Raw genomic sequence first — 115,343 nt, 5'->3', positions numbered from 1 at the left:
CCAAAACTTTCTTGAACAGCAAATTTTTGGTCTGGTTCTTCTGCCAACCCTAACCCTAATGCTAGTTGTTTGGTAAATAAAGGAATTTCTGACTTAAAATGCAATTGGTGTTGTTGATAAACAGTTTTTAAAACTTGCTTAACAACTTCATAGTCTCTCTTGTCAAAGTAAAGTACCCCTGAATCGTAGCGTTGATATTCTTTGGGGTTATACAAAACCTTGAAACTGAAAGGAATTGCTAACTCATTCAATCTTTGTGTTAAACTACCTATCAATGCCACAGCACCTTCAGGAGTTATATTGATATAAATTCGTACAGTTACAGGCTGAATTTTCACATCTTCAATACGACTGAAGCCTGCATTGCCAACGGCCATGTAAAAGCCATTTTGTACTCGATTCTTAGGCATCCGAATAGCCACATAATCACCAACTATAGCTGCTTGTTCAACAGGTTTAAGATGCTTATTCCGTTCAATGTGTAGTCTCAAACCGCCTTTAGTCACGGCTAAACTGCCATCACTTTCTTCTCTCAAAACAGACCAACCAGGGTCAAAGTAGCCCTCTCCAAAATTACTTTCATGTAATCGCTTATAAAACCCCACATCTACCCCTAAAACACTATTATTCTCCAAATCTAGGGGTAAACCATTTTCGTCCCCATCTAGTGCCAGCACACTTTGCATAGAACCGTTGTAATAGATACCGTAAAGAAAACTTCGCAATTGCAGACTCAGATATTTCTGTTGCATCTGGGTTGGCATCTTCTGAAAACGTTTTACTGCCTCAGATGGTAATTCTAAAGGTTTGTAATCTGGATGGTGAATGGAGAAATCAGATTTTATCTCAATTTTCTGAACAATATCTTGCAGAACATCCAGTAATTGCCCAGTTAAACCAATTTCTAGCTGAGTTTGAGGAGAATTTAATAATTGCATAACGACTACTTTAGTAATAACAAAATGATTTAAACAGCAGAACTACTCAGGTGATTTAATTCAACAGCAGCATCACCAAAAATTGTTGGCATCGATTGTACAGGACGGCTTAATAACGTCTTAGCAACCTGAAGCATAGCAATCCCCATATTGCTAAAAGATTTTTGATATTGAATCATCGCCTGAATCTGTTGAATCAAAGCAAAACCAGTAAATTGCACCACCCGCTGCAAGAAATCAGGGCGGTGTTCTAGAATGTCTGGAAAAGTGTTTAAATAAGCTTGAGTTAATGTTCCAATTGAAGGCTGAAGTAGTTCTAAAGGTGTTATTGCCAAGCGTAGAGACTCTTCAATACTTAAAGAATTACTGATAATCAAGCTACTCAGCCAGATTTGTACATAGCTGCCAATAAGTGTTCCCAAATCAAAAGCTGGATCTCCCCAGCCGGAACGTTCCCAATCAATTAGCCGGACAATATTGTTACTGGAATTCTGCCAATCCTTGTAGAGGAGAATATTATTTAGTTTCAAATCATTGTGGGTGAGACAAGAGGGCGTTACAGCATTACCCAATTTAGCGATCGCCTGCCCCAAGCTATCATAACGTTGATATAGAGCAAAAAACTTTAACCCATCCCCAGGAACTAGACCAAAAATTTCTGGTTCAACTCTTTCTAATCTCTGAACTAAATGTGATACTTGATCAGCCATTAAATTCTCTGAATTTTTAGAAAAGAATTCCTGATATTCTTGGTGGTTGAAAGTATCATGATGGATAGTTCCTAAAATATTACCAATTGCCGTAGCAATTTCTGTAGGAAAGCTATTTTCCTTGGTATATAAATCCATTAAATCCCGATAATCATCCAGATATCTAAAGACAATAATGGAATTTTCTGCATCAAAATGCAGTACCTCTGGTAAAAATGAGCAGTAGTTGCCAAGGTTTGGAAATTGTTGTAAAAACTCTTGAATTCGCCACTCACTTAAAAACTCACCAGCCGCTTTCCCTTCTTTATTGTGCCGTTCTTGTTTAACAAGAAGTTTGCGATCGCCTGGTAAAGTAACTAATAAATTAAAGTTTTTAGCTGTAAGTAATTCTACCTTACTCGGTGGTTGTTGTGACTGATTACATAATCCCTGTTCAATTAAATAATCGACAAGATTATGAGAGTTTAAGAGAAATGTCATAATTTTTAAATTTATCAAACAATTTTGATGTAGATAAAATTGTGGTAGTTAAGTTACTACCACAACCTGTTTTTGCAAGGATTATTAAAAGTAGTACCGCACCTTGGAAATAAACCATTCATTCCAAAATAATCAAATATCTGCGGTATATAAATTACAAATTACGCCCAGCAGTACTAACCCAGTAGATAGCCGCCTAATAAAATTATCGCATCTCTCACATCTGTTGCTACCCCACTACCCGTAATGTTTTTCTGTTCTTCTTCAGACAGTTCTGAAAGTGAGTTTTGTTCTAAAACTTGTTTTCGTCTTGCAGATGCATTCACAACAGCTTCTTCAATCAAGTTCGTAATTTCAATTTGACTTGTGAGATATTTGTGATGAATTTTCATTGACATGATATTCTTCTTAAATTACTTAAATAAACTTTGTAGCTTTGTTTAGCCAACAGTCGGTGTCGCCACCTTAACTAGTAGTTCAGAGGGATTGTAGTTATCTGTAATAACTTGTGGACAACGCATACAAGCTGCCTTACCTTCTTGTTGCCACCACTGACAATCTCGGCGTATGGAACAAGGTGGTAAATCCTCTACTACCTTTGGTAAATTTTCTACAACTCGCATTGCCAAACGACAATCTTTGCCATCAAAATGTTGACAACCCTTAGTTGCACAGGGTGCAGCCGTCCGAAAAATTTCAGTGGGTGTTACTGGACTAGCCTTTGCTATCAGTTCATCTGTGACAGCTTTTGGCTGCTTGAGATAAGCTACGCGGGGTTCTGTAACTGTTCCATCAATGACGCCGAAAACAACACTGTTCTGCCATTCTGGTCTTGCACTAGGGCAAAGTGTAGTCTTTTCAGTAGCTATGTCTTCCATAAATTGAACCTATAGTGAATTGTAGTTTTAAGCTGATGGAGATTTACATCTAGTTTCGGATCGGACTGCTCTCCATCAACCTAAATAAGCAAATTAAATGTCCAAGAATTTAATACTTACTAGCAACTTAAAAGGCTTGTGCATTCAAGTTTAGGTCTTGTGCAATTAGTCCACAAGTAATCGGTTTTCTCAAAGTAATGCTATCTGCAATACTCGGTAAACTAATGCCACCTGCAATGATCGGCACATTCTTCACAAGAGAAGCACTTGCAACGGTTGTAAAACCACCTGCAACGTTTGCCATTTCTTCATCAGACAGAGTTAGCAAAGCATCTTCTAAATCCTGATTTCGGTTCCGTCGTGCTACTGCATTGTTAACAGCATTATCAATTAAATTGTTAACTTCAAATTGAATATTTGAATTATTTTTCTTGTCTTTCATTTTGCTTTTCCTCAGAATATATAACTAGATATAGGCTGAATAACTAAGTCCTGTAATTACCTAATCTGTCTATATTCTAGGTATAAGTAAAATGATTTAATTATGTTTTGCGAATTTTGAATAGACATAAATAAAACTTTTATGTCACCCATTAATAAATCAACATTTTTAGTTAAAACTATTTATTTATCAAGGTTATGTATCTATCAATTACTCTAGCACTAAGCTTTTGCACCAATGATCCAATAATATTTCACTATTTTTTAACCTTTAATAAAACATTTATGTCCCAAAGACTTTTCTAAATAATGGGTAATATTTAACGGCAATATAAAAAGTAAGACTTAAGTCTATATGAGTAAATCGTTTAAAGGCTGATCGAGAAAACTTCAAATTCAAAATGGGGAGGCACAGTTGGTATGACTAACATCTCTAGTCAATACTCTTCACCCTTTCAAACAAAGCTCGATAGACAGGCTCACCCTTTTTTTGCGTGCCTATTTCCCGTTCGGTGGGGATTGGTAGAGGATTTTCAGCTAACCATTCTTCTGTACCAACTTTCTGAAAAGCTGAATTAGCAGCAAAGCGATCGCGCATTTCCACTGCCACAAATTCCATATCTGATTGTAGAAATACCAATCCTCCAACCGCGAGATAATTAGCTAAGTCTGCCACTAGTTCTGGTTGGACTACACGACGTTTAGCGTGGCGCGTTTTAAACCAAGGATCGGGAAATTGAATAGTAACGCGTTGTAAACTTCCTGGACGCAGGGAAGATAAAAGTGAATGCAGTGAGTTATTCACATTGCAAAATAAATAGTGCAGGTTTGTTAAACCTAATTCAGAACGTAACTTATTCGCCTCCACCACCAGCGGTTCCCGAATTTCCAAGCCGAGAAAATTCCAGTTGGGTTCTATCTTGGACATATTCAACAAAAACAGTCCTTTAGCGCAGCCAATATCTAAATGTAGTGGTTGATTTGGCTTTGCATAAATTTCTTCCCAGTCAAGGGGACTTGCTGGTGTTTGATACTTTTTACCAAGTGGATTAACATGCTGGCGGACTCGGACTGCTGCCAAAATTTGTTCTCCTTTATGTGAAAATATCTTGTGGTGAAATTTCAGGTTATATCAATTCAAAAAACGTTTGCGACCAAACAACCCCACTCTCACTAACACGCACCCTCCCCGAAGCCTTGTAGAGGGTTGGGTAAGGTCTTATCTATGTATTGCATTCTTTTTTCAAATTGGTATTACAAGGAAGTCTAGCAAAAGTATGCCAAAAATTATCGGTCTATCATTCAATTGCCTACCCAGCAGCAAGTTTGTACCATCTTTGCACTGTTTTTTTAGGTTTTCGAGAAATTTATATTTTGGAAGTCCCTCATTTTGCATTAATCTCTAGAATTAAAATGCCTTAACACATTTGCTTTAGTCGTGGAGGGAGGAAATTTAAACAGTGGATATTTTAGATTTATTTTACAAGGGTGGGCCAGCGATGTGGCCTTTGCTAATTCTCTCGATTCTGGCTTTGAGCGTGATTTTCGAGCGTTTGTGGTTCTGGTTGCGAATTTTGACTCAGGAAAAGCAAATAGTCGATCGCATCCTGGATGCTGCCCAGGATAATTGGGAAGTAGCTGCGGACATCGCAAGACTTGCAAGCCATCAGCCTGTCGGGCGTTTTCTCTACGCCCCTCTACGTTTCGCGAAAACTGATGCAGAAACTTTTCGACTAGCACTTGAGGCTACGGCAGAAGACGAATTAGCTGGGATGCGGCGGGGCGAAAAACTTTTAGAAGCCGTGATTGCTCTAGCGCCGTTGCTAGGATTGTTGGGAACAGTTTTGGGTTTAATCCACTCTCTTCGCTCAATTCGGATTGGCGATTTGGGAACTGAATCTACTGCTGGGGTGACTACTGGTATTGGTGAATCCTTAATTAGTACGGCAAGTGGGCTAATAGTTGCCATTATTAGTTTGGTATTTTACCGCCTATTTCAAAGTTTTGTAGTCAACCAAGTCAAAGTTTTTCGGAAGGCAGGGAATGAGATGGAATTGCTCTATCGCCAGTCTCCTCCTGACTTTAGCAATAGGACATCAGCAATTGTGCCAGAAAATTTCACTCCACCCCGCAAGCCAGGAAAGACTAGAGTTTCTGAACCTCCTGAACCCCCAAATACACCTAATTAATAGTCAATAATTCAACCCCTGAACCAGGCTTGAGAGTGAGACATGAAAGTTAATCTACATACTCCAATTGAAGAAGTCCAAATTCAAATCATCCCTTTAATTGATGTCGTTTTTTGTATCCTGACATTTTTTTTATTAGCGGCTTTACAATTTACACGGCAACAGGCAATAAATGTTGATTTGCCTAAAGCCAGCCCCAGTACAGTTTCTGGAATAACGTCACAGAGTGGAAGTGTGATTGTTACCATCGATGCTGTGGGCAATACTTACATAGAAAAACAGCCTGTAAAACAGGAAGATTTGAGACAGAGTTTAAAACAGTATCTGCAAACAAACCCTAATGCCGTTATCGTGCTGAATGCTTCGCGCACAGCAACTTACAATGATGTAATTGAGACATTGGATTTGCTACGACAAGTAGGGGGCGATCGCGTTTCTTTGGGAATTATTCCTGGCCCATCTCAACCATCCATAAACTCGCTTAACCAGCCTGCTGTCCCCTCTTTTCCAATCAATCCTGGTGCTGCGCCACTTCCAGGAATCAATCCCGAAGGGAATATTACCCCAAAATTTCCCTTAGCACCTAATTCTGCACCCTTTCCTAGCATCACTCAGCCTCCAACTGGGCAAGGCATCAGTCCTATCAATCCTGGTATTTCTCCGGTGGTTCCTAACTCACCAGCGCCTCAAGCGCCTGTAGCACCAAAACAAACGCAACCTCCTCTTAAAAGATGAGATAGGGGAATGGGGAATTGGGGATGGGGCATAGTAGTTCCGTTAGCGGTAGCGGGGCGTTTAGCCCGTTCCGAGTTCTGAGTAAATAAATGAGATTTCCCACTCAAGCACTCAGTACTGGCTCAAACTCATCACTCCCCACTTCCCCTTCAAGTCTTTTCCCAAACCTAAAGATATCTATAATAAATTTCGGCTAGATAAAAAAAAACTGCTAATTTACAAATAATTGGTTGAGCTTTAAAGATTTTTCCACCTATAGACTGAGCAATTCATCACCAATTACCATCCACATTTCATACCAAATTGGGGAAGGATGTCCAAATAGGTTAACAGCTTGAAAAGCGCTTGTATCAAGCGTCTTTCATTGTGGCCTAATTACAAATTACTAATTAGTATCAGGGGTTGTGGCATGAACATCGTAACGCTTTTAATTGTTTGGGTCGTAACAGCTATCAGCTTGTTGATAATTAGTAAGTTGCCTTTGGGAGTTGAAATTGATACTCCTGGTAAAGCGTTTCTTTCTGCCGCAGTGCTTGGTATCGTAACGGCAATAGTCAGACCGATTTTAAGCCTCATTTTTGCAGTACCAAATCTACTCACATTGGACTTATTATCCAGCATTTTCACATTTATGATTGCTGTGGTTTGTTTTAGTATTGCTGCTTGGTTAGTAGAGGGTTTTCGCTTGCGTTACGGGATTTGGAGTGCTGTTATTGGGGCATTTACGCTGACTATAATTAACAGCTTAATATACAAAATCTTGGGCGTCTAAGGCTAAGAGTTAGGAGTGAGGAGTTATTAACAACTCCTCACTCATAACTCCTAACTCATTATTGCCAAATTCTAACTATTCGTTGGAACTTGGGGGAGCTACTGGGGAAGTTGATTGTTGTTTACGTTGCTCGCGTTTTTTGCGATCGGCTGAGAGGATATCTGCCATCACTACTAGCGCTTGCGCCATTTTGTCTAGGTTAGAACGGTATAACTCCAAATCCTTGTTGAGTTTGTCATCGGAGAGGTGCAAGCCAGCAGCGATCGCTTTTAGCGCCTCAGTGAGTTGCTTTTCGTCTTTGACTAATTCGGGATCTGATTGTTCTAATAACGAAAATACACCAATTGCGAACAAACGGTTGTATTTAAAGTTAGGATTATTGGCGATCGCTTGTAGGTTTGCTTGCAAGTCACCATCTCTATCTAAGTAAGTAGTTTGGCCCAGCCACCCAATTAAATCTTTAATTGGCAAACCTTTAGCTACAGCTTGCAATCTTTGGGCATCCTGTCGATAGCGTTGCGGATCTGTTTCTATAGCCTGACATAAGGCGTTAAAAATTGATTCTTGATCCCGTTCTGGTTGATAGCCTTCCATGAAGCGATCAAAAGTAGTGACGACACCCAAGGCATAAATTGGATTGTAGCTAAAATCGATATTTACTGACAGCAGATGCATTTCCACCATCAATTCTTCCACAACCCGACGATAAATAGTGTTGATCGGACGGGTGTGAAGATTATAGAAAGTTCGCTTTGTATCAGAGACTGTACGGACGTTATTCACAAAGAAAAAAGAAATGTTAAGGGCGACGTATCTTTATTTTCTCGCTTAAAGGCTACTTTGCCAAGTTGAGCTTTTAGCGGGTGACGGTTTCATTTACAATATATATACATCAAAAGTATTTTATAAGCTGGTAGCTACAGGAAATAAGACCTTTTCTCCTAAAAAACTAGCCGAAAATTATTATCCTTAATGATTTATTTATTGTAATTATGAACTTCTCGCCACAGTTAATTGCTTTAGGTGAGTACCTAGCTGGTGAATTTGATAATCGGGAACAAGCCATAGCAGAACCAGTTTGGTATGTCCACCTCCGTCTGTGGCAAAGACCAGTTAATCTGTTCGCAGAAGATAGCATCACCTTGTTTGCTGAACAGGCTAACGTTATTACCTTAGATCAACCTTATCGCCAGCGAATTATCCGGTTGCGTCAAAGCAGCGACTCTGACGCAACTGTGGAAGTTCAATATTATATGCCTCAAGATCCAGGTGCATTAAAAGGCGCAGGTAATAACCCTGCTCTACTAAACACACTGACATCCGAACAATTAGATTTACTACCAGGTTGTATCCTAACAGTTACTCAGGAGAAACTAGCTGGCGATCGCTATAAGTTTACCGCTACCCCACTACCAGAGACTAGTTGTAGCTTTACTTATCTTGGCAATAGCATCCATGTTTCTTTAGGTTTTGCAGCTACAGCGACAGAATTTCACAGCTACGACAAAGGAATTGATCCCGCAACTGGAAAAGCAACCTGGGGAGCGATTATGGGGCCTTATCGCTACACCAAGCGAAATCAGTATTCAATAAAATAAAGTTATGAGTTATGAGTTATGAGTTATTGAGTTATAGAATTAACTCTTTATTCTTAACTTCTAACTTTTTTTTTAGCTGGCAATGCTACGAGGCACACCTTCTAAAGCTTCCTCTTCTGTTTCAAAGATTTCGAAAACAGTATCCATCATCGTCACTTCAAACACTAGTTTGGCTTCTGGATGTACATTGCAGATGCGGAAACTGCCTTTGACTTTATCAGCATCACGCATTCCAGCTACCAATGATGTAAGACCAGAACTATCAATAAAATTTACCTGAGCCAAATTTACAACTACATGGCGACTGAGTTTGGAAATACACTCTTGTAACTTCAGGCGAAATTGCCAAGCCGTGGTGATATCCAGACGGCCTGATGGTGTCAAGACGATAACGGTGTTTCCGTCTTGGGTTGTATAAGTTTTTTGGTCTATATGAATCACTAAAGCCCTCCCCGTGGCATTCCTTTTAAGATTAACTAGTGACAGAATTTTCTAATGCTGTCACTTGAGATTAACAAGCTATAGCTAAATTTGTCACCTTTTTCGGCTAAGTGCTTAACTTTAGTAGTTATAACTCACCAAAATAGTGGGGAGTGGGGAGATGAGGCAGATGAGTGAGATGAGAGAGTCGGGGAAGATCGGGATAATTATCATAACTCCTAACTCCTAACTCCTAACTCCTCACTCCTAACTCAGCACTCAGCACTATTTGGGTGTCCAGTTAATCCAATCTTGAGGTTTGAGGAAAGTGTCATACAACTCGGCTTCAGGGGAATTGGGTTCCGGTTGATAGCCGTATTCCCAGCGCACTAGGGGAGGTAGGGACATGAGAATAGATTCAGTGCGTCCGTTGGTTTGTAGACCAAAAATAGTGCCTCGGTCATAAACCAAGTTAAATTCTACATAACGTCCCCGGCGGTAGAGTTGAAAATTCCGTTGGCGATCGCCATACTCTATTCCATGTCGCCGTTCTACAATTGGTACGTAAGCTGGTAAAAATGCTCTGCCACAGCCTTGTACAAAGCCAAACAAATCTTCCCAATTGCGGGTTGCTGGTGTTCCCACCTGGTTGCTATAAATAGCCGCTTCCCCATTGGGATTTGGTCCGCGATATAAAGCACCCTGGCCATCCTGGTAATCAAAAAATAGGCCACCGACACCCCGTGTCTCATCCCGATGCTTCAGATAGAAATATTCATCACACCACTTCTTAAACACTGGGTAATACTCTGGGTGGTGTTGGTCGCAAGCCTGCTTTAATGTTTTGTGTAAATGTGCCGCATCTTCAGCAAAGGGGTAATAAGGTGTCAAGTCAAGACCGCCACCAAACCACCACACTGGCCCCGCTTCAAAGTAGCGATAATTGAGGTGAACTGTGGGCACATAAGGATTGCGAGGATGTAATACCATTGAAGTGCCTGTGGCATAAAAGCCATGCCCTGCGGCTTCAGGGCGTTGGGTTAAAATTGAGGGTGGCAAATGGGAACCCTGAACTTCAGAAAAGTTTACACCTGCTTGTTCAAATATTGCACCTTCTCGTAGCACGCGCGATCGCCCTCCCCCTCCTTCTGGGCGTTCCCAACTATCTTCATTAAATTTAGCCACACCATCTAGTTTTGCCAATGATTCGGTAATTTCGTCTTGCAGTTGTTTCATAAACTGACTGACCCTAGTCTGAGCGTCATTTGCTGGCAAAGACTTTGATGATTCTGCTTCTACAGTTGGTGTTTGCGAGTTGGTCAACATAGATTCCCGAACCTAAATTACAATTTCCAGAAAGCCACAAATTTTTCATTTTAAAATTTGGGGGAAACAAGCGCCAACAATCTAGCTCTATTTGCCCAACCCGCTTTTTTCTTCCTGGGTTAAGCATTTATCCGATTGATGGGCATCACTAGAGTTATTTTCCCTCAAATGCGTATAGGCTTGTATATTGAATTAGTTTTTTTTGAAATTCTTAATTGGAATATTCTGGTATAAAGACTAAATTTTAGTCTTAAGCTTGAAGTATCAAAGATTTGACTGGTCTACTCAGAAATTTTTTGCCATATTTGCCATATTGTTGATGTCGGCTGTTTGGGTCTGTATCGAATCGAGGCTTGCTATGTTTAGGGCATTTTTGAGAAAGTTTTAATTTAGCAGTTAAGCGTAGTTGCACACCATACCAGATTTCCCAGAAAGTATCTAGGGAGGAGGATTAGGAAAATGCAAGGTTGGTTATCCAAATTCATCCACCGCAAACGTCGTCGGTTTTGCGCTTCTCTGGTGTGGACGTATCGAGAGATTAGTTCTGCTTCTGTAGATGAACTGTGGCAAAAAGTGGTTGACTTAACAGATGTTTCCTGGCATCCACAACTTAAGAGTACTAATGTCCCCCGTGGATTAGTACCCCAGCCAGGATTAATTTTTCAAGCTGTAACACGCTTTTCGCCGATACCCATCAGAATTTTTGTGGAACGCGTCAATCCCAGAGAGATGTTGAGTATCCGAGTGATGGCGATTCCTGGAATAGAGGAACGGGTAACTTACCAAGTAGAGTCAACAGTTTGTGGTACTTGTTTGTCTTATTCTGTAACCCTACGAGGTTGGTTATCGCCCTTGATTTGGTCTTTATCCCGTCCTTATGCAGACCGCGTTGCACGATCTTTAGTCGAGGCAGTAGAAAAGACGACATTACCAGCGGTATCTGGTCAGAAAAAATCTCTTAATGACAGTTGTTTTGATTTTTAGGTAGTGGGGATTGGGGAAGAAGCAAGGGAGCAGGGAGTAAAGAAGAAGAGTTTCCCTCGGCAAGAGCAGCACCCTGCCCCTCTGTTTCTTTTAAATGCCCAATGACCAAAGAAAGTTAAGATTCTATTAGGTAATAATGCGATTTGCTAAGTTTTATCACGGCAGTAACAGTGATAACACTAAGCTGACCTTACTTAAGAAGGCATCCAGTTAATAGCTAAGATGTTCCGCACAAGTGTATTTATTCTTTTTGAATTTTGAATTTTTATGTACGATGTCCTCGATTCCCGCTCTGTCTTAGAAATTTTGCGACCAGTGGAAGACCCAGAACTTCGCAAAAGTCTGGTAGAACTGAATATGATTCGCAACGTAAAAATTGACGGTGGTAAGGTTAGCTTCACTTTAGTGTTAACTACCCCTGCCTGTCCTTTACGTGAATTTATTGTCGAAGACTGTCAGAAAGCTGTCAAAAAACTCCCAGGCGTGACAGATGTCAGCATAGAAGTGACGGCAGAAACACCACAACAAAAAAGTTTACCTGACCGCACTGGCATTTCTGGAGTCAAAAATATCATTGCTGTTTCTAGCGGCAAAGGTGGCGTTGGTAAAAGTACGGTGGCAGTGAATGTAGCAGTGGCTCTAGCCCAAACTGGGGCGAAAGTCGGCTTGCTAGATGCTGATATTTACGGGCCCAATGACCCAACCATGCTGGGTTTGTCTGATGCTCAAATTACTGTGCGTTCTAGTGAAACGGGTGACATCCTGGAACCTGCTTTTAATCACGGCGTCAAATTAGTTTCAATGGGCTTTTTGATTGACCGAGATCAACCAGTAATTTGGCGGGGGCCTATGCTCAATGGTGTAATTCGTCAGTTTCTCTATCAAGTTGAATGGGGAGAACTGGATTATTTGATTGTAGATATGCCACCAGGAACGGGAGATGCTCAGTTAACTTTAACGCAAGCAGTGCCGATGGCAGGGGCAGTAATTGTCACGACACCGCAAAACGTAGCTCTGTTAGATTCTCGCAAGGGATTGCGGATGTTCCAGCAAATGAATGTTCCGGTATTGGGAATCGTGGAAAATATGAGCTATTTTATCCCCCCCGATCGACCAGATAAGCAATATGACATCTTTGGTTCCGGTGGTGGCTCCAAAACAGCTGCGGAATTGGGAGTACCACTGTTGGGGTGCGTGCCGCTAGAGATTTCCACACGAGTTGGTGGTGACAGTGGTGTACCGATAGTTGTTGGCGATCCAGATTCAGCTTCAGCAAAAGCATTAACAGCGATCGCTCTTACCATTGCTGGTAAAGTATCAGTTGCTGCCCTGACATAATTATAAATTTTAATTTCTATCTACTTCCTGGGCTATAGCTTGGGAATACTAGAAATTGGGTGTTAGGGATTAGAGAAGTTGGGGAAGAATAAATATTGATTATTGACTAATTCCCAAACCCCAATCCCCAACAATTAAAGCTAAAGTCTAAACTGGCACAATGTTGTTAAAACGATCGCTCCCCAAAATTCGCTGGAAGTCTTGGGTTAAGCCCTGGCAGCATGTAGATTGGCTACTTTTTTGTTTGCCGATTGCTGTCAGTATTTTTGGCGGCCTGATGATTCTCAGTACGGAACTGAAGCAGCCAGTAACTGACTGGTGGTGGCACTGGATGGTAGCGGGTATCGGCGTGCTTATAGCCCTATTTTTATCTCGCATCCGTTACGAACTCTTGATGCAGTGGCACTGGGTAACATACACACTGACGAACTTCAGTTTAATTGCCGTGATGATTGCTGGTACTAGCGCCAAAGGGGCACAACGGTGGATTAGTATCGCCGGCTTTAATGTGCAACCCTCAGAATTTGCCAAAGTTGGCATGATCATCACCTTAGCTGCTTTGCTACACAGGCGGACTGCTTCTAGCCTCGAAGGTGTTTTCCGCGTTCTGGCAATCACCGCTATACCTTGGGGATTAGTATTTTTGCAGCCAGATTTAGCAACATCACTGGTATTTGGTGCGATCGTCTTAGGAATGCTTTACTGGGCAAATGCCAACCCAGGCTGGTTAATTCTGATGATTTCTCCGGTGGTTGCCGCCATTTTGTTTAGTATCTCTTGGCCTTTAACAGCGCCGATAGTTTTATTCAAAGAACTATCTTTTGGCCCATTAGGATTAATTTGGTCAGTTGCAATGGCTATTGTGGGCTGGCAAACTCTTCCCTGGCGTCGATTTGGTTTAGGTGCTATCGGTGCGTGGACTCTCAATATACTGGGTGGCGAATTGGGAGTCTTCGCCTGGAACCATGTTTTGAAAGAGTATCAAAAAGACCGACTAACTGTATTCATGAATCCCGATCACGATCCACTCGGTGCTGGATATCACTTAATCCAATCTCGCATTGCTATTGGTGCTGGTGAAATCTGGGGATGGGGTCTGTTCAAGGGGCCCATGACGCAACTGAATTTTGTACCAGAACAGCATACAGACTTTATTTTCTCCGCAGTGGGGGAAGAATTTGGTTTTGTCGGTTGTTTGTTAGTGCTGTTTGTCTTCTGCTTAATTTGTTTGCGTCTATTGCATATTGCCCAAACCGCCAAAGATAACTTTGGTTCTTTGTTGGCTATTGGCGTTTTGTCCATGATTGTGTTTCAGCTGATTGTCAACATTGGCATGACTGTTGGTTTAGCACCTGTGGCAGGAATTCCCCTACCTTGGATGAGTTATGGGCGTTCTGCGATGCTGACTAACTTCATTTCCTTGGGAATAGTAGAATCGGTAGCAAATTTTCGACAAAGGCAGAAGTATTATTGATTCGTCATTAGTCATTTGTCCTTTGCTAATGACTAATGACAAATGACTATTAACAAGTATTAAGCTATTAAAAGGAAACAAGCGAGGCTAAAAAAATGATTCTGCCTGGAGCAACTGTCCGCGTCAATAATCCCGCAGATACCTATTATCGTTACGAAGGACTCGTGCAACGGGTGAGTGACGGCAAAGTAGCCGTATTATTTGAAGGTGGTAACTGGGATAAATTAGTTACCTTCCGCCTGAGCGAATTGGAACTCGTAGAAACCACCGCCGGACGTAAAAAAGCCAAATAAGACTTAGTTAGGAGTGAGAAGTTAGGAGTTAGGAGTTATGATTCCTCAACTCATAACTCCTAACTCCTAACTCTTAACTCAGCACGGGCTAAACGCCCCGCTATCGCTAACAGCACTCCCATGCGCCTTCCCCTACCACAGTTTGCCACTAGCGATCGCCATCCGAACCATATTGCGGAGGTGATTGAAACTACTAGTACCGAATTTTTAGCTCAGTGTTTGGAACCGGAAGATTTAAGCTTTCCCTCGATGCCACCCTTTGGTAGTTGGGTCTGTTCTGTAGATGAAGAATCTGGCAATCAAATTTATGCTGTAGTCTATTATGCCACCACTATGCCCATAGATTCCGTACACAGGGCGAGAGCATTAGGGTTATCTTTGCAAGACTTACGGGAAGAACAACCCCAAATATTTGCCATGCTCCGCACAGAATTCCGAGCTGCGATCGTGGGATTTGAACTATCTTCGCAAAATCAAAGTTATAACCAAAGAGTATATCAGTATCTTCCACCCCGTCCCCCGCAAATTCATCAAGCTGTTTATCGATGTGAACCAGAAGCTATCATTAAATTTACTGAAGAACTAGATTTTTTACGGACACTGCTTTGTATAAATGGTGCGCCAATAGAATCTTTAACCGCAGCTGCCATTCGAGATGTATACCAGTTACGCAAAGCTGACCGACAATGGCTAATTAAAGCTGGACGTAGCTTAAGTGTGCTACTTAAAGATGACTACGATCGCTTACGGTTTATTTTGAGTCAAATCCACCCGTAGGTAGTTAATTCTTAAATAATTGCCTAGTTAGTGTAAATTAAGAAGATTTTTGATTTTTCGTCAGGTGGCTTCTCTATTTATTCATATTGATCGGGCGATCGCCCCCAAGGTAATCGCTGTTTTACCATAGCCCCTTCAATTCCTATATATGGAACTAATATCACAAGTTCTTGTTCTGGAACCAACTTCCCAAGTTCTTGGCAAAGAACCAATTGTTCCCTTTGCTATTTTGCTGGTGGTCATCTTAGTTATACCCATCATGTTTGAGCGGCTAAGATTACCAGGATTAGTGGGCTTGGTTTTCTCAGGGCTAGTACTTGGGCCTTCAGGTTGGAATCTTTTTCAGTCTGACTCACCGATGATTAACCTACTCTCAGACATTGGGTTAATTTATTTGCTGTTTGTCGCCGGGCTAGAAATTGATCTAGAACAGTTTCGCCGGAAAACAAGTCGTGCCTTTGGGTTTGCTAGCTTTACTTTCTGTGTACCCCTACTCATGGGAACCTTAGTAGGGCTAATTTTAGGCTATGGCTGGAATACTTCAATCTTAATTGGCTCTTTATTCGCTTCCTATACCCTTTTGGCATACCCCATCATCAGCCGTTTGGGAGTGATAAACAACGAAGCTGTTACTGTCACCATCGGAGCTACGATTTTTACAAACATTGGCGCAGTACTGATATTAGCCATTTGTGTAGCTGTCTCTCATACTGAAGTATTCAGCTTTGCGAAACTACTCACTTTGTCTGGTTGGTTAATTATTTACTCTGTGGCCGTTGTGACAGGCTTTGATTGGGCAGGCAAAGAATTTTTCAAACGGTCTGGAGACGATGAAGGAAACAAGTTTTTGTTTGTATTGCTTTCTGTGTTTTTGGCAGCTGTGGGCGCTCAATTGATTGGGGTAGAAAAAATTGTTGGTGCTTTTTTAGCGGGTTTGGCGGTGAATGAGGCTGTGGGTGAAGGCCCAGTCAAAGAAAAGGTGGTCTTTATTGGCAGTGTGCTGTTCATTCCCATTTTCTTTGTTGACCTTGGCTTACTGATCGATCTACCCGCCTTTGTGAATAATCTGAACACGCTCAAGTTAACACTGTTGCTCGTAGTTAGTTTAATTATCAGTAAATTGATCGCAGCTTTGTTGACAAAACTGTTTTACCGCTATAGATGGCAAGAAATGCTAACCATGTGGTCGCTGTCACTTCCCCAGGTTGGTACAACGTTAGCAGCAACGTTAGTGGGATATCAAGCTGGGTTGCTGCCACTAGAAGTATTACACAGTGTGATTGTCTTAATGCTTGTCACATCAACATTGGGGCCGTTGATAACCAGTCGAATAGCTGTTGGTTTGAATTCCCCACCAGATGAAGAACCAGCACCACCCCTAGCTGAGGAGAACACATCAGAAATAGACAGTGCTTTTACTATAGTCGTGCCTATATATAATCCTCAGACCCAGCAGTATTTGATTGAAATGGCGTCATTATTAGCGCTTCAGTCTCAGGGCAAAATTATACCCTTGGCGATCGCTACTGCTGCTGCTCACATGGATGCGCCCCAGTTAGAAGCTTCTCTACAACGGAGTGAGTGGTTATTGAATAAAGCCACGACACAAAGTCGAGCCTTGGGCGTAGCCGCAGAACCAATGCTGCGAATTGATGATGCCTTTGCTCAAGGAATTAGCAGAGCGGCTCGCGAACAAAAGGCTAATTTAATTGTTATGGGTTGGGGTAAACGGACTGGGTTACGAGCGCGTTTATTTGGGAATGTGATTGATGGTGTGCTTTGGGCATCTCATTGTCCAGTAGCAGTGACACGTCTAGTAGAATCACCGAAAAAAATTCAGCGGATCTTAGTACCAATAGAAAATTTAACAGCACCGACATTACAACCTGTACAATTTGCCCAGATGCTAGCAGAGGCAAATCAGAGCCACATTACTGTGCTGAATGTGTGCGATCGCCGTACTAGTTCTAGTAAAATTGCTTGGAGGCGATCGCATCTCTCTCTATTGGTATCTAAATTGGCTTTAGCCAATGCCCCAGAAATTCAAATCATCGCTCACGAAAATGTTGCCCAAGCGATTTTACAGGCAGCAAGATTATATGATTTAGTAGTTTTACCTTTTATACGTAATCGTACCAGTCCTGGAGGGTTAGCCATTAGCGATGTCACAACCCAGTTAGCCAGACAACTCACCTGCTCAATTATCATGCTTGGAGAACCGCAACGCACTCAAAGCACAAATTTAATTATGTCTACCACGGTTAGCAGCATTACATCTGCTGTATGATGTAAGGAAGAATACAGTTCAAGTAAGTGGACTTGGGCTGGGTTAGCGTAGTCCGCACTTCTCTTACGAGACGCTGCGCGAACGACAACCTCAGTGACCGCCGGAGGCATCAAATTTCCAAAAATATTGGCAATAAATGAATCGGCTGTAGGGATTTACATCTGTATTATTTGCATATATTTGTAGCGCGAGTGTCAACCCGATCTCGACTAATTTCTGGTATCCAATTAAAAAATTAATAGCCGTAAAAATACTTTATATTTTTGAAGATTTGATAAAGATCGGCTGAACAACAAATAATTTTTAAACAATTTTTGTTATTTTGCTAATTGAATTCTTAAGAAAACAGGTAAAAATATAACAAAACTACAACTGTGAAAAAATAAGTAAGTTCAACAACAATTTTTGATTGAGCCTTGTTCTTTTTTTTGTTTTGTATTTTTGTACCCAAGGTGGGTAATCTAAAAGTAAGTGCAATAGCTACTGAAAATATTTGTAAGTAACTGGGAAACTATGAGAATTTTGGTGACGGGCGGTGCTGGGTTTATTGGTTCCCATCTCATCGACCGACTAATGGCTGCTGGGAATGAAATAATATGCTTGGATAATTTTTACACCGGTCATAAACGCAACATTTTGAAATGGTTAGGCCATCCGTACTTTGAATTGATCCGTCACGATATTACCGAACCAATTCGTTTAGAAGTGGATCAAATTTATCATTTAGCTTGTCCTGCTTCACCAGTACATTACCAGTACAACCCAGTTAAAACCGTTAAAACTAACGTGATGGGAACACTGAATATGTTGGGGCTAGCTAAACGTGTGAAAGCAAAGTTTTTCTTAGCTTCTACTAGTGAAGTATACGGAGATCCAGAAGTTCATCCCCAAACTGAAGAGTATAGAGGTAGCGTCAATCCCATTGGAATACGTTCATGCTATGACGAAGGTAAAAGAATTGCTGAGACTCTAGCATTTGATTACTACAGGCAAAATAAAGTTGATATTCGAGTTGTGCGGATATTCAACACCTACGGGCCGAGAATGTTAGAAAATGATGGTCGGGTAGTGAGCAACTTTATAGTTCAAGCCTTGCAGGGTAATCCTTTAACCGTGTACGGTGATGGTTCGCAAACTCGTAGTTTCTGCTACGTTTCCGATTTGGTAGAAGGATTCATCCGCCTAATGAATAGCGACTACATTGGCCCAATGAACCTGGGTAATCCTGGTGAATACACGATTTTACAATTGGCACAAACAGTGCAAAATATGATCAATCCAGATGCGCAGATTAAGTTCGAGGCACTACCTTCGGACGATCCCCGACGTCGCCAGCCGGATATCACAAAGGCAAAAAATTGGTTAAATTGGGAACCTACCATTCCTCTGCAAGAGGGTTTAAAACTAACAATAGAAGATTTTCGCGATCGCATTCAAAGCGATGTCAATAATTCAACCACCTGAGTTACGTCTAGCGTCGCTCTAAATTTTCATCCAGGCTAACCCATCGGTAGCTAGTATATTTAGTTGCTGAGTTTTCCCAAGTGTCTAAGTGTAAAATTGATAACTTCTTTTTGAAGATTAAGCCCAAATAAGTGAGGAGTTAAATAAATGCGTGTTTGCGTTATTGGTACTGGTTACGTTGGTTTAGTTACAGGTGCTTGCTTGGCTCATATTGGGCATGATGTAATTTGCGTAGACAACAACGAAGAAAAAGTTAAGTTGATGAAGTCTGGGCAATCTCCAATTTTTGAGCCGGGACTCTCAGAAATTATGCAGTCTGCCATTCAAACAGAGAAGATTCATTTTACTAGCGATCTTGCTGCTGGAGTTTCCCACGGAGAAATTCTGTTTATTGCTGTGGGAACGCCACCTTTACCGACTGGTGAAAGTGATACTCGTTACGTCGAAGCTGTAGCCCGTGGGATTGGGGAAAATCTCAACGGTGGTTATAAAGTCATAGTGAATAAATCTACAGTACCCATTGGCTCAGGTGACTGGGTGCGGATGCTTGTTCTAGATGGTGTTGCAGAGCGGCAGAAAAAACTGATACCCGCTGGTGGAGTGCCAAATGATGAGAAATTACCTGAATTTGTAGCCGAGTTTGATGTAGTCAGCAATCCAGAGTTTTTGCGCGAAGGTTCGGCAGTTCACGACACCTTTAACCCCGATCGCATTGTACTAGGAGGCAATAGCCAAAGAGCAGTAGCCTTAATGCAACAACTGTATGCCCCGATTGTGCAACGCAAGTACGCTGAGGATCAATCTTTACCCCCAGTGCCAATTCTGGCAACAGACCTGAGTTCGGCGGAGATGATCAAATACGCCGCTAATGCCTTTTTAGCCACTAAGATTAGTTTTATTAACGAAGTTGCTAATATTTGCGATCGCGTTGGTGCTGATGTCACCCAAGTAGCCAAAGGTATCGGTCTAGATTCACGCATTGGTAACAAGTTTTTACAAGCTGGTATTGGTTGGGGTGGTTCTTGTTTTCCCAAAGATGTCTCAGCTCTGATTCATACTGCTGATGACTATGGTTATGAAGCCCAGCTACTGAAATCCGCTGTCAGTGTCAACGAACGTCAGCGGTTGATTGCTTTGGAAAAACTCCAACAAGTTCTGAAAATTCTCAAAGGCAAAACAGTCGGACTACTCGGACTGACCTTCAAGCCCGATACCGACGACTTGCGAGACGCCCCAGCACTCATTCTAATTGAGCAGCTAAACCGACTGGGAGCCAAGGTCAAAGCCTACGACCCCATTATTTCCCAAACAGGTATGCGTCATGGTCTTTCTGGGGTGTTAGTAGAAACCGATGCTGAAAGACTAGCTGATGGCTGTGATGCTTTAGTACTAGTCACCGAATGGCAGCAGTTCAGCACTCTGGATTATGTGAAGATGGCGAAACTGATGGCCCACCCCGTTATCATCGATGGTCGTAACTTCCTCGACCCCGAAGCAATGATACGCGCTGGATTTCAATATGTAGGTGTGGGAAGATAGAAAGTTAGGAGTTAGGAGTTAGGAGTGACAAATAAAAATTAATTACAATCTATGATTAACAACTCCTAATTCCTTTCAAAACCTAAGGATTTAAACTACCGCCTAGAATCATCTAGGCGGTATTTAATTTGTTTAAAGCTTCATTTTACATTAACTTTTTGCGTGTAATCTGGCATCAAGCGCTATGTGGAATACGTTCAATTTCAGCATATCCACTGAAAATAATTTTTTGACCTTCAGTTTCTAATCGGTTGAGACGCATTTTCACTCCATCAAGGTCAAAACGATCTAAATCGACCATATTATCTAAAATTTCTACCAGCGCTACGCTCAAGGTTTGCGAGATTTCCCGTTGTGCTTCTGGCACTTGGTCAAGTTGAATTTTCGGATCTTTGAAAGAAACTCGCCGCCGTCTTTCAATACCTACAGTTAAAATCATGCTCAGGGGTACGAGTTCGCCATTATTTAAATCTGCTTTTGCTACAAGCTGTAAGCGATTTTCTGGCAATAGCTGTACCTGAACATCTGTAAAGGAGACTGGTTCACCACCAGATAATTCTGTCAGTGATGGTACGGTGAGGTTAAGCAGGCGTTTTTTCACCAGTTCCGCATTAAAGGCTTGGTTTATGCCTGCTTCTGATAAGATTACTTGAGCGATCGCTTGAGTGGGCTGCTTAAGGCTAAGTTTGCCACTTAAAACCGAGCCGAAGTCAATGGCCACCGCATCAGTTTCAAACGACATCTCCTCAACCGCGAAATCTCTCCGAATCACCAAGCCACGACCGCTCATTTTGAAGCTATCAATGCTGCCTTGCAAGAGCTTGCTGGAGGGGTAGCAGCGCACAAAGACTTCTACTGACTCGCTTTGGGTAAACAGGTGGCGAATCGTTTGGCTGGCGACTGTGTTGAGCATCCGCTCTCCCCAATCTGTGCCTTTAGGATCTTGTAAACCAGTAAGTCCGCCGAACATGTGGTTTTGGGTCTCTAGAAGTTCTTTGTACTTTTGTAACAAATCATGAAGAATACAGCAAGCGATCCCGTGATTAATTGTGCTGATGGATAGGCATAGGATAGCTGATGGTTGACAATACAATGTATTAAATATTACTAACTACACTCAAGTAGGAAGAAAGTCGCAGCATTCATAACAATAGTAATCATACGCTAAAGTTTTATGGAGTAACGGTTTGAGAGTAAACACCCCACTTTTGGGTGTTAAGTGCGACTTTTAACCAAGTTGCGATCGCTCCACAGTTTTTATAATCTTAAATTCATTAATAAAGTTGCTAGAATCAGATGAATGTATACCAGTGATTCTAGTCTGGATTGGTCATCATTGCGCACTCAAAGCCGGAGGAAATAGTTTTAAAAGTTATTGGCAGGATGCTTGGGTAAAAATGAATTTTGCTTGGGAGCGAATGAAACCAGAAAGATATCAGTGGTAGCACAGTCGATGTGTGAAGTTCCTCCACAGACAACACTAAGAACGCATTATGCTGACATCAATTGCTGGATACGCTGTGGTTCTTCTCCCAGCCAATCTGGATTTTGGGCAGTGCTGTCGAAGATTGATGAAGTTTTGAATGGCTCAAACTCTCCTCTTGATGCCGCTTCTGCCGTTTTTGCTAAGAGCGATCGCACCTGCTCATCATTCATTGGCTGGAACGTCCGCACTGCTTCAAAAGCTTGCTCTAGAATTTCCATACTGTCAATTCCGGTAATCACAACCGATGTTGGCAGATTCAAAGCATAATGCAAACACTCAATTGGCGTTACAGTTTTTGACCGTAAAAGAATACCGTTTGCCAAGCTTTTCATTCCCAAAACGCTGATGTTTTGTTTCACAAGTTCTGGTACAACCAGCTTTGCAAAGCTCCGGTAGTGGGCATCCATAACATTTAGCGGCATCTGCACTGTATCAAATTTAAACCCGTGAGCAGCTGCAACTTCCAGCGTATGTAAATGAATATGGGGATCTTTGTGTCCAGTGAAGCCGATGTATCGGAGTTTTCCAGCTTTTCGCGCCTCAATTAAAGCAGCATTTGCTCCTTCTGGGTCGAAAATTCGATGGGGGTCTTCGTATCGAATCATTTCGTGATGCTGAACAAGATCGATGCAATCCACTTGTAGGCGTTTAAGTGATTCGTCTAATTGTTTTGTGGCTTCTTTCTTAGAGCGACCATCGATTTTCGTCATCAGAAAAACTTTATCCCGGTAGCGATCGCGCAGTGCTTTGCCCATACGAATTTCGCTGACTCCACCGTTGTAATCCCAACTGTTATCCATAAAGGTGATGCCGCGATCAATGGCTGTTCTCACAATGCGGATAGCCATTTGCTCATCAACGTGCTTCAAGGCGATGTGCCAACCACCCAATCCGATGGCGGAAACTTTCTCTCCTGTACTACCGAGTATTCGATATTGCATTTCTGAATTTGGCGTAGTTCCTGACATGTGTTCTCCAGGTCTTTCAGCTATTAATTAAGTACATATAGCCACCTGCCAATTCAAGCACAAGGCAAAGTTGACAATATCTTGCTGAAGATACACTTTTCGACACGATGGGAAAAAACTCAAGAAGCCAAAATACAGATGGCAATTTGGGATGTGTGAGGTAGATAAGCGCAGACGTGTGGCGGTAGAGAATTAGCAGCATTACCCTGTGCGAAGGAGTGTCAGAGTTTGTCGCCAGACATCGCTAAAGTATCTTATCTCAACGAACTCCTAACTCCTAATTCCTAATTCCTAACTTTATTTACCACTATAGAAAAAGGCAATTTCTTTCTCTTTTAGAGGTGCGAAACCGGCATCTACAAGTAATTGGTCGAGTTCTGCTTGGGGAATGTGTTTTGCACCAATTCGTACAATGCGCGATCGCATCGTATTAGATACACCACTGCGCTGTCTATTGCCTTCTAGCGCCATAACTTTACCATAAAGTTCTAGCTTGGCAGGGGGAATGGGAGAACCATCAAAATCAATTCCCTGTGCGATCGCTTTATCAATCGCATCAGCCCCTGTAGTAGTTTGATTCCCTGGGTTAGTTTCGATAGGCATGGTGATTTACTCTTCTTCGCTATGGGTAGATTTTACCAGCCTTGCTGACACCAAAGTTGCCAACCTTCAAACTCACCGAAACAGTGCTGAGTGCTGAGTAAAAAAGTAATAATCGTACTCAACGTTTTAACTATGGGGTAACTCAGTACTCAGTACTCCTGAAGTTAGACTAATCACGAGCTTGTCGCGTCACCACACCACCAACAAACGCCCCTAAGATAGTGCCTGTCCAAAGTCCTGCTGTGCTACCTTGCCATATTGCTCTTGGTGTTATCCAAGCGTTGCACATCTCCTTTAAACCCCAAGGTTGGTTTTGGCACTTTTTGCTATGCAGCATCATGGTGATTTGCCCACTGGTGTAAGCGCCAAAAAAACCTGATGACAGCGCCAAGAAAGTGCAAATTAAAATTCTGTTTTTTGTCATTGGGAATGGGAAAAGGACAACTTATATTTTGCACCAGGCGACTAGAAGTCGCGGCTACACAGACAAAACCTGCCTCCGCAGGTTGAAAAGACTTGATTTTGGGTTAGTCCGCGTGGTGCGCGTTCGCGTTGGCGAAGCCTCTCGTAGAGAAGCGCAGCGCAAGCGCGATAGGCGGACTTCTCTGCAAGACGCACTCGCGTTCGTTTGTATAGCCGCGATTTCTAATCGCTAGGGCTAGGTGCTTCTTCCACATTCCCAATCAACCTGTATTTCTCATCCCGGCTGCAATACCATTAATAGTTAACAATGCTCCTCGCAGTAACTCGCCCTTGCTGTAACGAGAATGAATGACTCCAGAAGTAGCAGTAGTATTTTGGGACTGCCGTAGACGCTTGAGTAGTGAAACTTGGATAAATCCCAAGGGGACAATTGTCCCATTACGTAACTGCACAGATCGTTGCAATACAGGATCGCCATCTAACAGTCGATTGTGATCGGTGATTTTTAACACCAAATCCCTTGTCAGATAGAACTCGCTAGCAATTTGGTCAAAAACCTTGGCAAAGCGAAGTCGATCTTCTGGTTTTGAGAGTTCTTGAACGTAGTGGTGTGCCATTTGCATATCTACTTTTGCCAAAGTCATCTCGGCTTTAGAAATCACCATCTTGAAGAATGGCCACTTAACGTAAAAGTAGCGCAGTAATTTTAAGTGTTCCTCTGGTTCTGCGTTCAAGAATTCTTGTAATGCTGTGCCAACGCCATACCACGAAGGAAGTAAAAAGCGAGTTTGCGTCCAGCTAAATACCCAAGGAATAGCCCGCAGACTGCTTAAATCTTTTTTACCAGATGGACGGCGTGCGGGACGGGAACTAATTTGCAGTTGGCTAATTTCTTCAATGGGGGTTACTTCGTGGAAGAAATCAACAAAATCAGGCTGTTCGTAGATTAAAGCACGATAATGTTGACGCGATCGCGCTGCCAATTCTTCCATAATCTCATTCCAGGGTTCAATATCATCAAACCCTGTTCGCAGCAGGCTGGCTTGAATTACAGCAGTGGTGATGGTTTCCATGTGGTACAAAGCCAAGTCCACCAAGGAATATTTGGAAGCTAAAACTTCTCCTTGTTCGGTAATCTTGATTCGCCCATTGATACTATGACCAGGTTGAGCCAAAATTGCTTCGTAAGCGGGGCCACCTCCCCGTCCCACAGAACCGCCGCGTCCGTGAAAAATCCGCAAGTTTAGATCGTAGTTTTCTGCGATTTGTTGCAGTGATTTTTGAGCTTTATGAATTTCCCAGTTGCTGCTTAAAAAACCAGAGTCTTTGTTGCTGTCAGAATACCCCAGCATTACTTCTTGTAGGTTGGGGGTGACGGAGGATGTGGAGGCAGGGGAGCAGGGGAGCAGAGGAGCAGGGGAGGCAGGGTGGGATGAATTTTCATCTGCACCTTCTGGTTTTGTCTGTTCGTAGCCGCCGGCTAATAAAGCGCGATATAACGGGAGTTCAAACAGGTTCCGCATGACGCTTCTGGAGCGTTGTAAATCTTCTACTGTCTCAAATAGAGGGACTACTTGAATAGTTCCGACGGCAATGGCGGGGTCAAAAAGTCTGGCTTCTTTGGCTAACAGTAGTACTTCCAGCACGTCGCTTACGTCGCGGCACATGCTGATAATATAAGTTTGGCAGATGTTGAGACCAAATTCTTGTTGCAGCGATCGCACGACCCGAAAGGTTTCAATGACATCGTTGGTTTTTTCCGAAAATGGCAATTCTGCCGGAATTAATGGTCTGCGGGTTTGTAGTTCGCCTGTGAGCCAAGCAACTCTTTGCTCCTCGGATAGTTCGTTGTAAGGTTGAGGTAATATTTGCAGGTATTCGAGGATCTCATTGAGCGCATCGGCGTGGCGAGATGATTCTTGGCGGATATCTAACTGTGTCAAGTTAAAACCAAAAATTTCTACCTGACAGATGAGATTTTCTAATTCTCGACAACTTAAACCTGTTTCTGTCAAGTTGCGCTGAATCATTCGCAGTTCTGCTAAAAAATCGGCACCCGAACGATATAGGGGGCTATCTTGATTTGTTGGCGTTTCCCGATTGTACAAAGCGAGATTGCGATCGCGAGTATTTTCCAACCGTTTCAGCACATAAGCCAGTTTGAGCCGATAGGGTTCTTGTCGATAACGTAGCGCCAGTGCGTCGTAAACTTCACTCAACTGGGATTGATCCAATTCTAGAGATTCCAGTAAGTCTGGTAAAACATCACTCCAGTGCATCGACACACTCAACAATTCAATCAGATTTTTCACTGACTGAATATATCTCCCCAGCACCATTTTGCGCTGATAGCAAGCCGTTTTCCAGGTAATTTCAGGTGTGACTGATGGGTTTCCATCTCTGTCCGATCCTACCCAGGAGCCAAAAGAGCAAAAGTTTTTACTCGGTGGTTCCAGCCAAGGAAAGGTATTGGATAGAGTGTGTTTGAAACGTTTATACAGTTGCGGAATGCCATCAAATAAAACTTCTTGGAAGTAGTGCAGGGCATAATCTACTTCATCTAACACTGTGGGTTTGAACTGGTGAAGTTCGTCTGTACGCCACCACAGGCGAATCTCTTCGAGCAATTGTTCGCGGACATCTACTGCTTCCCAAGGATATGCTCCTGGCGTAGTCCCAGAGTGATTTTCCAAGGTATCCAGTTTTTGCAAAAGTTGTACCACCTGTCGCTGCTTATCTCGGATGGTATGACGAACAATTTCCGTCGGATGCGCTGTAAAAACTAAGCGTACATCCAGATGGGCAATTAAACGTTGAATTTGCTGGGGTGGTACATTCAGTTTGAATAAATAGGGAAACAAGGCAGCAAAAGTACCTTTTGGTTTGACTTGCGCCTTTTCGAGATAATTCTTTTTGAGAAAGGCTGCTGCTATTCCTTTGCTAACAGGCGCGTCATCTTCTCTTTGATTAGACGAATAGTTAACATTAGACGGTGTTTCCGGCTCTATTTCCTCTGTTTCTGCTTCATAACGGCTCAATTGCTGCCGTTGTTCGTATTCCTGCTCTATGATGTTAATCAGCTGAAAATACAGAGCGAAAGCACGAGCCGCACGAATTGCTTCGTTGATATTTAGTTGTTCAATTAATTTGACGGCTGAGGATGCTTGGTCATTTGTTGCTTGTCCTTCTGGCGAACATAAATCGCGCAACTGACGCAACAAGTCCACCATATTTTGACCGCATTCTTGCCGGAGAACTGACTCCCACAATTCTTCCACTACCTGGAGACGATGGCGCAAAAATAATTCCGACACCGGGTATATATCAGCAGTTTGAGACGAAGAGTATAAAAGGGAACCCATATTCTCTATTCTTGTAAAGCTAATTACTGTTTACGGTTCTAGGTTTTGCACTTAATGCTCACCGGGTTGTTCCTGAGCAAATAATTATTTGGTGTATATCTTCTCATCTTGATTGATTTCGCGTTCATCTGGGAAATCTAGATTGGGTAGGCGATCGCCTCGAAATAATTCTTCACTGGCTTCTCCTAAGGCTTCTAGTGCTCTTACTGTAGCTTTTCCAGTAATCAGCAGCAGTAATATAGACGCTGTACCTATTTGTAAAAGGAACGATTGAGGAATGGGAAATAAATCCAGATTGGATGTGGGTTTAGGTGAAGACTGTTGGTTGGTAGGAGGCATTGCTAATTTTTGGTTATGGGAAGCATGAGTAAGAAGGAGTTAGGAGTTAGGAGTTAAGATGACTCCAACGATAAAGGGAGGGAGTTTAATGAGATAAGCTTATTGTTTGTTTCGCCCATCAGGGGTATTAGCGCAGTGGGACACAAGGCCGGCTTTCAAGGACAAGTCATCAGCCAGTCATATAGAATTATTCTGACTCCTGGCTCCTAACTTTTGGCTCCTAACTCCTAACTCCTAACTTCTGATTTTTGACTCCCTATTAGTAAAATAAACGCAAAACTCAACATTAGTCAGACTTGCAACCTATACAAGACTATCTTGTCCGATTTTGTGAGCTACGAAGGTAACAAAATTGTTAAAAAAAAACGTCAGAGTGTGATAGACCTATGGTTCTAGTTTACAAGTGCAGGCACTATCCCCCAACCATCGCTTCCTGTAAAGTTAACTGAGCATGAAAACATTAGTACCAGATCGCCAGCAATCCTTAGTGCAATGGGTGAGCCAAGCAACAGGGATCAACACTTTCGGAGTGAAAGTCCGGTTGCGGGGAAATGACCTTCATATTCTTTGTGAAGGTACAGAATGTCCGCAGCGTTGGCGTACTTTGTCTGATTTGCTGCAAGCATTACAGCAAACAAACTTAGATATTCTCACAAGCAGCGAACAAACCTCAATATATCAAGTATTTGTCTATGGTCGCAGAAAAGGGGAACAGCGTCCTTCGTGGTGCCATCGAGTTCACTTGAATCAAATAGATAAGCATCTCGATCAGGTGCAACAAGCGCTGCTAGCAGACTCGGAAAAATCAAAACAATCGGGTGGGGCGCTAATTGTCTCTAACGAAAGTTTGGCACGCCAAGGGAATCCAGAAGCGATCGCTCGATATTTGAGCGAAACTCTGAGTACGTTAGGTGTATCAGTACAGGTAAAAATTAAGCTATATAAGCCCAAGAATTCTCAGCCAGAAGAAAATCGCCTGTGGATATTTTGCCATTCAAGCTATAGCCCTGATGCATCGTTGCTTGCCGAACCCATAGCCCAAAAGTTGCGTTATCTCAAGCTTTCCGGCTACCAAGATGCCGTAATTGTTTCTCAGGTGAGCGGCGAAACCGCCCCTGATTGGCTGCTGCGGGTTGATTTGACACCCCCAGAGGTGATGCTGAAGGAGTGGGCGCGTTGGGGAGATGTCCAAGCGATCGCTCGATTATTAGCTGAAGTACTATCAGGATTAAAAGTTGGTGTCCAAGTTTCTTTGAAAGAATCAACGCTACATATTTTTTGTATCCCAGCTTTCGATCCTTTAGGAACTGCCCCGATCCCAGACAAGGTAGTGTGCTTAGAGGCGATTTTACCGCAGCTAGAAGCGATCGCTCCTCAAGGCATTCTCGCCGCCACCATATACGGGCAAAAAGCAGGCGACAAGGAACCCACTTGGGTTGATTGGCTGGCTTTACCCGCAGCAAACCATCCTGCCTTTGCCATATCACCACTTGATTTGGCAAATACTGGTGATGAACAAGCGATCGTATTTTTAATAGAGCGCTTACTCAATCCTGATTTGGATTGGCGACTACTGACAGGTGGAACTCGCGTACTTCTACTGAACAAAAATGGTTTATTGCACATTATGTGTGATGCACCTGTTTGTCCACAGCGGCAACAAGTAGCAAGTAAAATTACGCAGTTTATCCGTCAGTTAAAAATTTCCGGTATCATAGGAGTACGTATCTACGGTCGCCGGGCTGGGAATAAAGAACCTTTTTGGCATTATGGCGTCGATCTTGAACATCGCCAACGTTTAGTACCAGAAGCAACCCCAGAATTTGCTGCTACTTCTATATACATTAACGATTTAGTAACATCTGAGACTAGTGAACCAATTTTGCGCCCAGACTTAACGACAGAAGAAGTTCAAAATTTTGTAACCGAAGTAGCGCGAGATTGGATAGCAACGGCGAGTTCAACTGCGAGAAAATTCCTGTTGAAAAGCCAGCTATTTACCGAAAGCAACGATTCAGCGGAACGTAACCACGATCTTCAAGGAATTAAAATTGCTCTGGTTTGGGGAACACTGGGATTATTGCTCACCCTCCAAACTGATTGGGTATTGGGTCGAATTATTGCACTTAATACGCCCAGTTCGCCAAAAGTAGCTAGTGCCACCCTGCCATCTTCATCTTCCGAGCAAAAGGCATCTTTGACATCTGGGAAAAATCAGACTGAGAAAAAGACATTTTTTAGTAGCACTTCCAAGAAAAAATCTCCTCCAAATCAGAGTTCTGTATTTAACGCTTCGGAATTTACCCAGAGTGAGGATACCCCAAAAAATAATTTGGCAGCCGCACCACTGAAGGAAAAAGCAACCGCAACAGCTATTCTTTTAGCAGCGCGATCGCAGATGCCAAGTTTTAATGTCAGGCAGTTAGACGAGCAACTAGCACTCTATAAACAGCGTTTAGCTAGAACTGGTAGTCCCCCAGATGTATTGATTATTGGCTCCTCTCGTGCCCTCAGAGGAGTAGATCCCGCAGCACTTTCTAAAGCTTTAGCAACTCAAGGCTATCCAAATCTTGACGTGTTTAACTTTGGAATTAACGGTGCTACGGCACAAGTTGTAGACTTTGTGATTCGTCACGTACTAGAACCATCAGAACTACCCAAAATAATTATTTGGGCAGATGGGGCGCGTGCTTTCAACGGTGGACGCGAGGATATTACCTTTAAATCGCTTGCTGCATCCGTTGGTTATAAGCAAGCATTCCAAAAAACAGCAACAACGGCAAGTAGCAATGATTTGCCAGAAAATACAGTAAATTCGGGAGAAGAAAAGACAAACGAAGAAAAACAGGAGATTAGTACTTATGAAGCCGTCAATCAGTCATTAAATCAGGCTCTAGCCTCTGTTTCTACTAGCTATCAAAACCGCGACCAAATTAAAAGTTTACTGCAAAAACAACTGCTCTTATTTGGTAATAATCAGACAGTTGCATCACAAAAACAGTTGACAGACGGTACTTCAGATGAAAGTATTTCCCAGCAAGCCGTTGATTTTGATGGCTTTCTACCCTTGTCTATTCGCTTTAATCCCACGAGATACTATCAAAAACATTCTAGAGTTCCCGGAAATTATGACAACGACTATAAATCTTTCCAAGTAGAAGGAAAGCAAGATACTGCTTTTCAAGAAGTGCTTCAGTTTACCCAGTCTCAGAAAATCTCTTTAGTATTTGTCAATATGCCGCTGACGGCAGATTATTTAGATCCAGTGCGTAAACAATATGAGCAACAATTTCAGCAATATATGTTGCGTTTGGCTACTAATCCCAACTTTATTTATCGTGATTTGAGTCAACAGTGGCCAAAAGTAAATGATTTCTTTTCCGATCCTAGCCACCTCAATCGGTTTGGTGCATACGAAGTCTCGAAAAAGCTAGCTAACGATCCGATGATTCCTTGGCCAGTGAAGTAGGGAGTAGGGATAAGGTAGCAGGGAGAGAAGTAGACAAGGGGGATTACTAAAGCCAATGCTCAATGTTCAATGACAAATGACTAAAAAATGAACTTTATATCAATTTTCTATGGACTGTTCTTATTGAGTGTATTAGGAATTTACTGGTCTTTAGCACAACATAAATTGCGATTGTGGACGCTGCTAATTGCCAGTCTAGTTTTTTATTCATCTTTGCACATTCAATACATACCATTACTATTAGCATTAACGTTTATTAACTTCCGTATAGGACTGGAGATTGGTAACAACACATCACCAGGAAAACATTCTCTTGACTGGCAAATTTCTAATGAAGAGTGGCAATTTGCTCAAGTTGATTGGAATCGTCGCCGTTTAAAGGTTTTGTGGGTGGGTATAATTCTAAATGTTTTGCTGCTATTAGCTTTTAAGTATTTTACCCCTTTATTCAAGTTTGTTTTTCATGTCCAAACAAACTCACCAGATAGCTCTTTTAAATTAATTTCACCCTTAGGAATTTCATTTTTCACCTTTGAATGTATTGCTTATTTAATAGATGTCTATCGCGGTGCCCCTGCTACTGATAATTTTCTCAAATTTGCTACGTACAAATTATTCTTTGCAAAACTGATTTCAGGGCCGATTACGCGCTATCACAACTTAGCAAATCAATTTAATACACTAGAATTACCTAGCACCAATAGAGTAGCTGAAGCGCTATGGTTGATTGCTAGGGGCGCAGTCAAAAAAGGTATTTTTGCAGACCACTTGGGAATTTTCGTCGATTTATGTTTCGGTAATTTGCAACGGGCCGGTAGTACCGATTTGTGGTTAGCTACATTCGCTTATGGCTTGCAATTATATCTAGATTTCAACGGTTACGTAGACATTGCCCGTGGTAGTGCTATGCTTTTCGGCTTAGTTCTACCTGAAAATTTCGACTTTCCTTATTTCAGCACCAATATTTCCGAATTTTGGCGGCGATGGCACATGACTCTGGGAGATTGGCTACGTAACTATGTCTACTTTCCTTTGGGTGGTTCCCGGCGGGGTTTAGTCCGTACTTGCTGGAATTTATTTATTGTGATGCTAATTGCTGGTATCTGGCACGGTGCCGCTTTGGGCTATGTTGTTTGGGGCATATTCCACGGGTTGGCCTTAGTAGCTCATCGACTTACAGATTCTATAAGCGATCGCTTTGAAAATCTAGAACAATTCTGGCAAAATCCTCTAGGTATCTTTGTTGCTTGGTTTTTAACTCAACTGATGGTTTTTACCTCTTGGATTTGGTTCCGTCTGCCTAATCTCCAAGACTCTTCTTTAGTACTTCGGCATCTTTGGGGTTATCCGGCTGACGCTCAGTTTGCTGAAAAGGTCTATGTCGAAGCCTTAAATATGAGCCAATCCCAACTCGCTTGGGTACTTCTAGGTTTAGCTGCGCTTATGGCCGTAGTCTATGCATTCAATCGAATATTGAAGTTAGAGTTTAACTGGCCCCTTAAGCTTGTCTTCGTCCCCCTATGTTTTTACGCTGTTTGGTTATTAGCTCCTGAAGGCAGTTTGCCCTACATCTACTTTGATTTTTAACTGAACCATCAGACAATATAGAACTTAATATCTTGTTACAAATCGACAAGACTTAAAATGTTTTTCATGGGCTAATTGTAAAGAAGTGTAAAGGTAGATAAATAGGCGATCGCATCCTTGAAAGTGATAGTTAGTTTGTTGTTGAAGTGGCTCAAAAAGCTTTAATTTACTACCTTGTATAGCTTTATTGATAGTAGGAAAACTTTACAGTTCGATGAGCTTGTTAAAGAATTCTATTACAGAATATTAAGTCACAGATTGCGTCAAAGTAAATTCATGTAGACTGTATTTCAGCAGGCGAAATAAACTACCGCTTGTCCCATATTTAACAACCCATAGCACTTATAAAACAATGACCACAACCTTACAACGGCGCTCCGGCGCTAACGTATGGGATCGCTTCTGCGAGTGGATTACCAGCACCGACAACCGCATATACATCGGTTGGTTTGGTGTACTCATGATCCCAACCCTGCTAGCTGCTACAACTTGCTTCGTAATTGCTTTCATCGCTGCTCCTCCTGTGGACATTGATGGCATCCGCGAACCAGTTGCAGGTTCTTTGATCTACGGAAACAACATCATCTCTGGTGCAGTTGTTCCTTCTTCAAACGCTATCGGCTTGCACTTCTACCCAATCTGGGAAGCAGCTTCCTTAGATGAGTGGTTGTACAACGGTGGTCCTTACCAGTTAGTAATTTTACACTTCTTGCTCGGTTGCGCTGCCTACCTTGGTCGTCAGTGGGAACTTTCTTACCGCTTAGGTATGCGTCCTTGGATCTGTGTAGCTTACAGCGCACCTCTGGCTTCCGCTACCGCAGTATTCTTGATCTACCCCATCGGTCAAGGTTCATTCTCTGATGGTATGCCTTTGGGTATCTCAGGAACATTCAACTTCATGATTGTGTTCCAAGCAGAACACAACATCTTGATGCACCCCTTCCACATGTTAGGTGTAGCTGGTGTATTCGGCGGTTCATTGTTCTCAGCAATGCATGGTTCTCTAGTAACTTCTTCCTTGGTGCGTGAAACCACCGAAACCGAATCCCTTAACTACGGTTACAAATTCGGTCAAGAAGAAGAAACCTACAACATCGTTGCAGCCCACGGCTACTTCGGTCGTCTAATCTTCCAATACGCTTCCTTCAACAACAGCCGTTCACTGCACTTCTTCCTCGCAGCATGGCCTGTCGTCGGTATCTGGTTCACCGCCTTGGGTGTCAGCACGATGGCATTCAACCTGAACGGTTTCAACTTCAACCAATCAATCATTGACTCCCAAGGTCGCGTCATCAGCACCTGGGCGGATGTAATCAACCGCGCTAACTTAGGTATGGAAGTAATGCACGAGCGTAACGCTCACAACTTCCCCCTAGACTTAGCTGCTGGTGAAGTTACTCCTGTCGCTCTGACTGCTCCTGCTATCAACGGCTAATACTTAAGTATTAGCTAAATAAAAAGCGCCCTCCAGAAATGGGGGGCGCTTTTTATGGCTTTTGTGGAACATGGCTTAAAGAATAGTGTTTTATCCCTCCCTTAGAAAGTGGCGATCGCTTAACCCGCCACGAATTTGAGCGTCGTTATACAGGAACCTATCCCACTAATAATATTTTGTGAATCCAGATGTGGATAGTGGCAAGGTCTATAAATTCGCCAAAATAAACCTTTCGAAGCTCCCATCTCAGGACGAGACAACGGTATTTGCTTTGATACCAAGCGAAACACCGCTCCTAGACCCGTCCACCTTAATCATAAATGTTCATATGAACCTGACATAACTCATTTTGCAACTTTTTTTTTCCCAGATATTAACTCTAGCTTCGGAAAATAACGCTGCCAGATTTGCCGCCCTAGCAAAAGCAGACTGATAAGTTGCCGCACTTGTTGAATTTGTATTTGTAGCGCTTGATTTCTCTGCCGTAAGTTATAAATATTCTGTTGGCTGAGATAAATATTTTCGGGTGCTTTATTCAGTGCTGCATTAGTACAACTTTCATAGGCGGTTAATCTATCTGCTATATATGCTAGCTGCTGCTTAAGTTGCCACACCCGCCAAGCCACATAGAGTAGTACCAGTGAAATCAGGGTGTTAATTATGACAACTAAAATTACCATTGTTTATCTTGACCAATATTAGCTTTGAGAAATTGTTTTATATACTTGATTTGGCTCTTATTTAATGATGAAGAAATTCAAGAATAAAATTGATGGCACAAAGTACATCTGTATTCTGGCAATAAAAAGTAGTTAGATAATGCTCTAAGTGATATTGAAAGACTTTACTAGGTGAAAATTAGTGTAACAAAGGCTGATAGCTAAAAAATCGCCAATTTGCCAATTTTGTAACAATGATATGTCCACATCTCGCAAAACCACAGCTACAATTGCCTTAGATTCACGACTCGGTTTGCGAAATCAACCCGTATGCTCCATAAGCCCCATCATTACTACCTCCCACTCCTTAACCTGATAATCCTAGTCAATTTGAGAGCTTTGTGGGATGTAAGCACAATGGTATAAACCCCTCAACAGATGGTGAGAGAACTACACTCCTTGGAGACTCCCCTGCATTGCCTTTATTATTGTGCTTCTACCTCTACCAGTTTTCCAGTCCGTCGTGTGCAGTTAATTAATATTTTGCCTGTAAAAACCTCATTGCTGGTTCACTAACCAAAAATTGCTGGGTGTGGACTTGGGAAACAGATAAGAGCTGATTCGTAAAGAAAATCTTAAGGAAACCCAATTTATTGCTGGGCATGACTTTCAGAGAATAAACGCTTGATTGGCTCAAAATCCTGAAACCCTTACGAGATAAAGACTTTACTTTAATTTACAAATTAGCTCTAAGTGATAGAGGAGAAAGTCTCTTAATTCCTCTTCCCTTAACCTTTACCCCTTTCTTTGCCGAAGGCTTCCCCTCAGCCATTAACTTCTTCCCTGTTGAAGATTGTCCCCTGTTATTTTACTAATACTTTACCAATAATGATTATCTTTTTTTATACATCCAGTAGGAGTTAAGGATGTCAAAAAAATCACCATTGAATAATTTCTTCCCAGTTATTCTTGCTGCCTTGACAATTGGATTTGTTGGGTGTGGAAATCAAGCTGTAAGAACTACATTCACTCAGACTAACACCCAGGTAAATGAGAATCTTCCCCAAGTTGTAGCGACTACAAGCGTACTGTGTGATTTAACCAGACAGGTTGCTGGAAATACAGTTAACCTCACCTGCTTAATTTCTCCTACCGCCGACCCCCAATTTTATAAACCAAAATTGGAAGATCGTAAAGCCATTGAGCAAGCTAATCTTATTCTTTATAATGGCTACAATTTTGAACCAAATCTGATCAAGTTAATTAAAGCGACTAAAAACCCTATACCAAAAATAGCCGTCGCTCAACTGGCAGTGCCTAAGCCACAAAAATTTCAGACAGGTGGTAAAAATATAGCCGATCCTCATGTTTGGCACAATACCAAAAATGCTATCAGAATGGTAGAGGTAATTAATAGTAATTTGAGAAAATTACAATCTAGTGATGCAGAGGCTTATAGCAGTAATACTAAAAAAATTACCAATGAACTCACTCAGCTAGATAGCTGGATTAAGTCAAGAATTGTCAGTATTCCTACCAAAGAACGTAAGTTAGTTACAACTTCTGATGCACTGAGTTATTACACCAAAGCATACCGTATTTCATTAACAGGAGGATTGCAAAGTATTAGTACTAAAGAAAACTTGACAACCGAACGAGTCAATAATTTGGCTACCAACATTAAACGAGCTAAAGTATCAACAATTTTTGCTGAAGTGGAAATTAATCCTAATTTGATTCAATCTGTAGCCAGAGAAGCTGAAGTGAACATTTCTGACAGAAAGCTATATACTGAGGGACTTGGTGAACCAGGAAGCGACGCGGACACTTATCAGAAAATGATGATTGCCAATACACGCACAATTGTAGAAGGACTAGGAGGGACGTATTTGATGTTTGAAGCGAAAGCTGCTAGGTAGCTAGAACATCAATTCAGTAATCTTAGAAATTGGGTTTCTTGATATTTCAGGAAATTTGGTTTATTAGTCTATCTTTGGAATATAGAATTGGAATTTTAGATGTTACGGAAGATGGGTAAAAGAGATTGTGTTATTCAGATTTATTCAGTGTCTACCATACCAATCCTTTCTTTTGCATCTCTTTGATGAACCCATCTTTCCCATCCATGTATCCGATGATACCGTTAAGATATTGTTTCGCTATTTAAAATCCAAAATCGACTCACCATCCCCAAGTACCAGGAGCGCCTTTAAATGGGCCAACAATATCACTGGTTATCCAACCGCCGTAGAAGTTACCTGGTTGTGGTTGCACCTCTTCGCCATTAACATAGCATTTATCCATTAAATGAGCATAAAAAGCCACATAGTCCTTGATAGATTCAAAGGCTGGTGTGGGTTTGGGGTAGAACCAGGCAGCATTATGGACTTGTTTATCACCAACTCGGATTGTGTAGTAACCAGCACTTCCCTTCCACTCACAAAAGCTAGATTGCGGAGTCATCTGTAGATATTCCATTTTGATATCCGCTGGAGGAATATAGTAAGAAGGAGGATGACTGGTTTCTAAAACACGTTTGGCGCTGTGAGTATCTACAATTACTACTCCGTTAAAGATTATTTGGATATGTTTGGTTGTGTCCTCCAAAAGAGGAGGACGGGGATAATCCCAAACTGATTCTTGTCCGGGAGCAGGTTCGATGCGTTGAAAATTAACCATCATTAAGAGTATTGAGTTCTAAAAGAGGAAAAAGTACTTAGTACTAATGTACTTAGTGAAGCAGCAACTCTCCTTGTGGAGTGACTGCGGTCTTTTAACTTAACCCTCTTCATCGTACCTGTTTAAGAGCATCAACTTGTTTGGTAAATAACTCAGTGAATAAACTAAGCACAGTCCGTTCTTCGCGCACTTTGATATTGGCACTGATGGACATACCTGATTGCAAGTTAACTTTTTTGCCCTTAATCATTAGAGATTGTTTATCTAATGAGACTTTTGCCGGAAATCTGTAAAACTGATGTGTTTGGTCTGGCGGTAATGCGTCTGAACCTATCTCATCCACTTTTCCCTTAATATCGCCAAACTCGCTGTAAGGAAAGGAGTCGATTCTAACATCTACTTTCATCCCTTTTCGCACAAACCCAATATCTTTGTTAGTTATGAAAACTTCCGCGATATAGTTTTCTTTGGGGACTATTTGCAACAGTTTTGTAGTTGGAGTTGCGACAAATCCAGGATTTTTTGCTTGCAAATCGAAAACTGTGCCAGCTACAGGTGCGCGGAGTTCTTGATATTTAACGTTTAACTGTGATTGAGATATTTTACTATTGACATCTGCCAAACGCTGCTCATTTTCCAGCACAACTTTCATAAATTGGCTATCGATTGTGGCAATCTGCTGTTTGTTCTGGGCTATCTTATCCAAAATATTTTTATCAGAAACAGCCACCGTATTGCTTAACTCTTGTTGTCCTTTTTCTATATCAAACTGGAGACGTTTCAGTTCTTCACCTAGTTGCGCTACTTCTGCCGTGCGGTTTTGAACTTCTTGTTGCTGGTTGAGATACTGAAGTTGAGAAATCCCACCTTCTTCTGCTAATATCTTCAGCTTATTTAAAATCCCCTCTTGAATAGCTAAACTTGATTTACTATCTTCCAGCTTAATTTGATTTTGAACCAGTTGTTTTTTGGTTTTTTCTACTTCTAATCGTGCTGCGGAAGACCGAGAGTCTAATTCCTGTTTGGCAACTCGTAGAAGTTGTTGTTCATCAATTCCTACTCCAGAATCTTGACCAGAATTTTTTAATTGAGTGCGGAATAATTCATTTTCTGCTACTAATGCTGCCCGACTTTTCAACAGAAAAGCAGTTTCTTGTGGCAAATTACCGCGCAAATATAACAGTTCAGATCCGTTGGCAGTACTTGCATTCATCAATCGACGATAAATCTGGTTTTCTTTCATTAATGCAAGGCGAATTTTATTCAAAGAATTTAATTCGGCAACAGAGGCTATGGAATCAAAAGTTAGCAGTAAATCACCTGGCTTCACTTCTTGTCCATCTTTTACATTAACTGTTTTCACCACTCCACTCACAGGAGCCTGAACTTCTTTGACTGTTCCTTGGGGTTTTAATTGCCCGGTTGCTGGCACTACTTGTTCAATTTTTGCAAAATAGGTCCAACCAATACCAAAGCAGGCTAGCCCCACTAGTGTAATCATGATTGTACGCGACCAAATTGGAGATTGGCGCAAGACAATAGATTGCTCAAATTCCAGATTGTTTAAGTTAGTTAAAGACTCTTGAGCAGCTTTTTGTTGTTTTGTCAGTACCTGTGAATCGTGCTTCACTCCATTTTTGTGATTGCCGTTTTTGTGATTGCCATTGAGGTGATTCCCATTAAGTTGAGTCATAACGATTTTGGGTTTTGGACTTGTCGTGAGCGTTCAGTCGAACGATTTTGAATTTTTTGTGGGTTGGGCAATGTTTCTCGATGCCAAAAACCTTTGCCCTCAAGAATGACTAATTACAAGTTTACATCTTGTTGCTGATACAGGTAATAATAATGACCCTTAGTAGCCATTAATTCTTGATGGCTACCTTGTTCTATAACCCTGCTGTTATCCATTACAACAATCATGTCTGCATTACTTACGGTGTTCAGTCGGTGGGTAATAAAAAATACTGTATCACCCTTGAATGCTTTGGCTAAGTTGAGACATATTTGCCGTTCTGTGGGATAATCTAATGCGCTAGTTGCTTCGTCTAAAACTAATAATTTTGGTCGTTGTAATACTGAACGAGCGATCGCAATTCTTTGTCGTTGTCCACCTGAAAGTGCAGAACCCCGTTCTCCCACCCGCGTGTTGTAACCGTTGGGTAAGTTCATGATAAACTCGTGGGCGCAGGCAACCTGAGCCGCTTCAATAATTTCTTCGGTTGTGGCATCAGGATTGGTTAGGGCAATATTTTCCTGAACGCTGCCGTCAAACAATAATGTCTCTTGGGGAACTACGCCAATTTGTCGTCGCAGCGAATAAAGTTCCACTTTGGCAATATCATAACCGTCAATCAAAATTCTGCCAGACTCAGTTTCGTAAAGTCTCAGCAGTAACTTCATCATCGTACTTTTACCAGACCCACTTTGTCCGACAATGCCGACAAATTTCCCTGGCTCAAATTCGAGGTTGACATTAGAAAGTTGCAGAGGGCCACTTGTGCCAAAACGGAAGGAAACATTTTCATATTTCACTGCTCCCTTAATCGTCGGTAAGGGTATATTGTAGCGGTCTGTTTCTCCTTCTTGTGGCGTATCGACAATATCGCTTAAACGCTCTAGAGACAAGGCAGTTTCTTGGAAGCTTTGCCAGAGTTGAGCTAAACGTAATATTGGGCTGGTAACGTAACCCGATATAATCCTAAAGGCAATTAATTCGCCTAAAGTTAATTCTTGTTGCAGTACTAAATAAGCTCCTACCCACAAAACTAGTAAGCTGCTGAGTTTGTTGAGAAAGTTGCTGGTAGAGTTAGCGAGGGTAGAAGTCACAACTGTTTTAAAGCCAGCGGCGACAAACCGGGCGTAACGCTCTTGCCAGGAAAAGCGCGATCGCAATTCGATATTTTGCGCTTTTACTGTTTGAATTCCTGACATCACCTCCACTAAATAAGATTGAGTTTCGGCGTTGCGTTCGGCTTTGGCACGTAACTGTCTACTAATGGTGGGAGAAGCAACTAAGGTGATAATCACAAATATTGGAATTGTGCTTAAGCCGACTAACGTGAGTTGCCAACTGTAAATCAGCATTACACCGATATAGACCAGCGAAAACAAAGCATCTAATCCGACTGTTAAAGCAGTACCAGTCAAGAATTGGCGGATATTTTCTAGTTCGTTAATGCGAGTAGAAAGTTCACCCACTGGTCGGCGTTCAAAATAGCGCAGCGGTAGACGTAGTAAGTGGTCAATGATTTGCGATCCTAAACCCATATCGATCCGGTTAGTAGTATCGACAAATAAGTAGGTTCGTAAGGTAGTCAATACTGCTTCAAATAGCCCAACTACTAATAGCAAAACACCCAAAATATGTAGTGTGCCAATGCTATTTTGAGTGATAACTTTGTCGATAATTAACTGAACAACTAGCGGATTTGCCAGCGCTGCCAACTGCACGAAAAACGAAGCGATAAAGACCTCTATCAGGACTCGACGGTGCTTTGACAAATAGGGCAGAAACCACCGTAAACTAAAGCGTTCTTGGGGTGTTTGATTGGTCGCAGTCAGCAGTAATACCCTAACTTTGGGCGGAAAGTCAGTTGGATCGACATCTAATTGTTCAACCAATTGAGCGGGTTTGCAGCGCACAATTCCTTTGGATGGAACACCTACAACCACGGTATTGGCATCTACTTCATATAAAACGGCAAAATTATCACCGTAGCGAATCAGCGCTGGTGTCGGAATGCGCGTCACTGAAGCGACTGGTAATTCTATCAACTGCGCCTTCAGTCCGATTAACTCTGCCAGGTAAGCAGTAACTTGAAACGATATAGTCCCCTGACGTTTGACTTGCTCAGTTAAGATGCGGCGAACTACCTCTCGCCGAAACGGCATTTCTAGGTACTTCGCGATCATTTGGAAGCAGGCGAAGGCTGAATTTAGTTCTCCTTTACCGCCAAAAAATGGGTATTTTTGTTTTGACGAATTCTTTGAGTTTTGGGGTGCTGTCTGTGGAACTATTTCGTCTGATGCGTAGGGAATAATCTCTAGGTCGCCAGCGCTATCTCTATCTACTCTGGTTTCAGTTACTGCAAGTTCTATCTCATGACTATCTTCTAAGATCAAATCTGACGGATGTATACCAAGCAAGCGTGCGGGGTTTTGACCGATAACCTGAATCTTGTCTCTGTCATCGTCTGATTCTAAGCGATCGCCAGGTGAGAAATTCGTGACTGTACCACCGCCACTCACAAACCAAACGCTTTTGCTATCCAGTTGGTTGAAGGGAGTTTTTCCGGAAGGGAGATAATGTATTTTCGCCTGGGGTAAGGCTTTTTCTGTCAGTTCTCTGAGATTTAAGGTAGCGATCGCTTGCTTTTGCCAATAGGAACCGAGAATATCGAAAACTTCTACCAAATAGCTGCGGTTCTTCCGAGCTTCCGCAAAAGCTGGGTATGAAGCCAGAAAGCTAAAATATGCTGATGCACTCAAGGTTAAACATACTACTTCGGTGGAAGCGATCGCTGTTTCACAGGCGATATCGCGTAACAAACCTATTTCACCAATAATTTCCCCCGGTTGCATTAATTTTAGGGTAATTGGCATTTGCGTCTGAGGGTCGTATCCCAACAGGCGCACTTGTCCCTCATAAATGATGGTGATGCGTTCCGGGAGACTTTCTTTACCAATGATCTTCTGGCCTATACGATAGCGCCAGGCTTGCAGTTGTTCTGATAGATTAGCGATCGCTCCATCTGGCAACTGCTCAAACCCCTCTAGGGTGGTGAGAAATTCGGGAAAAGTGTTCTTAATATAAGTCATATAAAACAAGTTAAAGTGAGTAATTAAGTCGAAAATATTAGGGAGTATATCTTTTAATAACAGTGGCAGTTTTTGGTTTTATGCCAACAGTGACAATACTTATGGGTAATTTAGGCGTTTAAATGTGTAACAGCATACAGGGGAATTTAGTCTAATTGCAGACCTGTATTTATATCACACGGTTACGATTGTTACGCATTTTTCAAAATCAAGCATACTGTAAATAGATCGAGGACAAGTTATCACTTGGTTAACGCTACATAATTTATACAAAATTAAACTCAATATTGAGGATTGCAACTATGCAATATCGATATTCATCATCAAACTAAAACACATAAACATGGCTGTTAAATTTAGAGATGTATATTTTACTTTATGATAATCAACATGAAAATATCACAGATGCTTTCCTAAGTAAATACCCTAGTTAAGAATTATGTAATAAAAAAACTTTAAATTTCTGAATTATTTTTTACAAATTCTTGAATACAGGGATTGACAATATTACTAATGGCGAAAAACAGGAGCTTTCCTCGTCAAACATTACCTATACCTGATTATGAAATAACTCTCCATCACTTTTTTACTCGCTTAATTTAATAAAAATTAACTGAAAAATTAAAGGGGAAAATTGTTTGGCACCCTAGAGGAATCAACTATTAAATTTATGAAGAAAAGACAACAAGTGCCTTCAGTAAATTTACTAGTTTAATTAATAGTGAGTCTATCTAATCGTTATGCATAAAATAACCTCACCCCGCAACCGGGATGAGGTTGTATTATTTTTCTAAGTAATTACTCGAGTTTGCTCTAGGCAAGATTGACACTCAAATTTATCTGTACAATCATATCGTTGTAATCTTTATCACCACCATTGGCTAAATCTTCAAAACCAAAGGTGTTATTTCCCAACAGTCGAATGTGATCTACCTTATCTGAGTTAGCACCCAAAAATGAAAAGTAAATCTTCGGATCGTTATTGGCATTATTATCGAGAAACTTATCCGCTTTACCATTGATAATAATAAAGGGTGCAAATAACGAATCAGTTCCGAAAGTGCTGGTAGATGTTGCCGAACCTTGATTGCTCACCGTCAAGTCAACGCCTGTAACACGCCCACGCACAGCGGCTTCGGCATAACCTGCTTGTCCAACGAGAATATCTGCTTTACCATCGCTATTGGTGTCAATGCCACCATTTTCATCAGCCACCCGATAAAAACCGACAAAGTTGTTCAGTGCAGCTTCTCTATAAACCTTGAAGTCAGCTTTTACCGATTGTCCTACACCCCGTAAATCAATCAGTTCGCCTTCCTTTTTGCCTTGCAAATTTGTACCCAAAGATATTTCTTGATTTGTTGCCTGAACCGTTACAGCAAAATTTTGGAAGTTAAGAGAAAAGCCTTCCTCTCCTGTGTTAGTATTTGTGGCTGAGGAAAAAACGACACTTGAAAAAGATGCTTTTCCAGACAGTATAGCCTGAGTAGTACTGTTGGATACGCTATAGAATCGGAGTTTGGTATCAGAGTCAAATTCTAAGACGTTATTCACATCGTCATGCTTGAAACCCTTGGGCATATTAGCAAGGGAAAAGAAAATCACCTTGGAGCGTAAAAGAGCAGCTTGTGTATAGCCTTCTGCACCAGGGGCTATGCCATCAATCTTACCTTCATCATCATCAACATTAAATACACACAGCTCATTCACCTCTTTAAAAGTGCTGGTTTTAATTTTGATGGAGATTTTTGCTTTCTTGCCTTTAGTCTTCAGCTTAGTCTTGACACTAAAGATATCGCCTGTAATTAATGTGAATAGAGTAGTAGGAGTATTTTTATCGGCAACCCCAAGCGTAAATATATCACTAGCTTCCTCTCCAGCAATATCTTTAGCAGTGACTTTGATGTTTAGATTACCTACATCCTTAGTTGTGGGAGTCCCACTGAAGGTAAGAGTAGCAGCATCAAACTTCAACCAAGTAGGCAGTAGGTCATCGTTTTCTAGAGTTGCAGTGTAACTCAGGGTATCTTCAACATCTACATCGCTGAAGGTGTCAACTGGAAGGGTGAAGTTGAAGACACTATCTTCGGTGGTTTCTTGATCAAGAATTTCATTTGCCACCTCTGGCGCATGATTGAAAGGCGCACTAAACAACGCCACCGCCGAGTCATCATATCCAGCAGTATAGAGGTATTTGCCATCGGAGCTGAGAGCTAGAGAAACCGCACCACCAAGTCCATCGACACCATCTGTATCATCTTTTTGAACTTCTACAAAACTTAGTTTGCCTGTGGTTGTATCCCGCTCAAACACCGCCACCGCCGAGTCATCATATCCAGCAGCATAGAGGTATTTTCCATCGGGGCTGACAGTAATGAAAGAGACACCACCAAGCCCATCAACACTATTGATACCATCTTTTTGAACTTCCACAAAACTTAGTTTGCCTGTGGTTGTATCCCGCTCAAACACAGCTACAGCCGAGTCATCATATCCAGCAGCATAGAGAAATTTTCCATCGGGGCTGACTGTGAGGGATTTAGCACCAGCAAGTCCATCGACACTACTGATACCATCTTTTTGAAATTCTACGAAACTCAGTGCGCCTGTGGTTGTATTCCGCTCAAACACAGCTACAGCCGAGTCATCATATCCAGCAGCATAGAGGAATTTGCCATCGGGGCTGACGGTGAGGAATTCAGCACCAGCAAGCCCATCGACACCATTTGTATCATCTTTTTGAAATTCTACAAAACTCAGTGCGCCTGTGGTTGTATCCCGCTCAAATACCGCTATCGCCGAGTCATCATATCCAGATGCATAGAGGAATTTTCCATCGGGGCTGACGGTGAGGGATTTAGCACCACCAAGTCCATCGACACCATTTGTATCATCTTTTTGAACTTCTACAAAACTCAGTGCGCCTGTGGTTGTATCCCGCTCAAATACCGCTACAGCCGAGTCATCATATCCAGCAGCATAGAGAAATTTTCCATCGGGGCTGACTGTGAGAGATTCGGCACCAGCAAGCCCATCGACACCATTTGTATCATCTTTTTGAATTTCTACGAAACTCAGTGCGCCTGTGGTTGTATCCCGCTCAAATACGGCTACAGCCGAGTCACTATATCCAGCAGCATAAAGAAATTTTCCATCGGGGCTGACGGTGAGGGATTTAGCACCAGCAAGCCCATCGACACCATTTGTATCATCTTTTTGAACTTCTACAAAATTCAGGATTTTCTGCGTCATATTTCCCTTGAGATTGCAAAATAGTTTGTAAAAGTAATGTTCTTTTCTAGCAAAGAGAAGAATGTACTATATAGCTTATTGTCTGATTTTTATTCAAGCCTCAGTAGATATACTACGTATTTTCCAGCTTAAAACTGATGTAAGGGCTTTATTAGCAATCGAATTTATACATACATAGTTGAAGTTACTATGCGCAAATAAAACAACCCCATCCCGAAAGCGAGATGAGGTTGAAAGCTGTAACTATTTCTGCAAATTATTTAGATGTCTACAATAGCTCGATCTATACAAACCCTCATCTTTTCAGATAGAGTTCGGACATGAGGTTCTCTAAAAATAGAGTCGTGGTTTCCTGGGACATTTTGAATATCCAAACCTCCTAAGACCATTTCACTCCAACCCATTTGGGGGTCAACCTCGCGTTTTTCTAATGCAACACGCTCTTCTGCTCGGAATACAGTGACTCGACCTGGATAAGCTTTTAGAACGTATTCTCTGGCTGCCTGTTTATTGGCCTCTTCGATTGTTAATTTACGGTAGTTATAAGGTACAGTCCGCCAGATTCTTAAGGAAAATTTAAAGAGCAATTTTCGGAACTTTTCTTGAAGTTTATACTTCAGCCAAGAGCTTTTGTTCCTGATTTGCTCAAGCATGTAATTAGTCCCAAGTTTTGTCAGGTTGTCCCAATGCTGAGAAACTCGCTTTTCTAATGGCGCTTGTTTAATATAATTTGGGCCGGTAGTATCAAATAAAGCTAACAGAGCTACTTTTTGACCTTGTTTTACGAGTTGTTGAGCCATTTCCCAAGCTACTAGTCCACCAAAGGAGGAACCACCCAAAAAATAAGGGCCTTCAGGTTGAATAGTTTGTATCTCTTTGATGTAGTGAGCCGCCATTTGTGCAAGCTTGGTAAAGGGAGCTTCTTTCCCATTTAATCCTCGTGCTTGTAGGGCATAAAATGGCTGATTTTCACCTAAATGAAGTGATAAATCTCGGTAGTAGAGGACACTTAAACCAATTGCATGGATACAAAAGAGAGGTGGCTTGGAACCATTGGGCTGCATTGGTACTAGCGATGACCAAGGCATCGGTTTTTCTGAGTTGATACTAGTATTACTCTCAACCTGATTATGGCTTTCTGGCAAAAATCCTTGCTGGCGAATGAAATTGGTTAATTGCTCAATAGTTGAAGATTGCAAGAGAATAGCTAAAGGCAGATTTAGACCAAATGTCTTTTCTATCTGAGAAAACAGGTGTACTGCAAGTAGTGAGTTTCCACCCAAATCAAAAAAGTTGTCTTTTATGCCAATGGGATGAATACCTAAAAGGTTTTCCCAGATTTTAGTTAACTGAAGTTGTAATGGATCTTCTGCTGTGGCAAATATTTTTTCTATTTTAGAATGAGTTGGATTCAGCCCAGATAAGGCTTTGCTATCAACTTGACCATTAGGATTCAATGGCAGAGAATCGACTATGAAAAAGGCAGAAGGCAACAAATTTTCAGGCAGCTTTTGCTGGAGAAAACTCAGCAGTTGCTCGCTTCCAAAAGTCTCCCCTTGTTTGGGGACAACATAAGCAACTAAACTTTTATCCTCAAGAACATCTTCTTTGGCAATCACCACAGTTTTTTGTACGCCTGGATATTGACCCAAAATTGTTTCAATTTCAGCCAACTCAATGCGAAAGCCGCGAGTTTTTACCTGATTGTCTAAGCGGCCTAAAAACTCAATATTGCCGTCACTTAAGTAGCGTCCTAAATCACCAGTTTTGTAAAGGTATGCTCCAGATTCGCTGCTAAAGGGATTGGGAATAAATTTCTCAGATGTTAATTCGGGACGATTAAAGTAGCCTTGGGTAACACCGATACCGCTGATGTAGATTTCGCCAGTCACGCCAATAGGGAGGAGTTGCGATCGACGATCAAGGATGTAGATTTGGGTATTGGCGATCGCCCTTCCTATAGGAATTTCTGACCGAGTGTTACTGGCTTCAGTTACAGTCTCCGGATCGTAAACCGTAGCGGTTAAAGTTGTTTCTAGCGATCCATAAGCATTCAGCCAGCGTACTTGCTTGCCAACTTTTTCTACCCAAGTTAGATAAGCATGGCGTGAGACTTTTTCACCACCAACCATGACTAAGCGCAAGCTGGCTGGTAAGCTTTGGGGAGACACAGATAGCTCCTTGACTAACTCATACCAAAAAGATGTGGCTAGATTAACAACAGTAATTTGTTGTTGAGCAATGAACGGGAAAAACTGCCCCGTTGATTGCATCTCCTGAGACTGGAGAATTGCGGTAGCACCAGTAATCCAAGTGGGAAAGAGTGATTCAATGAAGGTATCGCAGCTAATACTAGGTATGATTAGTAAGCGATCGCTCTGAGTCAACTCCCAAGTTTCGCTAATTGCCAAGCTGTGGCTGACAAGATTATGGTGGGTAATAGCTATACCGTTGGGTTTTCCATTGCAGCCGGATACATACATTACACAGGCGAGAGTCCGATCTGTGCCATAACTTTCTGGATTTTCAGTCACGTGTACGGCGATAACTTCCCAATCACTATCCAAACAGATAGCTTGTGCCTGATGCTCAGAAAGCTTCTCAACTAATGAGCTTTGGGTTAACACCAAAGATATTTGGGCATCTTCTAAGATGACAGCCAGACCATCTTGCCCAGATGTTGGAGCGATCGGTACGTAAGTTCCACCGACTTTCAAAATACCCAACAGCCCCACAATCATCTCCAGGGAAGGCTCTAGATAAAGACCGATGAGTACCCCCGATTCTACCCCTAAAGTTTGCAAATAGTAGGCTAGTTGATTTGCCCGCTGGTTAAGTTCCTGATAAGTTAAGTGCTGATTTTTAAAACTGACTGCAATATTATTTGGAGTTCTTTTAGCTTGAGTTTCAAACCAGTGATGGATACAAGTATCTTGGGGATAATCAGCTTGTTTGCTATTCCACTCAACTAACAATTGATGTTGTTCGGGTGCTGTCAACAGGGGTAATTCAGCAATCGGGCGATCGGGATTAGCAACAATACCTTCGAGTAAAGTTTTGAAGTGTCCCAACATCCGCTTTATGGTACTGGCATCAAACATCTCGGCATTGTAATCAAATACCATGCCTAGACCATTATCCTGTTCCCGCAAGACCAATGTCAGATCGTATTTGGTTTTGCCATGATAGATGTAGCCAAATAGAGAAGTGATAGTCAAATCAGGTAGTTGCACTGATGCCATACCACGACCATTCGACCAAGGAGGATTGAGGGAGAATTTTACCTGAAACAGGGGTGAAGTATTGCGACTTCGCTGTTCTGGTTTAAGTTCTTCAATTAGCTTCTCAAAGGGTAGGTCTTGATGGGTATAAGCCTCTAAACAATCCTTACGCACTCGGTCTAATAATTCTCGGAAAGTTGGGTTGCCTGCAAAGTTACTCCGCAGTACAAGAGTATTAGAAAAAAATCCTATCAGCCCCTCGGTTTCAACTTGCCCTCGACCTGCACTTGCAAAGTTAATTAGTAGGTCTTCTTGTCCAGAATAACGGTAGAGCAATAGCTCGAATGCTGCTAGTAGAGTCATGAACAGGGTGACACCCCATTTTTGACTCAGGTCTGTCAGGGCATGGTTTAGCGCCTTTGATAGCAGCAGGGCAGCGCGATCGCCTCGATAGGTTTGCACTCCTTGAGGACGGGGGCGATCGTAAGGTAACTCAATGATGGGTAAATTGCCTTCTAGCTTTTGCTTCCAGTAGTTTACCTGTGATTCTAAAACCTCTCCTTGGAGCCATTGATATTGCCAATTTGTAAAATCAGCATACTGTACTGGTAAAGGAGTTAAAGGAGAAACCTGACCTGCTGATAATGCTTTATAGATGGTAATCAGGTCTTGATAGAACAGATCGGATGAAGCACCATCACAAACTATGCAGTGCATATTCCAAATTAGCAGATGTTCGCGATCGCTCAACCGTAGCAGTAACACCCGCAAAATCGGCCCATTGCCTAAATCAAAGGGTTGATGAGCTTCTTTAGTTGCCAGTAGGTGAGCTTCCGGCTCTCGTTGTTCATTTGGTACTTGCCGCAAGTCAATTATTGGCAGTGTCAAGGAAACATCGGTAGCAATGACTTGAGTGGGTTTTCCATTCACTGCTGGAAAAGTTGTCCGCAGAACTTCATGGCGACGGACAACTTCTCTCAAACTTTCCTCTAAGACAGCAACATTCAGATTCCCCGTAAAACGCACAACAACTGGCATATTATTTGAGGAACTATCAGGTTCAAACTGATGGAGGAACCATATCCGTTGCTGACCAAAAGAAAGCGGCAAGTTGCCATTCCTTTCACAAGCGACAATTGGGGGAATCTGTGAACTGGCGGCTGTGTTAATTTGTCGGAGAAAGTTGATGATCTCGGCTTTTTGAGTTTTTAACTCGGTCAGCAATTCTGGTGTGAGACTATCTTTTGCGGCCCGATAGCGTAAGCGTTGGCTATGCCCGCCGCAGGCATCGCCCTCTAGCCAAAGTTTGACATCGCGCTGACGTAGCTCAGATAGCAGTTCATCTAATGTTTTCATAGCTCACCTTCCTCGTAATCATCAGCTGTTTCACTCTCAGCAGCCTGAACGCCTTGGGTTGCCCACCGCAGAGTTTCCACTCGTTCAGCCAAATCCGCTACCGTTGGTAATTCAAATAAATTGGACATCAGAATTTCTGCTTGCAAGGCTTGGCGAACTCGAGAAACCACTTGAATTCCTAGCAGAGAATATCCACCCAATTCAAAAAAGTTGTCGTTAATCCCAACCTGTTTGACATTAAGAACCTGCGCCCAGATATCTGCAATCTGCTGTTCAATGGGAGTGCGAGGCGCTACATAATTTGCCTCCAGTTCCGGACGGGAAGCATCTGGTTTTGGCAATGCCTTGCGATCGACTTTGCCATTGGGGGTTAACGGCATCGCTTCTAGTGCCATAAAGATTGTTGGCACCATAAAGTCAGGAAGTTGTTGTTTCAAAAATCGACGCAATTGCGAAATCACTTCCAAGTTATCTTGACCAGTTTCGGCAACAACATAACCGACTAAACTAGTCTCGTTAGGAATGTCTTCTCGAACAATGACAACGGCTTCTTTTACTCCTGGATGTTGCAGGAGTGCGGTTTCAATTTCACCCAATTCTATGCGGAAACCACGCAATTTTACCTGATAGTCGATACGACCCAAGTATTCAATATGTCCATCTGGTAAATAACGAGCTAAATCTCCAGTTTTGTATAAGCGCGATTTAGGGTTTGGGCTGAAGGGATTAGAAATAAATCTTTCAGCAGTCAGTTCGGGACGATTTAGATATCCCCTTGCTAGTCCTTCGCCACCAATATACAACTCACCTGATATACCAATGGGAACGGGTTGTAAATGGGAGTCTAAAATGTAGATTTGCGTATTAGCTAGAGGGCAACCAATGCCTATTGGTTTATTTGCCGTTGTCACCTTGTAGCCTGTTGACCAAATCGTTGTTTCTGTAGGCCCGTAAAGGTTCCACAGACAAGCTCCCTTCGGTAATAATTGATTTGCGAGGTCTTGAGGTAAGGCTTCACCTGTGGAAATCATCTTGAGTTGAGGACTACCTTGCCATCCGGCTGCCAGGAGTAAGCGCCAAGTAACCGGTGTCGGTTGCATAAAAGTTGCCCCGGAGGTGGTTAGCACTTTTAACAGTTGTGTGCCGTCAGCCGCAACTTCACGGCTCACCAACACCAACTTCGCACCTACAGACAGGGGTAGAAAAATTTCTGAAACGGCAATATCAAAGGATAGGCTAGTAACAGAGAGGAGAGTATCTTCAGCAGTTAAACCGGGTTCTTTAGCGATCGCATTCAGGAGATTAACAGCATTCTGATGTTGAATTTGAACGCCTTTCGGTTGACCTGTCGAGCCAGATGTATAGATGACGTAGGCTAAGTTATTGGAAGTGACGTTATGTGTTGGGTTATCTAACCCGTAATCTATGGATTGCCAGTTGCTATCAAGGCAAACAATCTTTGCTTGATGATTGGGTAGCCCCGACTTTAGCTTCTCCTGCGTTAGTAGCACTGACACCTGAGCATCTTGCAGCATGAAAGCTAAACGTTCTTGAGGATAAGCATAATCTAATGGTACGTAGGCTCCCCCGGCTTTGAGAATGCCTAAAACTCCTACAACCATTTCCAAGCTGCGCTCGACACACAGACCAACCAGAACTTCTGACCCTACTCCTAAGCTTTGGAGATAATGGGCTAGCTGATTGGCTCGCTGATTCAGTTCGTGGTAGCTAATTTGTTCATTTTCAAAAACTACAGCGATCGCATCTGGAGTCTTCTCCACTTGAGTTTCAAACAGCTGGTGAATGCAGATATCTTGGGGATAAGCTGTTTGAGTATTGTTCCATGCTGCTAATAACTGTTGCTCAAATGCTGGCAAAATTGGCAATTTAGCAATAATTTGATTAGGGTTAGCAACTATACCCAATAACAAAGTTTCAAACTCTGCCATCCGGCGGCGGATAGTATCAGCGTCAAATAAGTTAGTGTTGTACTGGCATTCGAGGATAAGTTCACCATGCGATTCCGTAGCATTGATAAACAGTTCAAAATTCTCGAATGCGCGGGGATTGGAGAAAAATTCTACCTCTAACCCGATAAAAGGAAGTCGATCGCTGTCTAAAGCTTGATCGACATTAAATATAATTGGTACTAAGGGAATGCGGCTAGAATCCCGTGGTAATACTAATTTTTTGACCAGACTGCCAAAGGTAAATTGTTGATGATCGTAAGCATCTAAGACAGCCGATCGCCGCGTTTGCAAGTAGTCGCTGAAAGATTTTTCACCATTAATCTGGCTACGCAATGGTAGTAAATTTACACAGTGACCTACAAGATTATATTGCCCTAAAGCAGCTTGTCCGGCGGCTGGAATACCTACAACTAAATCGTTTTGTCCTGTCAGACGGTGTAGCCAGACCTCGAATCCTCCCAGGATCGTAGTCATAAAGCTACAACCGAGTTTTGTTCCTAGTTGTTTGAGGTTGGTAACTAATTCGGGATTTAAATGCCAATCTTCGCGAGCGGCATTAAAGGTTCTGAGTGGGGGACGGGGGCGATCGCTAGGGAAATCGAGTACAGGTACAGAGTCAGCGAATTGTTGTAACCAATATTGTTCTGTGGCGATCGCTTCTGGACTATCCGCCTCTTCTTCCTGCAAAATCGCATATTCACTTAAGTAGTCTGGTTCTTCTAATTCAGGAACAATACCCTGTTGCAAGCCAGAATAAAATTTACCCAAATCTGGCATCAGTACTGCCCAAGACCAACCATCACATATAATATGATGAGCTGTCAAAATAGCTAGATGCTCCTGCGGCTGCAATTTGACAATTTTTGCCCGAAATAGAGGGCCATGTTCCAAATCAAAAGGTTGCTCTACCTCTTGTCGCAAGATACTAGCTAATTTTTCCTGTTTTTCCTGTGGTTCTAAGTTAGACAGTTCAATAATCGGAATTTCAATTTGCCGAGAAGCAACAATGCAGAGTGTATTGCCATCGGTACTAAAAGTTGTCCGTAGTGCTTCATGACGTTGTACTAACTTTTCCACCGCAGACTGGAAAACTTTGACATCAAGTTCGCCTTTTAGTCGCAGAGATTGAGACTCATTATAAGCACAATTAGCAGCATCGCCCATTTGCACAGAAGCCCAAATTTCTTTTTGGGATTCTGTAGCGGGGGCGGTTAGAAGTAATTCTCCATCTGCAAATGGATCAAAATCAACCGCAGTTAATGTCGATTGGTAATCTACAGGTGATAATGTCATAAAACTCTATTATTTTCTCAGTTTATTGAATGTGGACAAATCTCAATCTTTTTTATATTCCTGACTTTAAATACCTTGTTTAGCCAAGATTGTAGACTTTAAATAATTACGTGCGGGGACTTCTACAAATCTATATGTCAATGATGCAGCCAATAAGACAATCATAAGAAATACTCCTAAAGATGTCAACGATTGATATCCTGTGAATTCTTTGCCAAAAACATTGTTAAATTTATAAAGCCAGAAAAAATTTAATAATTCTTGAAGAAACCAATGAACCATATAAATTGAGTAAGAGATAGTCCCGATATATAGCATTAAGTGTGAATTGAGAAACTTTGATATTAGACTTTTGTGGTTGATAGATACAGATAAAATCAGTAGAGAAAAAGCTGGTAAAATTAGCCAATCATGAATGTTACGAAAATGATGCCAGTAGTAATGCATAATCAAAATTATCCAAGTTATAGCTATAATTCCTAGTACATTAAGATTAAAATACTTTTTATAATTACCTCTATGATAAATTTTGTAAGTTATAATACCAAGGATGCATTCTAGCCCACATCTAGCTATCGAAGGTATGCCAATAATAGTATCTAAATTTCCACGGGTAAAGGTAATTAATAGTAATATACAAAATAGAGTAGAACTATAAATTATCCAATCATTTTTAGATTTGTTTCTTAATAAAACTAATAATAAAATTGGAAATATGCAATAAATAAAAAACTCTACACTTATTGACCAAGCTGGCTCATTCCAATAAGTAGTACACCATAATAAAGGTGGGCATTTTATGTCAAATGCTTGGAGAAGAAAAATATTGGAAAAAAGAGCTGTTAAGTTAAATTTACCAGTAAAAGCAGAAGTGTTTAGGAAAAGTAATTTTACAACCTCTAATCCAACAAATAGAGAAATAATAAATATATGCAGAGGATAAATTCTAGCAAAACGCGAGAATAAATATGAACGATAGTTTTTTAAACTGACTTTTAAACAAAAAGTCTCTGCATAAACGTGGGTCATGATAAAACCACTCAGAATAAAGAAAAAATCAACCCATAAATATCCATTTTGAAAAAAATTAGTATAGGCTGATAAAGTTGAACCTGTTTTCGGTAAACCGTAGTAAGAAAAATGGTGTATAACAACAACCAAGGCTGCAATACCGCGTAAAGAAGTGAGCGATTTGATGTGTTTATACATTGATATTTTTGGTTTTAGTTTCTCTCTATAGCAATCCTATTGAAATTGTAAAAATTATTTTTAAAACTAGATGCGTAGTTGATTTATGTCAGCTACATAAAGGATGTAACAAGTGCTTGCTCTTGTATAAAAACAAGCTACGCAAAGTGTCTAGAAGAAAATATTTTACAAATGATTTAGAATTGCTATAGAACACCAATTCAGTATTTAGGCTAATTAATAATTAGTCATTTGATAAAAATTAGCTTTTTTTCACAATCTTGTTGATAAATTGCTTTAACTTTCCCTCAAGAGATTTGAGTCTTAATACACCAGAGCGCAAGATCATAAATTTACTTTTCGGTTGGCGATCCGATAGAAGACCCAGAGCAAAAATTTTGAGCCGATCTTTCAAAGCAGATTTATCTGGTGGAGTGGGTTTTAATCCCAGTCTGCGTAAGTAGCTGTTGACTTGATATATTCTGGCTTTGAGATCGTAAGGTCGCAGATAAAAGAGGATACTCAAAGCTACAGAGACATTATTACCATTTTTAGCCCAATGGGGTGCCAATATCGGATGATGGAGTCCCTTGCCTGGTTGCAAATGATAAACCCTTGCTTTACTCTGATTCTCCTCTCTATAATTTGCTACGTTCAGGTCGCCTACATAAAATTTTTCAATCTCCTCTTCGCTCAGTACAGAACGATCGCTTTGATTGAAGAGGCTCATATCTTTCTCGCCCTGAATTTGAAACAGGAAATTCAACTCACTATCGATATGGTAAGGTGTAATAGAATTTGGGGAACCAATAAAGATGTAAGCACCTAGCCAGGTCATCTGCTTCCGAAGGGGTCTACCTGTAAGAGTTTCGAGTTCAGTTATAATCTGGTTGACCAAGGCAGCATATTCTGGATCTGCTTGAACATCTTCAAGCATGACCCAAGAATCCGATTCACTAATATGTGCGATCGCCTCGTTAATTTGCTTGATTCCAGGTCGCTGATTCCACTTTTGCTCAACAGGAACTTTGCTGATATAAGACTGGATTTTATTTGTTCTACCCTGACTTAGCATAGTATTTGCCAGTTCAACTAAGCGGGGGATCTCAAATAAAGGATGTCCTGCAAGGTTATGCGAAAACATGAAGTGAGAAGAGTTGAAGTTTTCCCGGAAGTTTGAAACATCAGTTTCAATGATTTGTTCAGGAAGCTTCGGATCGCACTTAATAGAACTGGGTTCAAGTAGATTATCAACTGACATACAAAACCTGGATGGATGAGTATTTGCTATTTGCAAAAATTATTGACGCACACTATACTTTTTCTGCAATTGCTTTTTTAAAGCACTTCAGAAAACACTTGCGACTTGTAAATATTTCCCAGGACGCTCGGTATCGGGGATATACCAAGCGGGATTTCCTTGGGGATCTCGTCCTAATTTGGCATCAGGTTGCGGAGGACGATTGCGTAGGCTGTTATTGGTAACTTCGCGGTTTGTTACTTCTATGGGCGGTGCAGACAAGAAGCCAGCAGACTGCATTTCGGCAATACTTTCTTTAAAGGCTGCCATTACAAAAGCGAGATCGGCTTCGGAATGGGCTGTCGTCAAGAAGCAAGGACGGTGATCCCAAGTATGCACTCCCTTATCCCGCAGCAAGTAAAACAGTAAATCTCCGTAGGGAAACTCTGGTAAAGACTTCACCATGAAGAGGGAGCCGAAATTATAAGCTGTAAACGGAGCCTGAACTTGCTGGAAATAGCCCATAAGTTCCGCTACAAACTTATCGGTTCTGGCATTGAGGTTTTGCTGCAAGCTGGGGCCACTCTGTTTTAAATGTTGAAGTACTGCTTTGGCGGCTGCTAGTGCTAGAGGATGGCGGACAAAAGTGCCAGCGAAGTAAGTCACACCTACCTCTGGAACGGAGTCATCGCCAAACTGCCAAAACCCACCATCCAAAGCATCCATATATTGTGATTTGCCAGCAATGACTCCAATTGGTAGCCCACCGCCCACAATTTTACCGTAAGTCGCTATGTCCGCCTTGATACCGAAATGCGCTTGAGCGCCACCTGGATGAATTCTGAATCCGGTAACAATTTCATCAAAAATCAGGGCAATACCAGCTTCTTCTGTGAAATCACGCAATTGCTGGAGGAATTCTTTAGGCTGATATTCAGGGCGACGGCTTTGCACAGATTCCACCATCACTGCTGCTAACTCATCAGCCCGACTTCTGAGGATTTCTAGAGACTCAGGCGAATCATAGTCCACAACCAAAATGTTCTCTACCATTTCGGGTGGGATACCAGGAGCAGCAGGAATTGACCGGAGTTTCTTTGTACCCCGAACAATTACTTCATCCAAAATACCGTGATAAGCTCCAGAAAAAATGGCAATCAAGTTACGCCCTGTGATGGTGCGTGCCATCCGCATCGCTCCCAGCACCGCTTCCGAACCTGTGTTGCAAAAGGCTGCTCGGTCAAAGTTAGTCAACTCACACATCAGCTTTGCCACTTCTCCAACCAAGGGAGTTTGCGGGCCAATTTCCATGCCGAGTTTGAGTTGCGCTTCAATTGCCTCAGTAATGAAAGGTGGCGACCAACCAAACAAATTCAAGCCAAAGCCATTGCTTAAATCGACATATTCATTACCATCAACATCCCAAAGTTTAGAACCTGATGAACGAGACGCCACGATGGGGTAAACCATCTCTTTCATCATCGGGTTAAACCCAGAAACAGTTCTTGGGTCTGCTAAGTAAGGGCGATGAGTTTGAGTATATTCTTTGGATTTTTGAGTCCGTTTTGTATATCTTTGGATAATTTTGTCTAGATGAGTGCGTTGTTGGGCTGTCAAAGTTTTAGTCTGGGTCTTTTCAATTCGAGCAGCCGCACCAAATGCCTTTTTAGCACCATTTGACTCTGTTTCTACTGATGCTGATTCTTTGCTGGTTTGGGTTGGGGGGACGGATACAGCATTTTGTGGCTTGACACCATTATTTTGAGATGTTGCCGCAGGTACAACTGGGATTGTTACAGATTGACTGCTATTACCCAATAGCGCCAATTGCTGGCTCATAATTTGTAGCTGCTGATTAATCACACCTTCTAGAACGCTACTAGATGCAGCAGGTTGGAGGGAAATCTTCGGTGCAGATCCATTCGATCCATTTGTATGAACTTCATGAACCACCAAGGTGGGTGATGTGGTTACAGGTGCAGGTTCTGGCAATGAGGTTTCTGGAACGATATCTGTAACGGTTTCTGTTAATCCTAATGCGGATAAAGTTTCGGAAGACAAGGCTGAATTGATAAAGTCGGCCAGTGTTCCTAAATTGGGGTAAATTTCTAGTAACTGCCTAAGTGTGACTTTGACTTGAAATTTTTTCTTTAACGCTAGCCCGACTTGTGTCAAAGATAAGGAATCTAATCCCATTTCTAAAAATGTTATGGAGTCGTCAACACTAGCAATTTCCAATCCTGATGTTTCTTCGATAATTTCTTTGAGCAGGGGAATAAGCTTTTGCTGAGGGGATGTTGTCATAATTTGGGCCTTTTCTAATAATTGGGGATTTAAAAGTTTGGGAGTTGCTGCACGATTGGGATGAGGTGGAGGATCGATCCAGAAGCGTTGGCGTTCAAAGGGATAAGTTGGTAGAGGAATTCGTTGGCGCGTTTCCCTTTGATAGAAATTGCTCCAGTCAATAGATACTCCTGCTAGCCACAGTTGTCCTACTGCCTTGAGTAATGCCGTCCATTCGGCTTCGTTCTCGGCGTTATCACCCAAAGAAGGAATCGCAATCTGTTGTTTAATATCTTTTGCTTGTTGGCGGGCTAAGGTCGTAGTTGTGATTCGCGGCCCCACTTCTAACAGTACGCGTTCTGGCTGCTGCCATAAGGTTTGTACGCCCTCTGCAAATCGCACAGTCTGACGCAGATGTGTAGCCCAATACATCGGATCGGTTGCTTGCTGGGCTGTAATCCAGTCGGCGGTAACTGTAGATACAAAGGGAATTTGGGGTGGCGATAATTTAACTTTCCCAACTACCTCAGCAAAGGGGGCTATGATACTATCCATCATTGGGGAATGGAAAGCGTGGGAAGTGTGTAAATGGCGACAGATAACTTCTTCACTTTCTAGTTGTTTTTGCAGAGTCGCGATCGCCTCTGTGGGACCAGAAACTACACACAGCGAAGGACCATTAATTGCAGCGATCGCTAGTTCTGCACTCAATCGCGGCTCTACCTCTTTGGCTGGTAGGCGCACTAAAAGCATAGCCCCTGCTGGTAACTCCCACATTAAGCGACCGCGAGTTGCAACCAACATCAACGCATCTTCTAAGGTGAATACACCCGCAATACAGGCGGCGACAAATTCGCCAATACTGTGACCAATCATGGCTTGGGGCTTGACTCCCCAACTTTGCCACAGTTGCGCTAAAGCGTATTCAATGACGAATAGTGCCGGTTGAGTAAAGCAGGTTTGCCGCAGGGACATAGCCGCAGTTTCGCGTAGGCGTAGCCCACCGTAGGCATCGCTCGGTGCGGGATAAATGATGTCTCGTAAATCCCTACCCAGTAAAGGCTTAAGGATTTCAGCACATTCATCCACTGCTTCCTGAAATACAGGTTCGTGGTTGTAGAGATTCAGTCCCATGTTCACATATTGCGATCCTTGTCCGGGGAACATGAAGACAACGGCTGGATTGCGGATTTCTATGTGACGGGTATTTACTTGATTTGAATCTAAAGATTGCAGGGCTGCGATCGCATCTGTAAGATCGTGACAAACTACACTGCGTCGGTAGTTAAAAGATTTGCGCCCTCGCTGTAGGGTATAAGCTACATCAGCTAAGTTAATTTCGGCATTGTATTGTAAATGCTGCTGTAAATTCGCGGTTGCAGCCTCTAAAGCTTGACTAGTTTTTGCCGAGAGCAACAATAGCTGCTGTGGGCGAGAAGATCCGGAACTTTGAATTTGTGGCGCTTCTTCTAGCACAATATGAGCATTAGTCCCGCCGACACCAAAAGAACTCACACCGGCTCGTCGCGGAGTTTCACCCTCCGACCATTCAGCTAGTTTGGTATTTACATAGAAAGGGCTGTTGGCAAGGTCAATTTTGGGATTGGGAGCCTCAAAATTTAAACTAGGTGGAATCTTTTTATAATGCAGGGCGAGAGCGGTTTTAATTAACCCTGCTACTCCAGCCGCCGCAACTAAATGTCCGACATTGCTTTTAAGAGAACCGATTGCACAAAATTGTTTAGCATCTGTATGCACCCGGAATGCTTGCGTCAGCGCTTCAATTTCAATTGGGTCGCCTAAAGGTGTAGCTGTGCCGTGAGCTTCAATATAAGAGATGGTTTCTGGGTGAAAGTTGGCATAAGCTTGGGCCATTGCAATGGCCTCTGCTTGTCCATCGACGCTGGGAGCCGTAAAGCTCACCTTATCAGCGCCGTCATTATTGATACCAGAACCTCGAATTACAGCATAGATGCGATCGCCATCATTGAGTGCATCTTCTAAACGCTTGAGGACAACTACTCCTGCGCCATTATTGAACATTGTGCCCTGAGCGCTGGCATCAAAGGGACGACAATGCCCATCTCCAGAGAGCATACTGCCTTCTTGAGCTATATAACCGCTGTTTTGGGGTGTAGTCATAGATACACCACCAGACAAAGCCAAATCGCACTGATAGCTGGTTAAGGCTTGGCAAGCCTGAATGACTGCTACCAAAGAAGTAGAACAGGCTGTATTGACGCTGACAGCTGGGCCTTTGAGGTTGAGTTTGTAAGCCGCACGGGTGGTTAAAAAGTCTTTTTCATTGGCTAACATCGTTTGGAATTCACCGATGCGATCGACAATTTCCATCCGACCAGCAATATGGTTAGCAAAATAAGTATTTTGACCACAACCAGCGTACAAACCAATCAAACCTTCAAAAGACTCTGATTCATAACCAGCATTTTCTAGGGCTTCATAAACCAACTCTAGGAATACTCTAGCCTGTGGGTCCATAACCACAGCTTCTAGCGGATTAATGCCAAAGAAAGCGGCATCAAAGGTTTCTCCCCCAGGAATTATCCCTCTAGCTTTTACATAGCTAGGATCTTTGCAAAGGTTCGGATCGATACTAAGATCTAATTCTTCATCTTCAAAGAAAGTCGTTGATTCTAATCCCTCGCACAGATTGCGCCAAAACTCATCGACATTTCCAGCGCCAGGAAATCTTCCTACCATGCCAATAATGGCAACACCATCACTAGGATCTTGGTTATCGGATGCTTGCATATTTACCATTGCTTAAACACCTTGTTGATGATTACGGCGACGAGCACGAGCTGCTTGTTGGCGTTGGGCGCGATTTTGCAGCTTGTCAGAAGACGGTTGGCTGTTCTGGTTTGAATGCAAATAGTTTGCTAAAGAGCCAATTGTTGAATACTGAAATAGCTTCACAGCAGGTAGCTCAATACCAAGTTCCTGTTTTATTCGCGCGGCAACTTGGAGAATTGAGATTGAAGTTGCTCCCAAATCAAAGAAATTATCATCAATCCCAACGCGATCTATTTTGAGCAGTTCGGATAAAATACCTGCAAGCAGACGTTCTAAATCTGTTTGGGGAGCAATGTACGCTTGTTCCAGTTGCGGACGTTCTTTACTTGGTGCTGGCAATTTATGTCTATCTACTTTGCCATTTGCAGTCAAAGGCAGTGACTCTAACATCACAAATACTGATGGCACCATGTAATTAGGTAATCGCTGTTGTAAGAAACCACGTAATTTATTGTGCGTATACCCACTGTTATAGTGAGGAACAATATAAGCCGTTAACTGCTTTTCGCCTGCTTCATCTTGACGAGCTAAGACGATAATTTCCCGAACGTCAGGATGTTGTGCAATTTCTCGCTCAATTTCCCCTAGTTCAATTCGGAAACCGCGAATTTTTACCTGATTGTCAATCCGACCTAAGAACTCGATATTGCCATCTGGAAGATAACGAGCTAAATCCCCAGTTTTGTAAAGGCGCGTTGCTAAATTGCCATCAAATGAGTGAGAAATGAATTTTTCAGCAGTTAAGTCTGGGCGATTTAAATAGCCTCTAGCTAACCCATCACCACCAATGTACAATTCACCAACTTCTCCAATTGATACTGACTGGAGGTTGTTATCTAATATATAAACTTGGGTGTTAGCAATTGGACGACCAATAGGAATCGAAACATCTGGTTGCAGTGGGGCTGTTATCGGATGACAACAGGTAAAAGTTGTATTCTCAGTTGGCCCATAACCATTAATTAGTTGACAGTTCTCTACTGTTTGGAGAAACTTCTGCACATGGGGAACAGATAAGACATCACCACCCGCTAAAAGTTGACGTAAGGATTTTAAAGCATCAATTTTTTCATCTACTATCAGGTGAAATAAACCAGCAGTCAGCCAAAGAGTAGTAACTTGGTATTGCTGAATAATCTGCCCTAATTCTTCTAAAGATGGTGTATTAGGAGGGTAAATTACTAGTCGCCCACCATTAAGTAAACAACCCCAAATTTCAAAAGTGGAAGCATCGAAGGAAATAGGAGCAAGTTGCAGAATTACTTCTTCAGGCGTGAGTTGAGCATAATTAGTTTCTTTGACTAATCTAACTACACCACGATGGATAACACTAACACCTTTGGGTGTACCTGTAGAACCTGATGTATACATCACATAAGCCAAGTTATCAGCAGTGACACTAGTGCTTAAGTTATCTTTTTTATTTAGGGCGATTGTATTCCAATCTGCATCTAGACAAATTACAAATGCTGTGTGAGTAGGTAATTTGGTAACTAGTTCTTTTTGAGTTAATAATACAGATACCTGGGTATCTGACAGCATGAAAGCTAAACGTTCTTGTGGATACCCTGGATCTAATGGTACATAAGCTCCACCTGCTTTAAGGATAGCTAAGAGTGCTACAACTAGTTCTAAGGAGCGCTCTATGCAGATTCCTACAAGAATTTCTGTTCCTACCCCTAGTGATTGTAGATGTTTTGCTAGTTGATTAGCACGACTATTCAAATCTCTATAAGTAAGATGCTGATTATTAAAAATTAGTGCTACAGCATCAGGTGTTTTCTCGACTTGTGCTTCAAACAACTGATGAATAGACGCTTGTTGAGGATAATCAGTTTGAGTATGATTCCACTCTATTAGTAAGTTATTCTCAGATCTTTTCAAAATAGGTAATGTTAAATTATCTCGTTCTAAGTTGTTTTTTGATGATGAAGTTTGACCATTAGTCATCATTAATTCATTTTTATTTTGAGCCAATGAATTAGTTATTAGTTTCATTTCTAACTTAAAGCAAAATATTTATATCAATGATTAACAAGGAATTGGGTGTATTTAAATTTAAAATGAGATGTTTATTTTTCGTATTTACATAAACAGATAAAATAAATAGTGGGAAAGGGTTTTTATATGTTTGGTTATTAGTGTTTTCACGTAGAATTTATGGTTATATTGTTAGCTTTAAATTTATATCAAAAGACTAGTTTGACAAAAAATTATGCCGCAATCCTACAATATTTGTGTGAAAGGGCACTGACTCTAAGATTTAGTTCTCTCATTCTGACCTATTTCCTCTAAATCGCAGTTATTTCCAGTACATCTTCATTGAAAATTAAAACTTTAGAGATGTTTGCAATGGGAATATTAACTGTACGCAGGCTTATTTTGAGATAACAAGAAGAATTAATACCTTGAGGAACAAGGAATACTGCGATTTTAGCAACTGATAAGTAATGTAAACTCTTCGAGGCAGGTTGGACTCCAGCGAAATGAGAATAGGGTGAGCATTACAATGCCCACCCCATAATAACCAACTATTTGCTGTAGTCTACGTAATTGAAAACCGCTGTTTCTACTGATAGTTATTTCTGCTGTACTGCATTAGGTCAACAGACTAAGCCACAACACTAGCAGAGAAAACGAAATCATTTGCTGTCAGATTCGTTGAGGTAATTTGTAGTAATGAAGCCAACTCTGTATTTCCGATTTTTACGATAGTGTCAGCACCCTGTTGCAATAGGGTTAGAGCACTAAACTGAGTTACGCCAATCCCGCCCAGCCCGATTTTATCAATACCGATCGCAAAATCAGTCACAATGTTCTTGCTAGATGGCAAACTGGCGTTAGCAATCCAGAACTGGTCAGCACCAGCACCACCAGTAAGGCTATTACTACCCTGCTGACCAGCAAATAGCACATCATCATTATCACCACCAAATAGTGAATCATTTACACTAGAGAATAATTTGTCATCTCCAGAGCCACCATAGAGACGGTTATTGCTACCATTACTGGTGAGGGTGTCGTTACCTGAGCCACCGAGGGATAATTGACGAGTACCTTCAACTACCGTCAAAGTATCAGCACCTGCGCCTCCAAACAAATTATTACTACCATTAGCTTCGACTACGGTAACTTCATCATTACCATTGCCACCATAAGCATTAGTGTTGTTAGCAGGGCCATTTGCGCCAATCAAGATTTGATCGTTACCATCCCCAGTAGACACAGAGGAGTTACTACCAACTACCACAGTATCTTCACCGTTTCCAGTCTGAATTTTGTTACCTTTATTACCTTTTACAAAGTCTGCTCCGTCACCTGTAAATAAGATTTGATTGGGCTTAAGGGTGACATCATCACTACTGGTAGAACCAAATTGAAGGTCTAGTGTTGTTAGTCCAACAGTGCGACCATCAAACCCTGCGGCTGTAAAGTAATGAGTATTGCCTACACTTTGAGAATCGAGAATTGTTGCTTGACCATTAGTAGCTTCTTGCGAAGTCAAGACTTCTTTTGTGGAGGAAACTGTATCCGGGCCTCCCACCAGTGCTTCTGTAATGGCACGACCTTTCAAATCGCCATTAGTGGGAATGTTTAACCCCAGAATCCGAGCAAGTGTAGGTGTTACATCAGCATTACTGACGGGCGCATAATCCACATAGCCTTGTTTAAAGTCAGGGCCAATAGCCTCCATGTTATTGAAGGTGTCACCTCGACCAAAGCTGCCATGCATTCCCTGCCCTTGCTGCAAAGTTGTATCAGCAATTTCTACTTGAGCTTGAGGGTTGTTTGGATTACTTGGGTCGGTGCTAAAGGTTTTGAAGTTGATAACTATAGATGGAACTGGTGTTTGAGCATCACCTTTTAGCCCGATCGCACTCAGTGGTAAAGCACCTGGAATATTTCCATAGGCATCGTCTACAAAAATACCACTGATGTAGTCTTTTTGTGCAAGCAAATTCACTACCTGTTTAGCTAAGTCAGCATTGCCATTAGGTAGATAAATCAAGTCAGAACCACCATTGGCAGCTACAACTATCTTTGTACCTGGGTCAAGTTGGCCATTAATTACCTCACCTGTTCCACCAATTACACCATTCCCAGAAATAGGTCGTTGACCTTTTGTGGCATCAACAGTTGCATACTGGATCTTGTTGAGGTCTGGGGGAAGGGTTGTAGGGTTAGAATCGTATAAGGGTAGACCGAGATCGTGAGCCAAATCAATAGCAACAAAGCCTGCTGGTAGAAATCCCGGATTTACGCCTGCATAAGTTTGGGTGGCAGCATAACTTGTAGTTTTTGTGCCTTGGCTATCAATAGCTTGTTTGCTGATGGTAGAAAAACCGTGGTCGGAAGTAACAAAGACATCAGTAGTCTTATCCAAGCCTGTACTCTTGAGATAGTCAAGAAGTTGCTTTAAATTATCATCAGCATTTTTGGCCCCAGCTTTTGAAGTAGGACCATTGATACCTGGTGTCAACGTGTTTAAACTATCACCTTGATTATGTTGACTACCATCGGGATCTCTTGACCAGTAAACCAATGCGAATGGTTTACCATCTTCCTGAAACTTGGGTAAAACTACTTTGGTAGTGGCATCTGCAAAGTATTGTTGTTGAGCAACATTGGCATTCAGGGTGCCAGGAGTTGTATTGGTACCAGCTGGTTGGACTCGCGTTGTCGGTTTTACATCTAAACCAGCAGCTTGTAAGCGTTTGACAATATCTGGATCGAGTGGAACAGCAGAAGGTGAACCGGCGGCTGTAGGTGGAGGGGTTGCACCATTTGTAGTGTCATCAATAATAATTGTATCGGGAGTAGGAATAGTACCTGTAGTACCACCTTCTCGGTTAACTTGGGTAACATCTTGGATCGCAACAGGTCCTAATTTACCAACTGCTGCTGTGTTGAAACCCTTCGATCGCGCGTAAGCTAAGAGTGACTCTTCATCTAAAAAGTTGTTACCGGGAAATTTTTCGTCAATATCTCCCAAAACCGCATCATTTTCGATGAATGGTGTGACACTACCATTGGCATTAGGACTAGGAAAACCAGTGTAAATGGTGTTGCTAAAGTCACCTGTATCACCAAGATAATGTCCCGTGGCGATCGCAGAGGCATTCGGGGTGGTAAATGTCGGAAACAGCGAATGACTATTGGCGAAACTAACTCCTTGCTGACGGATGCTATATAAAGTTGGGGTATCAGTGGGGTTTACAGAACCGTTACGCAATCCATCTGCAACAAAAATAATAACATTTCTACCGTTGCCATTTGTATCAGCCATGCTTACTATTCCTTAAGTATTGTGAGCTACGATTAATCGCAGCGATTCTGTATCTGTATGAGCAATTAATTACGCTCAACCCAAGCAAAAAATTCTTGGCTACAGAAACCTAAATAGTATTTGGCGACAAAATGCTTAGTGTCCACAAAAAATAGTGCAGACAATTAAATGAACTTAACTTTGGTTACTGTCTCAAAAGATAGTTGTTCAATGTTTAAGGAAAGTTATAGACAAGTTAAGATTTGGGACAAAAAGGAGACGTATTTTTAAAGACAAAATTACTAATAGATATAAAAAGCGAGGGAATATCATTCCCCCGCATTAGCAAAATCGCTACAGCTTAACTAATGAATGAATGTTGAATCTAAGCTGTAATCATCTTTTGGTTAAACGACACTAGCAGAAAAAATGAAATCATTTGCTGTAAGGCTAGTTGCTGCAATTCCCAGCAATGAAACCAACTCTGTATTTCCGGTTTTCACGATAGTGTCACTACCCTGTTGCAACAGTGTTAAAGCACTAAATTGAGTGATACCAACACCGCCAAGCCCGATTTTATCAATGGCGATCGCGAAATCAGTCACAATATTCTTGCTAGTTGGCAGACTGGCGTTAGCAATCCAGAATTGGTCAGCACCACTACCGCCACTCAAGCGATCGCCACCCTGTTGACCAGCAAATAGCACATCATCACCATCGCCACCAAACAGAGAATCATTGATATTAGAAAAGAGTTTGTCATCACCAGAACCACCGTAGAGACGGTTATTGCTACCGCTACTTTTAAGGGTGTCATTGCCTGAACCACCGAATGATGATTGACGAGAACCTTCAATTACTGTGAGACTATCATCACCTGCCGCCCCAAGTAAATTATTACTACCACTAGCTTCCACTACGGTAATAACATCATTACCATTGCCACCATCAGCAGTAGTATTTTGAGCCGGGCCATTTTGACCAATAAATATCCGATCGTTACCCTCTCCACCGGACACTGAAGAGTCACTGCCGATTAACACCGTGTCTTCACCGTTTCCAGTCTGGATTGTGTTACCTTTAGTACCCTCTACAAAATTTGCTCCGTCACCTGTTAATAAGGTTTGATTTGGCTCAACGGTAATATCATCGCTGGTAGCGGAGCCAAAATTAATTTCTTCAGCTTGAGGTTGACCTAAACCAGGAGCAAGGTTAAGGGGCTTCTCTAACTTCAGTTGTAGAATTTCATTATTGTCTATGACAGGATTTTGAGGATCGTTTCCAGGACGACCTGTAGAGAAGGGATAATTGTTGTCATTAGCTACCAAAATGGTATTTTTGTCAACAACTAAAACGTTTTCAATGGTTTGGAATGGGAAGTCAAAGGTAGTCTTACCATCACCATTCAGGTCGTTGGGGTCTTTGATATTTAACAAGTCTGCAACTTCTTCTTTAGCTACATAGCCATTAGAATCTGTCTTGGACAAGTCTATTTTGTAGATCCTCTTAAATTTAGCCGCAGCCCCTTGATTGTTATCCCGTTCAATGACTAGGTACTCATTATCATTAATGACTGCTAAATCTCCGATCGCATTTGACGGATTATCCAATCTGTAGTGGAGCTTTTTATCAGTGTACTTGTGGCTGGCTAAATCAAATTCGTTAATCCGCAAAGCACCAGGAGTATCGCCTTGAACCGTACCTTCTAGAAGAAAATAAAGCTTGGTTTTACTGGCGTTAATTGCTCCACCTTCAAAACCTTTGGAACCACCCAAGTTAGCAAAAGCATCACCTGAAAGCACATCTGGGTTTTGTGGCGATCGCACCACATTATACTGAGGATCGTCTCTGAGTTGATCCCGTACTTCATCCGCGATATCTGGGAAATCACTAAATAGCGCGTCTACACCTAATTGATAGAACTGCTGAATTTCAAGCTCTAGCTTTCCTTTGTAATCTGCTGCTAAATACTGATCTTCCGCCCGGAATGTATAGGGGTGAACCTGTAACCCGGCGTTGTGAGCATCTTGAATTAAGGTAGAAGGAGGTAATGTTGTCTTATCAGCATCATTGACTGCTTCATCCCCATTCACATCATCGGCTTTACCATCACCATTAGCATCAGTACCTTTGACGCTAACAATCATCCGCTTCCAAGGACCAATGCCATCGGCATAAGTGGCAACTTCAGCCAAGCCTTCTGGAGTTCGCAAGTCGCCATAAGTGCGAGTGTCACCACTGACTTTCAAATCATAAGGCTGACTTTCGATAATTTTGCCATTAATATCAATGTCACTTGCATCTAGCAATTGAACTAGGGGAATATCCACCCCAGCCGTAGGCATGATGGTATCATGCAATTCTTTGAGATTGCCAACTTCAAAGGACTGGATGAAGATCCGACTGGGGTCAGTGAAGTTATTTGCCTTGAGCGTATCGATTAATAACTGACTGATGTTTCTGTTAACTTTATCTGTGGTGCCTATATAAGTGGCTTCATTAGCCAAATAAGTCGGATGCTTAGTTTCAGGGTAGATGCCAATTTTTTTACCTGTCTCGGCTTCTACTTGCTTAACTAAATTGATGACTTCCGTGAAGGTGGGAATCTCAAATTTATCGTCAAAGGAGCGATCGCGGAAAGGTAGACGTTCTTCTGCCCGTAAAGTCTTGATTTCAGCTAAAGTGAAGTCTTCAGCAAACCAACCTGTAAGTGTGTTTCCATCTAAACTTACCGTTTTCTTGCGATCGGCAAACTCTGGATGTTTGTAAACATCTGTGGTTGTATTGTTAAAATTGACAGTACCATCAGCGTTCAAAACTGCTAAAGCTGGCTCATGGCGGGCAATTAGCACACCATCTTTTGTCACAACCAAGTCAGGCTCAATGAAGTCAGCGCCTCGCTCAATTGCTTGTTTATAAGACTCTAAGGTATGCTCTGGACGATAGCCACTTGCACCTCTGTGACCAATAACTTTAGGAGCTTCTCCATCTAAAGTTTTAAATTGGTCGGGTGTAGCGATCGGAGCCTCTAATAACTTACCAGCGGCATCAAAATGCAGCAGGTAAGGGCCAAACTCGTCTCCAATCCAGATTGTCCCATCTTTATCAAAGACGAATGACTCTACATCAAAGTCTGCACCAGTCAGCAATCTTTGAGTAGTTCCCTCATTCACAATTTCAAAAGGAACTTTATTGTTAGGGTCAGACAATTGAATGTAGTCTAAAACTTTAACGCTGCCATCGCCATTTTCTGTTCCCTTAAAATTCGGGTCTAGACGATTGATCCGCAGCAGGAAATCTGCACTATTGTCTTTGCTACCGTAACCATTGTCTGACAGGAAGTACAAAGAGTTGCTGTTAGCAAATTGAACACCGCTAAAGCCTTGAATTGGCCGTCCTGGGAAAGGCCCGGTTCTGCCATTGGCTGAAACATCTTTACCAGAAGTTGGGCCATCACTAAAGGTATCAGCAGGTAAAGAAGCAAAACCGACTAACTCAACTTTTGGCACTATTGAGGCAAACATCGTTTGGTAGATGTGGGTTTGATCGTTTAAACCCGCAATTCCTGGAATATCAGAACCGTAGGCGTTATAACCTTTACCTACCAAGCTATTTAACACTTCAGAACCAGCACCTTGGTAGTAAACAGGTACGGGACGGTTGGTGTGAGTTCCCCAACCATACTTGACATTGGGAGCGGACCCCCAGTAATGTCCAACTTCTGCTGGAGTATCCAAATTGGTTAATGCTTCAGCATCTTGATTTTTTACTAAAGTCGGAAAATTACCGTCAAGAGTCAGGTAGTGATCGTGGTCAGCAGTAACGATTAGTAGGTTTTCATCCCAACCACCATTGTTATCGATCCAGTCAATCGTAGATCCAACTGCTTTATCGAAGTCCAGGGTGGTGCCGATCAAGTTGTCTATGTTGTTATCATGGGCAGACCAATCGATATCGCCACCTTCAACCATTAACCAGAAACCATCGGGATCTTTACCCAACACATCTAATGCAGCACTTGTCAATTCTTTGAGGGTTGGGTTTTCATTAACCTCTTTGGCAATGAAAGATGCATCCGTCTCTCCGGGAAGCAGTGGACGTGTGGTGTCCACTTTGGTGTTATCACCTTGGTTAGTGAAAACGCTGAACATATCTAAACCAGTGGTGCTGTAGTCGCCGTTGGCAGAACTGACAGGTAAGTTACCATTTTGACCACGCGCACCGTATAGACCGAAGAGGCGATCGCCTTTTTCTGGATCGATTGTCGCCGCAGTTTCAGCGAGTTTCTGGGCGGCATTTTCACCCCGCTCTAAAAAGGTGTAATCGTAGAGGTTGTTTGTTGGTTTAGTGCTAAGTTCTGTGTAGGTAGATTGGCTAATGTATTCATTGCTCGTATTCGGCTCAACCCCTGCTGGTAATAAGTCTCCAGGAGCAGAGAGTGGGTGTCCACCACCAAGTAATACTGTTGGTTGATAGACACGGAGTTGCTGTTGCAGGATGTTATCTAATGCCGGATAATCAGCATCATACTTGCTGCGACGGTTAACGTTGGCAGCAGCAGCAGCAGGTGTCGCGTGGTCAATGGGAACTGAAGTTACTAAACCAGTAGATTTACCAACTTCGTTTGCAGTTTTGAGAATTGTTTCTAGAGGATTCTCAAAAATATCAACGCCAACAGCGTTGTTGTAGCTTTTAACGCCAGTGTATAGAGTTGTCGCGGTGTTTGCAGAGTCAGGATAGCTGTACTTAATATATTCAGGATCGTTACCGGGAGTCCAAGGATTAACGCCGCCTCTGGTAGGGTCATAACCTACTAGATTCCCAACAGCACCATCACTGACTTTTGCGCCACCTGTTGGGGTATTACCTTGGTTAAAAGTTGGATCGAAGGTGAAACCAGGACGAACTGGGCTTTCTCCTGTGATGGGATTAGTCCCGTCAAGAGCGGAATTACCAGTATTAAAAACTCCATTACTATCAGCGATCGTTGTCCCGTAGGTGGTTGCCAAACCGTAGCCTTGGAGTGTTTGAAAGTTGAGTCCTTGACCCTTACCTTGTGTATAAAAATCACTTAGGTTAGCACCTGTCTTACCATTTTGAATCTCTTTGTAGATGGACGCAGCACGAGCCATTTGCCAGCCCATACCATCCCCAATCATAATGATGACGTTCTTAGCCATGAAAGAGAATCTCCCTGTGTTTAATTGTTGAGATGGTCTTCGCTCCAGTGGAATCAAAAAAGTAATATGGTGAGGATAAACTAATAGTTTTGGGCTTCAAAGATGTAATTGACTTGTAAGCTTGTTGAGTCTGAACTATTAAATGTCAATCACCACTACAATTGACATTTCACTAGAGCATTTTGGTATCAAAATCAACGATGAAAAAATGCATATTAATTAACATACATAGCCAAAGTTGTGAAAAAATTGTGGGCTGGTTAAGAAATCTTGTATTGCAATCTTTTAGCTAATATGTTATGTACAAACCAATGCATATTTCTGATGCTCTAAAAAAGTTTTTTGCGTCAGAAACTCATTTATTTCTAATTTTTATCTTTAGACGCTTTCGCAATAACTAAATACAGCTTCATTAACTTTGACTGTGTAATGAAGCTGTAAAACTTACGTTATACAAACAGGCTAAACTACACTAGCAGAGAAAACAAAGTCATTTGCTGTAAGGCTAGTTGATGTAATTCCAACTAATGAAGCCAATTCTGTATTTCCGGTTTTCACTAAGGTGTCACTACCCTGTTGTAATAGGGTTAAAGGACTAAATTGAGTGACACTAATACCACCAATTCCAATCACATCAATTCCTGGGGTAAAGTCACTGACGATGTTCTTGCCATTTGGCAGACTGCCATTAGCAATCCAGAATTGATCAGCACCAGCACCGCCACTCAGGCTATTACTACCCAGTTGGCCAGCAAATAGCACATCATCACCAGCGCCACCAAACAGGGAATCATTCACACTAGAGAAGAGTTTGTCATCTCCAGAACCACCGTAGAGAAGGTTATTGCTACCGTTACTCGTGAGGGTGTCATTACCTGAGCCACCGAATAATGATTGACGAGAACCTTCAATTACTGTGAGAGTATCATCACCTGTCGCCCCAAACAAATTATTACTACCACTGGCTTCTACCACAGTAATAGCATCATCACCACTGCCACCATCAGCACTGGTATTTTGAACCGAGCCATTTTGACCGATAAATATGCGATCGCTACCATCTTCCCCCGAAACTGAAGAGTTATTCCCTGCAAGCACTGTGTCATTTCCGTTTCCAGCCTGGATTGTGTTACCTTCAGCACCTTCTATAAAGTCTGCTCCATCACCTCCACTAAAGAATTGTCTTGGCTCAAGATTGACAGTATCGCTGTTGCTAGAACCAAAACCGTTCGGAAAAGTAGGTTGTACAGTTGTCAGATTATTAGGTAATTCGAGAATACCGAGTTTTTCAGCAGCCGTATTACCTGTAATATTAAAGTCGTTATCGTTAATCAAGGCTAGAGTATTGGGTGCTACCAATGCTAAACCTTCTAATTTATCCACCCCGGTGTAACCCAACTGAGCAGCATTAGCAATCAAACTCTTGCTGACAGGGGTAATATTGGCAGTAGCTAACTCCGCAGAGGTCAGTTGTTCAATAGTTTTATCAACTGGCAAGGTTAAGTTAGCAGGGTTGTTGATGTTGGTCGCCCCAGCTAAATCAATTTGGTAAATTAATTTATTGCCAGCAGATGTAGCATTGTCGTCTCGTTCAACTACTGCAAATTTGCCGTTACCCAAAGAAACTGCATCGCCAATCTTATCGGTTCCTGGTAGACCTTCTAGGCGATATAAATACTCTCCTGTTACCTGCTTGGTGATAATATCAAACTCTAGAATTCGCAGGTTGAGAGAAGCTTTGGAAGTCGCATCATTGGCGACATCTGGATTATCAATTGGACTCTGAATAAAAGCATATAATTTATTTCCTTCTAGAGCGACAGCTTCAAATCCTCGGTTATTGCGGCGTTGGGCATAAACTGCTGGCAATACCTCAGTGCCAAAAGTTTCAGCTGGTTGATCTGGATTGGACGCTGTGGCTGTTCCTTGAGGGATAAAGCGGTCAATCAGTTTACCATTAGTGTCAAAGTGGTAAATTGCCGGACGGTACTCATCCACCAACCAGTAATCTCCATTTTCCGCAACGACGATACCCTCTAAATCAGCACCCAAAGGATCGTTAGCTAGAACATTGTTGTCTAAGTCAACGGCAGTTTCATCTGTGTAGGCTAAACCCTTTCCTACAGCTTGCAAATTAGGCAATCCCGTTAATGGGATCGTTCCATCTTGGCGAAATAGTCCTGTTCTGTTGGTAATGGTAATTTCGCCTGTAGTGCGCTTGAGTTCAAAGCTAACTATTTCTGGCTGGAAGTCGGGTAATAAAAATGGTCTTTTAACACCATCAGGTTCTCCGTTGGGGCCACGGTCTGTGTTGGTAACAAATTTCAGGTTGCCATTGGCTGCAAACCCTTGGAAATATAACCCAGAAAAACCACCTAAGAAAATATCTTGATTCTCAGAGGTCGTACCCAACTTTGGTAGGTTTTCAAATTCATAAATAGTCAGCTTGGGTTGGGCAACAGGATTGCGAGGATCGTAACTAGTAGTGTCGATATTTAGAGAATTGGGAAAGGCATTGGCAATATTTTCCCAAGGTACAAGCTTGAAGTTAGAGCTGATGTTTTCTTCTTCGCCTTCATCGCTAACTATTTTGGCAGGTTCATTAGAGCCATCTTGAGTGACAAATAAACCAAATGGGAAGTTTGGCCCTAGTGGTACGTTAATTACATCAGCACCATCTGATTCTTGTACGCTGTCAATTGCCCCATTGTTACCAACAGCAAAGTTACCCACATATTCGTTGTTACCTTCACGGGTGTAAGCAACAAAGGTATTGTCACCTTGGCTGGATGCTAATAAATAACCTGTGCCATTTTTGCCGTAATAAATTGTCAGTCCTTCTACATCATCTGTGAGATAAGTACCACCTAAATCTCTAACTTTATCAATTAACTTACCAGTTGTGCCACCGTTTGGTTCTGCTTGGAACTTCCAGATACCTATATTTTCCTGTCCGATATAGAGGAAGCCAGTTTCCTGGTCTACTACCATACCCTCGGTTTGAGGATCGCGTCCTTCAATTGTCGGTATGGTGAATTCCCGCACTCGTTCAGCCCCAATTTTGCCATTACCTTTGTCAATCAGTTTAAACTGAGCTATGTCTCCAGTTTCCCGGCGACTGGTAAAGACATAGTAATCATTGGTGATGGGGCTTCGGTATAAGGTAAGTCCGTAAGAACTGCGAGTTGATGCAGAATAGGGAGGTTCAAAAGGCAATCCTTGGAAGATTGTACCAATATTGCTATCGGTGATATTTTCCAAATATTGACCGGGGGTGGTGGGATTGGGGTTAATTTTGAAGATTGCTAGTTTATCATTTTGGCGATCGCTAGCTACTGCAATATCAACTGATTGATTGCCTAATTTAAAACCGTATTGCAGGTCTATGTTGTTGTAGCGAATACCACCAGGATTAACTGTCTCTAACAAATTACCAGACAAGTCATAAATCCGCAGTCCGCCATTTTTGACTGAGGTTAATACTAGGCTATCAGCAGAATTTGTAGCATTAACATAGATAGCAGGATCGTCAGCATCGGCACGTTGATCGACTGGTAGGGTTTCATCGTCCAATAAATCGGGACGGGTTTCTAGCGTGGGTGCAGCAGTTGGAACTAAGTCTGCATCCAAAGTGAGAATTTGGGTAAATTGGCTTTGATTAAAGTTATTATCACTTATCAGCACAATCGATTGGCTACCATCTGCTAGTTTTGGGCCAAAGGTAATACCCTCAATATTATCTGTACCGTTAGGCAAGTTTAAGTCATTTAAATTCAAGAGTAAGCGCTTTTGAGCAGGTTTAATAGCTGCTAGTTCTTCAGCGCTCAGATTGTTGAGAGAATCGTAGAAACTAATGTCAGTTGCACCTTGCAAAGAAACTTCGTAGATTTTGATGGTGTTGCCTACACCTTGGGCAAAGGAACGTTCTAACGCCAGTAATGTGCTACGATTATCTATTGCTAATAAATCTGTCAAACCATTGTCAGCAGAGCCTGTGCTAGGGTTGGGCGCTTCGGAAATCGCATCAGTAATGTAAAGGTATTCTTTTTCTGGTTGTCCAGTAGCCAGATTGTATTGCAGAATCCGGGAAGGGCTGCCACTGGTGAGCGAAGCCTTTAATCCATCTTGCGACAGCGCGTTTTCAGTCGCAGTAAATAAGGTTTTCTGGTCAGGTGTGATGGTGAGGCTTTCAAAGGCTAAATTATTGTAAACACCTGATGTCTGCGTATCACCTGCATCAATAATACCGTTGCTGTTGGTATCTTCTACCACTGGCAAGAACTTTCTGGGGACAAATAGCGATCGCACTTCTTTCCCTGTAGCTAGTGAAAACTCTTTAATAAAGGGATTGCTAACTCGACCTGCACCAGGATTAACTTCACCTTCAGAAGAGATGAAAATAGTCTCATTGTTGGTTAAAGCAATGCCTTCTGGGTCAACGCTAAATGTTGCAAAAAAGTTGCCGTTGGTATCTTTCAGGGTTGTGACATTAGTAAAATCCACCTCGGAATCGGTGGCAGTGAAGGTATAAAAACGGGCAGGGGCAACTTGGGAGCGATCGTCTGAGATGGCGTAATAGCGATTATTCACAGCATCGTAAGTAACACCAGATAGTCCGCCTAGTGGAGTTTGTACCCCATTCACCGTTCCCGCTACACCAGCAGGAATAAACCCTGTGGGAAAAGTACTCTGCCCCACAAATCCAACATTGGGAATGGTTTTACCTGGTTCGGTTGCTCCAGTTTGCACATCTGCGAACACCAAGTGATGGTCAGAACTGGGGAAGGGAAAAGTACCTACCAAAGGAAACGTTGAATCAGTATTTAGAGGCCAAAATACTCCTGAGTTGGCAATTGTCAGGTCAGCGGAGGGTAATACATAGTCAGTCCGCAGGTTTCCGGGAGTGTTATCAGCAAAGTCTGCGGTGTCAAAGTTAGGATTGCCCTTTTGGCTAGCGTTTGCACCAGCTTGTAAGTCTGCTTGTTGGGGCGCACCCAGACTGGTAGGGATGACATTAGTGTTGATATTAGGATTTTGCAACAGTTGGCGAATAGCGTTGTCAAAACTATCACCATCCAACGGATCTGCATTTTGATCGCCCACAATCACAAAGCTCGATCCAGCAGGAATACCGCCAGTTTTATCCTTATCATCGTAAATGTAATTACCATTACCAGGGGTAATATAGTCTGCCCAAAAGCGGATCTCGTCGTGGTTACGCTTACCGTTGCGGTCTTCCGCGCCATCAAAGGTTGGGGGTGTGGGGTGGCTGGCGAGGACATGAATTGTCTCGCCGTTTACCTGGATGGGTACATCCCAGTGACTTTTAGAAGAAAGGCGTAGAACTGCCAATTCCTCCTGAGAATACCAATCATTTGGCTGTGGTGTTGTCGGATCGTCAGGAAGCAAAGCATTAGGCATATCCTTCCATAGAAAATTTTGGAAGGTGCGGATGTTGGCAGTGTCAATGGGATATTTGGACAATAGCAACATCCCGTATTGACCAGGGAAATTCCCGAATCCGAAAGCATCATCCCCATATCCCGATTCGCTTGGGGTTGTAACTGCTGTGCCATTGTTGTTCAAGTCAAAACCAGAGGCAATACCCGTATTAGAAGGAGCGATGTAGAAGTAGGGGTAGTCAACGGGTGTTGTACCATTCTGGCTAACGGCTAGGTAATTTTGCCGGAATAGTTGAACTGCCTCCGGGGAGTAGTCAAACTCGTTAATTAGCAACACATCTGGGTTATTACGCTGGATAATTTCTGCAACTGCCTTTGCTTGAGCATTGTCAGGGGTAGACAAATCGCTGACTAACTGACCTTCGGCATTACGATTCAAAGAAGCGTTGAATTGAGAAAAGCGAATTGTATTAGTAGTTAGCATGTTTAATTCTGAGATAAATTCTAGACATGAGACTGCTTTGAAAATTGGGAATAGGGAACCGCAGAGGCGCAGAGTACACAAGATTTGTCGGAGTTCGATTAAATCTGCGTTAAATAAAAACGAAACGAGTATCTGTTGCCAAATTTGTATTGCGGTTTAACCCGTTTTCCACAACAGCAATTAATTCCGTTCCATTGTTAGTGAAAATACCTACAGCCGATCTAACTGACCCTAGCGAGTAATTGTTAGCAACTCCCTGAAGCTGAATCCGATCGCTTGCTTGAAAGTTGAGAATATCGGCATAATCATTGTTGCGAGAACTGGTATAGAAAGCTGAAGTGGCATCACCTAAAACGTAAGTATCTGTACCTTGTTCGCCGTTAAGGAGGTCAATTTCGTTTTTGCCACCGCCCCAACCAAGTAAGCGGTCATTGCCATTGCCCCCAGAAAGTCCGTCACTGCCAAGTCCACCTAAGATGGTGTCATTGCCATCGCCACCAAGGAGTACATCTATGCCTCCCTTGCCATCCAGGTAATCATTGTCTGCTCCACCGTCCATTAATTCACTGGTATTAGTGCCGATGACGCGATCGCTCCCTGCTAGAGCGTTGACTATGTATTTGTTCAAACCAGTAAGTTCGCTGACAAAGATGATATCGTTGCCAGATGTCGCCTTGTTATTGGCAACAGTCAGGTCAAAGGTATCGCTAACATTACCGCCTTTACCATCAGCTGCGGTAACTGTGACTGCAAAAATGCCGACTTGGGAGATAGTGCCGGATATCACACCTGTGTTGGCAACGATACTAGAACCAGTAGGTAAACCTGTTGCACTGTAAGTCAGGGTGTCACCTGGATCTACATCAGTAAATTTGTTACTGATATTGAAAGAAAAAGCTTTATTAGTAGAAATGATTTGGTCGTCAATCGGTTGTACTACCGTGGGAGCATTGTTTTTAGGGAGATTAAACCGAGCGACGCTAGGATCGTGATCGCTATCTTGATCGGCAAACTCTGAGTTGATGTGAACTACATCATACCCATCCAGCTTGTTGAGCAAGTTGTTACTAACTAAAACGTGGTCAAGGGTTTGGGCGTTACCTTCAAAGTTGTAGGTGTAACGCTCATTTGGCGGCAGAGTTTCAATTAAGGAAGTCAGTCCAGCGCTTTGTAGGGTGTTGACGGGGTTGGAAAATTCAAAGTCATTTAAGTCACCCGCTACTACTACATTGGCATTGGGGGCGATCGCTAAAATAGACTCGACAAAGTTTTTCACCAGCGTAGCTTGTTGCTGGCGCTGGGTTTCACTTGCGAGAGTTGGTGGTTGATTCGGCCCAAATAATGGCTGGTCGCCACCTTTAGAATTAAAGTGGTTGCCAATTACATAAACAGTTTCACCGTTGAAAGTAAATTCACCTACTAACGGCTTACGACTGCTAGTAAAGGCGGAGTTAGTGGGGTCGATTAAACCAGGATTATTAGAAACTGTAGGAACACCAGAGACATTAGTAACTGTAGTATTGGTGGTGGAAGTACCGCCAGGGCGATCTACAAAGCTGACACGATTAGGATTAAACAAGAAACCTACCCGGATATTTCCACCAGGTTCACCTCCGTTCGTATCGTCTACTGGGTTAATTTGGCGATATTGATACGTGGGGCCACCAGCAGCAGTAATTGTATCAATTAACTTTTGGAAGGTAGTGCTGGCATCAACGACGCTATCATTTGTTGCACCGTTATTGTCCTGAATTTCTTCGAGACTAATGATATCTGGTGATTTGAGATTATTAACAATGCGGTTAGCCAGGTTGTTAAACTTGGTTGGATCGTCACCTGGATCGAGGTTTTCGACGTTGTAAGTAGCGATCGTCAGTTTGTCAGTGGTAGAAGTTAGATTAGTGACTTCTTTTTGAATGTTACTGTTCTGTATTACTGTGGGAGCAGTCGATACTAGAACTTCATAGTTGTTAAAGCTGTAGTCTACTACACCAACAATATTGCTAAGTTGCGTACCAACATTAACTTCAGGCAGTGTTAAGGCATTGTTGAGATCGTCAATTTGAATCCGTTCAGGATTGAAGTCTGAAGCACTAATCAGGCTACCACCGCGAACTGTTCGCCCTGTGGCATTTGCGCCATTGTCTGCTAATACCCAAATTTCTTCTGATGTGCCAAAGTTTGCAGTGGGTGAAGTAGTAATTGGGCTATTAACCTGTACCAGCATTCCTTCTAAGCTTTCATAGAAGTCGATGCCATCTTGGACAGGATCGAAGGTGGTTGTTCCAGTTTCGATATTAGCGATCGTGTCGTTATCGATTACCGTTGTCGGGATAGTTCTGCCACCATTGCCAAGGATTGTAGCAGTGGGTAGGGCATTGCCACTAGAAACGGTAACAATTGTGGGAGTGGTGATTTGTGTTTTGGTTAAATTATTGACATCGTTGCCGGGACGAAACTCTGTAACTGTTCCACTGACTAATATGGAATCGCCTACGGATACAGTTGGTGCTGATGATGTGAAAACAAAAATGGCTTCAGAAGTGCGATCGTCATTGTCTGGAGTGGGGTCTTGCAAGTAAAAACCGTTACTTGCTTTAACCGTGACAATTCCCGCTACATTGCTGACAGTCTGATTTCTAAAGGATGAGATATGTGCTGTTCCCTGAATGTTGCTAATCCGAACGGATGGAGTGACTTCAAACACCGCAACCGTCTTGCTGACTTCGGCTGTAGTAACTAACAAAGGCTTGCCTGTGGGACTATCAGCCGCCGAGACAAAGGTTAACCCTTCGATCGCAGTATCTTCAGGAGTGTTGATATATTGAACGAAACTTGGCTTGTTGGGATTTGTCACTTCGTAAACGATGACATCGCCAGTGCGTTCTAAACCAATAAAAGCATAAGTGCGGTTGTTGATGACTCCGATCGCCACGCCTTCGGGTTCAGGCCCTTTATTATCGCTGCGGGTGTCAAAGGTATCAGCCGCACCATCTGAGTTAAACAGAGTTGGTACTTTGGTTGCGGTGATTTGTTCAAATTGGTCGCCACTGTCGAATATCTGATTGCCGCTGGCATTCCAAATTGAAAAGGAACGTCCCCCAAATGCTTCGATGCGGTCAAAATCTCCGTCTCCGTCTGTGTCTCCTGTGGCATTTGTAACGGTTAACCGTCCCAGATTGGTATTTTGCTTCAGGGTAGCCGCATTAGGGAAAACTGTTGGATCTAAAACATATCCGGCTGCGCCTACCCGGATTTCCTCGCTAAAACCAGTGTAGTCGCGGGAATCTCCTTCGTTGGCGGTGATGTAGTAAGTCTGTCCGTTGGCGGTGAAGCTAGCGATCGCATCGGGTTGATATAACCCAAATACTGGCCAATTCTGAATATTAATTTGACCACTACTGCTGGTTAGATCGCGATCGCTAGCATCTAATCCGTTACCTGGAAGATTGTAATTTTTCACACCCAGAGGCAAAATATTGGTGATGGTGGCGCTAGCAATGTCCAGAATGGCGATCGCATTATTTTCTTGCAAAGTAATTCGTGCAGTTTGACCGTCTGGAGATACAGCAATATACTCTGGTTCTAAGTCTTGTGCCACCGTCGAGCCGGGGCCAGTAATCCGTACACCTGCGGCTTTGAGTGTGGCGATCTGGCTATTGAAGCTCGTAAATGAGGCTTGGGCAACGGTTGCATTCGCTACACCACCAGCAATGTCAATAATACTGACTGAACCTTCAGGATCTACCGAATTTGGTTGCCCGTAGCTGTTGGGTTCTCCCTCATTTGCTACTAATACCTTCGTGCCATCGGGCGTAAAGGTGAGCATATCGGGTAATGCACCCACCGCCACCGAGTTCAATAAGTTGCCATTGGCGGCATTGTAGAAACTCACCTGTCCTGTCTGTTGGGCGTTTGTGCTGGTGTTTTGAATGGCGTAGGCGACTGCGACAATACCATTTTTCACCGCAACGCTGTTGGGAATGGCTTGTGTCCCTGCGGGAGGCGTAAATCCTGTTGTCAAAGAACCAGCTAAGGTTAGCGTCCCTGTATTGCTGACATTATAAATTTCAACTATGCTGCCAGCAACCACAAATAAGCGATCGCTTCCTGAATCAAAGGCGGATATTTCGGCTCCATTAGTACTGATGAAGCTGCCAATTTTCTGCAAAATACTGGAGTTATTGTTGGTCGCAATATCATTATCAGCGATCGTCAAGTTTGTGGTGTTAGGAATTACCGTCGCCCCGTCCCCTCCGACATCAACTGTCCAATTTGCACTGTTGTTAACCAACGCTTTATAGTTGACAAAACTGGTTTGTCCAGTACGGGAACCAGTATACTGACCATAATCAGTGCTACTGGTGAGTTTGATCGCATTAACTCCATCAGTTAGCCCAACAGTAGCCAAACTGTTGTTATTCGCCTCACTGGAGACGGCAGTCAGAATTGTAGTTGGGGCAGTGCCACTATTTCCCAAAAACGCATAAACAGTCTCAGCAGTTGCACTGAGTCCCAGGTTACTTGAGTTAACGACTGTAAATGTACCAATAGATGATGCGCGACTCGTGCTGTCAATTGCACTAAAGCGAACTACAGTACCAGCGGCTATTGTCTGAGATCCTGTATTCCATACAAACGAAGATTCAGTACTACCAATGGCGGTTGGACTCGAAGCTGTGCCGTCACTGAAATAAATAGTTGTATTCGGATCTATATCTACAAATGTGACAATAGACCAGCCATCTTCATCGGCATTGAAAGAGATAAAAGCAATATCGCCTTGTGTCAAAGCCATTAATAACGTCTCCTTCAATTTATTTTGTATTGTTTGAAAATTGCCTGAAAAGCTGATGTTCAGTAATAATTTGCGAACATAATCAAGTCACATTGACAATCGCAATATCACTATCAATAAAAACTATTTTGTAGTCAAAAAAGCTACGGATTTTACTAGTATTAATCCATATTCAGCAACCTCAAGTTATCTCAGTAACGTTAAGAAACTGCTAGCAAAAGGTTAAAAGAAGAAATAATATACAGCTGGATTTAGATCCCCGACATCTCGAAGAAGTCCGAGGCACAGCAATTACGCCCATAAAAAAAGGCGGACAAGATGTCCGCCCCACAATAAGTAGTTGGATATTTTTTATTTGAAATTCATTTTGTATTAAAAGCCACTCTTGCTTACCGGAATTTACCAGGGCTTAAACGAACACCGTTAGGTTGAGACTGACGACGAATTGCTACTCCACTCCGCAAATTGTTTCCAGTACCACCATCTTGACGATCGAGGAAAGGTTTCAGATTAATCCCACTTCTAGATGAACTAACCCGATTATTACCACCGCCTAGAAGTGTGCGTCCTAAATTATATAATTCGTTGCCTCCACTACTGCGATCGCCATAAGTGTTAACGGCTATAGTCTGTTGTCCGCTGTCAGCAGTAGTCAAGTTTTGGAAAATGCTATTGCGGATAACAACAGGATCTTTTCCACGGGGGACTGTCAGCACAATTCTACAGGTTGGATTAGCTTCAGTTGTGACGCAGACAGTATTTTCGTTATTTTCTACGGATGTCTGAAGTTCTTGTAAACCATCTGGGCGATAAAGTTCCAAGCGACTGGCAATTGCTGTACAACGCCTTTGTGCGTCCCAACCACCACCTAAAGCCGCAGGTGCTGCCCAAGGAAAGAATTGTCCTGGTTGACTTTGTGGCTGGTACATGACAGTGTACTGTCCATTGTAAGTCTGACAGGTAAACCGAGTTGTACCATCAGCAGAGGGTGAAGGTGGTACACCTGTCGATGTGTCTATTGGGACTGGTGCTGATGTGCCACCTGATGGTACTGTTGGTACTACTACACCATCGCCAGTGGAATCATATTGCGCCATTGCTGCCGAATTGCCCAGACACAAAGATAAGCCAAGACTGCCCAAAGATATCAACCGCAGCATTTGTGATGACATAAATCATCCTCCAGGAGAATTAAGTAGGGAATTGATAGTTTAAGTGACGAATAATTCTGGCTTTTGATTCAGCAAAAACTTATTTTTTTCTCTCGTGCTTTTTTCTTTGCGAGTAGCTTTTTCACCCGTACTTGAATTTCTGTATGATGCCCTACTCCTTGATAGGCGTAACGGTTGTAGCGCTTATTTGCTTAAACTAAGTCACTCAAATACTTGAAAATTTTATTTGTATATGCTAGGGCAAATTATTTGGATCGATACCTTGAGATTGTAAATAGGCAATTAGCCGTTCTTTTTGCTGGCGTTCCTGTTCGATTTGTTCCATTGCCCAAAGTAACAAATTACCTCCCTCATCCCACCAGCGCAACCAATAACCAGTTCTGGCTTCTTTTGTTCCTTGCCAAGTTCCCAGAAATAAACCCATTGAATCAATCCAATGACGACCATTTTCATCAGGTTGCTTTAACTCGTAGCGCCTGTTTTCGAGTTGGTAAAATTCTAATAAACCACCATTTGGGTCAAAAATTATGTAAATTGGGACTTGAAGAATCTGCTCGTAAAAAAACCATTTTCCTGGTGGATAGGTTCGTTTAAAAGAGTATTCTCCACCCTCAGTGTCAAAGAGAAATTCCATCACAATTGCCGGAATATCTCCATCTAAATTGGGTGTATAACTTTTGCGTTCTCCTAAAACCTGATTTACCGATGGCACATAAATCCAGTCGGGTGCTTTAGCAACAAATTGTCCGTTTACCGTCGCACAAAGTCCAAAATTTGAGGCTATCAACATCTGCGGTTGGATAAAACCACTTATCTCAAGGCTTTCGCGCAAAGCACCAGCCAATAGTGGCTGACCTGTATTTTCTACTGGTTCATCCTCTAGGTGAAAATCTGTGGGCAACGCTTCCCAAGATATTACCAGTTCTGTTGAAGATTTAGCTTCACCGATTTGGGTTGTCATAAACACCCCCTTTTATTGATTTGTCTTTATTTTATGGCTGACCAGTGGCTTGTTGTGAGGCGTAATGCTGTTATTTTAAAACGCAATATACAACTCACACTTTGGAATGCATAGAACACACACAAAAAACCCCGGCTAATTTAGCCGAGGTAAAGTCGAGAAGTGAGATTAACGATGAGATACAGCGATAACGAAATCTAAAATCTTAGCTAACGCTAAAACTAACCAAAACTAAAGCGGTGACAATTAAAGTTGCAAAAAGACCCTGTAAAACGTATTTACGTTGTTCCCAAATTGCTGGGTACTCAGCGTAGTACATCTTGGGTTCTGCTGCGTAGTTGTTGAGAATGCCGTCTTCGTTAGTGGTGGTGTACATAGTTTTTTCTTTTCTTTGTTTTGTTATCTTATGTAACTAAATATAACGGTTTTGTTACAAATAGTCAACAGGACTTGACAAAAAAATACTGATGGTAAATATAAAACTGACTTATCAGCACACCACTGCCATTTGGGATACGTAAAACACAAAAAACCCCGGCCAAACTAACCGGGGTTACAGAGAGAAGTCTGAATGACGATGAGATACAGCGATACTGAAATCAAAAAATCTTAGCTAACACTCAAACCAACCAAAACTAAAGCGGTGACGATTAAAGTTGCAAAAAGACCCTGTAAAACATATTTACGTTGTTCCCAAATTGCTGGGTACTCAGCGTAGTACATCTTGGGTTCTGCTGCGTAGTTGTTGAGGATGCCGTCTTCGTTAGTGGTGGTATACATGGTTTTTTCTTTGTTTTGTTATCTTATGTAACTAAATATAACGGTTTTGTTACAAATCGTCAATATGGCTTGACAAAAAAAGACTGATGTTATCTATAAAATTGACTTATGAGCGATCGCAGATTCCAGCGAAGCACTTCTAGGCAATGAAAGTAGCTTGTCTATAACTCTCTTTTACCACTCTAGACAGAGAAAAAATGGCGATCGCATTGTAGTGACAAATAAAAAATGGTGAATTAGAAAATAGAACTGATACGTTCAATCGTTTTCTATATATGAAAAAAGAGAGTACCAAAATGTTTGAGAGTTTGAGCTAAAACTAAAAATATTAGGTGAAGAAGGTTTATTCCTCTATTCAACATCTAACTGACCATTAACCCTCTCAAACTCTCATTCCTCCGTGAACTCTGTATCCTCTGTGGTTCGTTTTCCGTTACCTGTGCGTAAGTCCTATATTATTAGTGATAAGCTTGACTTTGGATATATCTGGTTTAACAACATAATGAAAATTAGTAATTTTCAGACTATTTATATCGCACAAACCTCTGAACCATCGCCATCCCCAATTATAAAAAAGGAACAGGAAGGAGTAAACCTACTAGGTGCGAGTTGGGTTCCTTTCTGGCAAACCATAGTCTGGTTAGTGTTTTGGATTTTTATAATCAGATATATTAATAAAAATTTTAGCGCGCAAATTAGTAGCTTATTCAATGCTTTTATCGCAAGAATCCAAGATGGTTCTCCAGTTAAATTCGGAAATTTTGTGGAGCTAGATGCTCCACTAGCGATCAAAAATGCACAAGTAAGGACTGCAACTTCGGAAGGTGTGAGTGGTATAACTATCCCTGAAGATATTAATGAAAAAGTTCTGAATTATCAAAAACATTCTACAGGAATTGATGAGAGTGTCTATTTAATTCATACATCTGAGGTGATTGTACCCAAAACTTTAGAAAAACGTGGACTTTACCGGGTTAAGATTTGGCTAGAGGCTTATTCAGAAGTTGATTTTAATAATTGTGTTCGCGTTACCTATCGCTTACACAACTCTTTTAAAAAGCAAATTATTGCTACTGAGTCACATAATAATCAGTTTGAACTGTGGCTGAATATTTGGGGAGAGTTCACGGTAATTGCATACGTTGAACGAAAAAATCAAGAAGCGTTATGGCTGACTCGCTATCTCGATCTACCAGGACGCCCACCAGAGTAATTAGTATACCCTACTAATTATTAGAGATTTTATTTTTTAAGATTCCCTAAATTTCTAACCCAACTACCATTAAGTCGGGCGGGTGTTCAACATTAAACTGGTAATATACCTCTCGTCGCTCTTGGGCTGGAAGAGTTAACAGCCATTCTAAAATCCCCATTTCACCGAGTTGAATTTGTGGGTTGCTGCGACTGAGGCGTACTTTAATTTGCTCGGTGCGGCTAACTGGCAATTGTTCAGTTAATTTTAGATTTACTTCTTTCTCTAGTAAGTTAGTAACAATCAACCGATAACTATAAGTAATCCGGCGCTGGTTGCTAATTAATCTTTTATCTACTAGACGCTCAACTAAGTCGCGCTCAATTTTTAAACCTTCATCAATTCCTAAGTTCAGTTTGAATTCTTGCCCTGGTGCAATATTTTCTAACTGAGTTGTCCCAATAAAAACGTTATCGCGGAAAATATTCGCTTTACCTGGTAACAAAGTCGCACCGTTGGGACTATTTTTCACATTCGCTTGTAGATAAGCAAAACTTACCAAGCGCGGCATTGCCACATAATCGAAGCTACAAGGATAATCATCGTTGAAAATCGTAGTTTTATGAGGTGCGCCATCGCTGGGAATATTACCACCGCCATTCAATTTAAAGGTAACTACACTCCCTTCTTTGGATACTTCTGCTGTAACGGTTTCTGCTGCGATAAGACTATCCTGTGCAACTTCTTCTTGTTCTTGCCAATCAGCTCTGGCAGCAGAAGCAGGCGGTTCTGGTATGCTAGGCAGCAGTGGTGGCTGGGCAGTAAATCGGTGTCGTTGTAACAGTTGTGGACGTGGGGCATCAATATACCAAGGTTCAAGTTTAGGTGGAAGTGTACCTAATCCTGGTTTAGCGGTAGAAAGGGTGAGATTTGCACCAATCCAATCTTCGCCAGTGCTTTGAGTGATTTCTGCAAGGTAGCTCAGATGCACAATATCGCTGGTAGTGCTAAAGCGTAAGTCATAAAGCGGATTCCAGCTAGCACGATTTACGATGTAAGATACCTCTAATTCAAATTCGCCTTCACCCGCGACTTCAACAGCTACAACTAAGCTAAAACTTTCTTTAGGATGGGGCGTTTGGATTATTTGCAATGAAGTGTGGAGTGCTTGCAGTTGTTTCTCTAACTCCTGCTGTTGGGTTTTGCACTCTCCAGATGCGATCGCATATTCACTATACTGGCTTCCAAGAAAGTTGAGGAAATCCAATGTTTCGCTAAGACTGAGATTTTTCCGAGACAAACTCTGTGAAAAGGGTTCTTCTGTTTTTTCACGTAAGCCAGCGATAAAACTAGATTGCAACGCTAAAGCATCCACCTGGGCTTGTAGGTGGCGTTTTTCTGCTTCTAATTGCTGAATTTGCCTTGTCAAATGTGCTACTCGTTCTGCTACTGGTTCAGTAGTGTAGATGCGATCGCTACTAACCCCCATCAAGCGCACCCCTACTGTACCTGTACCGCTAACCCTGATAGACTCAGTTTCTAAAGTCATTGGCACTGGGGTAATTACTAATTCCTGTTCAATTCCTGTTAAATCAACTACACCTCGCCGTGTAACCAATGCTCTGTCAGCATACACGATAACAGCTACAATCTCGCTTTGTACTGTTTTGCGCCAAGATGGTATTTCCGGGTTAACCACTGCCAGTCTTCCCCCATTTTTAATGATTCTGCTGGTTAATTGTCAATGTTTACCGGTCTAACAGTCAACCCCTTTAGTTAATTCGTAATTCGTAATTCGTAATTACAAATTACGAATTGTCTTATCCGTGAATTGGTTCAAACGTGCTATGAGCGGTATCATCTTTTTGGTCAACAATATTTTTTGCTGCCGCTAGTAGATACTCATAATAGGCACGAGCGACGATAGATAGCTGCTTGCCAGATGGGTAAACCATGTACCAATGCCGCTGAATGGGGAAGTGTTGCACATCTAAAATGCTGAACTCTGAAGCGTCTGATAGTAAGGTATGACGGGATAAAACAGAAATTCCTAAACCACCTGCGATCGCTTGTTTAATTGCTTCGTTACTTCCCAATTCTAGCTTGACTTTTACCGTTACCCCTTCTTCTTCAAATAGCTTTTGGACGGCGCGACGAGTTCCTGAACCTGGTTCCCGCATAATAAAAGGTTCGTTAGACAGGCGTTGTATAGGAATATTTTTTTCTTTGGATAAAGGATGATTAGTTGGTGCAAAGACTATCAAAGGATTTTCTAGAAATGGTTCACAAGTCACATCGATATTGTCTGGAATTTGACTCATAATATATAAGTCATCCAAATTTTGACTCATCCGTTCCAAAATTTGTTCGTGATTTGTGACTTGTAGCGAAATATCAATCCCTGGATAAAGTTCGCAAAATGGCCCTAACAAACGTGGAATAAAATATTTTGCTGTTGTAATCACTGCCAAACGTAATTGTCCCTGCTTTAGCCCTTTTAAATCTGCCACCTTCATTTCATACTGGGCTATATTGTGAAAAATCTGCCGACAAGTAGCAAATAATTCCCGTCCTGCTTCCGTCAGATACAATCGCTTCCCCACTTGCTCAAATAATGGCAAACCTACCGATTTTGTTAGTTGCTTGATCTGCATAGAAACGGTAGGTTGGGTGAGAAACAATTCCTCAGCAGCACGAGTAAAGCTACTGTGCCGTGCCGCCGCCTCGAACACCTTTAACTGGTGCAGCGTCGCTTGGTTCAAGGGTGATTCTCCTATATATGGCGATTAATAGATATAAAACTAGTATTGCTGAACACTGGCAAATGATATAGTGATGCTCACAGAAAGTTACGAGTTTTACCATAGATAAAACTCTATTGTTTAGATTAAAATAAAGGTATTTTATTTATGGATTGAAAAAGCTATTATTCAGAATAGCTTAAGCGTAAGATGCCTTCCATCTAAACGATGAATGTTGAATGATGGTTTTCTAAAATTCATCTATCATCATTCATCATTCCATAATTCTTCTTGAACTTTTGTAGGTAACTTGGTTAAGTCTGGTAATCTTAATACCTCGATTTCCGCAACTTGTTCTTTAATATTCACTGGCAAGTTTAACGGTTCGCGTTCTTCTATCCAACAGCTTGCTAATGGCAAGGTTAACTCCATTTCGTCCAACGGTCGGGGAATTACCATTACTGCATTTAATTCTCCAATGCGTTCTGCTTCAAACATTCCCGCTTCTACTGCTACCGCCACATTTGCTACAGAACCACGAATAATTGCTGTACACAAACCCCCACCAATTTTTTCATAAGCTGCTAAATGAACATCAGCAGCTTTGAGCATGGCATCACATGCTCCTACCATCGCGGGAAATCCTCGCGTTTCGACCAAACCAATTGCTTGGTTACTCAGACGGCTGGAATTGCCCTCTTGCATTAATTTAGTGAAACGAGTTGTAATCGGAAGCACTATATCTAGGTTGGGATAAGGTCGGGGAATCACCAAACTAGAAACTAACTGACCAAACTGTTCAGCTGTTTGCACGCCAGATTCTACCGCTAGACGCACGTCAGCAATTCCACCACGGACGATCGCAGTACAATGACCACCACCAATTTTTTCATACCCAACCAGGTGAACTCCCGCTGATTTCAGCATCATATCCGCCGTCCCAACGATCGCCGGAAAGCTGCGGGTAGAAATTAAACCCAAAGCAGTATCCTGAAAAGTTTCGTGATTACTCGCTCCTTGGGTGGTACGAATAGACCGTTGATTGTATGTTTCCATGATGAATTCTCCAAAATACGGAAAAAGCCGACAACTTACAATTAACACTTACTCGAACTAATCGTCAGAGTTTGGGTCGCTCAAGGATTGTCTATGAGGAAACAATGTGGTCAATAGTCTGCTTATGCTCCCTTGTCCATAAATTTGAGTCCCAAAACCGTTAGGGGATTCTGCGACGGGCTGACTGGGGTCTAAGTTATGTTCTGTAGACGGTTGGGCGGCTTCCTCCAAAGTGGAGTCAGCATCATTAGTCGGTTCCTCCACGGGAGGTGGCTGACTTTCGGGAGTGGCGGGAGATTTAAAGTAAGAAATAGATTTGTTTTGTTTGAAATCTACAAAAGCCGAAGCTGAGAAGTTAGTTGAGGAAACTACTTTTTCCTTAACTCCACCTGAGCCATTTTCCTCTTCTTTCGGTGGTGCATTGGTAGTAGAAGTTGGGTTATTTGTAGATGGTTCTAGCTGTTTTGTTAGGTCAATCTGCCGACTGGAGTCTCCTAAAATTGAACCAGGTGGTACTACTTGTCCAGGTTCAACCGAATAGTTAAAAACTGTAGTCGCTGAACCAATGCAAGCGTTTGCGCCAATTTTGCCTTTGCCAATCATCAAAAAACCGGCTCCCAGGTTTGCACCTGCTTCTACCTCTAAGATGCCTTCATGGACTTGGAGAATTGCTCCCATGCCAATACAGACCCCTGGCCCAATGACGATCTTGCTGTTTACAGCTGCTTGGAGGATTACCCCAGGTGCAAGTACCGCGCTTGGATGAATAGTCACCTCACCACTAATATAAGTATCAAAGTTATTGCTGAGGCGCAGTAGCGGCACAGACATGGAAATTTTAACCTCGGAAGCCGGAAGAAGATAGAGAGTTAGAAGTTAAAAGTGAGGAGTTAGGAGTTAGTTAAAAGTAAGGAGTTATAAATTTTAAGTTAGAAGTTATGAATTAACAATTTTTTTTAACTCCTAACTCCTAACTCCCAACTCCTAACTTCCTAACTCCTTAAGGTCTTTGAATGATCGTTTCCAATACGCGACGCTTGGCTTTGGGGTCAACACCAATTAAGCGCACATATTCACCTTGGTATTCGCCGAGTTGTCTTTCTACGGCGGCGATCGCTTCTCTTTCTGAGGAGGCTTGAATTTGACCAGTGCTAGTCCAGGAACCTGTACGGAACCGTCGTTGATCTACGTGTTCAATGCTAATTTTTGAGCCGCTAGCCAATAATTGCCGGAGTTGGCCTACTACTTCAGAACTCAAGCGGGTAGCTGTGGCTGTTGCTGTTGCTGTTGTAGAGGGCGCACTACTAGTAGTAAATGATTTCTGACCACTAGAGGAGGCTACTTGACCATTCGGACGTTGGATAATGGTTTCTAATACCCGCCGTTTGGCTTTTGGATCGATACCAATTAAGCGTACATATTCCCCTTCGTATTCGCCGAGGTGTGCTTCTATGGCTGCGATCGCTTCTCTTTCTGAGGAGGCTTTAATTTGACCGGTACTAGTCCAGGAACCTGTACGGAACCGCCGTTGATCTACGTGTTCAAGGCTAATTTTTGAGCCACTAGCCAATAAATGCCGGAGTTGGTCTACTACTTCAGAACTCAAACGGTTACTACTAGCTGTTCCCGTACCAGAGGGTGCTGCACTAGTAGTAAATGATTTCTGACCACCAGAGGAAGATACTTGACCATTTGGACGTTGGATAATGGTTTCTAATACCCGCCGTTTGGCTTTGGTGTCAATACCGATTAAACGTACATACTCGCCTTGATGGCTTGCTATACATTCTTCCAAAGCGGAGATGACTTGATTTGTGGAAGTTGCATCAATTGGCTTGCAACTAGTCCAGGAACCAGTGCGGAAACGACGCTCATCTACGTGTTCCATGCCAATTTTATAACCACCTGCCAAGAGTTGGCGGATTTGCTCTAGAGTTTCGCCACTGACTTTGCCACTACTAGAACCGTTACCGTTACTGTTACCATTGTTACTGCTGTAACTACTATTGCTACGACCAGTCGGCGCTTTAAAGCTGGTAGCTGGTTTGGCATCATCATCGGGACGTTGGATGATGGCTTCTAGCACACGTCGTCTATCTTTGTCAATGCCAAACAGTCGGACATACTCGCCGCTATGATCGTTTACACAGCTTTCTAATGCTGAGATCGCTTCACCGAGCGATCTCGGTTCGATTGGTTGGCAACTAGTCCAAGAACCCGTGCGGAAACGTCTTTGGTCTACATGTTCCGTACCAATTTTATACCCTTGCCCCAATAGATACCGTAACTGATCTATTGTTTCTGCACCCAAGCTATTGCTCGACACTTCACTACTCCTTTCCAACTCTAAAACAGTAATACCATTACCTGTATAAGATTTAGCGTTCTCATCCCGGATGGGTGCTATACATTTGCTATCCGCAGCACAGAGATAACCCGCTCGTAATGCCTGATTAATCCCAACCACATGATGAGCAAATTCTTTATCCTGATCTTGCACATCTGGCAAGCGATCGGCTTGCTGCTGGCTGGTAATTATCGCTCCCGAAGGTACATACTTACCAGAGGGAATCTCTACATCTTGAATCAAAGCGTGCATCATTACGATGCAACCTGCACCCACCCTGGCATTAAACACCGTAGAGCGAAAGCCGATGAAGGAATTATCACCTACATAAGCTGGCCCGTGAATTAGAGCCATGTGGGTAATGCAAGCGTTTTTACCAATCCATACTGAGTATTTATTTTGGTCATCGCCAATTACTCGCCCTTGCTCCAACCCATGAATGACAACACCATCTTGAATATTGGTGTTTTCACCCAGATAAAAAGGTGTGCCTTCATCTGCTCTAATCGTAGTCCCCGGAGCAACGATTACATTTGCACCTATTCGTACATCCCCAATCAGATTGGAGAATGAATGTACAAAGGCAGTTTCATGGATTTTGGGTTCAGCTAAATTCCTTGACCACGGGGTTGGGGGTGCCGCCGTGCTGCGGACTGCCATCGCGAGATTCCTCCTGTATTGTCTGCCATTAGTCATTAGTCATTTGTCGAGAACTAATGACTAATGACCAATGACTATCGATATTGATCTTTTTTGCTGTAAATGAGGCGATCTTCAACGTAAATAGTATCTATGATCGCCACCACTGCTGCATCCAATGGACGCTGTTCATTGCCAACAACTTGACGAGCGGCACTACCACGAGTGATGAGTACCCATTCATCTACTCCTGCTCCCACAATATCTGCTGCTACTTCATACTCTGGTAGGATATTGCCGTTTTCATCTACTAATTGTAACAATAGTAGTTTCACACCTCTAAGAGTTGGATCTTTTTGGGTGCTAACTACTGTGCCGCGAACTTTGGCAATTTGCATTACAAATTACGGTCTTCTACCAAAAGGACGAATTGCGTTCACATTTTCCCGGAACTGCTCTACATCTTCGGTATAACGAATTGGGAGAACGTATTCCAAGTTTTCGTGAGGACGAGCAATGATATGAGTAGACAGCACTTGTCCACCGTTAACTCGCTTTACAGATTCAACTCCTGCGGCCACAGAAGCTTGCACTTCCGAAACGTCACCCCTAACAATTACCGTCACCCGACCACTACCGATTTTTTCATAACCTACTAAAGTGACGCGAGCAGCTTTCACCATCGCATCAGCAGCTTCCACTACTGCTGGAAAGCCTAGCGTTTCAACCATTCCCACTGCAATTGACATTAGTTTTAATCCCTATTTCAAAGTTTTTAGCCTTGGACAAAAGTGATGCTCAATCAGGCAAAGAGCGTTAATTACTTTGTTTAAACAGCTTTTAAGTACGGAATTGTTCCACCGCTTCTGTGTAACGTATCGGCAAGACGTATTCCAGGTTTTCGTGAGGACGAGCAATGATGTGAGTGGATAACACTTCACCACCAAAGACTCTTTTTGCCGCTTCAACCCCAGCAGCTACGGAAGCTTGCACTTCCGATACATCTCCCCGAACTATCACGGTGACGCGAGCGCTACCAATTTTTTCATACCCTACTAAGGTGACACGGGCGGCTTTCACCATCGCATCAGCAGCTTCCACCACTGCTGGAAAGCCCTTCGTTTCAATCATTCCAACTGCAATTGGCATCGCAGAACTCCTACAAAATTAATGCAATCTGTACTGTCGTTTGAATTTTTTGACGGGGAGAGCCTGATCTTATAGCTAAGAAAACACTTCCAAATTAAGCATAGGAAAGCTTGGCGTTCCTGGCAATATAAATTACTATAATAGTTTATGATAAGAAAGTTTTAAAAAACTTAACAAAAAGTTATCTAGGCTTCTGAGCAATTAAAGTTTACAGATTCCTTGAGCTGGCACTTATGCTTTATAATTTCTTTATTACATTTACAAAACGACATTCATAACCAAGGCTAATCTTATCTGATGAGAGGTAAGCAGCGGCTGTATGTTTTGCTGTATCTATCTTTCCTCAAATATTGCTAAGTGTACAAGGACTAGGTGAAACATATATAATTTTTTCAAATATATCGTATAAATTACTTTGGTTAAAGTAGAAATACAAATGTAAAAAGGTCGGTGATATTAAGGCAAGTAAATGCTTTTGCTTATGTAAAGTTATATTTTACTTATATGTTAATAGGGTAGCGTTAAGTAAAAGTACTTCTAGAAGTTTAGTTAAAATAATAGTAAAGAAACATCGATATTTTGGTAAATTAATTTTATTAAATAAATAATTGGTTGGAATTTTTTTAAAATCAAGGCTGAGTCATCAAGGAAAATTTAAATGGATCAATTTCTATTTTCAACAAGTTGGTTTGTGCCTTTGTATAGCTTATTAGGTGCAATTTTGACCTTGCCGTGGGGAATAGGAATAATTCAGCGAACAGGACCAAGACCTGCGGCATACATCAACTTGTTGACGACCGTTTTAGCTTTTGTCCATAGCCTATTTGTATTTAAAAATATCTGGGATAGAGATCCAGAAAACTTACTAATCAATTGGTTCAAAGCAGCAGATTTAGATTTATCTTTTTCCTTAGAACTATCGCCAGTCAGCATTGGGGCAACAGTTTTAATTACAGGGTTAAGCTTACTGGCACAAGTTTACGCTCTGGGTTACATGGAAAAGGACTGGTCGTTAGCGCGTTTTTTTGCGCTGCTGGGATTCTTTGAAGCGGCGCTGAGTGGTTTAGCGATTAGTGATTCTTTGTTTCTCAGCTACGCCCTTTTGGAAGTACTGACCCTTTCTACTTACTTACTGGTGGGTTTCTGGTACGCTCAACCACTAGTAGTGACAGCGGCGCGGGATGCGTTTTGGACTAAACGGGTAGGAGACTTGTTGCTACTGATGGCTGTAGTGACACTTTCTACCTTAGCCGGCAGCTTGAACTTTTCGGATTTATATGAGTGGGCGCAAACAGCTAACTTAAGTCCAATGACATCGACGTTGCTAGGGTTGGCACTAATTGCTGGGCCTGCTGGTAAATGTGCCCAATTTCCACTACACCTGTGGTTAGATGAGGCAATGGAAGGACCCAACCCTGCCTCGGTAATGCGGAACTCTCTGGTAGTAGCTGGTGGTGCTTATTTACTGTATAGATTTCAACCATTATTAGCGCTGTCGCCAGTTGCCTTGAATGCCTTGGTAGTCATGGGTACGGTGACAGCGATTGGGGCCACATTAGTATCTATAGCCCAAATTGACATCAAGCGATCGCTATCTCATTCCACCAGTGCATACATGGGGTTAGTGTTTTTAGCAGTGGGGTTACAGCAAGGGGGTGTAGCCTTGATGTTGCTGTTAGCTCATGCGATCGCCAAAGCATTATTATTTATGAGTTCTGGTTCAGTCATCTTGACTACCCAAAGCCAAGACTTAACAGAAATGGGCGGTTTATGGTCGCGGATGCCAGCCACGACCACAGCCTTTGTAGTTGGTTCAGCAGGAATGGTAACACTGCTCCCCTTGGGAAGTTTCTGGGCAATGCTATCATGGGCTGACGGTTTCGTGAGTATTAGCCCTTGGGTAATTGGGGTTTTAATATTAGTCAATGGTTTGACAGCATTAAATTTGACGAGAGTATTTAGATTAGTCTTCTGGGGGAAACCGCAACAAAAGACCCGTCGTACCCCAGAAGTTGGTTGGCAGATGGCCTTCCCAATGGTGTTTCTGACAGTGCTGACTCTGCTTCTACCTCTGATGCTACAGCAATGGTACTTACTACCAGATTGGGAAAGTATTAATTGGTATGTGGTGTTAGCCTTGTTTGGTTCTACCGTAGTGGGGGTAGGTGTAGGGTGTACAGTTTACCTGCACAAAGCTTGGTCAAGATCCAGAATCCTGGCGTGGAGATTTCTGCAAGACCTGTTAGGTTATGATTTTTATATTGACCGAGTTTATTATGTAACCGTGGTAAGTGTAGTAGGACTGCTATCTAAAATTTCTGCTTGGAGCGATCGCTACTTGGTTGACGGTTTAGTAAACTTGGTTGGGTTTGCGACCATTTTCGGCGGACAAACCTTAAAGTACAGCATTTCTGGGCAATCTCAGGGCTATATGTTGACCATCCTAGCAGTTGTCAGCGTCCTGGGTTTTTTCATCAGTTGGTCATTGGGTTTACTAGATAAATTGCCTTTTTAAGCGAGTTAGGAGTGAAAAGTTAGAAGTTAGAAGTTAGGAGTTAGGAGTTATTATTTTCCCCCTGCTCCCTGCTCCCCTGCTCCCCTGCTCCCATACTCCCCTGCTTCCCCTGCTCCCCTTACTTAAAGTCTATGCTTAGTGTTTTAATTCTAGTGCCGTTAATCGGCGCAGCTTTAATTGGTTTCTCCCCCTCTGGCATTAGTGGAAAATTCGCCCGTGGGGTGGCTTTGGTTTTTGCCATTATCGCTTTCTTGTGGACAATCGTATTAGTAAGTCAGTTCCATCCAGGGGAAATCACTCAACAGTTTGCCGAGTCTCTCCCTTGGGTAGATGCTTTAGGGTTGAACTATAACCTTGGGATAGATGGTTTATCTTTGCCATTGCTGGTTTTAAATGGATTGTTAACTGCCATTGCCATCTACAGCAGCGATGAATCGCTACAGCGCCCTAAATTTTATTACTCTTTGGTACTATTATTAAGCGCTGGGGTGACAGGAGCCTTTCTAGCACAGGATTTACTATTGTTTTTCCTGTTTTACGAATTGGAACTAATTCCGCTCTATTTGTTGATAGCCATTTGGGGTGGCTCCAAACGGGGTTATGCTGCGACTAAATTTCTCATTTATACAGCCGTTTCGGGAATCCTGCTTTTAGCAAGTTTCCTCGGTATGGTTTGGCTGAGTGGTTCCTCTAACTTTGCACTAGCAACCTTGAATGCGACAACTTTACCTCTAGGAACACAGCTTTTATTGCTAGCAGGAATTTTAATCGGTTTTGGAATTAAAATTCCCTTAGTTCCTTTCCATACTTGGTTGCCAGATGCTCACGTTGAAGCTTCTACACCGATTTCCGTGCTATTGGCTGGGGTGCTGTTGAAGTTGGGAACTTACGGTTTACTGCGATTTGGCATGAACTTGTTACCAGAAGCTTGGGCTTATCTAGCTCCTTGGTTGGCGACTTGGGCAGTAGTGAGTGTACTGTATGGTTCATCCTGTGCGATCGCCCAAAGCGATATGAAAAAAATGGTAGCATACAGCTCCATTGGACACATGGGTTACGTGCTTTTAGCAGCAGCAGCGGCCACACCTTTAAGTGTATTGGGTGCTGTGATGCAAATGATTAGCCACGGCTTGATTTCGGCCATGTTGTTTTTGCTGGTAGGAGTTGTGTATAAAAAAGCTGGAAGCCGTGATTTAGCAATCATTCAAGGATTACTGAACCCAGAACGGGGTATGCCAGTAATCGGTAGTTTGATGATTGTCGGAGTCATGGCCAGCGCTGGTATACCGGGAATGCTAGGGTTTATTTCCGAATTCGTAGTTTATCGGGGAAGTTTTCCAGTTTTTCCAATGCAAACCCTGTTATGTATGCTTGGTACTGGTTTAACAGCAGTTTATTTCTTAATACTCGTCAACCGCGCCTTTTTTGGACGCCTATCTGCACCAGTTACCAACTTACCACGTGTGTATTGGAGCGATCGCATCCCAGCTGCAATTTTAGCTGTACTGATTGTGATTTTCGGCATTCAACCTGCTTGGTTAGTGCGTTGGACTGAACCAACAATTACAGCAATGGTAAATACCCAAAATGTAGTAGCAACAGTGTCCTTGGATAAAGCAATGGGGAATAGGGAGTAGGGAATGGGGAATTGGGAATGGGGAATGGGGAAAAGTTTTCCCAATGCCCAATGCCCAATGCCCAATGCCCAATGCCCAATGCCCAATGCCCCAATCCCTAAACTTTTTGGAGAGATGGCAATGGTAACTATTAAAAAAAAAGCTACTCACAATCCTTTAGCTGAGTATATTGAACGCCTACAAAAAGGAGATGCATTACTCCCCGATAGTCCAGAGAATGTGCTGGAAGTTGTGGGTATTCTTAAAAGCTATGGGGTAGTTTTAGATGCTTACTCAAAAAATCTTAACTATATTGCCGAGCATCAGTTTTTAGTATTTTTCCCATTTTTTAAATACTTTAATGGAGACGTTTCTTTTCAGAAATTACTCCGTCACTGGTGGCATGACCGAATTAATTTTGAATATGCCGAATATTGCATGAAAGGCATGATGTGGCACGGTGGCGGCGGACTAGATACGTATTTAGATACACAAGAATTTCAAGAAAGAGCGCAAGCCGTTATTGCCGCAAAATTCAAAAATAATCCCTTGATTCTGGGTATTAACCAACTGTTTCCAGATTTTTTAACAGAACAGTTGCGCGTCTCTGCTTACTACACCGGTTTAGGTCAATTCTGGCGAGTCATGGCTGATATGTTCCTCAACTTATCAGACCGCTATGACCGAGGCGAAATTAAATCGATTCCCCAAGTTGTAGAACACATTAAAGCCGGGTTGGTGGCAAATGCATCAAACCCAATTACCTACGCTGTCAAAATTCGAGGTAAGGTCTATGAAATCATTCCCAAAAGCGTTGGTTTGACCTTCTTAGCAGATACAGCAATACCTTATGTAGAAGCAGTATTCTTCCGGGGAACTCCTTTTCATGGCACAGTTTCATACAACGCCCAAGCTTATCAAATCTCCCCAGATCAAAGTAGATTTCAATATGGTGCATTGTATGCCGATCCTTTACCCATCGGTGGCGCGGGTATTCCTCCTACCTTGTTGATGCAAGATATGCGTCATTATCTTCCAGAGTATTTGCACGAAATTTATCGTCGCAGTCTTCGGGGTGAAGATGATTTGCGAGTTCAAATTTGTATGAGTTTCCAAAAATCGATGTTTTGCGTGACGACAGCAACGATTTTGGGACTGATGCCTCATCCTTTAGATACTAAAGATCCAAATGAGCAAAAAGGTAATCGAGTTTATTTAGAGAAGTGGATGAGTCGGTTACAAACTTCGCGGTTGCTGGATGTGAATAAATGAGGGATGATTCCACCATTACTCACGAGGCATTCAAGCAATTTGAGCGCGACAAATTTTCTCTCGTAGCTCAAGAATACGATCGCGCGTTAGCGTTCGCGTAGCGTCTCGTAGAGAAGCTTACCGGAGGTATCGCTGTTGTACTTCTCAGGTTGATGAAGCCATCTTGGATGCCGTCGAAGCTAAGTCTGGTATTCGATTGCTGGATGTGGCTTGCGGAACGGGGTGACTTAGTGCCGCAGCACTAAAGCGGCAGGCTATAGTAACAGGATTAGACTTTGCAGAGAAGATGGTGGACATTGCCAGAGTGCGATGTCCTCAAGGATCATTCCATCATGGGGATGCTGAAAATCTAACTTTCGAGTCGGGCCAGTTTGAGGCGGTGGTTTGTAGCTTGGGTATTCTCCATTTTCCAAACCCAGAAAAAGCGATCGCTGAATCATTTCGCGTACTCAAACCGGGAGGGGGCTATGCTTTCACCTGCTGGACACCACCAACGCGTAATCCGTTTATGGCTCTGATACTGGGTTCGGTGCAGACTTATGGCAGCATGGATGTAGATCTACCTTCTGGACCACCCCTGTTTCGCTTTGGCGACTCCACTGAATGCGAAATGGTTTTAAGCGCTCAGGGATTCACTCAGGTGTCTGTCAAGGAACTGTCCATTAATTGGACTTTCTCTACACCTGAAGATGTGATGCCAAAGATTATTGTAAGTTGGGCACGTCTAGGGTCGATGTTGGCGATGCAAAGCGATGAGCAACGGCATAATATTGAAAACGCAATTATTGAGGGAGCCTCAAAGTATGCCACAGAAAATGGTGTGGAAATTCCCGCTTCTGTGATGCTGGCTGTAGGTTACAAACTATAAGCTAAAACAACTTTTTTTAAATTGCTGGAATCTGATGAATTTAGCAATTTTTGAAGTGTTTTTCCATGACAAAATTTATCAATTTTTGCCCTCTCCGCTCTACTTCTTGCTTTTTGATAACAATAAATCCCTGACTCTCAAAAAAAGGTTTAGCTGTAATACTGGCTTCGGTAAATAACTTTTCCACTCCTAAAGAGTGTGCTTTTAATTCAATCTGTTCTAAGATTTTCTTACCAACACCTTTCCTTTGAAAATCTTTATGACAATAGAAACGATCGATATGACCATTAGCCTCTAATTCTCCAAAACCAATAATTTTGTCTTGTTCTTTTGCTACATAAGTAAACTTACTTCCTAAACTTTTAATCCAAACTTCAATATCCATGTTTGCTGGTGCCCAAGCATCTACTTGTTCTTGTGTGTAATCATGAATATTCACTTCATGAATAGTGTCGTAGAACAATTTCATAATTTCTTCGGTATCAGCTATTTCGTATATTCTTAATTTCATAAAGAAAGTAATTAATCACAAATAATCCCTCTTCTAAGAAACAAGGCAGGAGGCAGGAGGCAGAAGGCAGAAGGGAAGAGGATTCTTGTTTCTTGCATCCATAACGGAATGGATGTAAATAAGTAGTTGATTTTTGATCAATATTATGCCTCTGGCTCAATGCCGAGCGCTCGCAATTGAGCAGTCAGAATCTCATTTCGTTGGCGTTCAAGTTCTGCTCTTTCATCGCCAGTCAACAACAAATTACCTTGCAAATCCCACCAACGTAGCCAAGGTAATTGCATATTTTGGTAAACTCCATGCCAGATACCTAGCTCAACGCCTAAAGGATGTATGAGATAATGTCCCCGTTCGTTTGTTGGTAATGGCTGATACTTGCCCTCAATTAAGTGATAAACTTCTACGCTGGCTTTATCCACTTCATAAATGCCATAAAACGGAGGACGAATTACTTGCTCATAAATCCAAAATTTGCCCTTCCAAGGGGTTGTATCTCGTTCCTCACTCCCATCACCAGAGACGAATTCTAAAACAATTAATGGGGCAATAAATTCTCGCCACAGTACATAAGACCTGCGTATTTGCCCGTCGAGTAAGGGCGGGACATTGGCGACATAAAACCAGTCTGGTGCGACTGCGCCTTTTTCTAACGGGTCAGTCATCCGCCAATAAATGCCACAATCTTGACCAATACAATATTGCCCATCAGAGTGAAGTTTTTGCAATATCGGTTGAATTGAATCGCTAATCAGAATGCTTTGGGGATGTTCCTGGAAGTTTTTTACAAATGTGCCGTCAGACTCTGGTAGCTGCGTGTGGTCTGGGAAAGGGGTGAGATCAGTGGATGGGTTGATTGCAGAGGTCATAAACTTACCTTTGCTTGAGGGTGAGATTTTTTTAGTTTAGCAGTGGAAGGGGAGATGGGGCGATGTCTGACGACAAGCCGCAGAGCGTCTACGCAGTCTTTCTACAAAGCTAGGCTCAAGTTATTAAGGCTCTCTTGTGTGAGAATTAATCTAAGCATTTTGGGAGTTGCAAAGATGGCTTGGGTAGCTGGCGATCGCTTGCAAGGTGGAAAATACACCATTGAAAAAGAGTTGGGAAGAGGACGCTTTGGTATCACCTATTTGGTGAAAAATCAGAATGGCGATCGCCAAGTCATTAAAACCTTAAATGACGATTTACTAAATTCCCTGAACCAGTTAGAACGCGGACGACTGGAAACAATGTTTTGGCAGGAAGCGGTAAAACTTACTCAATGTAAACACAAACATATTGTGCAGGTTGCAGAACCGTTCAAAGAAGGAGAACACTGGTGTCTGGTAATGGAGTATGTGGATGGTGTCAGTTTAGCTGACCGTCGCCAACAAATACTTTCTGAATCAGATGCTTTACGCTACATTCAACAAATTGGAGAAGCGCTGATTAAAGTACATGAAAATCGGTTGATTCATCGAGATGTGCATCCAGGAAATATCTTTTTGCGAGTGCGAGAAGGACAGCCGGAAGCGGTGCTAATAGATTTTGGTTTAGCTCTCGATTTCGACCATATCTTAACCACAAGTAGAACTAAAGAAACTTCTGAGGGATTTACACCCCCTGAGCTTTATGCTCAACATACTAAACCAACTGGAGCATATAGCGATATCTATTCTTTAGCGGCAACTCTTTATGTGCTTTTAACTGGAAAAACACCAGTCAGTGCGCTCAAACGTAAGGTGGATAACGCTCCTTTAGTGGAACCGAAAAAACATAATCCTCAAATTAGCGATCGCACAAACCGCGCAATTTTAACAGGTATGAAGCTAGATCAGAAACAGCGCTCGCAGTCAATGCGGGAATGGCTCGATTCTTTGGGTTTGACTGGAGAAAACTTGCAGCCTTTAGTAATTGAACCATCTAAAACTAACTCAAATTGGGAGCGAAACATCCAGTTTTGGGGAGTGGTGATAGCTGCGATCGCAGCAATTGGAACCTTACTCTCAGGCATAGTTGGCTGGATTCCTATTTTCAAACCCTCTCCGTCTTCCAGTCCACCATCACTGTCGCCCAGTCCATCATCTAGCAAAACACCGTAGATTTAGCTGAACTTTCATTGTGTGTTGTACAAAATTCTGCAAAAATGTATTATTTTTGAAACACAGTTAAGTCATATACAACACCCATATCCAGCTTTTTTAAAGTGTTTTAATTACGAATTACGAATTATTAGAGGTTTTCATGCCTTGGACAACTGGACAACGATTACAAGGTGGCAAATATGTAATTGATATAGTCTTGGGACAGGGGGGATTCGGGATTACTTATAAGGCATTGCATATTGAGCTAAACCGGACAGTTGTCATCAAGACACCCAATGAATATCTCAGCCATGACCCAGAATATGACAAGTATATAGAGCGATTTATTCAAGAAGGGCGGACACTGGCACGCTTGTCTCAAGACCCTCATCCTCACATTGTGGGAGTGATTGACTTGTTTAAGGAAGGTGCTATTAACTGCTTGGTGATGGATTTTGTACCAGGAGAAAATTTGTTTGAGGTAGTAAGACGCAGAGGGGCGTTACCAGAAGCAAAAATTATACCCTGTATCCGCCAAATTGGGGAAGCTTTAGTGGAGGTGCATCAGGCAGGTCTAGTACACCGAGATGCTCACCCCGGTAACATTATGCTGCGGAGCAATGACAAAGCGGTTTTGATTGACTTTGGTATTGCTAAGGAACTTTTGCCTAAAACTTTGAGTTCAACAGGCAATGCTGGTAATCATGGGTTTGCACCCTATGAGCAGATGACTAGGGGCAGTCGAGAGCCAACTGTTGATGTTTATTGTTTGGCAGCTACACTTTATTATGCGGTGACAGGTCAAAACCCCACAACTTCTTTGGCTCGTAAGCTTGATGATGTTCCTCTAACTCCACCCAAACAAATTATTTCAGGCATTAGTGAGCGATTAAATCAAGCAATTCTTAAGGGCATGGCGCTGGAGGCAAAAGACCGCCCCCAATCTATGCAAGCATGGTTGGCAATGTTAGAACGTCCCAAAGCCAAGTTAAACTTAGAGCCAATTCCAAGTAAACCAGCTACTAAATCACCTAGAATTATTCTCTGGGGCTGGTTGGTTGGTGTATTAGTAAGCTACCTAATCATAGGCTGCTTTTTAGGCGCGTCTAACGCTCCGTACATAGTTTGGGCTGTGGCTGTGGCTGTGGTTTGGGCTTGGGCTGGGGTTCAGACTGGGGTTGTGGCTGGGGCTTGGGGTTGGGCTGGGATTGTGGCTGTGGCTGTGGGTGGGGCTGTGGCTGTGGCTGTGGCTTGGGCTTGGCCTGTGGCTGGGGGTTGGGCTGTGGCTATGGCTGGAGATGAATTACGAAAATCTTTTAGCAAGGTTAATACTTTTCTAATTTTAGCTAGCACTTCTAGTCTAGGCTTGGGTTTAGGATGGTTAGGACATAGGATTTTTAATACAGGTTCATAGCTTACTCAAGCTCTAGAAGCTAAATGACAAAAGATTTTGTAGCTGTTGTATCGAGTAGAGAAGCGATGTCTAAAGACAAGCCGCTACACATCTATGCACCTTTAACCTCATACCAAAATATTAAATTTCCGGCTCAACACTAAGCGCTGGTTTTAAGAGCGTTGTTATAGAAGATAAGCTAGCTAAATAAACTGATATCTACATTAAAATAGTCCGCCAACGCTTCTGCTTGAGTTTTACTAATGGTGCGTAGGCGCAGCCCGCCGTAGGCATCGCCATTAACAATTTGCAAGGTAATTTCCAATGAACCAATTACTTCAGCTAATGCTTCGGTTGTAGTATCGCGTGCGTCCATCAAATGCACTAACATCGAATTGGGTGTACCTTGGATAATTGGGTAATGGGTTTCTTCAAACTGCTCAATTAAAGTCACCAATAGTTGCAACAGCATTTCTTCTTCTGGTGTACGATTGGGACGATGTTCTAAGGTTAATACGAGTGCGATCGCTTGTTCGTTTTCCGCATACGTGGTAATGATTTTTGGCTGATACTCGGCTAGCAATTTACCATAAGATTCTGGATGAAAAGTACGGGTCATTTTCATTTTCAACGCCAAGTAATTGATTGCTCTTTCATCTATTAGGTTAACTTAAAAAATGGATGGTGCAATTGTTGAGAGTTGCTTCTTTAAATCTTCTAACAAAGATTCCAAAAACATCATATCATTGCTGATATCTGAAACCTCATCATCATTCAAATTTTCTCTCTCTAATTGCTTTTGATAAGCTTCAATTCTGTATTCTAGTGCTTCAACAATAAATCGAATTGCTTTAGGAGAAAAATTCACGTTCAACAACTCCCTTAATTGACTTTGTAAAATGCCTCACCAACTAACCGCAATGCAGTTTTATAATCTTCTATTCTCATAGTGTAGCTTGGTTCCCACAGCCAGTGATTACCGTAATCATTCACCAAGCGGAGTTCGTTCGGAATATCAGTTCCCCTATCTAACTTCCACCAATTGTTTCCAACTCCCTGAGCTGCAAACGTTGAAATTCCGCCTGAACCTGCAATAACCCAAATATCACCATCTTCTTCGTAAGTTTCAATGTCTTTAGAACGAATGTTATCTATTCTCGAAGAAGTCGCATTTCCCATACGGTATAAATCAACCGGAGTTTTTCTCATACCAATCAGCCAAAGACCTATGCTTCTAGTTCAACGCCGAGCGATGTCTAACGACAAACCGCTATGCGTCTAAGCAATATTTCTCTAAAACTCAAGCGATCGCTATTTAAATGTTATCTTTTTTCTATTGGTTCGCCACCTAACCAAAAATCTCCCGATTTGAATTCGGGAGAGTGTCAAAAAACCCAAATGTATTATCTTTATTAAATAACAACCTCTTGCTTAAGCTTCCGCGCTGGACGCTTGCGTTCGCTGCGACGAACGCCCCCTGCCATTTTGTATTCATCGCTATTCTTGCCATACTTTGCAGCTACGCTGACTAACACATGTTCTGTTAGTTCCATCAGCGACTTTTCAGCTAATTCTAAAACTCCCTGAGTTAGATCCACGGTGGAGAGGCTGGAGTTATAAGCTTCCAACTTGTCCTGTGTTTTTTTGATGGCGGCGGCAAAGGTGTCAATAGTGACTCCATTACCTAAATCTAAGGTGGGACTAATCGATTTCAAACCCGCAATCCGACGCTGTGCCCTATCAAGTACTTTAGACCCACGTTTTGGACGTGACATAAATAACGTTCCTTTTTTTAATTATGTACTAGGATAAAAACTGACTTATATCCTTGTCTTTACACCATTAGGATAAACAAAATCGGGGTGATTAACACCCGCAATATTCAGTAGTATATAAATTATTTAGTACAAAAAATATTATATTTATTACGTGAATTTATTGAGATTTATCCGAATTCAATAAACGACCGCCCGAATTCAATAAACGACTGCCCGAATTCAACAAACGATCGCCCGAATTCAATAAACGACTGCCCGAATTCAACAAACGATCGCCCGAATTCAACAAACGACTGCCCGAATTCAATAAACGACTGCCCGAATTCAACAAACGACTGCCCGAATTCAACAAACGACCGCCCGAATTTAATATCGGGCTTCTCGCTTGATTGCAATATCAAACTGCTATTTAATTTTTGCGAAGCTCGGTGCGCTTTTATCTCGCTTCGCTGATGAAGATTCCCTGCGATCGCCCTGATTACTCGTCTGTAGGTTAGCACAGCTGTGCTACCCTCCTTTATTCTCTTAGGTATCATTTTTTTAGTACAAATATACTAATTAGCTGCTAAAATGCCTTACAAGTCAGCTAGCCTTGTTTGAGGTAGTATGCAAAAAATCCAAAACATTGACAAAAAGCCCATTTTGCGGAAAGTTTCGTTGTTGCAGCCTAAATCTGTAACTACTGCTATAGTGCCACTGCGACCCCAAGAGGAAAAAATCATCAGCGAAGGGGAGCGTTTGATTACACAAGTTGAACGTATCAATCGGATGGCAGGAGAATTAGAAGCAGCGATATTCGAGTTAAAAGCGATCGCTAACACCCTAAATACTCAAAAAAGTTACCCAATTCTAAATCAGGAGCTATACAAAAATATTTGTCAGTATTTTACAGTTAGCGTTCCTTGGGTGAAACGAAAGTCTGACAACTCATTTATTCTGACGACGCGAAAAGTTGATTTATTCCGAGCCGAAAGGGAAGCTACACAGTTAGCACATCAACTTCGTCAGCAAACCAAAAAAAGATTAGCATCGCAGCCACAGACAAAAAACAAGAATGGGGCTGAGGCTGACACAAAATGCTTGTTCAAAAAGGTGTTAGTCAACAAATCTTAAAATTATCAACATTCAACGGCATCTCACCCTTGAGGTTGTAACAGTTATGCTGATTGAAGTGGCAGAAGGAACTTATTTCTCAAAATTGCTAGATACCACACTGCCATTATTTCTTTGCAACCATAGTTGGCGACAAAGAAACAAAGCCGCCCTAATATTTGCACTTCCGTAAAACCAGAGTGTAACATCAGGGACAATCAATCAGCGCACAGAAGAGGTAAAAGAAGGTGTTAAAGACACTTTTAGTGATTGCCGTTGGTTTTTTACCGTCCCTGTTTTCCCTGTGGATGATTCGTAGAACCCAGCGATCGCGTTTGCGGATGAGGCAAGCAGCCATGAATTTTCCAGTGGTACAGGGACGGCACAACGTCAGACCTGTGGAAGGCGATCGCTATTATTTAGAAGGGGTAGGTTATCTGATTGGCGATATCAGCTGCAAGTTTAATGCTAGGTCTGGCTACATCCGCTGTGCTATCAATCCTGAAGGCCCATGTAACGGTTGCCGTCACTATGAACCTAGAGAATTAACTGGTAATGAAAAAAGCACTTAAGATTCCTTACTCAATACTTAACCTACCTAAAATTACGTGCATAGTTTTCTGGCGACTTCATAGCACTAGAACCAGGGAATGATAAAATCATTACTAATTATAATAATTTGTATTTACAAGCACTTTGAATATTTCTCTTTGCATGGTGAAATAAGAATGATTTAATAGAATTCGTGCAAAAGTGTAAATCTGCATAATTTTGTTTGCAGATTATGAACTTTGCTATTAACTCTTGCCGAATATCTCATAACTAGATGATTATCCAACGATGAACAACGCGATCGCTCGGACAACAGCATTATTATCAACTTGCACTTTGCTACTAACAGGTTGTGGTGGTGGCACTACCACAGTAACAAATTCTCCCACTAATACTCCAAATACTACCCCAAATAACACTGCAACCAATACCCCAGCGACAACGGGTACAGTATCAAGTGCTATTCCCATCGGTATTGGTGTTGCCCAAACTAGCAATGTGGCATTACTGGGTCAAGAGCAAGTCGCTGGAGCCAAACTTGCCCAGAAGTATTTCAATAGTAAAGGTGGTGTTAATGGCACACCAATTAAATTAGTTTTTCAAGATACTAGTGGTGATGAAGCAGGAGCAATTAACGCTTTTCAAACTCTAATTAATAGAGATAAAGTTATTGGAATTGTCGGGCCAACTTTGTCACAGCAAGCCTTTAGTGCCGATCCGATTGGAGAACGGGCAAAAGTACCAATTATTGGGCCATCAAATACTGCTAAAAATATTCCTGAAATTGGTGATTACGTTGCTCGTGTTTCTGCACCAGTTTCCATCGTTGCGCCTAATTCGGTGAAAGCGGCACTTAAGCAAAATCCCCAACTGAAAAAAGTTGCAGTTTTCTATGCCCAAAATGATGCATTTAGCAAATCAGAAACGGAAATTTTTCAGCAAACAGTTAAGGATCAAGGGCTAGAATTGGTAACAGTCCAAAAATTCCAAACTAGTGATACAGATTTTCAAAGTCAAGCGACCAATGCAATTAATCTCAAGCCAGATTTGGTAATTATTTCTGGCTTGGCTGCTGATGGTGGTAATTTAGTTAGGCAATTGCGTGAACTAGGTTATAAAGGCTTAATTGTCGGTGGAAATGGTCTAAATACATCGAATTTATTGCCAGTTTGTAAAGCACTTTGTGATGGGGTATTGATTGCTCAAGCCTACAATCCAGAACATCCAGGTGAAATTAATGCGGCGTTTCGTAAAGCTTATATTGAAGAATATAAAAAAGAACCACCCCAATTTAGTGCCCAAGCTTTTGCAGCAGTGCAAGTTTATGTTGAAGCACTCCAATCTCTAGATAAAAAGAGCAAAGTCAACAAACTACAGCTACCAGAATTACGGACACAGTTAAACAAACAGATACTTGAAGGAACATACAATACACCATTGGGTGAAATTGGTTTTACTCCTACAGGTGAAGTTGTGCAAAAAGATTTCTATGTTGCCCAAATCAAAATGGAAAAAGACGGTAGTCAAGGTAAATTTACATTTCTGAAATAGTTGCTAAATGAATATTAATATCTTTTTGCAGCAATTATTAAATGGGTTATCCATTGGCAGCGTCTATGCAATCTTTGCCTTGGGATATACCTTGGTTTATTCTATTTTGGGCATTATTAATTTAGCTCATGGCGCGATTTTTACCTTGGGTGCATATTTCACTTATGCACTTATGGGTGGGAACTTTGGATTTAATGGCTTGCTGGCTAATGCAGCCTTACCGATAAAATTACCATTTGCTATAGCCTTAATTTTAGGAAGCACCTTGGCAGGATTGGTAGGGGTAGTGATGGAACGCGTTGCTTTTCAACCTCTGCGTCGTCAAGGCTCCGATCCTTTGCTAACTGTTGTTTCCAGCTTGGGGGTAGCAGTGGTAATTGTGAATTTAATCCAGTATTTAATAGGCGCGGAAAGTTACACATACCCCGCAAATACTTATGGTAATTTGCCACCTGCAATTAACTTTGGTAGTCCAGAAAACCCAATTCCGATTCGCAGTGTTCAGGTGGTAATTTTTACTGTGTCAGTTGCGATCGTGGCAATTCTTACCTATTTTATCAATCGAACTAAATATGGTAAGGCAATGCAAGCGATCGCAGAAGATCCAACTACAGCTAGTTTGTTAGGAATCAATAGCGATCGCTTTATCATCTTAACCTTCTTTATCAGCAGCTTTTTAGCAGGATTAGCAGGAACTTTAGTTGCCTCTAGTGTTAGTATTGCAGGGCCATATTTTGGTATTGCTTTTGGTTTACGGGGTTTAGCGGTAATTGTCTTAGGTGGTTTAGGTAGTATTCCTGGTGCTGTAGTAGGAGGTTTGTTAATTGGATTAGTAGAGGCGTTTGTCCCTGCTGATTATTCTGGATATAAAGACGCAGTAGCCTTTGCAATTTTGTTTATCATGCTATTAGTTAGACCCCAAGGTTTGCTAGGGCGGCGGTTTATTCAGAAAGTTTAAAGAGACGTAGTACCATGAAAACATACACTAAACAAAAATTAACTTTTGACCAATTTTTAGAACAGTGTCCAGAGTCAGGTTTATATGAACTTGTGGATGGAGAAATTGTAGAAGTGCGTGCAACCAGAAATCATGATGATGTCGCTGACTTTACAGCTGACTCTTTCAAAAATGAAATTAAACATCTAAATCTTAATTACGTAGTAAAAAACACAGCAGTCTTTAAAACTATAACTGCTAATGGCATAGAGCAAGGGCGCAAGCCTGATGTAAGTGTCATGGATAAAGATAAATGGCGCTCAAATCGTTCTACTTATGCTGCACTTGAAGAACCCATCCAATTAGCTGTAGAGGTGACATCAACTAATTGGGAAGATGACTACATTGATAAATTAGATGAATATCAACGCTTAGGTATTACAGAATATTGGATTGTAGATTATTTGGCAATTGGGCTAAGAGAATATTTAGGAAATCCAAAAGTTCCGGCTGTGTTTGTTTTTCTATTAAATGATGAGGGTAAATACGAATGCACACATTTTAGAGGTTCAGAACGAATTGTGTCACGAACTTTTCCTGAACTGACGCTGACAGCAGAGGAAATCTTAACAACTTAAAAGTTGATAAAAGCAATAGTTTGATTAAACTTAATCAAAATATATTAAATAAAATGGCTGATTTTTTCGCTACTTACGCTTCTTTGATTGTCTCTATGGTATTGGGAGCGCTATTAGGATTATCGCTTTACTTACCCCTAATGACAGGACAATTGTCTTTAGCTAGTCCAGGATTTTATGCTTTAGGTGGGTATATTGCAGCAATTTTATCCACCAAAGTTTTTACATCTAGCAGTAGTTTATTTTCAATTCCATTGTTGTTATTGGAGATGTTAATTGCGGGTGTAATTTCTGGCTTTTTGGGTATCTTAGTGGGAATTCCAGCACTGAGATTGCGAGGAATTTATTTAGCGATCGCAACTATCGCTTTTGTGGAAGTTCTGCGCGTCATCTCTCTCAATTTAGACATTACAGGGGGTGCTGTTGGAATTTTTGGCATTCCTCAACCTTTCCAAACACAACTCGAATATTTATGGATTGCGTTGCCATTACTATTAATTAGTATGGTGCTACTTTATCGTTTAGAACGCATCCGCGTCGGCAGGGCTTTTATCGCGATCCGCGAAGATGAATTAGCTGCGGGTGCAATGGGAATCGATCCGACTTACTACAAAGTTTTGGCGTTTACATTAGGGGCTATGCTTGCAGGGGTTGTAGGTGCAATTAGCGCTCACTTCCTCAATACCTGGAATGCTCGTCAAGGTACTTTTGATGCCAGCATTATATATTTAACTTTTGTTTTAATTGGTGGTTCGAGAACTTTTTTAGGCCCGGTTATTGGAGGTATGGTATTTACAGCCTTACCAGAGATTCTGCGAAGCCTCGCTGATACTGGTGGTTTACCTAATTGGTTAGCACAGTTTTTGCGAGATGGTAGATTAATTATTTTTGGCTTTTTAATAGTAATAGGTACAATATTTTTTCCTCAAGGGCTAATTACTCCAGATATTTTTCAAAGAAAAAAACGAACCGCCAAACACGCAAAGGGCGCAAAGGAATAAGAGTTTTAGAGAGTTATTGCGTAAGTTTTATATTCATAATAGTATGCAAAAATGTCACATAGTATTTCAGGAACTAATAACAGTATTGTCTTAGAAGCAAGAGCATTAACTCGCCGCTTTGGTGGTTTAGTGGCAGTTAATAATGTATCTTTTAGTGTAAATCAACATGAGATTTTTGGATTGATTGGCCCTAATGGTGCTGGCAAAACAACACTGTTTAATTTAATTACTGCCTTCATTCCACCTTCTGGCGGCCAATTAATTTATCAAGGTGCAGAAGTTTCTCAACTACGTCCTCATCAAATTGCGGCTTTAGGTATCGCCCGTACCTTCCAAAATATCCGGTTGTTTGGAGAATTATCGGCGTTAGAAAATGTGATAATAGCCCGACACTTACACACCAAAAGTAATATGATTACAGGAGTTTTGGGATTACCACCAGCGCCTCGCGAAGAATTAAAAACTAAGCAAAAAGCTTTCGATTTATTAGATTTGGTGGGATTAAGCGATCGCGCTGACGAAAAAGCCAAAAACTTTGCTTACGGCGATCAGCGTCGCTTAGAAATTGCCCGTGCTTTAGCATTACAACCGCAAATTTTACTTCTCGACGAACCAGCAGCGGGAATGAACCCCAACGAAAAGCAGCAATTGAGTGAATTTATCCGTAGCCTGCGCGATCGCTTCAATTTAACGATCGTTCTTATAGAACACCATGTACCATTGGTTATGGGTTTGTGCGATCGTATTGCTGTATTAGATTTTGGTCAATTAATTGCTTTGGGTGAACCGTCTGTAGTCAGAAACGATCCGGCTGTAATTGAAGCTTATTTAGGAAATGAATGAATTTATCTAGACAAAATTACTACAAATTCGTCTAAAGAACTCACAGCGATCGCGCTATCCATTAAATTTTCTAATTTTTCCACACTTTCACCCTCAAACCTTACTTCCACTTCATGAGGAATTTCGCCAAAGCGTTGTACTAATACTCGGATTAGCTGCCGTCGCGCACCCTCTTGAATACCTCTTTGCTCAATTTCCTGATACCAAGGCGATTCTCGCAATACTGCCATATCCCACCTCATGATTTGTTGCACTAAAGGCGTGTCTAACACAAAGCTAGCAAAAAATGCCAGCAATGATTCTAACTCGTTCAACTGTGCATCTGCTCGTAGAGCCTGTAATGCGCGTTGCACAACTGATATCTCTCCCCCTCCTCGGAGGATTGGCACAAAGGGTAACAAGGATGGTAGTGGTTGCTCAAATACTATTTCAGCATCGATTTCCCACAAATTGATCGTGCGATAATCTTGGATGGCACGTAATCCCAAAAATTCCTGCTCGTAACTACTGACAATAGTTAAGCTGGATGAAGGCGGTAAAATGTTGATCAGTACTGGGTAAGTTGGCAATCGGTAGCGTTCTTGTGCCAAGGCAGCATAAGCTCTCATCCGTAGAGGCATCTGTGCCGTGTAACGCAACTGTAGTTCATTTAGTAGTAGAAAATCTCCGTGAGTAGCACTGTATGCTTTCAGCAAAACATCTGTTTCGCGGCTAATCCAGTGAAACTCAGAGCCGAGAATTTCTTTCGCCACGACTTCAGGACGCTGTGTCACCCATTTTACCCATGCATCGGGAGCTAAATTAATTAGTCGCTTGCTACCAATATCTGCTACTTTTGCCACTAGACGCTTGATATATTTATCAGTAATTAATGGTACATCAGAAAGATTGCGGTATTATGGCGTTGGTTTGAAGTTGAAGCAACGTCTATGCACTGTTTTAAGAAATGTATGATTGATGTATCTTAGATTTTGAATCAACATTTCTGGATGTAAACCGCCCATGAAAGCCGATAGTAAGCCAAACTATACAATTCTAGAAGTTCAAGAACTTGATGTTAATTATGGCGGCATCCAAGCTTTAAAAAAGATTAATTTAATTATTCAAAAAGGCGAGGTAGTTACTCTAATTGGTGCTAATGGTGCTGGAAAAACGACTACACTCCGTGCCATATCTAAAGTAGTTAATCCTAATAGTGGCGTAATTATCTATAATGGACATAATATTACCCGCCGTCAAACTCACGAAGTTGTACAACTTGGTATCGCCCATTGTCCTGAAGGACGCAGAGTATTAGCGCGGCAAACTGTATTTGATAATTTACTTTTGGGTGCTTATATTCGCTCCAATCAAGCCGAGATTAAAGCAGATATTCAGCGCCAATTTGAGCTATTTCCTCGCTTGTCACAAAGACGCAATCAACTAGCAGGAACTCTCAGCGGTGGCGAACAACAAATGTTAGCGATCGCACGGGCTGTAATGAGTAAACCACAACTCTTACTTTTAGACGAGCCTAGCTTAGGTTTAGCACCTGCGATCGTCCGAGAAATCTTCTCCATTATTGAAAACCTACGTGCTACTGGCGTGACTATTCTGTTGGTTGAACAAAACGCAAATCTGGCGCTGCAAATTGCCGATCGCGGTTATGTTTTAGAGGCTGGTTCTATAACTTTAACAGGTGCAGCATCAGAATTAATTAGTGATGAGCGAGTTAAAAAAGCTTATTTAGGGTGATGATTATAGTAGAGTAATAATCCAATAAATTTCTTATGGACTGGATTAGTGTCGATGAAATAAAACGTGACTTATTAGGCTACCTTCAGCGCGTTGAAGCTGGGGAAACTCTTGTAATTATACGTGGTGGAAAGCCAATTGCTGAAATTAAACCGACGGTAAAATCACCTGAACTCTCTAGACCATTCGGATTCTGTGCAGGAGAGTTTTTTGTACCCGATGATTTTGATGATCCACTGCCAGAGAATATTATAAGTGAGTTTGAGGGTAAATGAAACTCCTACTAGATACCCATATTTTCCTCTGGTTTATTAGTAGTTATCGCCGTTTGTCTAATACGTTTATAGAGATTATTTGTAATACCGATAATGATGTATCTCTAAGTATAATTTCTATTTGGGAAGCAACCGTTAAGTATCAATTAGGCAAATTACCTTTACCTCAATCACCTGAGATTTATCTGCCGATACAGCGTGAGCGGCATTTGATTACTAGTCTTCCTTTAACAGAGGATAGTGTTGTACAACTTAGCAAGCTTCCTAATATCCATCGCGATCCGTTTGACCGAATGCTAATTTGTCAAGCTTTGCAGCATGACCTTACTATTGTGACTGTCGATGATGCAATTCGTGCTTATACCAATTTAATATGAAGCTGCATAGAATAAAGCTTCCAGGATAAAGTTGTAAGAAGAGACAGAAATTACCTGCTCAAATGTAAGTTGGTC

The 115,343-nt window shown here is 42.1% G+C and carries 83 protein-coding genes and 3 pseudogenes (1 of these 86 running past the window's edge); 35 read left to right on the top strand and 51 right to left on the bottom strand.

Annotated features, from left to right (window positions below; all coding sequences use genetic code 11):
• The 6 genes from V7K53_RS15245 to trmB all read right to left on the bottom strand — a co-directional run.
• Positions 1-938: the 5' portion of a T3SS effector HopA1 family protein gene (locus V7K53_RS15245; protein WP_335198355.1), read on the bottom strand. Its footprint begins 163 nt before the window's first position; 938 of the gene's 1,101 nt are visible here — the first part of the coding sequence; it begins with the start codon at positions 936-938; the stop codon falls past the left edge of the window.
• A 29-nt stretch (positions 939-967) separates the two neighbouring features.
• Positions 968-2,128, bottom strand: a complete 1,161-nt coding sequence (locus V7K53_RS15240; RefSeq protein ID WP_335198354.1) for a phosphotransferase — start codon at positions 2,126-2,128, stop codon at positions 968-970.
• Between the two features lie 176 nt (positions 2,129-2,304).
• Positions 2,305-2,526, bottom strand: coding sequence for a hypothetical protein (locus V7K53_RS15235; RefSeq protein WP_335198353.1), 222 nt, complete (start codon positions 2,524-2,526; stop codon positions 2,305-2,307).
• Positions 2,527-2,568: 42 nt separating this feature from the next.
• On the bottom strand, positions 2,569-3,006 hold the full coding sequence (locus tag V7K53_RS15230) for a nitrogen fixation protein (RefSeq protein WP_335198352.1): 438 nt from the start codon (positions 3,004-3,006) through the stop codon (positions 2,569-2,571).
• 127 nt (positions 3,007-3,133) lie between these two features.
• Positions 3,134-3,448, bottom strand: a complete 315-nt coding sequence (locus tag V7K53_RS15225; protein ID WP_335198351.1) for a hypothetical protein — start codon at positions 3,446-3,448, stop codon at positions 3,134-3,136.
• Between the two features lie 432 nt (positions 3,449-3,880).
• On the bottom strand, positions 3,881-4,528 hold the full coding sequence (trmB, locus tag V7K53_RS15220) for a tRNA (guanosine(46)-N7)-methyltransferase TrmB (RefSeq protein WP_335198350.1): 648 nt from the start codon (positions 4,526-4,528) through the stop codon (positions 3,881-3,883).
• A gap of 379 nt (positions 4,529-4,907) precedes the next feature.
• Between trmB and V7K53_RS15215 the strand changes: the two genes are divergently transcribed.
• The 3 genes from V7K53_RS15215 to V7K53_RS15205 all read left to right on the top strand — a co-directional run bounded on the left by V7K53_RS15215 (position 4,908) and on the right by V7K53_RS15205 (position 7,143).
• Positions 4,908-5,636 (top strand): MotA/TolQ/ExbB proton channel family protein, encoded by a 729-nt coding sequence (locus V7K53_RS15215; RefSeq protein WP_335198349.1) that lies wholly within the window; start codon positions 4,908-4,910, stop codon positions 5,634-5,636.
• A 42-nt stretch (positions 5,637-5,678) separates the two neighbouring features.
• Entirely contained in the window at positions 5,679-6,371 is a 693-nt protein-coding gene (locus tag V7K53_RS15210) for an ExbD/TolR family protein (protein ID WP_335198348.1), read from the top strand.
• 409 nt (positions 6,372-6,780) lie between these two features.
• On the top strand, positions 6,781-7,143 hold the full coding sequence (locus V7K53_RS15205) for a phage holin family protein (protein WP_292782552.1): 363 nt from the start codon (positions 6,781-6,783) through the stop codon (positions 7,141-7,143).
• A gap of 75 nt (positions 7,144-7,218) precedes the next feature.
• On the opposite strand, the gene psb29 is transcribed toward V7K53_RS15205, so the two are convergent.
• Positions 7,219-7,926, bottom strand: coding sequence for a photosystem II biogenesis protein Psp29 (psb29, locus tag V7K53_RS15200; protein WP_335198347.1), 708 nt, complete (start codon positions 7,924-7,926; stop codon positions 7,219-7,221).
• Positions 7,927-8,135: 209 nt separating this feature from the next.
• On the opposite strand from psb29, the gene V7K53_RS15195 reads away from it, so the two are divergent.
• On the top strand, positions 8,136-8,741 hold the full coding sequence (locus V7K53_RS15195; RefSeq protein ID WP_335198346.1) for a chromophore lyase CpcT/CpeT: 606 nt from the start codon (positions 8,136-8,138) through the stop codon (positions 8,739-8,741).
• Positions 8,742-8,813: 72 nt separating this feature from the next.
• Here the strand turns inward: V7K53_RS15195 and V7K53_RS15190 are convergent, their stop codons facing one another.
• Entirely contained in the window at positions 8,814-9,182 is a 369-nt protein-coding gene (locus V7K53_RS15190) for an STAS domain-containing protein (RefSeq protein ID WP_094351701.1), read from the bottom strand.
• Between the two features lie 264 nt (positions 9,183-9,446).
• Positions 9,447-10,487 (bottom strand): oxygen-dependent coproporphyrinogen oxidase, encoded by a 1,041-nt coding sequence (hemF, locus tag V7K53_RS15185; protein WP_335198345.1) that lies wholly within the window; start codon positions 10,485-10,487, stop codon positions 9,447-9,449.
• 459 nt (positions 10,488-10,946) lie between these two features.
• Here hemF and V7K53_RS15180 point away from each other — a divergent pair, with 459 nt between their 5' ends.
• The 8 genes from V7K53_RS15180 (at position 10,947) to V7K53_RS15145 (ending at position 20,643) form a co-directional block, all read left to right on the top strand.
• Positions 10,947-11,471 (top strand): SRPBCC family protein, encoded by a 525-nt coding sequence (locus tag V7K53_RS15180; RefSeq protein ID WP_335198344.1) that lies wholly within the window; start codon positions 10,947-10,949, stop codon positions 11,469-11,471.
• Positions 11,472-11,738: 267 nt separating this feature from the next.
• Positions 11,739-12,809 (top strand): Mrp/NBP35 family ATP-binding protein, encoded by a 1,071-nt coding sequence (locus tag V7K53_RS15175; RefSeq protein ID WP_335198343.1) that lies wholly within the window; start codon positions 11,739-11,741, stop codon positions 12,807-12,809.
• A 160-nt stretch (positions 12,810-12,969) separates the two neighbouring features.
• Complete coding sequence (gene rodA, locus V7K53_RS15170) at positions 12,970-14,283, top strand: rod shape-determining protein RodA (protein WP_335198342.1); 1,314 nt, start codon at positions 12,970-12,972, stop codon at positions 14,281-14,283.
• 95 nt (positions 14,284-14,378) lie between these two features.
• Positions 14,379-14,576 carry an NAD(P)H dehydrogenase subunit NdhS gene (locus tag V7K53_RS15165; RefSeq protein ID WP_190899062.1) on the top strand — a complete coding sequence of 66 codons (198 nt, stop codon included), beginning with the start codon at positions 14,379-14,381 and terminating at the stop codon, positions 14,574-14,576.
• 120 nt (positions 14,577-14,696) lie between these two features.
• Positions 14,697-15,353, top strand: coding sequence for an HAS-barrel domain-containing protein (locus tag V7K53_RS15160; RefSeq protein ID WP_335198341.1), 657 nt, complete (start codon positions 14,697-14,699; stop codon positions 15,351-15,353).
• Positions 15,354-15,501: 148 nt separating this feature from the next.
• Complete coding sequence (locus V7K53_RS15155) at positions 15,502-17,640, top strand: cation:proton antiporter domain-containing protein (RefSeq protein ID WP_335198340.1); 2,139 nt, start codon at positions 15,502-15,504, stop codon at positions 17,638-17,640.
• A gap of 513 nt (positions 17,641-18,153) precedes the next feature.
• Positions 18,154-19,104, top strand: a complete 951-nt coding sequence (locus V7K53_RS15150; RefSeq protein WP_335198339.1) for a UDP-glucuronic acid decarboxylase family protein — start codon at positions 18,154-18,156, stop codon at positions 19,102-19,104.
• 147 nt (positions 19,105-19,251) lie between these two features.
• Positions 19,252-20,643 carry a UDP-glucose dehydrogenase family protein gene (locus V7K53_RS15145; RefSeq protein ID WP_335198338.1) on the top strand — a complete coding sequence of 464 codons (1,392 nt, stop codon included), beginning with the start codon at positions 19,252-19,254 and terminating at the stop codon, positions 20,641-20,643.
• A 175-nt stretch (positions 20,644-20,818) separates the two neighbouring features.
• Here the strand turns inward: V7K53_RS15145 and V7K53_RS15140 are convergent, their stop codons facing one another.
• The 4 genes from V7K53_RS15140 to V7K53_RS15125 all read right to left on the bottom strand — a co-directional run bounded on the left by V7K53_RS15140 (position 20,819) and on the right by V7K53_RS15125 (position 24,124).
• Positions 20,819-21,613, bottom strand: a complete 795-nt coding sequence (locus V7K53_RS15140; RefSeq protein ID WP_334982594.1) for an LmeA family phospholipid-binding protein — start codon at positions 21,611-21,613, stop codon at positions 20,819-20,821.
• A gap of 521 nt (positions 21,614-22,134) precedes the next feature.
• Positions 22,135-23,097: an aldo/keto reductase gene (locus tag V7K53_RS15135; protein WP_335198337.1), complete on the bottom strand. Its 963-nt coding sequence runs from the start codon at positions 23,095-23,097 to the stop codon at positions 22,135-22,137.
• A 297-nt stretch (positions 23,098-23,394) separates the two neighbouring features.
• Positions 23,395-23,700 carry a small RNA NsiR4-regulated ssr1528 family protein gene (locus V7K53_RS15130; RefSeq protein WP_335198336.1) on the bottom strand — a complete coding sequence of 102 codons (306 nt, stop codon included), beginning with the start codon at positions 23,698-23,700 and terminating at the stop codon, positions 23,395-23,397.
• A 169-nt stretch (positions 23,701-23,869) separates the two neighbouring features.
• Positions 23,870-24,124 (bottom strand): hypothetical protein, encoded by a 255-nt coding sequence (locus tag V7K53_RS15125; RefSeq protein ID WP_335198335.1) that lies wholly within the window; start codon positions 24,122-24,124, stop codon positions 23,870-23,872.
• Between the two features lie 28 nt (positions 24,125-24,152).
• Between V7K53_RS15125 and V7K53_RS15120 the strand changes: the two genes are divergently transcribed.
• On the top strand, positions 24,153-24,356 hold the full coding sequence (locus V7K53_RS15120) for a hypothetical protein (RefSeq protein WP_335198334.1): 204 nt from the start codon (positions 24,153-24,155) through the stop codon (positions 24,354-24,356).
• A gap of 27 nt (positions 24,357-24,383) precedes the next feature.
• Here the strand turns inward: V7K53_RS15120 and V7K53_RS15115 are convergent, their stop codons facing one another.
• Both V7K53_RS15115 and V7K53_RS15110 read right to left on the bottom strand, forming a co-directional pair.
• A complete protein-coding gene (locus V7K53_RS15115; protein WP_335198333.1) occupies positions 24,384-27,485 on the bottom strand; it encodes a phosphoenolpyruvate carboxylase in 3,102 nt (1,033 codons plus the stop codon).
• Positions 27,486-27,569: 84 nt separating this feature from the next.
• Positions 27,570-27,824: a hypothetical protein gene (locus V7K53_RS15110; protein ID WP_335198332.1), complete on the bottom strand. Its 255-nt coding sequence runs from the start codon at positions 27,822-27,824 to the stop codon at positions 27,570-27,572.
• Between the two features lie 451 nt (positions 27,825-28,275).
• On the opposite strand from V7K53_RS15110, the gene V7K53_RS15105 reads away from it, so the two are divergent.
• The 3 genes from V7K53_RS15105 to psbA all read left to right on the top strand — a co-directional run bounded on the left by V7K53_RS15105 (position 28,276) and on the right by psbA (position 34,315).
• Positions 28,276-31,293 (top strand): DUF1574 family protein, encoded by a 3,018-nt coding sequence (locus V7K53_RS15105; protein WP_335198331.1) that lies wholly within the window; start codon positions 28,276-28,278, stop codon positions 31,291-31,293.
• An 87-nt stretch (positions 31,294-31,380) separates the two neighbouring features.
• Entirely contained in the window at positions 31,381-32,880 is a 1,500-nt protein-coding gene (locus V7K53_RS15100; RefSeq protein WP_335198330.1) for an MBOAT family O-acyltransferase, read from the top strand.
• 352 nt (positions 32,881-33,232) lie between these two features.
• Positions 33,233-34,315, top strand: coding sequence for a photosystem II q(b) protein (psbA, locus tag V7K53_RS15095; protein WP_335198329.1), 1,083 nt, complete (start codon positions 33,233-33,235; stop codon positions 34,313-34,315).
• Between the two features lie 344 nt (positions 34,316-34,659).
• Here psbA and V7K53_RS15090 read toward each other — a convergent pair whose 3' ends face one another.
• Positions 34,660-34,995, bottom strand: coding sequence for a hypothetical protein (locus V7K53_RS15090; protein ID WP_335198328.1), 336 nt, complete (start codon positions 34,993-34,995; stop codon positions 34,660-34,662).
• Between the two features lie 905 nt (positions 34,996-35,900).
• Here V7K53_RS15090 and V7K53_RS15085 point away from each other — a divergent pair.
• Complete coding sequence (locus V7K53_RS15085; RefSeq protein ID WP_335198327.1) at positions 35,901-36,893, top strand: metal ABC transporter solute-binding protein, Zn/Mn family; 993 nt, start codon at positions 35,901-35,903, stop codon at positions 36,891-36,893.
• A 262-nt stretch (positions 36,894-37,155) separates the two neighbouring features.
• Here the strand turns inward: V7K53_RS15085 and V7K53_RS15080 are convergent, their stop codons facing one another.
• The 18 genes from V7K53_RS15080 to psb34 (V7K53_RS14995) all read right to left on the bottom strand — a co-directional run bounded on the left by V7K53_RS15080 (position 37,156) and on the right by psb34 (V7K53_RS14995) (position 85,131).
• On the bottom strand, positions 37,156-37,653 hold the full coding sequence (locus V7K53_RS15080) for a DUF427 domain-containing protein (protein WP_322696519.1): 498 nt from the start codon (positions 37,651-37,653) through the stop codon (positions 37,156-37,158).
• 109 nt (positions 37,654-37,762) lie between these two features.
• Positions 37,763-39,346, bottom strand: coding sequence for an HlyD family efflux transporter periplasmic adaptor subunit (locus V7K53_RS15075; RefSeq protein WP_335198326.1), 1,584 nt, complete (start codon positions 39,344-39,346; stop codon positions 37,763-37,765).
• Positions 39,347-39,459: 113 nt separating this feature from the next.
• Positions 39,460-42,471 carry a peptidase domain-containing ABC transporter gene (locus V7K53_RS15070; RefSeq protein ID WP_335198325.1) on the bottom strand — a complete coding sequence of 1,004 codons (3,012 nt, stop codon included), beginning with the start codon at positions 42,469-42,471 and terminating at the stop codon, positions 39,460-39,462.
• An 813-nt stretch (positions 42,472-43,284) separates the two neighbouring features.
• Complete coding sequence (locus tag V7K53_RS15065; protein ID WP_335198324.1) at positions 43,285-45,723, bottom strand: beta-propeller fold lactonase family protein; 2,439 nt, start codon at positions 45,721-45,723, stop codon at positions 43,285-43,287.
• A 260-nt stretch (positions 45,724-45,983) separates the two neighbouring features.
• On the bottom strand, positions 45,984-50,300 hold the full coding sequence (locus tag V7K53_RS15060) for an amino acid adenylation domain-containing protein (RefSeq protein WP_335198323.1): 4,317 nt from the start codon (positions 50,298-50,300) through the stop codon (positions 45,984-45,986).
• Positions 50,297-53,563 carry a non-ribosomal peptide synthetase gene (locus V7K53_RS15055; protein WP_335198322.1) on the bottom strand — a complete coding sequence of 1,089 codons (3,267 nt, stop codon included), beginning with the start codon at positions 53,561-53,563 and terminating at the stop codon, positions 50,297-50,299. Before V7K53_RS15055 ends, V7K53_RS15060 begins: the two co-directional genes overlap by 4 nt.
• Before the next feature lie 66 nt (positions 53,564-53,629).
• A complete protein-coding gene (locus V7K53_RS15050) occupies positions 53,630-54,772 on the bottom strand; it encodes an acyltransferase family protein (RefSeq protein WP_335198321.1) in 1,143 nt (380 codons plus the stop codon).
• A 241-nt stretch (positions 54,773-55,013) separates the two neighbouring features.
• Positions 55,014-56,012 carry a cupin-like domain-containing protein gene (locus V7K53_RS15045; RefSeq protein ID WP_335198320.1) on the bottom strand — a complete coding sequence of 333 codons (999 nt, stop codon included), beginning with the start codon at positions 56,010-56,012 and terminating at the stop codon, positions 55,014-55,016.
• Between the two features lie 87 nt (positions 56,013-56,099).
• On the bottom strand, positions 56,100-61,055 hold the full coding sequence (locus tag V7K53_RS15040) for an aminotransferase class III-fold pyridoxal phosphate-dependent enzyme (protein WP_335198319.1): 4,956 nt from the start codon (positions 61,053-61,055) through the stop codon (positions 56,100-56,102).
• A gap of 3 nt (positions 61,056-61,058) precedes the next feature.
• Positions 61,059-63,086: a non-ribosomal peptide synthetase gene (locus V7K53_RS15035; RefSeq protein WP_335198318.1), complete on the bottom strand. Its 2,028-nt coding sequence runs from the start codon at positions 63,084-63,086 to the stop codon at positions 61,059-61,061.
• A gap of 613 nt (positions 63,087-63,699) precedes the next feature.
• Positions 63,700-66,375: an alkaline phosphatase family protein gene (locus tag V7K53_RS15030; protein WP_335198317.1), complete on the bottom strand. Its 2,676-nt coding sequence runs from the start codon at positions 66,373-66,375 to the stop codon at positions 63,700-63,702.
• Positions 66,376-66,761: 386 nt separating this feature from the next.
• Complete coding sequence (locus tag V7K53_RS15025) at positions 66,762-71,534, bottom strand: esterase-like activity of phytase family protein (RefSeq protein ID WP_335198316.1); 4,773 nt, start codon at positions 71,532-71,534, stop codon at positions 66,762-66,764.
• A gap of 462 nt (positions 71,535-71,996) precedes the next feature.
• On the bottom strand, positions 71,997-77,420 hold the full coding sequence (locus tag V7K53_RS15020; RefSeq protein WP_335198315.1) for a phytase: 5,424 nt from the start codon (positions 77,418-77,420) through the stop codon (positions 71,997-71,999).
• A 109-nt stretch (positions 77,421-77,529) separates the two neighbouring features.
• Positions 77,530-82,218 (bottom strand): choice-of-anchor I family protein, encoded by a 4,689-nt coding sequence (locus V7K53_RS15015; protein WP_335198314.1) that lies wholly within the window; start codon positions 82,216-82,218, stop codon positions 77,530-77,532.
• 389 nt (positions 82,219-82,607) lie between these two features.
• Complete coding sequence (locus tag V7K53_RS15010) at positions 82,608-83,390, bottom strand: COP23 domain-containing protein (protein WP_335198313.1); 783 nt, start codon at positions 83,388-83,390, stop codon at positions 82,608-82,610.
• Positions 83,391-83,625: 235 nt separating this feature from the next.
• On the bottom strand, positions 83,626-84,351 hold the full coding sequence (locus V7K53_RS15005; RefSeq protein ID WP_335198312.1) for a Uma2 family endonuclease: 726 nt from the start codon (positions 84,349-84,351) through the stop codon (positions 83,626-83,628).
• A gap of 205 nt (positions 84,352-84,556) precedes the next feature.
• Positions 84,557-84,727 carry a photosystem II assembly protein Psb34 gene (gene psb34, locus V7K53_RS15000; protein ID WP_335198311.1) on the bottom strand — a complete coding sequence of 57 codons (171 nt, stop codon included), beginning with the start codon at positions 84,725-84,727 and terminating at the stop codon, positions 84,557-84,559.
• Positions 84,728-84,960: 233 nt separating this feature from the next.
• Entirely contained in the window at positions 84,961-85,131 is a 171-nt protein-coding gene (gene psb34, locus V7K53_RS14995) for a photosystem II assembly protein Psb34 (RefSeq protein WP_289798921.1), read from the bottom strand.
• 502 nt (positions 85,132-85,633) lie between these two features.
• On the opposite strand from psb34 (V7K53_RS14995), the gene V7K53_RS14990 reads away from it, so the two are divergent.
• The gene (locus tag V7K53_RS14990) at positions 85,634-86,344 is read left to right on the top strand and encodes a pYEATS domain-containing protein (protein ID WP_335198310.1); all 711 of its coding nucleotides are present in this window, start codon (positions 85,634-85,636) and stop codon (positions 86,342-86,344) included.
• 46 nt (positions 86,345-86,390) lie between these two features.
• Here the strand turns inward: V7K53_RS14990 and V7K53_RS14985 are convergent, their stop codons facing one another.
• The 9 genes and pseudogenes from V7K53_RS14985 to V7K53_RS14950 form a co-directional block, all read right to left on the bottom strand.
• A complete protein-coding gene (locus V7K53_RS14985) occupies positions 86,391-88,022 on the bottom strand; it encodes a mucoidy inhibitor MuiA family protein (RefSeq protein WP_335198309.1) in 1,632 nt (543 codons plus the stop codon).
• 121 nt (positions 88,023-88,143) lie between these two features.
• The gene (locus V7K53_RS14980; protein WP_335198308.1) at positions 88,144-89,085 is read right to left on the bottom strand and encodes a LysR family transcriptional regulator; all 942 of its coding nucleotides are present in this window, start codon (positions 89,083-89,085) and stop codon (positions 88,144-88,146) included.
• A 246-nt stretch (positions 89,086-89,331) separates the two neighbouring features.
• Entirely contained in the window at positions 89,332-90,120 is a 789-nt protein-coding gene (locus V7K53_RS14975; RefSeq protein WP_335198307.1) for a BMC domain-containing protein, read from the bottom strand.
• Between the two features lie 57 nt (positions 90,121-90,177).
• Positions 90,178-90,951, bottom strand: a complete 774-nt coding sequence (locus V7K53_RS14970) for a transferase (protein WP_335198306.1) — start codon at positions 90,949-90,951, stop codon at positions 90,178-90,180.
• Positions 90,952-91,120: 169 nt separating this feature from the next.
• Positions 91,121-91,366: pseudogene (locus tag V7K53_RS34050) on the bottom strand (ribulose bisphosphate carboxylase small subunit); the annotation flags it as partial.
• Positions 91,367-91,471: 105 nt separating this feature from the next.
• Positions 91,472-93,127: pseudogene (locus V7K53_RS14965) on the bottom strand (ribulose bisphosphate carboxylase small subunit); the annotation flags it as partial.
• Between the two features lie 74 nt (positions 93,128-93,201).
• On the bottom strand, positions 93,202-93,504 hold the full coding sequence (locus tag V7K53_RS14960) for a EutN/CcmL family microcompartment protein (protein ID WP_094327600.1): 303 nt from the start codon (positions 93,502-93,504) through the stop codon (positions 93,202-93,204).
• A 6-nt stretch (positions 93,505-93,510) separates the two neighbouring features.
• Positions 93,511-93,855 carry a carbon dioxide-concentrating mechanism protein CcmK gene (locus V7K53_RS14955; RefSeq protein ID WP_010995041.1) on the bottom strand — a complete coding sequence of 115 codons (345 nt, stop codon included), beginning with the start codon at positions 93,853-93,855 and terminating at the stop codon, positions 93,511-93,513.
• A 91-nt stretch (positions 93,856-93,946) separates the two neighbouring features.
• On the bottom strand, positions 93,947-94,255 hold the full coding sequence (locus tag V7K53_RS14950; RefSeq protein WP_012410633.1) for a carbon dioxide-concentrating mechanism protein CcmK: 309 nt from the start codon (positions 94,253-94,255) through the stop codon (positions 93,947-93,949).
• A 658-nt stretch (positions 94,256-94,913) separates the two neighbouring features.
• Here V7K53_RS14950 and V7K53_RS14945 point away from each other — a divergent pair.
• The 4 genes and pseudogenes from V7K53_RS14945 to V7K53_RS14930 form a co-directional block, all read left to right on the top strand.
• Positions 94,914-96,770: an NAD(P)H-quinone oxidoreductase subunit F gene (locus V7K53_RS14945; protein WP_335198304.1), complete on the top strand. Its 1,857-nt coding sequence runs from the start codon at positions 94,914-94,916 to the stop codon at positions 96,768-96,770.
• Positions 96,771-96,901: 131 nt separating this feature from the next.
• A complete protein-coding gene (locus tag V7K53_RS14940; protein ID WP_335198303.1) occupies positions 96,902-98,407 on the top strand; it encodes an NADH-quinone oxidoreductase subunit M in 1,506 nt (501 codons plus the stop codon).
• Positions 98,408-98,527: 120 nt separating this feature from the next.
• Positions 98,528-99,658 (top strand): CO2 hydration protein, encoded by a 1,131-nt coding sequence (locus V7K53_RS14935; protein ID WP_335198386.1) that lies wholly within the window; start codon positions 98,528-98,530, stop codon positions 99,656-99,658.
• Between the two features lie 250 nt (positions 99,659-99,908).
• A pseudogene (locus tag V7K53_RS14930) lies at positions 99,909-100,526 on the top strand (class I SAM-dependent methyltransferase); the annotation flags it as partial.
• Between the two features lie 40 nt (positions 100,527-100,566).
• Here the strand turns inward: V7K53_RS14930 and V7K53_RS14925 are convergent.
• Both V7K53_RS14925 and V7K53_RS14920 read right to left on the bottom strand, forming a co-directional pair.
• Positions 100,567-101,037: a GNAT family N-acetyltransferase gene (locus tag V7K53_RS14925; protein ID WP_335198302.1), complete on the bottom strand. Its 471-nt coding sequence runs from the start codon at positions 101,035-101,037 to the stop codon at positions 100,567-100,569.
• Positions 101,038-101,180: 143 nt separating this feature from the next.
• The gene (locus V7K53_RS14920; RefSeq protein ID WP_335198301.1) at positions 101,181-101,903 is read right to left on the bottom strand and encodes a Uma2 family endonuclease; all 723 of its coding nucleotides are present in this window, start codon (positions 101,901-101,903) and stop codon (positions 101,181-101,183) included.
• Positions 101,904-102,077: 174 nt separating this feature from the next.
• On the opposite strand from V7K53_RS14920, the gene V7K53_RS14915 reads away from it, so the two are divergent.
• Together V7K53_RS14915 and V7K53_RS14910 are read left to right on the top strand one after the other, a co-directional pair.
• On the top strand, positions 102,078-103,115 hold the full coding sequence (locus V7K53_RS14915) for a serine/threonine protein kinase (RefSeq protein ID WP_335198300.1): 1,038 nt from the start codon (positions 102,078-102,080) through the stop codon (positions 103,113-103,115).
• 142 nt (positions 103,116-103,257) lie between these two features.
• Positions 103,258-104,511, top strand: a complete 1,254-nt coding sequence (locus tag V7K53_RS14910) for a serine/threonine protein kinase (RefSeq protein WP_335198299.1) — start codon at positions 103,258-103,260, stop codon at positions 104,509-104,511.
• Positions 104,512-104,689: 178 nt separating this feature from the next.
• Here the strand turns inward: V7K53_RS14910 and V7K53_RS14905 are convergent, their stop codons facing one another.
• The 3 genes from V7K53_RS14905 to V7K53_RS14895 are packed head-to-tail and all read right to left on the bottom strand — an operon-like array spanning position 104,690 to position 105,699.
• Positions 104,690-105,115 (bottom strand): helix-turn-helix domain-containing protein, encoded by a 426-nt coding sequence (locus tag V7K53_RS14905; RefSeq protein WP_335198298.1) that lies wholly within the window; start codon positions 105,113-105,115, stop codon positions 104,690-104,692.
• 45 nt (positions 105,116-105,160) lie between these two features.
• Positions 105,161-105,358, bottom strand: a complete 198-nt coding sequence (locus tag V7K53_RS14900) for a hypothetical protein (protein WP_335008822.1) — start codon at positions 105,356-105,358, stop codon at positions 105,161-105,163.
• Between the two features lie 14 nt (positions 105,359-105,372).
• The gene (locus V7K53_RS14895; protein WP_335198297.1) at positions 105,373-105,699 is read right to left on the bottom strand and encodes a hypothetical protein; all 327 of its coding nucleotides are present in this window, start codon (positions 105,697-105,699) and stop codon (positions 105,373-105,375) included.
• A gap of 63 nt (positions 105,700-105,762) precedes the next feature.
• Here V7K53_RS14895 and V7K53_RS14890 point away from each other — a divergent pair, with 63 nt between their 5' ends.
• Positions 105,763-105,906: a hypothetical protein gene (locus V7K53_RS14890; protein WP_335198296.1), complete on the top strand. Its 144-nt coding sequence runs from the start codon at positions 105,763-105,765 to the stop codon at positions 105,904-105,906.
• On the opposite strand, the gene V7K53_RS14885 is transcribed toward V7K53_RS14890, so the two are convergent.
• Both V7K53_RS14885 and V7K53_RS14880 read right to left on the bottom strand, forming a co-directional pair.
• Positions 105,903-106,265, bottom strand: a complete 363-nt coding sequence (locus tag V7K53_RS14885) for a hypothetical protein (RefSeq protein ID WP_335198295.1) — start codon at positions 106,263-106,265, stop codon at positions 105,903-105,905. The genes V7K53_RS14890 and V7K53_RS14885 overlap by 4 nt on opposite strands.
• 170 nt (positions 106,266-106,435) lie before the next feature.
• On the bottom strand, positions 106,436-106,768 hold the full coding sequence (locus tag V7K53_RS14880) for a hypothetical protein (RefSeq protein ID WP_335198294.1): 333 nt from the start codon (positions 106,766-106,768) through the stop codon (positions 106,436-106,438).
• A gap of 106 nt (positions 106,769-106,874) precedes the next feature.
• Here V7K53_RS14880 and V7K53_RS14875 point away from each other — a divergent pair, with 106 nt between their 5' ends.
• The 7 genes from V7K53_RS14875 (at position 106,875) to V7K53_RS14845 (ending at position 112,882) form a co-directional block, all read left to right on the top strand.
• The gene (locus tag V7K53_RS14875; protein WP_335198293.1) at positions 106,875-107,381 is read left to right on the top strand and encodes a hypothetical protein; all 507 of its coding nucleotides are present in this window, start codon (positions 106,875-106,877) and stop codon (positions 107,379-107,381) included.
• A gap of 227 nt (positions 107,382-107,608) precedes the next feature.
• Entirely contained in the window at positions 107,609-107,932 is a 324-nt protein-coding gene (locus V7K53_RS14870; RefSeq protein ID WP_292736577.1) for a DUF6464 family protein, read from the top strand.
• Between the two features lie 268 nt (positions 107,933-108,200).
• On the top strand, positions 108,201-109,463 hold the full coding sequence (locus V7K53_RS14865; protein ID WP_335198292.1) for an ABC transporter substrate-binding protein: 1,263 nt from the start codon (positions 108,201-108,203) through the stop codon (positions 109,461-109,463).
• Between the two features lie 7 nt (positions 109,464-109,470).
• Positions 109,471-110,421: a branched-chain amino acid ABC transporter permease gene (locus V7K53_RS14860; protein WP_335198291.1), complete on the top strand. Its 951-nt coding sequence runs from the start codon at positions 109,471-109,473 to the stop codon at positions 110,419-110,421.
• Between the two features lie 14 nt (positions 110,422-110,435).
• On the top strand, positions 110,436-111,038 hold the full coding sequence (locus tag V7K53_RS14855; protein ID WP_335198290.1) for a Uma2 family endonuclease: 603 nt from the start codon (positions 110,436-110,438) through the stop codon (positions 111,036-111,038).
• A 53-nt stretch (positions 111,039-111,091) separates the two neighbouring features.
• The gene (locus V7K53_RS14850; RefSeq protein WP_335198289.1) at positions 111,092-112,039 is read left to right on the top strand and encodes a branched-chain amino acid ABC transporter permease; all 948 of its coding nucleotides are present in this window, start codon (positions 111,092-111,094) and stop codon (positions 112,037-112,039) included.
• A 51-nt stretch (positions 112,040-112,090) separates the two neighbouring features.
• Positions 112,091-112,882, top strand: coding sequence for an ABC transporter ATP-binding protein (locus V7K53_RS14845; RefSeq protein ID WP_335198288.1), 792 nt, complete (start codon positions 112,091-112,093; stop codon positions 112,880-112,882).
• A gap of 2 nt (positions 112,883-112,884) precedes the next feature.
• Here the strand turns inward: V7K53_RS14845 and V7K53_RS14840 are convergent, their stop codons facing one another.
• The gene (locus tag V7K53_RS14840) at positions 112,885-113,724 is read right to left on the bottom strand and encodes an Rpn family recombination-promoting nuclease/putative transposase (protein WP_335198287.1); all 840 of its coding nucleotides are present in this window, start codon (positions 113,722-113,724) and stop codon (positions 112,885-112,887) included.
• 160 nt (positions 113,725-113,884) lie between these two features.
• Between V7K53_RS14840 and V7K53_RS14835 the strand changes: the two genes are divergently transcribed.
• From V7K53_RS14835 to V7K53_RS14825, 3 genes are read left to right on the top strand one after another with little or no spacing between them, the layout of a single operon-like run.
• Positions 113,885-114,616: an ABC transporter ATP-binding protein gene (locus V7K53_RS14835; RefSeq protein ID WP_322739717.1), complete on the top strand. Its 732-nt coding sequence runs from the start codon at positions 113,885-113,887 to the stop codon at positions 114,614-114,616.
• 35 nt (positions 114,617-114,651) lie between these two features.
• A complete protein-coding gene (locus V7K53_RS14830) occupies positions 114,652-114,891 on the top strand; it encodes a type II toxin-antitoxin system Phd/YefM family antitoxin (RefSeq protein WP_335198286.1) in 240 nt (79 codons plus the stop codon).
• Entirely contained in the window at positions 114,888-115,268 is a 381-nt protein-coding gene (locus V7K53_RS14825; RefSeq protein ID WP_335198285.1) for a type II toxin-antitoxin system VapC family toxin, read from the top strand. The genes V7K53_RS14830 and V7K53_RS14825 overlap by 4 nt, the downstream gene beginning before the upstream one ends.
• Positions 115,269-115,343: the final 75 nt, after the last annotated feature.

The organism is Nostoc sp., assembly GCF_036917355.1.
Classification (GTDB): Bacteria; Cyanobacteriota; Cyanobacteriia; order Cyanobacteriales; family Nostocaceae; genus Nostoc.
Note: the sequence above shows the minus strand (reverse complement) of the source record. Positions and strands in the feature narration are given on the sequence as shown.

Excerpts from the sequence above, each read along its gene's own strand:
- V7K53_RS15240 (WP_335198354.1), bottom strand. The coding sequence starts at position 2,128 with ATGACATTTCTCTTAAACTCTCATAATCTTGTCGATTATTTAATTGAA.
- V7K53_RS15235 (WP_335198353.1), bottom strand. The coding sequence starts at position 2,526 with ATGTCAATGAAAATTCATCACAAATATCTCACAAGTCAAATTGAAATT.
- V7K53_RS15230 (WP_335198352.1), bottom strand. The coding sequence starts at position 3,006 with ATGGAAGACATAGCTACTGAAAAGACTACACTTTGCCCTAGTGCAAGA.
- V7K53_RS15225 (WP_335198351.1), bottom strand. The coding sequence starts at position 3,448 with ATGAAAGACAAGAAAAATAATTCAAATATTCAATTTGAAGTTAACAAT.
- V7K53_RS15210 (WP_335198348.1), top strand. The coding sequence starts at position 5,679 with ATGAAAGTTAATCTACATACTCCAATTGAAGAAGTCCAAATTCAAATC.
- V7K53_RS15205 (WP_292782552.1), top strand. The coding sequence starts at position 6,781 with ATGAACATCGTAACGCTTTTAATTGTTTGGGTCGTAACAGCTATCAGC.
- V7K53_RS15195 (WP_335198346.1), top strand. The coding sequence starts at position 8,136 with ATGAACTTCTCGCCACAGTTAATTGCTTTAGGTGAGTACCTAGCTGGT.
- hemF (WP_335198345.1), bottom strand. The coding sequence starts at position 10,487 with ATGTTGACCAACTCGCAAACACCAACTGTAGAAGCAGAATCATCAAAG.
- V7K53_RS15180 (WP_335198344.1), top strand. The coding sequence starts at position 10,947 with ATGCAAGGTTGGTTATCCAAATTCATCCACCGCAAACGTCGTCGGTTT.
- V7K53_RS15175 (WP_335198343.1), top strand. The coding sequence starts at position 11,739 with ATGTACGATGTCCTCGATTCCCGCTCTGTCTTAGAAATTTTGCGACCA.
- rodA (WP_335198342.1), top strand. The coding sequence starts at position 12,970 with ATGTTGTTAAAACGATCGCTCCCCAAAATTCGCTGGAAGTCTTGGGTT.
- V7K53_RS15165 (WP_190899062.1), top strand. The coding sequence starts at position 14,379 with ATGATTCTGCCTGGAGCAACTGTCCGCGTCAATAATCCCGCAGATACC.
- V7K53_RS15160 (WP_335198341.1), top strand. The coding sequence starts at position 14,697 with ATGCGCCTTCCCCTACCACAGTTTGCCACTAGCGATCGCCATCCGAAC.
- V7K53_RS15155 (WP_335198340.1), top strand. The coding sequence starts at position 15,502 with ATGGAACTAATATCACAAGTTCTTGTTCTGGAACCAACTTCCCAAGTT.
- V7K53_RS15150 (WP_335198339.1), top strand. The coding sequence starts at position 18,154 with ATGAGAATTTTGGTGACGGGCGGTGCTGGGTTTATTGGTTCCCATCTC.
- V7K53_RS15145 (WP_335198338.1), top strand. The coding sequence starts at position 19,252 with ATGCGTGTTTGCGTTATTGGTACTGGTTACGTTGGTTTAGTTACAGGT.
- V7K53_RS15140 (WP_334982594.1), bottom strand. The coding sequence starts at position 21,613 with ATGTTCGGCGGACTTACTGGTTTACAAGATCCTAAAGGCACAGATTGG.
- V7K53_RS15135 (WP_335198337.1), bottom strand. The coding sequence starts at position 23,097 with ATGTCAGGAACTACGCCAAATTCAGAAATGCAATATCGAATACTCGGT.
- V7K53_RS15130 (WP_335198336.1), bottom strand. The coding sequence starts at position 23,700 with ATGCCTATCGAAACTAACCCAGGGAATCAAACTACTACAGGGGCTGAT.
- V7K53_RS15125 (WP_335198335.1), bottom strand. The coding sequence starts at position 24,124 with ATGACAAAAAACAGAATTTTAATTTGCACTTTCTTGGCGCTGTCATCA.
- V7K53_RS15115 (WP_335198333.1), bottom strand. The coding sequence starts at position 27,485 with ATGGGTTCCCTTTTATACTCTTCGTCTCAAACTGCTGATATATACCCG.
- V7K53_RS15110 (WP_335198332.1), bottom strand. The coding sequence starts at position 27,824 with ATGCCTCCTACCAACCAACAGTCTTCACCTAAACCCACATCCAATCTG.
- V7K53_RS15105 (WP_335198331.1), top strand. The coding sequence starts at position 28,276 with ATGAAAACATTAGTACCAGATCGCCAGCAATCCTTAGTGCAATGGGTG.
- V7K53_RS15100 (WP_335198330.1), top strand. The coding sequence starts at position 31,381 with ATGAACTTTATATCAATTTTCTATGGACTGTTCTTATTGAGTGTATTA.
- psbA (WP_335198329.1), top strand. The coding sequence starts at position 33,233 with ATGACCACAACCTTACAACGGCGCTCCGGCGCTAACGTATGGGATCGC.
- V7K53_RS15090 (WP_335198328.1), bottom strand. The coding sequence starts at position 34,995 with ATGGTAATTTTAGTTGTCATAATTAACACCCTGATTTCACTGGTACTA.
- V7K53_RS15085 (WP_335198327.1), top strand. The coding sequence starts at position 35,901 with ATGTCAAAAAAATCACCATTGAATAATTTCTTCCCAGTTATTCTTGCT.
- V7K53_RS15080 (WP_322696519.1), bottom strand. The coding sequence starts at position 37,653 with ATGGTTAATTTTCAACGCATCGAACCTGCTCCCGGACAAGAATCAGTT.
- V7K53_RS15075 (WP_335198326.1), bottom strand. The coding sequence starts at position 39,346 with ATGACTCAACTTAATGGGAATCACCTCAATGGCAATCACAAAAACGGC.
- V7K53_RS15070 (WP_335198325.1), bottom strand. The coding sequence starts at position 42,471 with ATGACTTATATTAAGAACACTTTTCCCGAATTTCTCACCACCCTAGAG.
- V7K53_RS15065 (WP_335198324.1), bottom strand. The coding sequence starts at position 45,723 with ATGACGCAGAAAATCCTGAATTTTGTAGAAGTTCAAAAAGATGATACA.
- V7K53_RS15060 (WP_335198323.1), bottom strand. The coding sequence starts at position 50,300 with ATGAAAACATTAGATGAACTGCTATCTGAGCTACGTCAGCGCGATGTC.
- V7K53_RS15055 (WP_335198322.1), bottom strand. The coding sequence starts at position 53,563 with ATGACATTATCACCTGTAGATTACCAATCGACATTAACTGCGGTTGAT.
- V7K53_RS15050 (WP_335198321.1), bottom strand. The coding sequence starts at position 54,772 with ATGTATAAACACATCAAATCGCTCACTTCTTTACGCGGTATTGCAGCC.
- V7K53_RS15045 (WP_335198320.1), bottom strand. The coding sequence starts at position 56,012 with ATGTCAGTTGATAATCTACTTGAACCCAGTTCTATTAAGTGCGATCCG.
- V7K53_RS15040 (WP_335198319.1), bottom strand. The coding sequence starts at position 61,055 with ATGGTAAATATGCAAGCATCCGATAACCAAGATCCTAGTGATGGTGTT.
- V7K53_RS15035 (WP_335198318.1), bottom strand. The coding sequence starts at position 63,086 with ATGAAACTAATAACTAATTCATTGGCTCAAAATAAAAATGAATTAATG.
- V7K53_RS15030 (WP_335198317.1), bottom strand. The coding sequence starts at position 66,375 with ATGGCTGATACAAATGGCAACGGTAGAAATGTTATTATTTTTGTTGCA.
- V7K53_RS15025 (WP_335198316.1), bottom strand. The coding sequence starts at position 71,534 with ATGGCTAAGAACGTCATCATTATGATTGGGGATGGTATGGGCTGGCAA.
- V7K53_RS15020 (WP_335198315.1), bottom strand. The coding sequence starts at position 77,420 with ATGCTAACTACTAATACAATTCGCTTTTCTCAATTCAACGCTTCTTTG.
- V7K53_RS15015 (WP_335198314.1), bottom strand. The coding sequence starts at position 82,218 with ATGGCTTTGACACAAGGCGATATTGCTTTTATCTCTTTCAATGCCGAT.
- V7K53_RS15010 (WP_335198313.1), bottom strand. The coding sequence starts at position 83,390 with ATGTCATCACAAATGCTGCGGTTGATATCTTTGGGCAGTCTTGGCTTA.
- V7K53_RS15005 (WP_335198312.1), bottom strand. The coding sequence starts at position 84,351 with ATGACAACCCAAATCGGTGAAGCTAAATCTTCAACAGAACTGGTAATA.
- psb34 (WP_335198311.1), bottom strand. The coding sequence starts at position 84,727 with ATGTACACCACCACTAACGAAGACGGCATTCTCAACAACTACGCAGCA.
- psb34 (WP_289798921.1), bottom strand. The coding sequence starts at position 85,131 with ATGTATACCACCACTAACGAAGACGGCATCCTCAACAACTACGCAGCA.
- V7K53_RS14990 (WP_335198310.1), top strand. The coding sequence starts at position 85,634 with ATGAAAATTAGTAATTTTCAGACTATTTATATCGCACAAACCTCTGAA.
- V7K53_RS14975 (WP_335198307.1), bottom strand. The coding sequence starts at position 90,120 with ATGGAAACATACAATCAACGGTCTATTCGTACCACCCAAGGAGCGAGT.
- V7K53_RS14970 (WP_335198306.1), bottom strand. The coding sequence starts at position 90,951 with ATGTCTGTGCCGCTACTGCGCCTCAGCAATAACTTTGATACTTATATT.
- V7K53_RS14960 (WP_094327600.1), bottom strand. The coding sequence starts at position 93,504 with ATGCAAATTGCCAAAGTTCGCGGCACAGTAGTTAGCACCCAAAAAGAT.
- V7K53_RS14955 (WP_010995041.1), bottom strand. The coding sequence starts at position 93,855 with ATGTCAATTGCAGTGGGAATGGTTGAAACGCTAGGCTTTCCAGCAGTA.
- V7K53_RS14950 (WP_012410633.1), bottom strand. The coding sequence starts at position 94,255 with ATGCCAATTGCAGTTGGAATGATTGAAACGAAGGGCTTTCCAGCAGTG.
- V7K53_RS14945 (WP_335198304.1), top strand. The coding sequence starts at position 94,914 with ATGGATCAATTTCTATTTTCAACAAGTTGGTTTGTGCCTTTGTATAGC.
- V7K53_RS14940 (WP_335198303.1), top strand. The coding sequence starts at position 96,902 with ATGCTTAGTGTTTTAATTCTAGTGCCGTTAATCGGCGCAGCTTTAATT.
- V7K53_RS14935 (WP_335198386.1), top strand. The coding sequence starts at position 98,528 with ATGGTAACTATTAAAAAAAAAGCTACTCACAATCCTTTAGCTGAGTAT.
- V7K53_RS14925 (WP_335198302.1), bottom strand. The coding sequence starts at position 101,037 with ATGAAATTAAGAATATACGAAATAGCTGATACCGAAGAAATTATGAAA.
- V7K53_RS14920 (WP_335198301.1), bottom strand. The coding sequence starts at position 101,903 with ATGACCTCTGCAATCAACCCATCCACTGATCTCACCCCTTTCCCAGAC.
- V7K53_RS14915 (WP_335198300.1), top strand. The coding sequence starts at position 102,078 with ATGGCTTGGGTAGCTGGCGATCGCTTGCAAGGTGGAAAATACACCATT.
- V7K53_RS14910 (WP_335198299.1), top strand. The coding sequence starts at position 103,258 with ATGCCTTGGACAACTGGACAACGATTACAAGGTGGCAAATATGTAATT.
- V7K53_RS14905 (WP_335198298.1), bottom strand. The coding sequence starts at position 105,115 with ATGAAAATGACCCGTACTTTTCATCCAGAATCTTATGGTAAATTGCTA.
- V7K53_RS14895 (WP_335198297.1), bottom strand. The coding sequence starts at position 105,699 with ATGAGAAAAACTCCGGTTGATTTATACCGTATGGGAAATGCGACTTCT.
- V7K53_RS14890 (WP_335198296.1), top strand. The coding sequence starts at position 105,763 with ATGCGTCTAAGCAATATTTCTCTAAAACTCAAGCGATCGCTATTTAAA.
- V7K53_RS14885 (WP_335198295.1), bottom strand. The coding sequence starts at position 106,265 with ATGTCACGTCCAAAACGTGGGTCTAAAGTACTTGATAGGGCACAGCGT.
- V7K53_RS14875 (WP_335198293.1), top strand. The coding sequence starts at position 106,875 with ATGCAAAAAATCCAAAACATTGACAAAAAGCCCATTTTGCGGAAAGTT.
- V7K53_RS14865 (WP_335198292.1), top strand. The coding sequence starts at position 108,201 with ATGAACAACGCGATCGCTCGGACAACAGCATTATTATCAACTTGCACT.
- V7K53_RS14860 (WP_335198291.1), top strand. The coding sequence starts at position 109,471 with ATGAATATTAATATCTTTTTGCAGCAATTATTAAATGGGTTATCCATT.
- V7K53_RS14855 (WP_335198290.1), top strand. The coding sequence starts at position 110,436 with ATGAAAACATACACTAAACAAAAATTAACTTTTGACCAATTTTTAGAA.
- V7K53_RS14850 (WP_335198289.1), top strand. The coding sequence starts at position 111,092 with ATGGCTGATTTTTTCGCTACTTACGCTTCTTTGATTGTCTCTATGGTA.
- V7K53_RS14845 (WP_335198288.1), top strand. The coding sequence starts at position 112,091 with ATGTCACATAGTATTTCAGGAACTAATAACAGTATTGTCTTAGAAGCA.
- V7K53_RS14835 (WP_322739717.1), top strand. The coding sequence starts at position 113,885 with ATGAAAGCCGATAGTAAGCCAAACTATACAATTCTAGAAGTTCAAGAA.
- V7K53_RS14830 (WP_335198286.1), top strand. The coding sequence starts at position 114,652 with ATGGACTGGATTAGTGTCGATGAAATAAAACGTGACTTATTAGGCTAC.
- V7K53_RS14825 (WP_335198285.1), top strand. The coding sequence starts at position 114,888 with ATGAAACTCCTACTAGATACCCATATTTTCCTCTGGTTTATTAGTAGT.